The 115,343-nt window shown below is 71.2% G+C and carries 88 protein-coding genes, 6 tRNA genes, 3 rRNA genes and 1 riboswitch (2 of these 98 only partly in view); of the genes, 46 read left to right on the top strand and 51 right to left on the bottom strand.

The features are described 5' to 3' along the window. Positions 1-455: the 3' portion of a helix-turn-helix domain-containing protein gene (locus RLT58_RS16745; protein ID WP_311311188.1), read on the top strand. The gene continues 88 nt to the left of window position 1, outside the view; the window shows 455 of its 543 coding nt (coding positions 89-543); its start codon lies beyond the left edge, outside the window; it ends in the stop codon at positions 453-455. A gap of 49 nt (positions 456-504) precedes the next feature. Continuing rightward, positions 505-1,434, top strand: a complete 930-nt coding sequence (locus RLT58_RS16740; protein ID WP_311311187.1) for a M23 family metallopeptidase — start codon at positions 505-507, stop codon at positions 1,432-1,434. A 5-nt stretch (positions 1,435-1,439) separates the two neighbouring features. Here the strand turns inward: RLT58_RS16740 and RLT58_RS16735 are convergent, their stop codons facing one another. Continuing rightward, positions 1,440-3,290: an MFS transporter gene (locus RLT58_RS16735; RefSeq protein ID WP_311311186.1), complete on the bottom strand. Its 1,851-nt coding sequence runs from the start codon at positions 3,288-3,290 to the stop codon at positions 1,440-1,442. A 131-nt stretch (positions 3,291-3,421) separates the two neighbouring features. Between RLT58_RS16735 and RLT58_RS16730 the strand changes: the two genes are divergently transcribed. The 5 genes from RLT58_RS16730 (at position 3,422) to purM (ending at position 9,068) form a co-directional block, all read left to right on the top strand. Beyond that, entirely contained in the window at positions 3,422-4,060 is a 639-nt protein-coding gene (locus tag RLT58_RS16730; RefSeq protein ID WP_311311185.1) for a TetR/AcrR family transcriptional regulator, read from the top strand. A gap of 168 nt (positions 4,061-4,228) precedes the next feature. Next, the gene (locus RLT58_RS16725; protein WP_311311184.1) at positions 4,229-5,029 is read left to right on the top strand and encodes a maleylpyruvate isomerase family mycothiol-dependent enzyme; all 801 of its coding nucleotides are present in this window, start codon (positions 4,229-4,231) and stop codon (positions 5,027-5,029) included. 139 nt (positions 5,030-5,168) lie between these two features. Further along, positions 5,169-6,020, top strand: a complete 852-nt coding sequence (locus tag RLT58_RS16720; RefSeq protein ID WP_399131901.1) for an META domain-containing protein — start codon at positions 5,169-5,171, stop codon at positions 6,018-6,020. Between the two features lie 387 nt (positions 6,021-6,407). Continuing rightward, a complete protein-coding gene (purF, locus tag RLT58_RS16715; RefSeq protein WP_311311182.1) occupies positions 6,408-7,934 on the top strand; it encodes an amidophosphoribosyltransferase in 1,527 nt (508 codons plus the stop codon). A gap of 60 nt (positions 7,935-7,994) precedes the next feature. Then, entirely contained in the window at positions 7,995-9,068 is a 1,074-nt protein-coding gene (gene purM, locus RLT58_RS16710) for a phosphoribosylformylglycinamidine cyclo-ligase (RefSeq protein ID WP_311311181.1), read from the top strand. Between the two features lie 203 nt (positions 9,069-9,271). On the opposite strand, the gene RLT58_RS16705 is transcribed toward purM, so the two are convergent. After that, the gene (locus RLT58_RS16705; protein ID WP_030979949.1) at positions 9,272-9,529 is read right to left on the bottom strand and encodes a DUF3073 domain-containing protein; all 258 of its coding nucleotides are present in this window, start codon (positions 9,527-9,529) and stop codon (positions 9,272-9,274) included. Positions 9,530-9,842: 313 nt separating this feature from the next. Then, on the bottom strand, positions 9,843-10,934 hold the full coding sequence (locus RLT58_RS16700; protein ID WP_311311180.1) for a Leu/Phe/Val dehydrogenase: 1,092 nt from the start codon (positions 10,932-10,934) through the stop codon (positions 9,843-9,845). A 175-nt stretch (positions 10,935-11,109) separates the two neighbouring features. On the opposite strand from RLT58_RS16700, the gene RLT58_RS16695 reads away from it, so the two are divergent. Continuing rightward, positions 11,110-11,955, top strand: coding sequence for a DUF8083 family protein (locus RLT58_RS16695; RefSeq protein WP_311311179.1), 846 nt, complete (start codon positions 11,110-11,112; stop codon positions 11,953-11,955). A gap of 512 nt (positions 11,956-12,467) precedes the next feature. Next, positions 12,468-12,674, top strand: coding sequence for a developmental transcriptional regulator BldC (gene bldC / locus RLT58_RS16690; protein ID WP_003949541.1), 207 nt, complete (start codon positions 12,468-12,470; stop codon positions 12,672-12,674). Positions 12,675-13,250: 576 nt separating this feature from the next. Here bldC and RLT58_RS16685 read toward each other — a convergent pair. The 3 genes from RLT58_RS16685 to hrpA form a co-directional block, all read right to left on the bottom strand. After that, positions 13,251-13,640: a DUF6274 family protein gene (locus tag RLT58_RS16685; RefSeq protein WP_311311178.1), complete on the bottom strand. Its 390-nt coding sequence runs from the start codon at positions 13,638-13,640 to the stop codon at positions 13,251-13,253. Positions 13,641-13,781: 141 nt separating this feature from the next. Continuing rightward, positions 13,782-13,856, bottom strand: a tRNA-Asp gene (locus tag RLT58_RS16680). Between the two features lie 115 nt (positions 13,857-13,971). Continuing rightward, a complete protein-coding gene (gene hrpA / locus RLT58_RS16675; protein WP_311311177.1) occupies positions 13,972-17,919 on the bottom strand; it encodes an ATP-dependent RNA helicase HrpA in 3,948 nt (1,315 codons plus the stop codon). A gap of 148 nt (positions 17,920-18,067) precedes the next feature. On the opposite strand from hrpA, the gene RLT58_RS16670 reads away from it, so the two are divergent. Genes RLT58_RS16670 through RLT58_RS16660 form a run of 3 tightly spaced genes read left to right on the top strand, consistent with a single transcriptional unit; the run spans position 18,068 to position 20,177 of the window. Continuing rightward, positions 18,068-18,427: a hypothetical protein gene (locus RLT58_RS16670; protein ID WP_311311176.1), complete on the top strand. Its 360-nt coding sequence runs from the start codon at positions 18,068-18,070 to the stop codon at positions 18,425-18,427. A 59-nt stretch (positions 18,428-18,486) separates the two neighbouring features. Beyond that, complete coding sequence (locus RLT58_RS16665; protein WP_399131637.1) at positions 18,487-19,317, top strand: DsbA family protein; 831 nt, start codon at positions 18,487-18,489, stop codon at positions 19,315-19,317. Continuing rightward, positions 19,314-20,177: a cytochrome c biogenesis CcdA family protein gene (locus RLT58_RS16660; protein ID WP_311311175.1), complete on the top strand. Its 864-nt coding sequence runs from the start codon at positions 19,314-19,316 to the stop codon at positions 20,175-20,177. Before RLT58_RS16665 ends, RLT58_RS16660 begins: the two co-directional genes overlap by 4 nt. A gap of 38 nt (positions 20,178-20,215) precedes the next feature. Here the strand turns inward: RLT58_RS16660 and RLT58_RS16655 are convergent. The 4 genes from RLT58_RS16655 to RLT58_RS16640 all read right to left on the bottom strand — a co-directional run bounded on the left by RLT58_RS16655 (position 20,216) and on the right by RLT58_RS16640 (position 22,113). Then, positions 20,216-20,292 (bottom strand) — tRNA-Phe (locus tag RLT58_RS16655). Between the two features lie 22 nt (positions 20,293-20,314). Further along, a tRNA-Asp gene (locus RLT58_RS16650) sits at positions 20,315-20,389 on the bottom strand. Between the two features lie 38 nt (positions 20,390-20,427). Then, positions 20,428-20,500: transfer RNA gene (locus RLT58_RS16645), tRNA-Glu, on the bottom strand. An 80-nt stretch (positions 20,501-20,580) separates the two neighbouring features. Further along, positions 20,581-22,113, bottom strand: a complete 1,533-nt coding sequence (locus tag RLT58_RS16640) for a metallophosphoesterase family protein (RefSeq protein ID WP_311311174.1) — start codon at positions 22,111-22,113, stop codon at positions 20,581-20,583. 104 nt (positions 22,114-22,217) lie between these two features. On the opposite strand from RLT58_RS16640, the gene RLT58_RS16635 reads away from it, so the two are divergent. The 6 genes from RLT58_RS16635 to RLT58_RS16610 all read left to right on the top strand — a co-directional run bounded on the left by RLT58_RS16635 (position 22,218) and on the right by RLT58_RS16610 (position 31,578). Continuing rightward, positions 22,218-22,568 carry a metallopeptidase family protein gene (locus RLT58_RS16635; RefSeq protein ID WP_311311173.1) on the top strand — a complete coding sequence of 117 codons (351 nt, stop codon included), beginning with the start codon at positions 22,218-22,220 and terminating at the stop codon, positions 22,566-22,568. A gap of 162 nt (positions 22,569-22,730) precedes the next feature. Continuing rightward, the gene (locus RLT58_RS16630) at positions 22,731-23,300 is read left to right on the top strand and encodes a hypothetical protein (RefSeq protein WP_311311172.1); all 570 of its coding nucleotides are present in this window, start codon (positions 22,731-22,733) and stop codon (positions 23,298-23,300) included. A 240-nt stretch (positions 23,301-23,540) separates the two neighbouring features. Beyond that, on the top strand, positions 23,541-25,700 hold the full coding sequence (locus tag RLT58_RS16625) for a DEAD/DEAH box helicase (protein WP_311311171.1): 2,160 nt from the start codon (positions 23,541-23,543) through the stop codon (positions 25,698-25,700). Positions 25,701-25,986: 286 nt separating this feature from the next. Then, the gene (locus RLT58_RS16620; protein ID WP_311311170.1) at positions 25,987-29,190 is read left to right on the top strand and encodes an FG-GAP repeat domain-containing protein; all 3,204 of its coding nucleotides are present in this window, start codon (positions 25,987-25,989) and stop codon (positions 29,188-29,190) included. Between the two features lie 77 nt (positions 29,191-29,267). Continuing rightward, positions 29,268-31,406: an FG-GAP repeat domain-containing protein gene (locus tag RLT58_RS16615; protein WP_311311169.1), complete on the top strand. Its 2,139-nt coding sequence runs from the start codon at positions 29,268-29,270 to the stop codon at positions 31,404-31,406. A gap of 98 nt (positions 31,407-31,504) precedes the next feature. Next, positions 31,505-31,578 (top strand) — tRNA-Lys (locus RLT58_RS16610). 76 nt (positions 31,579-31,654) lie between these two features. Here the strand turns inward: RLT58_RS16610 and RLT58_RS16605 are convergent. Next, positions 31,655-32,065, bottom strand: coding sequence for an SHOCT domain-containing protein (locus RLT58_RS16605; protein ID WP_311311168.1), 411 nt, complete (start codon positions 32,063-32,065; stop codon positions 31,655-31,657). A 157-nt stretch (positions 32,066-32,222) separates the two neighbouring features. On the opposite strand from RLT58_RS16605, the gene RLT58_RS16600 reads away from it, so the two are divergent. From RLT58_RS16600 to RLT58_RS16585, 4 genes are all read left to right on the top strand, one after another. Then, positions 32,223-32,296 (top strand) — tRNA-Met (locus RLT58_RS16600). Positions 32,297-32,502: 206 nt separating this feature from the next. Continuing rightward, positions 32,503-33,624, top strand: coding sequence for a PP2C family protein-serine/threonine phosphatase (locus RLT58_RS16595; protein ID WP_311311167.1), 1,122 nt, complete (start codon positions 32,503-32,505; stop codon positions 33,622-33,624). Between the two features lie 266 nt (positions 33,625-33,890). Further along, positions 33,891-34,045, top strand: a riboswitch (cyclic di-AMP (ydaO/yuaA leader). Between the two features lie 11 nt (positions 34,046-34,056). Further along, on the top strand, positions 34,057-35,208 hold the full coding sequence (locus RLT58_RS16590; RefSeq protein ID WP_311311166.1) for a M23 family metallopeptidase: 1,152 nt from the start codon (positions 34,057-34,059) through the stop codon (positions 35,206-35,208). Positions 35,209-35,366: 158 nt separating this feature from the next. Continuing rightward, a complete protein-coding gene (locus tag RLT58_RS16585; protein ID WP_311311165.1) occupies positions 35,367-36,311 on the top strand; it encodes an aldo/keto reductase in 945 nt (314 codons plus the stop codon). On the opposite strand, the gene RLT58_RS16580 is transcribed toward RLT58_RS16585, so the two are convergent. The 4 genes from RLT58_RS16580 to RLT58_RS16565 form a co-directional block, all read right to left on the bottom strand. Next, a complete protein-coding gene (locus RLT58_RS16580; RefSeq protein ID WP_311311164.1) occupies positions 36,308-37,912 on the bottom strand; it encodes a PrsW family glutamic-type intramembrane protease in 1,605 nt (534 codons plus the stop codon). The genes RLT58_RS16585 and RLT58_RS16580 overlap by 4 nt on opposite strands. Positions 37,913-37,990: 78 nt before the next feature. Next, complete coding sequence (trmB, locus tag RLT58_RS16575; protein WP_399131899.1) at positions 37,991-38,836, bottom strand: tRNA (guanosine(46)-N7)-methyltransferase TrmB; 846 nt, start codon at positions 38,834-38,836, stop codon at positions 37,991-37,993. 4 nt (positions 38,837-38,840) lie between these two features. After that, a complete protein-coding gene (gene lhgO, locus RLT58_RS16570; RefSeq protein ID WP_311311162.1) occupies positions 38,841-40,097 on the bottom strand; it encodes an L-2-hydroxyglutarate dehydrogenase in 1,257 nt (418 codons plus the stop codon). 104 nt (positions 40,098-40,201) lie between these two features. Further along, positions 40,202-41,833, bottom strand: coding sequence for an NsdA family TPR-like regulatory protein (locus RLT58_RS16565; RefSeq protein WP_311311161.1), 1,632 nt, complete (start codon positions 41,831-41,833; stop codon positions 40,202-40,204). A 1,283-nt stretch (positions 41,834-43,116) separates the two neighbouring features. Here RLT58_RS16565 and RLT58_RS16560 point away from each other — a divergent pair. Beyond that, positions 43,117-45,237 (top strand): asparagine synthase-related protein, encoded by a 2,121-nt coding sequence (locus RLT58_RS16560; protein WP_311311160.1) that lies wholly within the window; start codon positions 43,117-43,119, stop codon positions 45,235-45,237. Positions 45,238-45,310: 73 nt separating this feature from the next. Further along, positions 45,311-48,646 carry an ATP-binding protein gene (locus RLT58_RS16555; RefSeq protein ID WP_311311159.1) on the top strand — a complete coding sequence of 1,112 codons (3,336 nt, stop codon included), beginning with the start codon at positions 45,311-45,313 and terminating at the stop codon, positions 48,644-48,646. Positions 48,647-48,712: 66 nt separating this feature from the next. Here the strand turns inward: RLT58_RS16555 and RLT58_RS16550 are convergent, their stop codons facing one another. Both RLT58_RS16550 and RLT58_RS16545 read right to left on the bottom strand, forming a co-directional pair. Continuing rightward, positions 48,713-50,722 (bottom strand): sigma-70 family RNA polymerase sigma factor, encoded by a 2,010-nt coding sequence (locus tag RLT58_RS16550; RefSeq protein WP_311311158.1) that lies wholly within the window; start codon positions 50,720-50,722, stop codon positions 48,713-48,715. A 319-nt stretch (positions 50,723-51,041) separates the two neighbouring features. Then, the gene (locus RLT58_RS16545) at positions 51,042-51,944 is read right to left on the bottom strand and encodes a TetR/AcrR family transcriptional regulator (protein WP_311311157.1); all 903 of its coding nucleotides are present in this window, start codon (positions 51,942-51,944) and stop codon (positions 51,042-51,044) included. 419 nt (positions 51,945-52,363) lie between these two features. Here RLT58_RS16545 and RLT58_RS16540 point away from each other — a divergent pair, with 419 nt between their 5' ends. Further along, positions 52,364-53,680, top strand: a complete 1,317-nt coding sequence (locus RLT58_RS16540; protein WP_399131897.1) for an NAD(P)/FAD-dependent oxidoreductase — start codon at positions 52,364-52,366, stop codon at positions 53,678-53,680. A 190-nt stretch (positions 53,681-53,870) separates the two neighbouring features. Next, positions 53,871-55,529: an ATP-binding SpoIIE family protein phosphatase gene (locus RLT58_RS16535; RefSeq protein WP_311311155.1), complete on the top strand. Its 1,659-nt coding sequence runs from the start codon at positions 53,871-53,873 to the stop codon at positions 55,527-55,529. A gap of 16 nt (positions 55,530-55,545) precedes the next feature. Here RLT58_RS16535 and RLT58_RS16530 read toward each other — a convergent pair whose 3' ends face one another. After that, entirely contained in the window at positions 55,546-56,856 is a 1,311-nt protein-coding gene (locus RLT58_RS16530; protein ID WP_311311154.1) for an MFS transporter, read from the bottom strand. Positions 56,857-57,002: 146 nt separating this feature from the next. Between RLT58_RS16530 and RLT58_RS16525 the strand changes: the two genes are divergently transcribed. The 4 genes from RLT58_RS16525 (at position 57,003) to rrf (ending at position 63,374) form a co-directional block, all read left to right on the top strand. Further along, the gene (locus RLT58_RS16525; RefSeq protein WP_311311153.1) at positions 57,003-57,557 is read left to right on the top strand and encodes a MarR family winged helix-turn-helix transcriptional regulator; all 555 of its coding nucleotides are present in this window, start codon (positions 57,003-57,005) and stop codon (positions 57,555-57,557) included. Between the two features lie 677 nt (positions 57,558-58,234). After that, positions 58,235-59,758 (top strand): 16S ribosomal RNA (locus RLT58_RS16520). Between the two features lie 299 nt (positions 59,759-60,057). Then, a 23S ribosomal RNA gene (locus RLT58_RS16515) occupies positions 60,058-63,179 on the top strand. A gap of 78 nt (positions 63,180-63,257) precedes the next feature. After that, positions 63,258-63,374 (top strand): 5S ribosomal RNA (gene rrf / locus RLT58_RS16510). Together the 16S, 23S and 5S rRNA genes form the textbook arrangement of a ribosomal RNA operon. Positions 63,375-63,429: 55 nt before the next feature. Here rrf and RLT58_RS16505 read toward each other — a convergent pair. Genes RLT58_RS16505 through RLT58_RS16490 form a run of 4 tightly spaced genes read right to left on the bottom strand, consistent with a single transcriptional unit; the run spans position 63,430 to position 67,106 of the window. Continuing rightward, the gene (locus RLT58_RS16505; RefSeq protein WP_311311152.1) at positions 63,430-64,095 is read right to left on the bottom strand and encodes a response regulator; all 666 of its coding nucleotides are present in this window, start codon (positions 64,093-64,095) and stop codon (positions 63,430-63,432) included. Further along, positions 64,092-65,348 carry a sensor histidine kinase gene (locus RLT58_RS16500; protein ID WP_311311151.1) on the bottom strand — a complete coding sequence of 419 codons (1,257 nt, stop codon included), beginning with the start codon at positions 65,346-65,348 and terminating at the stop codon, positions 64,092-64,094. Before RLT58_RS16500 ends, RLT58_RS16505 begins: the two co-directional genes overlap by 4 nt. Before the next feature lie 31 nt (positions 65,349-65,379). Next, entirely contained in the window at positions 65,380-66,177 is a 798-nt protein-coding gene (locus tag RLT58_RS16495) for an ABC transporter permease (protein ID WP_311311150.1), read from the bottom strand. Next, positions 66,174-67,106, bottom strand: coding sequence for an ABC transporter ATP-binding protein (locus tag RLT58_RS16490; RefSeq protein WP_311311149.1), 933 nt, complete (start codon positions 67,104-67,106; stop codon positions 66,174-66,176). Before RLT58_RS16490 ends, RLT58_RS16495 begins: the two co-directional genes overlap by 4 nt. Positions 67,107-67,247: 141 nt before the next feature. On the opposite strand from RLT58_RS16490, the gene RLT58_RS16485 reads away from it, so the two are divergent. Further along, a complete protein-coding gene (locus tag RLT58_RS16485) occupies positions 67,248-67,811 on the top strand; it encodes a GNAT family N-acetyltransferase (RefSeq protein WP_311311148.1) in 564 nt (187 codons plus the stop codon). A gap of 20 nt (positions 67,812-67,831) precedes the next feature. Here the strand turns inward: RLT58_RS16485 and RLT58_RS16480 are convergent, their stop codons facing one another. From RLT58_RS16480 to RLT58_RS16445, 8 genes are all read right to left on the bottom strand, one after another. Continuing rightward, on the bottom strand, positions 67,832-69,427 hold the full coding sequence (locus RLT58_RS16480) for a type VI secretion protein (RefSeq protein ID WP_311311147.1): 1,596 nt from the start codon (positions 69,425-69,427) through the stop codon (positions 67,832-67,834). Between the two features lies 1 nt (position 69,428). Further along, the gene (locus RLT58_RS16475) at positions 69,429-70,847 is read right to left on the bottom strand and encodes an ATP-binding protein (RefSeq protein WP_311311146.1); all 1,419 of its coding nucleotides are present in this window, start codon (positions 70,845-70,847) and stop codon (positions 69,429-69,431) included. Positions 70,848-70,888: 41 nt separating this feature from the next. Further along, on the bottom strand, positions 70,889-72,439 hold the full coding sequence (locus RLT58_RS16470; protein WP_311311145.1) for an SCO6880 family protein: 1,551 nt from the start codon (positions 72,437-72,439) through the stop codon (positions 70,889-70,891). Continuing rightward, positions 72,436-73,806 carry a hypothetical protein gene (locus RLT58_RS16465; RefSeq protein WP_311311144.1) on the bottom strand — a complete coding sequence of 457 codons (1,371 nt, stop codon included), beginning with the start codon at positions 73,804-73,806 and terminating at the stop codon, positions 72,436-72,438. Before RLT58_RS16465 ends, RLT58_RS16470 begins: the two co-directional genes overlap by 4 nt. Next, on the bottom strand, positions 73,796-74,659 hold the full coding sequence (locus tag RLT58_RS16460) for a DUF8175 domain-containg protein (protein ID WP_311311143.1): 864 nt from the start codon (positions 74,657-74,659) through the stop codon (positions 73,796-73,798). The genes RLT58_RS16465 and RLT58_RS16460 overlap by 11 nt, the downstream gene beginning before the upstream one ends. Positions 74,660-74,818: 159 nt before the next feature. Further along, positions 74,819-75,127: a DUF8827 family protein gene (locus tag RLT58_RS16455; RefSeq protein ID WP_018101695.1), complete on the bottom strand. Its 309-nt coding sequence runs from the start codon at positions 75,125-75,127 to the stop codon at positions 74,819-74,821. 278 nt (positions 75,128-75,405) lie between these two features. Continuing rightward, the gene (locus tag RLT58_RS16450; RefSeq protein ID WP_311311142.1) at positions 75,406-76,095 is read right to left on the bottom strand and encodes a ribonuclease FAU-1 family protein; all 690 of its coding nucleotides are present in this window, start codon (positions 76,093-76,095) and stop codon (positions 75,406-75,408) included. A gap of 88 nt (positions 76,096-76,183) precedes the next feature. After that, positions 76,184-76,960 (bottom strand): DUF4232 domain-containing protein, encoded by a 777-nt coding sequence (locus RLT58_RS16445; protein ID WP_311311141.1) that lies wholly within the window; start codon positions 76,958-76,960, stop codon positions 76,184-76,186. A gap of 219 nt (positions 76,961-77,179) precedes the next feature. On the opposite strand from RLT58_RS16445, the gene RLT58_RS16440 reads away from it, so the two are divergent. Then, complete coding sequence (locus tag RLT58_RS16440) at positions 77,180-78,367, top strand: hypothetical protein (RefSeq protein ID WP_311311140.1); 1,188 nt, start codon at positions 77,180-77,182, stop codon at positions 78,365-78,367. Positions 78,368-78,412: 45 nt separating this feature from the next. Here RLT58_RS16440 and RLT58_RS16435 read toward each other — a convergent pair whose 3' ends face one another. Together RLT58_RS16435 and RLT58_RS16430 are read right to left on the bottom strand one after the other, a co-directional pair. Beyond that, on the bottom strand, positions 78,413-78,949 hold the full coding sequence (locus tag RLT58_RS16435) for a P-loop NTPase family protein (RefSeq protein WP_311311139.1): 537 nt from the start codon (positions 78,947-78,949) through the stop codon (positions 78,413-78,415). A gap of 36 nt (positions 78,950-78,985) precedes the next feature. Continuing rightward, on the bottom strand, positions 78,986-80,170 hold the full coding sequence (locus RLT58_RS16430) for a low temperature requirement protein A (RefSeq protein ID WP_311311138.1): 1,185 nt from the start codon (positions 80,168-80,170) through the stop codon (positions 78,986-78,988). Between the two features lie 163 nt (positions 80,171-80,333). Here RLT58_RS16430 and RLT58_RS16425 point away from each other — a divergent pair, with 163 nt between their 5' ends. The 8 genes from RLT58_RS16425 to RLT58_RS16390 all read left to right on the top strand — a co-directional run bounded on the left by RLT58_RS16425 (position 80,334) and on the right by RLT58_RS16390 (position 90,173). Continuing rightward, complete coding sequence (locus tag RLT58_RS16425) at positions 80,334-82,097, top strand: hypothetical protein (RefSeq protein ID WP_311311137.1); 1,764 nt, start codon at positions 80,334-80,336, stop codon at positions 82,095-82,097. A 160-nt stretch (positions 82,098-82,257) separates the two neighbouring features. Beyond that, positions 82,258-82,623 (top strand): hypothetical protein, encoded by a 366-nt coding sequence (locus tag RLT58_RS16420; RefSeq protein ID WP_311311136.1) that lies wholly within the window; start codon positions 82,258-82,260, stop codon positions 82,621-82,623. Continuing rightward, positions 82,620-84,428 carry an alpha/beta hydrolase gene (locus RLT58_RS16415; protein WP_311311135.1) on the top strand — a complete coding sequence of 603 codons (1,809 nt, stop codon included), beginning with the start codon at positions 82,620-82,622 and terminating at the stop codon, positions 84,426-84,428. The genes RLT58_RS16420 and RLT58_RS16415 overlap by 4 nt, the downstream gene beginning before the upstream one ends. A 47-nt stretch (positions 84,429-84,475) precedes the next feature. Further along, positions 84,476-84,979, top strand: a complete 504-nt coding sequence (locus RLT58_RS16410) for a hypothetical protein (protein ID WP_311314539.1) — start codon at positions 84,476-84,478, stop codon at positions 84,977-84,979. A 789-nt stretch (positions 84,980-85,768) separates the two neighbouring features. After that, positions 85,769-87,508 (top strand): alpha/beta hydrolase, encoded by a 1,740-nt coding sequence (locus tag RLT58_RS16405; RefSeq protein WP_399131895.1) that lies wholly within the window; start codon positions 85,769-85,771, stop codon positions 87,506-87,508. Then, positions 87,505-88,083 carry a hypothetical protein gene (locus tag RLT58_RS16400; protein WP_311311133.1) on the top strand — a complete coding sequence of 193 codons (579 nt, stop codon included), beginning with the start codon at positions 87,505-87,507 and terminating at the stop codon, positions 88,081-88,083. The genes RLT58_RS16405 and RLT58_RS16400 overlap by 4 nt, the downstream gene beginning before the upstream one ends. 96 nt (positions 88,084-88,179) lie before the next feature. Beyond that, positions 88,180-89,175, top strand: coding sequence for a C40 family peptidase (locus RLT58_RS16395; protein ID WP_311311132.1), 996 nt, complete (start codon positions 88,180-88,182; stop codon positions 89,173-89,175). A gap of 269 nt (positions 89,176-89,444) precedes the next feature. Continuing rightward, positions 89,445-90,173 (top strand): phosphatase PAP2 family protein, encoded by a 729-nt coding sequence (locus tag RLT58_RS16390; RefSeq protein ID WP_311311131.1) that lies wholly within the window; start codon positions 89,445-89,447, stop codon positions 90,171-90,173. Between the two features lie 70 nt (positions 90,174-90,243). Here RLT58_RS16390 and RLT58_RS16385 read toward each other — a convergent pair whose 3' ends face one another. Then, complete coding sequence (locus RLT58_RS16385; protein ID WP_311311130.1) at positions 90,244-91,836, bottom strand: FAD-binding oxidoreductase; 1,593 nt, start codon at positions 91,834-91,836, stop codon at positions 90,244-90,246. 42 nt (positions 91,837-91,878) lie between these two features. After that, positions 91,879-92,067, bottom strand: coding sequence for a hypothetical protein (locus RLT58_RS16380; protein ID WP_311311129.1), 189 nt, complete (start codon positions 92,065-92,067; stop codon positions 91,879-91,881). Positions 92,068-92,198: 131 nt separating this feature from the next. Here RLT58_RS16380 and RLT58_RS16375 point away from each other — a divergent pair, with 131 nt between their 5' ends. Together RLT58_RS16375 and RLT58_RS16370 are read left to right on the top strand one after the other, a co-directional pair. Next, on the top strand, positions 92,199-93,071 hold the full coding sequence (locus tag RLT58_RS16375; protein ID WP_311311128.1) for an SCO4651 family lipoprotein: 873 nt from the start codon (positions 92,199-92,201) through the stop codon (positions 93,069-93,071). A gap of 98 nt (positions 93,072-93,169) precedes the next feature. Further along, positions 93,170-93,391, top strand: coding sequence for a hypothetical protein (locus tag RLT58_RS16370; RefSeq protein ID WP_311311127.1), 222 nt, complete (start codon positions 93,170-93,172; stop codon positions 93,389-93,391). A gap of 51 nt (positions 93,392-93,442) precedes the next feature. Here RLT58_RS16370 and RLT58_RS16365 read toward each other — a convergent pair whose 3' ends face one another. Beyond that, a complete protein-coding gene (locus RLT58_RS16365) occupies positions 93,443-93,781 on the bottom strand; it encodes a metal-sensitive transcriptional regulator (protein WP_311311126.1) in 339 nt (112 codons plus the stop codon). A 200-nt stretch (positions 93,782-93,981) separates the two neighbouring features. On the opposite strand from RLT58_RS16365, the gene RLT58_RS16360 reads away from it, so the two are divergent. Beyond that, a complete protein-coding gene (locus tag RLT58_RS16360; protein ID WP_311311125.1) occupies positions 93,982-94,602 on the top strand; it encodes a DUF47 domain-containing protein in 621 nt (206 codons plus the stop codon). A gap of 5 nt (positions 94,603-94,607) precedes the next feature. After that, positions 94,608-95,606, top strand: coding sequence for an inorganic phosphate transporter (locus RLT58_RS16355; protein ID WP_311311124.1), 999 nt, complete (start codon positions 94,608-94,610; stop codon positions 95,604-95,606). A 131-nt stretch (positions 95,607-95,737) separates the two neighbouring features. Here RLT58_RS16355 and pstB read toward each other — a convergent pair whose 3' ends face one another. From pstB to mshD, 11 genes are all read right to left on the bottom strand, one after another. Beyond that, complete coding sequence (gene pstB, locus RLT58_RS16350) at positions 95,738-96,514, bottom strand: phosphate ABC transporter ATP-binding protein PstB (RefSeq protein WP_311311123.1); 777 nt, start codon at positions 96,512-96,514, stop codon at positions 95,738-95,740. A gap of 23 nt (positions 96,515-96,537) precedes the next feature. After that, on the bottom strand, positions 96,538-97,623 hold the full coding sequence (pstA, locus tag RLT58_RS16345; RefSeq protein ID WP_311311122.1) for a phosphate ABC transporter permease PstA: 1,086 nt from the start codon (positions 97,621-97,623) through the stop codon (positions 96,538-96,540). Then, the gene (gene pstC / locus RLT58_RS16340; RefSeq protein ID WP_311311121.1) at positions 97,620-98,612 is read right to left on the bottom strand and encodes a phosphate ABC transporter permease subunit PstC; all 993 of its coding nucleotides are present in this window, start codon (positions 98,610-98,612) and stop codon (positions 97,620-97,622) included. The genes pstA and pstC overlap by 4 nt, the downstream gene beginning before the upstream one ends. Positions 98,613-98,771: 159 nt before the next feature. Beyond that, on the bottom strand, positions 98,772-99,911 hold the full coding sequence (gene pstS, locus RLT58_RS16335) for a phosphate ABC transporter substrate-binding protein PstS (RefSeq protein ID WP_311311120.1): 1,140 nt from the start codon (positions 99,909-99,911) through the stop codon (positions 98,772-98,774). Positions 99,912-100,147: 236 nt separating this feature from the next. Next, positions 100,148-100,561 carry an NUDIX hydrolase gene (locus tag RLT58_RS16330; protein WP_311311119.1) on the bottom strand — a complete coding sequence of 138 codons (414 nt, stop codon included), beginning with the start codon at positions 100,559-100,561 and terminating at the stop codon, positions 100,148-100,150. After that, a complete protein-coding gene (locus RLT58_RS16325; protein WP_311311118.1) occupies positions 100,558-101,553 on the bottom strand; it encodes a CHAD domain-containing protein in 996 nt (331 codons plus the stop codon). Before RLT58_RS16325 ends, RLT58_RS16330 begins: the two co-directional genes overlap by 4 nt. Beyond that, the gene (locus tag RLT58_RS16320) at positions 101,540-103,795 is read right to left on the bottom strand and encodes an RNA degradosome polyphosphate kinase (RefSeq protein WP_311311117.1); all 2,256 of its coding nucleotides are present in this window, start codon (positions 103,793-103,795) and stop codon (positions 101,540-101,542) included. Before RLT58_RS16320 ends, RLT58_RS16325 begins: the two co-directional genes overlap by 14 nt. Before the next feature lie 250 nt (positions 103,796-104,045). Continuing rightward, positions 104,046-105,026, bottom strand: a complete 981-nt coding sequence (locus RLT58_RS16315; RefSeq protein ID WP_311311116.1) for an ABC-2 membrane transporter-related protein — start codon at positions 105,024-105,026, stop codon at positions 104,046-104,048. Beyond that, the gene (locus RLT58_RS16310; RefSeq protein WP_311311115.1) at positions 105,023-105,916 is read right to left on the bottom strand and encodes an ABC transporter ATP-binding protein; all 894 of its coding nucleotides are present in this window, start codon (positions 105,914-105,916) and stop codon (positions 105,023-105,025) included. The genes RLT58_RS16315 and RLT58_RS16310 overlap by 4 nt, the downstream gene beginning before the upstream one ends. Beyond that, the gene (locus RLT58_RS16305) at positions 105,913-106,323 is read right to left on the bottom strand and encodes a GntR family transcriptional regulator (RefSeq protein ID WP_311311114.1); all 411 of its coding nucleotides are present in this window, start codon (positions 106,321-106,323) and stop codon (positions 105,913-105,915) included. The genes RLT58_RS16310 and RLT58_RS16305 overlap by 4 nt, the downstream gene beginning before the upstream one ends. Positions 106,324-106,412: 89 nt before the next feature. Continuing rightward, on the bottom strand, positions 106,413-107,351 hold the full coding sequence (gene mshD, locus RLT58_RS16300) for a mycothiol synthase (RefSeq protein WP_311311113.1): 939 nt from the start codon (positions 107,349-107,351) through the stop codon (positions 106,413-106,415). Positions 107,352-107,610: 259 nt separating this feature from the next. Here mshD and RLT58_RS16295 point away from each other — a divergent pair, with 259 nt between their 5' ends. Beyond that, positions 107,611-109,482, top strand: coding sequence for a bifunctional metallophosphatase/5'-nucleotidase (locus RLT58_RS16295; RefSeq protein WP_311311112.1), 1,872 nt, complete (start codon positions 107,611-107,613; stop codon positions 109,480-109,482). Between the two features lie 165 nt (positions 109,483-109,647). Further along, positions 109,648-110,550 carry a phosphatidylinositol-specific phospholipase C gene (locus RLT58_RS16290; protein WP_311311111.1) on the top strand — a complete coding sequence of 301 codons (903 nt, stop codon included), beginning with the start codon at positions 109,648-109,650 and terminating at the stop codon, positions 110,548-110,550. A gap of 31 nt (positions 110,551-110,581) precedes the next feature. On the opposite strand, the gene RLT58_RS16285 is transcribed toward RLT58_RS16290, so the two are convergent. The 5 genes from RLT58_RS16285 to RLT58_RS16265 all read right to left on the bottom strand — a co-directional run. Next, a complete protein-coding gene (locus RLT58_RS16285; RefSeq protein WP_311311110.1) occupies positions 110,582-112,021 on the bottom strand; it encodes a sensor histidine kinase in 1,440 nt (479 codons plus the stop codon). Continuing rightward, positions 112,018-112,746 carry a response regulator transcription factor gene (locus tag RLT58_RS16280; RefSeq protein WP_311311109.1) on the bottom strand — a complete coding sequence of 243 codons (729 nt, stop codon included), beginning with the start codon at positions 112,744-112,746 and terminating at the stop codon, positions 112,018-112,020. Before RLT58_RS16280 ends, RLT58_RS16285 begins: the two co-directional genes overlap by 4 nt. An 89-nt stretch (positions 112,747-112,835) precedes the next feature. Further along, a complete protein-coding gene (locus RLT58_RS16275) occupies positions 112,836-113,981 on the bottom strand; it encodes a S1C family serine protease (RefSeq protein WP_311311108.1) in 1,146 nt (381 codons plus the stop codon). Between the two features lie 181 nt (positions 113,982-114,162). Beyond that, on the bottom strand, positions 114,163-115,212 hold the full coding sequence (locus RLT58_RS16270) for a LacI family DNA-binding transcriptional regulator (RefSeq protein WP_311311107.1): 1,050 nt from the start codon (positions 115,210-115,212) through the stop codon (positions 114,163-114,165). Positions 115,213-115,236: 24 nt separating this feature from the next. Beyond that, positions 115,237-115,343: the 3' portion of a response regulator transcription factor gene (locus RLT58_RS16265; protein WP_311311106.1), read on the bottom strand. Its footprint extends 697 nt past the window's final position; the window shows 107 of its 804 coding nt (coding positions 698-804); the start codon falls outside the window, past its right edge; its stop codon occupies positions 115,237-115,239.

The raw sequence follows: 115,343 nt of genomic DNA, 5'->3' as shown, positions 1-115,343 counted from the left end.
CCGATTTCTGGGCTCTGGAGGGCCTGAAGGATCAGCTTTCGGGGACGGGGGCCGCCGATGGCGGAGTGCTGTACACGGGCGCGGTACGGCTGCCGACAGGCGAGCGGTACGAGTGGCAGTACGGGGCGCTGACCGCACAGCTGCTGGACGCGGGGGACCCGGGCGAGGAGGACGGTTCCGGGGAGCCCGCCGCCGACTGGTCGGATGCCGCCGAGTCGTTCGCCGCGCTCGGCCATCCGCTACGGCTGCGGCTGCTCCGGGAGATCCTCGGCGGACGGCGGACGGCCGCGGAGCTCGCCGCGCTCGACGAGACCGGGACCACGGGCCAGATCTACCACCACCTGCGCCAGCTCACCGGCGCGGGCTGGCTCCACACGACGGGACGGGGGAGATACGAGGTCCCGGGCGCCCGTGTGGTGCCGCTGCTGGTGGTCCTCACGGCGGCCAGGCCCTGAGGGCACGCGTACGACGAGATCGACATCAGACCGACTTCAGGGGGAAGTCATGTCCGTTCGAAAAGCCGTCATGGTGCTGTACCGACTCTGCTGGATCGTCTTCTTCGCGATGGTGGTCGTCAGCGTTCTCACCAGCCCGCCCTTCCCACGCTGGCTGACCTGGCTGCCGGCCGCCGTCGCCATCACGCTTTCCCTGACCGTCGGAGGCAAGGGCCGGGCGGCGGCCACCGATCCTCGGGCCGCGGTGGAGGTCGAGCCGCCTGTGGCGGGGCGCTGGACGGCGCTGAACAGTCCGGCGGACAAGGTGCCCAGCCATGGGGTGCACGCGTACGGGCAGACCTACGCGATCGACATCGTGGCCGACCCGGACCCCGGCCTGGAGCGCGAGGCAGGGCTCCGGGCCGGCGAGGGGACCGACAAGCGGGCCGGGAAGAGGGCGGCCGGTTCGAGCCGTCCTGCGTTCCGTGCCCTGTGGCCGATAGCCCGGCGAAACCATCACTTCCCGGCCTTCGGGGCCCCGGTGCTCGCGGTGGGCGACGGCACGGTGGTCCACGCCTCGCACGGCCGGCGCGACCATCTCAGCCGCAACTCCCTTCCCGCGCTGGCCTATCTGATGGTGATCGAGGCGTCGATACGGGACGTGTTCGGACCGGGCAGCATCGTGGGGAACCACATCGTGCTGGATCTGGGCGACGGTACGTATGCCATGTACGCCCATCTCCGGAACGGCTCGCTCCGGGTTCGGGAGGGGGAGAAGGTCCGTGCCGGGCAGCAGATCGCCGAGTGCGGCAACTCCGGGAATTCCACCGAACCGCATGTGCATTTCCAGCTGATGGACGATCCGGACCTGGATGTGGCTGTCGGGATTCCGTTCACCTGGCGGGGGATAGGAGTGCCGTCGAACGGCGAGGCGTTCACGGCCGGGGCGGCAGCGCCTGGGCATTCCGCCCCGGAGCAGGGCACGACTCAGACCCTCTGATCAACTCAGACCCTCTGATCACGGGTGGCCCCGGGCAGCCGGGTGGCCAGCAGCAGGGCGAGAACCATCACGGCGGTGGCGCAGCCGAAGACCACATCGGTCGAGGAGACGAAGGCGTCCAGGGCGTGCCGGCGGGCGGCCCCCGTGAGGCCGCCGATGTCGCTGGTCGTCCCGCCGGGGCCGTGGGCCGCGTACATCCGGCTGAGTACGGCGCCGAAGACGGACGCTCCCAGCGCGGTGCCCAGGGTCTGGAAGAAGCGGACTCCGGTGGTGGCCACGCCCAGTTGACGGGGTGGGGCGGTCTCCTGGATCAGCTGGATGAGCTGCCCGATGAGCTGGCCGAAGCCGACCCCCATCAGCAGCATCGCACCGCGCACCGTCCACAGGCTGGTGTCCGTGCTGAGCGTGGCCAGCAGGGCGAGCGCGGCCGAGGCGAAGACGGTGCCGCTGAGGACGAAAGTCTTCTGTGACCAGCCGGCTTCGACGAGACGTCCCGAGAGGAGGCCGACGACTGTCATGCCGAGCGCCATAGGTACCAGGAAGAGCCCGGCCGAGGTCGCGGCGACTCCCCTGACGACCTGGAGGTAGATCATGACGTAGACGATCGAACCCATCATCGCGGCGCCGACGAGCCCCTGAATGGCGAACCCGTAGCGCATCGACCGCAGGGAGAAGAGCGAGAGGGGAAGGATCGGCTCTGCGGCCGTGGCCTGGCGCCACAGGAAGAGCCCGAGCGTGGCGGCGACGGTGACGAGCAGACCGACGATCACCGGGGAGGACCACGCGTAGTCCTGACCGCCCCACTCAGCGACCAGGAGCAGTGCGGAGGAGAAGGCTGCGGCGAGACCGGCGCCGAGGAAGTCGATGCGGTGGCGCGTGGTGTGGGCGGGGACCTTCAGCACGAGGACGGCGACGGCCAGAACCGCGATGCCGACGGGCAGGTTGACATAGAAGATCGAGCGCCACCCGGCCTGGTCGGAGAGAGCTCCCCCGAGCCACGGGCCGAGCGCCATTCCGGCGCCGGCGACGACCCCGCCGAGGTTCCCGCGCTTGTCGGCCTGGCGCCTTCCAACGGGGTCCCCAGCCTCAGCCCCGGTGCCGGTCCCAGCCCCGGTGCCGGTCCCAGCTCCGGTCCCTGTCCCGGCGCCGGTCCCAGCTCCGGTCCGGGTCCCAGCCCCAGCCCCGGTGCCGGCGCCGGTCCCAGCCCTGGTGCCGGCCTCGGTCCCAGCCTCAGCCCCGGTCCGGGCCCCAGCACCATCGCCGGTCCCAGCCCCAGCCCCGGCGCCGGTCCCACCCCCAGCCCCGGCGCCGGTCCCGGTCCCAGCGCCGGGCCCGGCGTAGGTGCCGCTGCTCTTGTCGGCGGGGCCGCTTTTCGGGCCTCCGAGTTGGTGGAGGACGACCATGGTGACGCTCATCAGTCCGCCGCCGCCGATGCCCTGGAAGGCGCGGGCGGCGATGAGTTCGCTCATCGACTGGGCCATTCCGCACAGTGCCGATCCGGTCAGAAAGGTGGCGAGTGCCCCGATGAAGACGTTCTTCGAGCCGAGGGAGTCGCAGAGCTTTCCGTAGAGGGGGAGCGCGGCGGTGGCGGCGAGTTGGTAGGCGGCGATCAGCCACGGGATCCGGTCGACGCCGTGGACCGGATCGAGGTCGCGGACGATCGGGACGGTCGCCGAGGACACGATGTTCGAGTCCAGTACGGCCAGCAGGATCGTGACGATGCAGAGCGCGACGCCGATGATGCCGCTCCGGTTGCCGCTCTGTCGGCTGATGCGGCGGCCGACGGTGGCTTTCGGGCCGCTGCCCGGTGGGCCGGTCGTGGCTGCCGGTTGCGGCGTGGTCGTCGTTTCGGGCATGGCAGAGCTCCCCCTCCAGAGCGGCGCGGTGCCGCGATGGTCGCCTGTGCCGGCCTCCTCACTGTCCCGGCAAAGATGTACCCAGTCAAGTTTTCGTCCGGGATTAAGTTTCATCCTGGTACAGTCATGCCATGACCGAGGGGATGGGCCTGCGCGAGCGCAAGAAGATCCAGACGCGACGCCGTCTGCTGGCGGAGGCCACGAAGCTCTTCACGGAGCGCGGGTTCGATCAGGTCTCGGTCGCGGAGATCGCCGAAGCGGCCGATGTGTCGAAGATGACCGTCTTCAACTACTTCGACAGCAAGGAGGACCTGGTCTTCACGCCCATGGAGGAGCACATCGGTGATGTGTCCCAGGTGGTGCGGGACCGGGCCCCCGGCGAATCCCCGGTGGCCGCGATGCGGCGGCAGTTCCTGGAGGCCGTCGAGAACCGGGACCCAGCGGTGGGCATGAGCGACTCCGAGGTGGCGCTCGGGCTGATCCGGCTGATCCAGGAGACCCCGGCGCTGCTCACCCGTGCTCACGCCTTCTTCGTCCGCACCTTCGACCAGCTCACCGACGTCCTGGTCGAGGAGGGGGAGGAGCCCGCTATCGCGCGCATTGTGGCCGCCCAGACGCTCGGTACGCGCAACGCCCTGATCACCGAGAACCATCGGCGCCTGCTGGCGGGGGAATCGGCCGATGCGATCGCGGCGGATGCCGTGGCGCTGGCCGGCCGGGGATTCGACCTGCTCGAAAAGGGCCTGGGCGACTACGCCAAACGAAGCTGAACCTCCACCGTTCCCGGCGTTCCCGGCCCCCCCTCTCTCTCCCCGGCCCCCTTCTCCCCGGCCCCCTCTCCGGGCCCCTCCCAGGCTCCCGCTCCTTCTCCTGCTCTCCCTCGTCGTGCCGCTGTCCGGCGGGGCGCCCTGTCAGTGGCACGTCGTAGGCTCCCCAGCATGCCGCCGTCCCAGAAGCGCGCCCGGCGCTATGACCCGGTCAGGATCCGCACGGCGGTCCTGGCGCAGTTCGCCCATGTCCGGGAAGCCGTGCGCGCCCTGACGCCCCAGCAGCTCGACGGGCCCAGCGGGCTCGGGGAGTGGACGGCGCGCGAGCTCGCCGTTCACGTGACGATGGCGCTCTCGCACGTCACCCGGACCCTGGAGCTGCCCGAGCCGGCCCTGGCCAAGCCGGAGGTCACGCTCCTGGAGTGGCCCTTCACCACGGCGGCCCGGGCCGCCCGGATCGCGGACGACACCGCGGCGTCGGCTGCCGACCACCCCGACCTGGACGGGCTCTACGGGGAGGTCGCCGCCCGTTTCGAGGGGCTGGTGCCCGGCGCCCCCGAGGACCGGCTGCTGGCGACCCGGGTCGGCGCGATGCGGCTCGGCGATTTCCTGGTCACCCGGACCGTGGAGCTCGTGGTCCACACGTACGACCTGAACGAGGCCGTCGGGCTCGGCATCCCGTACGACCGGCAGGCGCTCGCGGCCTGCACGCGGCTGCTGGCCGACGCGCTGGCGGAGAAGGCGCCGGGCGGCTCGGTGGAGGTGAGGGTCCCGCCGTTCGCGGTCGTCCAGTGCGTCCAGGGGCCCCGGCACACCCGTGGCACGCCGCCCAACGTCGTCGAGACCGATCCGCTCACCTGGATCCGGCTGGCGACCGGGCGCACCGGGTGGGTGCAGGAGATCGACGCGGCCAAGGTCAGCGCCAGTGGGGAGCGGGCGGATCTCGCCGCGCTGCTCCCTTTGATGGCCTGATGGGTTGACGGCCTGATGGGATGAGACCGCGACAGGATGAGGGGGCCGGCGGGGCGAGGGCCGAGGGGATGAGGGGGCCGACGGGATGACGTCGAAGGCGAGCTGGAACCGGATCGCCGGTGCCGACCGTCTCATTGCCATGCACCGACACCGTATTGCTGTCAGCGTCCTGGCCCTCCTCTCCCTTGCCGCCTGTGGCACGGAGTCGGGTTCCGGTTCGGGTTCCCGGTCCGGTACCCCCGGCGACAGCGGCACCGTGCAGACCACCCCGTCCCTCACCGACGTCCGCTGGAGCGTCGACTCGGTGACGGTCGGCGGCAAACGGACCGAGGCTCCGGAAGGCGCCCATGTCCAGATCGACGCCAAGGGCCGGGCGAGCGGAAGCTACGGCTGCAACCGGTTCACGGCCGACGCCCGGATCGAGGGCGACACCCTCACCGTAGGGGCCGGGACGACCACCCAGATGGGCTGCGAGACGGACGTCCAGCGGTTCGAGACCCTCATGTCCCGCGCCTTCAGCGGCAGGCTCACCGCCTCCATTGCGAAGAGGACCCTCACGCTGACCACGGCGAAGGGCGACACCATCACCCTCACCGCACGGCGGCCGGTCCCGCTCGCCGGCACGGACTGGAGGGTCACCATCCTGGTCTCCGGCAACTCCGCGTCCTCGCTGCCCACCGGTACGGAGAACAAGGCCCGCCTCGCCTTCGGCAGGGACGGCACGGTCCACGGCACCCTCGGCTGCAACAGCTTCCGCGGCAAGGCGGCCGTCTCCGGATCCACCATCACCTTCGGCCCGGTCACCGCCACCCGGAAGGTCTGCAAGGACCCCGAGATGAAGCTGGAGCGGGCCGTGCTCGCGGTGATCGACGGCAAGCGGACGACGTACGGGATCGATCAGCGCACCCTGACCCTCACCGCGGCGGGGGCCACCAGCGGCACCGCCGACGGCGACACCAAGGGACTCGGCGCCTCGGCAGCCGACGGATGACGCCGGGCACACGACCCACCCCCGCCCCTCCCACATGCCGCATACCGGACGTGGCGGTGTGAGGCTCGCCACGAAACGAGCGTTCGGCCAGCTCGTGCGGAGGAGCCCCGAGCCGCCTCACGGAGTGCCACGAACCGGTCCGGCGGTCCGAGGGGTCACGTGGCCGGAACCTGTCGTCAATCCGCCGGTGATCCGGGCGATGACCGCTTCCCGACCGCCTCCCGGCCGCCCGCCGACGGCTGCCCGAGACGCCCGGCTCCACGGCCATGATCACTCCGCGTGATCGCGCGGAAGGCTTCCGGAGGCGGCGGCGAGGGCGCTCCCCCGGTGCTCCGCCGGGGTATCCCCAATTCGGACCAGTGGTCGATCTCGCCTACACTCGGTGGCGTGCCTCGTGGTGATGGACGACTCAACCACGACCTGCTCCCCGGAGAGAAAGGCCCCCAGGACGCTTGCGGCGTCTTCGGTGTCTGGGCTCCCGGCGAAGAGGTCGCCAAGCTCACCTATTTCGGACTGTATGCCCTGCAGCACCGTGGACAGGAGTCCGCGGGCATCGCAGTGAGCAACGGGTCCCAGATCCTGGTCTTCAAGGACATGGGACTGGTCTCGCAGGTCTTCGACGAAACGTCCCTGGGATCGCTCCAGGGCCATATCGCGGTCGGTCATGCCCGCTACTCCACCACCGGTGCCTCGGTGTGGGAGAACGCCCAGCCGACGTTCCGTGCGACCGCGCACGGCTCGATCGCCCTGGGTCACAACGGGAACCTGGTCAACACCGCCCAGCTCGCCGAGATGGTCGCCGACCTCCCGCGCAAGGACGGCCGTGCGACCCAGGTCGCCGCGACCAACGACACCGATCTGGTGACCGCGCTGCTCGCCGGCCAGACGGACGAGGACGGCAAGCCGCTCACCATCGAGGAGGCCGCCACACAGGTGCTTCCCGAGGTGAAGGGCGCCTTCTCCCTCGTCTTCATGGACGAGCACACCCTCTACGCCGCCCGTGACCCGCAGGGCATCCGCCCGCTGGTGCTCGGCCGTCTGGAGCGTGGCTGGGTGGTGGCCTCCGAGTCCGCCGCCCTCGACATCTGCGGCGCCAGCTTCGTCCGCGAGATCGAGCCGGGCGAGCTCGTCGCCATCGACGAGAACGGTCTGCGCACCTCGCGCTTCGCAGAAGCGAAGCCCAAGGGCTGTGTCTTCGAGTACGTCTACCTGGCCCGCCCCGACACCGATATCGCCGGGCGCAACGTCTACCTCTCCCGGGTCGAGATGGGCCGCAAGCTGGCCGTCGAGGCCCCCGTCGAGGCCGATCTGGTCATAGCGACGCCGGAGTCCGGCACCCCGGCCGCCATCGGCTACGCGGAGGCCAGCGGCATCCCGTTCGGCGCCGGACTGGTGAAGAACGCGTATGTCGGCCGGACCTTCATCCAGCCGTCCCAGACCATTCGCCAGCTGGGCATCCGCCTCAAGCTGAACCCCCTCAAGGAAGTCATCAAGGGCAAGCGCCTGGTGGTCGTCGACGACTCGATCGTCCGCGGCAACACCCAGCGCGCACTGGTCCGGATGCTCCGCGAGGCCGGCGCCGCCGAGATCCACATCCGGATCTCCTCCCCGCCGGTGAAGTGGCCCTGCTTCTTCGGCATCGACTTCGCGACCCGCGCCGAGCTGATCGCCAACGGCATGTCCGTCGACGAGATCGCCACGTCGATGGGGGCCGACTCGCTCTCGTACATCTCGATCGACTCGATGATCGAGGCGACGACGATCGACAAGCCGAACCTGTGCCGCGCCTGCTTCGACGGGGAGTACCCGATGGAGCTTCCGGACCCGGAGCTGCTCGGCAAGCAGCTGCTGGAGACCGAGCTGGCGGCCGGCCCTGCGGCGACCGCCGCGGCCGACGCGCTGCGCCGTCCGTGACCCGGACGGTCCGGCAGCCTTCCCACCAGCCCCGTATTTCCACACGAAAGATCCCAGGCAATGTCTGAGACAACAGGTGCTTCCTACGCGGCAGCGGGCGTCGACATCGAGGCCGGCGACCGCGCCGTAGAGCTGATGAAGGAGTGGGTGAAGAAGACGCAGCGCCCCGAGGTCGCGGGCCTCGGTGGTCTCGGCGGCTTCGCCGGCCTCTTCGACGCCTCGGCGCTCAAGCGCTACGAGCGCCCGCTGCTCGCCTCCGCCACGGACGGCGTCGGTACGAAGGTCGACCTCGCCCGCCAGATGGGCGTGTACGACACCATCGGCCACGACCTCGTCGGCATGGTCGTGGACGACCTCGTCGTCTGCGGCGCCGAGCCGCTCTTCATGACCGACTACATCTGCGTCGGCAAGGTGCACCCCGAGCGCGTCGCGGCCATCGTGAAGGGCATCGCCGAAGGCTGTGTGCTGGCCGGCTGCGCCCTGGTCGGCGGCGAGACCGCCGAGCACCCCGGACTGCTCGGCGCGGACGACTTCGACGTCGCCGGCGCCGGTACGGGTGTGGTCGAGGCCGACCGCCTGCTGGGCCCCGACCGTATCCGCAAGGGTGACGCGGTCATCGCCATGGCGTCGTCGGGTCTTCACTCGAACGGGTACTCGCTCGTCCGCCACGTCGTCTTCGACCGGGCCGGCTGGACGCTGGACCGCCAGGTGGAGGAGTTCGGCCGGACGCTCGGCGAGGAGCTGCTCGAGCCCACCCGGATCTACTCGCTGGACTGCCTGTCGCTCACCCGTACGACCGAGGTGCACGGCTTCAGCCATGTCACCGGCGGCGGACTGGCCAACAACCTGGCCCGGGTCATCCCGGACACCCTGCACGCCACGGTGGACCGCTCCACCTGGACCCCCGGCGCGGTCTTCGACCTCGTGGGCAAGGCCGGTCAGGTCGAGCAGCTGGAGCTGGAGAAGACGCTCAACATGGGCGTCGGCATGATCGCGATCGTCCCGGAGGAATCCGTGGACGCCGCGCTCACCACCCTGGCCGACCGGGGCGTCGACTCCTGGGTCGCCGGCGAGATCACCGACCGGGGCGCGCACACGACGGGCGCGGAGCTCGTGGGCGGGTACGCGCGCTGAGCAGCGGTACGCAGGCGCACGGGCCGGCGGTTACGCGGGTGCGCGCGCCGCGTGCGACCGGCCCGGCGGGTGCTCGGTGTAGTCGCACGCCGATGCGGCACCACTCGGGCACGCACCGCGTGCACCGGGCGGCATTCCGGATCGGGACAGCACAGAACCCGGTCCGGGGCAGGCCCGGACCGGGTTGATGTGTCAGCGCGAGGTCAAGCGCCGCGGCGCTGTGACGACGGACCGGACTGGTCGTCCTCGTCCTCGTCATCGTCGTCGTTGTACAGATCCGCGTACTGTGCGTACGGGTCATCTTCCTCGTCGTCGTCCTCGAACGGCTCTGCGTTCGGTGGCTGACTCGAAGGCGATGCGCCCAGCTCATTGGCCAGACGCGACAGGTCAGTCCCGCCGCTGCTGTACTTCAGCTGGCGGGCGACCTTTGTCTGCTTGGCCTTTGCCCGGCCGCGCCCCATGGCTCGACCCCCTCGGTGACGGGGCTCGACGGCCCCAGAGTCTTGACACGCGTTCATGTTTCAGGACGGACTCTCGGCAGAGAGACCGTGCCTGTAGAGCTTTAACGGTACCTGCTTCCGCGGCCATACGGTACGCCGCCCGCATCACGTGCCCCGGAAGAGGACCCGCGAAGAGCTCCGTCCTCGCTGGTCAACTGCGATTTTAACCTCTTATTGGCGCGCGACCCGCCGACCGGCGTGAGTCTTGTCTCGCCGGTCGGCGGGTACGGGCGTGCCGTGCGCACGGAAGCCCCGGTCAGGGGCCTCCGCGCGGTCAGCGGCGGCGGGCCTCGGCCATCCGCTGCTCGGCGATCCGGTCGGCCGCGGCGGCCGGCGGAATGCCGTCTTCCTTCGCACGTGCGAATATGGCCAGCGTCGTGTCGAAGATCTTCGCCGCCTTCGCCTTGCACCGGTCGAAGTCGAAGCCGTGCAGCTCGTCCGCGACCTGGATGACCCCGCCCGCGTTCACCACGTAGTCGGGCGCGTACAGGATCGAGCGGTCCGCGAGGTCCTTCTCGACGCCCGGGTGCGCGAGCTGGTTGTTGGCCGCTCCGCACACCACCGCGGCGGTGAGCACCGGCACGGTGTCGTCGTTGAGGGCGCCGCCCAGCGCGCAGGGGGCGTAGATGTCGAGCCCCTCCGTGCGGATCAGTGCCTCGGTGTCCGCCGCCACGGCGACCTCGGGGTGCAGGTCGGTGATCCGGCGCACGGAGTCGGCCCGTACATCGGTGATCACGACCTCGGCGCCGTCCGAGAGCAGATGCTCGACGAGGTGGTGGCCGACCTTGCCGACGCCCGCGACCGCCACTTTTCGGCCACGCAGCGTCGGGTCGCCCCACAGGTGCTGGGCCGAGGCGCGCATGCCCTGGAAGACACCGAAGGCGGTGAGCACCGAGGAGTCGCCGGCGCCGCCGTTCTCGGGGGAGCGGCCGGTGGTCCAGCGGCACTCGCGGGCCACGACGTCCATGTCGGCGACGTACGTGCCGACATCGCAGGCCGTCACGTAGCGGCCGCCGAGGGAGGCCACGAACCGGCCGTAGGCCAGCAGCAGTTCCTCGCTCTTGAGCTGCTCCGGGTCGCCGATGATGACGGCCTTGCCGCCACCGTGGTCCAGGCCGGCCAGGGCGTTCTTGTACGACATGCCGCGCGCCAGGTTCAGCGCGTCCGCGACGGCCTCCTGCTCGGAGGCGTACGGGTAGAAGCGGGTGCCGCCGAGGGCCGGGCCCAGGGCGGTGGAGTGGAGGGCGATCACGGCCTTGAGGCCGCTGGCACGGTCCTGGCAGAGCACTACCTGCTCGTGGCCGCCCTGGTCCGAGTGGAACAGGGTGTGTAGTACATCGACAGGCACGCCGGTCACATCGGTCACTGTGGTGACTCCCAAGTACGAAGCGGCGAAGAGACCCTCCTGAAGGTGGGGAGGGCCCCGGACCGACCGGCTCGGACGGTCCGACGGGCAAGAGCGTAAGTCCTCCGCGGGCACGGATCCGTGCCAGTGCCGAGGATCACCCCCTACGGGAGTACGGGCGTGACACGATCACTGCATGTCGGTGGTGTCTTCGGTGCTCGTCCCTTACGCGTCCTACCTCCGGGTCTACGAGCCACTGGCGGCCTTCCCGGAGGCCGAGCGCGCCCACTGGGCGCGGTACGCAGCCCGGGATTCGATCCCCACGGCCCAGGACGAACTGCGGCGCTCGCTGGCGGACTTGGCGGCGACCCCGCCGGTCGGGGTGCCGGCCCACGAGAGCGCCGACGCGTTCGTCGCCGAGGCCGACGGCGTGGTCTGCGTCTGTCCGTGGCGGACCCGGCTGCGCGGCTGGCTGGCCCTGGACGGGCTGACCGACGTGTTTCCCGCGTCGGTGCTCGACGCGGTGCTGCCGCCGGTGGTGCGCGGCCAGGCGCTGGCCGACCACGAGCGGTGGGCGGAGCGCAATCCGGACGCCCGGCCGTGGATCAGGACGGCGGTCTGGCAGGTGCCGGTCCGCTGGTTCGTCCTCTTCTCGGACGAGGAGCGGGAGTACCTGGCGGCGGGGGAGGACGGGGCGCCGCCCGTCATGCGCTACCGGACGCCGATGGTCCAGGCGCGCCGCCGGCTGGCCCGGTCGCTGAAGACGCTGCGGGAGACCATGGAGGACGGTCCGCTGACCGAGGGGCTGGTGGACGTCGGGCGGTGGCTGGAGGAGTTCCACCCGCGCGCGCTCGTCGAGCTGGACTACGGCGGCCTGGTGCACGCGCTGCCGGCGGAGCGGCTCGAGGAGGACCGGAGCGCCGCCGATGTCGCCGAGGGCATCGCCGCGCTGCGCGCGGGGGACGCCGAGAGCGCGAGCGCGGCCTACACCCGGCTCGCGGAGCGATGGAAAGCCGTAAGAGATCGTCAGTTCGCGAACTGATCGACCATGAACCTGCGTCCTGTGTGACACGTGAGGGTGAAGGGGCGGAAGCGTACTCCGGTGGTCTCAGGACCTACGTCCCGAACCGGGCCTTTGCCTCAAGCGTGATGGATAGCACTTACGGGGCCCTTGCGTCCTTCCCTACTCCTCGTGCCAAAATAGGACAAGGAGTCCGGGGAGGACTCCATCCGTCCAAGTATGGGCGGAATGCTCAGCATTGCACGCTATGGGGGGTCTGATGACTCCTGATCGCTCTGTGACTGATCGTCACGGTGGTGTGACTGTCCGCTATGGCATGGTCCATCGGCTTCCGTCGCTGATGAACACCTGGGAGGGCAATTCCATCGGTTTGGCCGACGTGGCTGGACGGATGGTGTAGTTGTAGTGCCGAGGACAAGCCGTTCGTCCTATAACCGACTCGGCCCGCGTCCGCCATTTCGGGCAACGCGGGTCAAGGTGCAGAATTTAGAGGAAAGAACCGAGATGGTTCGGTTCTCCCGAGGAGGCCGCTCATGACCGCTCGCACCCCTGATGCCGAGCCGCTGCTGACCCCGGCTGAGGTTGCCACGATGTTCCGCGTGGACCCGAAGACGGTTACCCGTTGGGCCAAGGCCGGCAAGCTCACGTCCATCCGCACGCTCGGTGGACATCGCCGGTACCGCGAGGCAGAGGTCCGCGCACTGCTTGCGGGTATTCCGCAGCAGCGCAGCGAGGCCTGACATACCCCTGTCGCCGCGTCACAACTGGGCTTTTGGGTCCCCCAACCCGAATCGCCCACCCATAGCTCCATATGACGGGCGCCCGCCCCAACGGGCGCCATACCTGTGCCATACGGGTGTTGTCATCGGATCGCGCTGGACTCCGCCGGGTCCAGCGCGATCTTTTTTGTGCGCTCACGGCGTGCCGGTTGGCCTGTCGGCGCCCTCTGTGCGTCCCTGCGGGCGCCCGGCGGCCCGTACGGGCTTCCTGGGCCCCGTGGCGCCCGTCCTGTCGGAAACCGGGCGTCCGGTCCGCTCCGAGGGACTCCGGGCCGCTCCGTGCGGCTCCGTGCGGGGTTGCTCGGGTCTGTGCGGGACTGTGCCTCCGCGGCCCCGGGGAGGCCGTTCCGGGGTGTTTCGGGGAGGCGGCGGCAGGCCCCTTCCGAGGGGTGCAATTGCACATATTAAATTCGCCAGTTGTAGGAAGGGTGTAAAGTCACCCCTTCTCAAAACTGATTGAGTGACACCCGTCACACGGCATGGGTGTTGCCAACTACGAGCCTGCCACTGCAAGGAGGCGGACGGTGGCGCCATTGGTCACGCGGCGGGGGGACTTTCGTCCTCGGCCCCGGACGGCCGTCCGGGCGCCCTCGACGGCCCCGGTCCCGGTGGCGGTAAGGCGCCTTCCCGGCGCCCTGTGGGCGGCTCTGCCGGGCGGGACGGCTCATCGGACGGTTCTGCGTCGCGGAGGCCCGGTACGGGCTCCACAGGCACGCCCCGGGAAGCCGCCGCAGGCTCCATCGCGAGCCGCAGCAACCGGGCGCAGACCGCGCAGTGCCGGGTGAGGTGGCGATAGCCGGTGGCGGCGGCGAGATGGGCCCGCAGCAGTGCGCGGATCTCGTGCCGGGGTGCTCTCGCGCGCTCCCGCCCCGGTTCGCGGGAGTCGGGCCGTTCCGACCGGAACCCCTCGTCCGTGGATGCCGTCATCCGCGCCACCTCCCGGTGGATGCGCTCCGCCCCGCCCCTCGGAAACCGGGGGCAGCCCCTGGTTTCTGAGTACTCGTCCGCCGGCACCGGAGTCAAGACGCGCGAAAGCCCGGATCCAGGGGATCCGGGCTTTCGCTACTGCGGTCCTGACGGGATTTGAACCCGCGGCCTCCACCTTGACAGGGTGGCGAGCACTCCAAACTGCTCCACAGGACCAGGTTTTCGCGGCGGCCTCGCGGCTGCCTGCGAAGACAGACTGTACAGGAGGTCAGCGGGTGCGGTCGACCTCACTCCTGGTGGTGGCACCGTCACCCGCCCGCCGCCCCGCCGGCTACGGGGCGGCGGCGTCGATCGCCTTCACGATCCGCTTGTCGGAGACGGGGAACGCGGTGCCCAGGGCGTGCGCGAAATAGCTGACCCGCAGCTCCTCGATCATCCAGCGGATGTCCAGCACCTCCTGCGGGACGGGCCTGCCCCGCGGCAGCTGCTCCAGCAGCCAGGCGTACTCGTCCTGCATCTCGTGGACCTTCTCCATGCGCGTGGTGTCGCGCTGGACGTTGGTCGGCATCTGCTGGAGCCGGCGGTCCTCCGCGACCAGGTAGCGCATCAGGTCGGGCAGCCTGCGCAGCCCGGTCAGGGTGACGAACCCGGGCGGCACGAGGCGGGCGAGATGGTCGCGTACGTCCGTGACGTTGTTGATCAGGACCAGGCTGTTGGTGGCCTTCAGCCGGCGCTCGCACGCCTGCCAGGCCGCCAGGATCTGCTGGACCTGGCCGATCGTGCGGACGGTCAGGTCCACCAGGTCGGCGCGTACCTTGTCGTACAGCTTCCGGAACGACGCCTCGTCCCAGGCGGGGCCGCCGTGCGCCGCGATCAGCCGGTCGGCGGCCGCCGTCGCGCAGTCGTCGAACAGCGCCTGGACGGAGCCGTGCGGATTGCGGGACAGGGCCAGCTTCTGCTGGTTCGTCAGCTTGTCCGAGGCGAACTTCGCCGGGTTCACCGGGATGTTCAGCAGGATCAGCTTCCGGGTGCCGCGCCACATCGCCTGCTGCTGCTCGGCCTCGGTGTCGAAGAGCCGTACGGCCACGGTCTCGCCCTGGTCGACGAGCGCGGGGTACGCCTTGACCGGCTGGCCGGCCCTGCGGGTCTCGAAGACCTTGTTCAGCGTGCCGATCGTCCAGTCCGTGAGACCCGAGCGCTCGATGGACTCCCCGGTCGGCCCCGCAGTCGCCGCCGCGGCCTTGGAGAGGGCCTGGCGGGCCTTCGGGCGCAGCTGGATCTTCAGCGCCTCCAGGTCCTTGTCCTCGGCCACCTTCCGGCGCCGCTCGTCCACGATCCGGAAGGTGATCTTGAGGTGGTCGGGGACCCGGCCCAGGTCGAAGTCGTCCGCGGTGACCGGCACCCCGACCATCCGCTGGAGCTCGCGGGCCAGCGTCACCGGCAGCGGCTCCTGGAGCGGTACGGCCCGGTCCAGGAACTTGTCCGCGTAGTTCGGCGCGGGGACGTAGTGCCGGCGGACCGGCTTCGGCAGGGAGCGGATCAGCTCCGTGACGACCTCCTCGCGCAGGCCCGGGATCTGCCAGTCGAAGCCCTCGGACGTGACCTGGTTGAGGACCTGGAGCGGAATGTGGACGGTCACACCGTCGGCGTCCGCACCGGGCTCGAACTGGTAGGTCACCCGGAACTTGAGCTTCCCCTGCCGCCAGGAGTCCGGGTAGTCGTCCTTGGTGACGGCCCCGGCCTTCTCGTTGATCAGCATCGAGCGCTCGAAGTCGAGCGCGTCCGGCTCGTCCCGGCGTTTGTGCTTCCACCAGGAGTCGAAGTGCGCGCCGGAGACGATGTGTTCCGGGATGCGCTGGTCGTAGAAGTCGAAGAGCGTCTCGTCGTCCACGAGGATGTCGCGGCGCCGGGCGCGGTGCTCCAGCTCCTCGACCTCGCCGAGCAGCTTGCGGTTGTCGTGGAAGAACTGGTGGTGCGTGCGCCAGTCGCCCTCGACCAGGGCGTTGCGGATGAAGAGGTCCCGCGAGGTCTCCTGGTCGATTCGGCCGAAATTGATCTTGCGCTGGGCGACGATCGGCACGCCGTACAGCGTGACCCGCTCGTACGCCATCACCGCCGCCTGGTCCTTCTCCCAGTGCGGCTCGCTGTAGGTGCGCTTCAGCAGATGCTCGGCCAGCGGTTCGATCCACTCCGGCTCGACCCGGGCGTTGACCCGTGCCCACAGCCGGGACGTCTCGACCAGCTCGGCGGACATCACGAACCGGGGCTGCTTCTTGAAGAGGGCCGAGCCCGGGAAGATCGCGAACTTGGCGCTGCGCGCACCCAGATACTCGTTCTTCTCGGTGTCCTTCAGCCCGATGTGCGACAGCAGACCGGCCAGCAGCGAGGTGTGCACCGCCTGTTCCGGGATGCCCTCGTCGCCCTTGGGCTCCTCGACGGCGATGCCCATCTGCTTCGCGACCGTACGCAGCTGCGCGTAGATGTCCTGCCACTCGCGGATCCGCAGGAAGTTCAGATACTCCTGCTTGCACATCCGGCGGAAGCTGGAGGAGCCGCGCTCCTTCTGCTGTTCGCGGATGTAGCGCCACAGATTCAGGAACGCCAGGAAGTCGGACGTCTCGTCCTTGAACCGGGCATGCTGCTGGTCGGCCTGCGTCTGCTTCTCGGAGGGCCGCTCGCGCGGGTCCTGGATGGAGAGCGCCGCTGCGATGACCATGACCTCGCGGGCGCAGCCGTTCTTCTCGGCCTCGATGACCATCCGGGCCAGGCGCGGGTCGACGGGCAGCTGGGAGAGCTTCCGGCCCAGCGGGGTGAGGCGCTGCCCCTTCTTCCCCTCCCGGGGGGACTTCTCCTCCTGCTCCAGCGCGCCCAGCTCCTGGAGGAGCTGCACGCCGTCGCGGATGTTGCGGTGGTCCGGCGGGTCGATGAAGGGGAACTTCTCGATGTCGCCGAGGCCGGCCGCGGTCATCTGGAGGATGACGGATGCCAGGTTCGTCCGCAGGATCTCCGGGTCCGTGAACTCCGGGCGGGTCAGGAAGTCGTCCTCGGAGTACAGCCGGATGCAGATGCCGTCCGACGTACGGCCGCAGCGGCCCTTGCGCTGGTTGGCGCTGGCCTGCGAGATCCGCTCGATCGGCAGCCGCTGGACCTTGGTGCGGTGGCTGTAGCGGGAGATACGGGCGGTGCCCGGGTCGATCACGTACTTGATGCCGGGGACGGTCAGCGAGGTCTCGGCGACGTTGGTCGCCAGAACGATCCTGCGTCCCGTGTGGCGCTGGAACACGCGGTGCTGCTCGGCGTGCGACAGGCGCGCGTAGAGGGGGAGCACCTCGGTATGTCTGAGGTTGCGTTTGCCCAGCGCGTCCGCCGTGTCGCGGATCTCGCGCTCGCCGGAGAGGAAGACCAGGACATCGCCGGGCCCCTCGGACTGGAGCTCGTCGACGGCGTCGCAGATCGCGGTGATCTGGTCGCGGTCGGCGTCCTCGCTGTCCTCTTCCAGCAGGGGGCGGTACCGCACCTCCACGGGGTACGTGCGCCCGCTGACCTCGACGATCGGCGCCTCGCCGAAGTGGCGCGCGAAGCGCTCCGGGTCGATGGTCGCGGAGGTGATGACGACCTTCAGATCCGGGCGCTTGGGCAGCAGCCGGGCCAGATAGCCGAGCAGGAAGTCGATGTTCAGCGACCGCTCGTGGGCCTCGTCGATGATGATCGTGTCGTACGCGAGCAGCTCGCGGTCCGTCTGGATCTCGGCGAGCAGGATGCCGTCCGTCATCAGCTTGACGAAGGTCGCGTCCGGGTTGACCTGGTCGGTGAAGCGGACCTTCCAGCCGACCGCCTCGCCCAGCGGCGTCTTCAGCTCCTCGGCGACCCGCTCGGCCACCGTACGGGCCGCGATCCGGCGCGGCTGGGTGTGCCCGATCATGCCCCGGACGCCCCGGCCAAGCTCCATGCAGATCTTGGGGATCTGGGTGGTCTTGCCGGAGCCGGTCTCACCGGCGACGATCACGACCTGGTGGTCGCGTATCGCCTCCAGGATCTCGTCCTTCTTCTGGCTGACCGGCAGCTGTTCGGGGTACGACAGAGCGGGCATCCGCCCGGCCCGCTGCGCGAGCCGCCCGGCGGCCTTGCCGGCCTGGGCGGCGATCTCGTCCAGTACGGCCTGCTGGGCCTCGGGCTTGCGGATGCGTCGCGCGCCTTCGAGGCGGCGGCCGAGCCGGTGCGCGTCGCGGAGCGAGAGCTGCCCGAGCTGGGACTGGAGATCGGCGAAGGAAGTAGACATACGGGTCCCAGGATCTCACCCGGGCCCGAGGAACGGCGAACCTATTTCGCGCGGCCTCGGTCACGGGACCCGCACGGTGGGGGACGCCACGGTCACAGCACGTACCATTCCGGACAGCTGATCATCCTCTGCCGGAAGGCCCGAGCCCGTGTCCCGTTCGCAGTGGTGCTGCCTGGTGGCGGCGCTCGCGGTGGTGCTCGGGCTGTTCTGCGGACCTTCCGCGGCGGTGGCCGACGCACCGGACCGCGAACCGGCGCCCGTCGCCGCCGTCGCGGTGGACGGCGGCGACGGCGTCCCCGGCTGCGGCAGCGGCGACCGCCGCGACGGCACCGAACCGGCCGTCCCGGGCCGGGCCCGCGCGGCCCACGACCAGGCGCCCGGCCTCGCCGAATGGGGCCTGCCCGCCGCCAACGGACCCGAGCCGGTCCGGGCGCCCGCGCCGATGCCCCTGCGCGGTCCGGACGCGGCCGCGCCGGGCCCGGTGGAACTCTCCGTACTGCGGGTGTAGACGGCCCGCCGGCCCTCTGCTTCCCCTTTTCCTCCCGCATCACCGGTCCGGAGTTCCGCATGCCCATGTCCACGCCCAAGCCGTCCCCGAAGTCCCCGAAGTCCCCGAAGTCCTCCAAGCCGTCCCGCAAGCCGCTGGTCTACGGCGCCGGAGTCCTCGTCGCCGCCGCGCTGTTCGGCTACGTCTCCTACCGCGCCACCGCCCCCGACGCACCCGGCGGCTCCTCCCCTGTGGTCGCCGGTGTCACGGCCGACCCGGAAGCCGGCGTCTACCCCGAGCTGGCGAAACTCGCCCGCCGCGACGCGGGCGACAAGCTGGCCCTGGGCCGCCCGGACGCACCCGTCGTTCTCATCGAGTACGCCGACTTCAAGTGCGGCTACTGCGCGAAGTTCGCCCGGGACACCGAACCCGCCCTGGTGAAGAAGTACGTGGACGACGGCACCCTGCGCATCGAGTGGCGCAACTTCCCGATCTTCGGCGCCGAGTCCGAGGCCGCCGCCCGCGCCTCCTGGGCCGCCGGACAGCAGGGCCGCTTCTGGGAGTTCCACCGCGCCGCGTACGCCGAGGGCGCCAAGGAGAAGGGGTTCGGCAAGGACCGCCTCAAGGAGCTCGCCCGGCAGGCCGGGGTGCCCGACCTGGACCGCTTCGCCACCGACACGGACGGCGCGGCCGCCGCGGCCGCGGTGGGCGACGACCAGGAGCAGGGGTACGGGATCGGCGCGACCTCCACCCCGTCCTTCCTGGTCAACGGCCGCCCGATCGCGGGCGCGCAGTCCGCCGGGACCTTCACCCGGGCCATCGAACAGGCCGCGGCCCGGGCGAAGGACGACAAGGGTCCCGCAGGCGCGGGGAGCAGCGCGGGACGGGACGACAAGGGCTCGGCGAAGTGACGGCGGACACCGGCTACTTCGCCGCCCTTCTCGGCGGGCTGCTGGCTCTGCTCAGCCCGTGCAGCGCCCTGCTGCTCCCCGCCTTCTTCGCATACTCCATCGACTCCGCCTCCCGGCTGCTCGCCCGAACCGGGATCTTCTACGCGGGTCTGGCGACCACACTCGTCCCGCTGGGCGCGGCGGGTTCGTACGCCGGACGGTTCTTCTACGGCCACCGCGACGCGCTCGTCCTCGCGGCGGGCTGGCTGATCATCGGTCTGGGCGCCGCCCAGATCGCCGGGCTGGGATTCGCCTCGCGCCGGATCACCGCCCTCAGCGGCCGGATCCGCCCCACGACGGCGCTGTCCGTCTACGCCCTCGGCGCGGTCTACGGCCTGGCCGGTTTTTGCGCGGGCCCGATCCTGGGCAGCGTCCTGACCGTCGCGGCCGTCAGCGGCAGCCCGGCGTACGGGGGACTGCTGCTGGCCGTCTACGCGCTGGGCATGGCGGTACCGCTGTTCGTGCTGGCACTGCTCTGGGAGCGGTTCGAGCTGGGGCGCCGGGCCTGGCTGCGCGGCCGGGTCCTGCGGCTGGGCCGGTTCGAACTGCACACCACGACCCTGCTGTCGGGGCTCTTCTTCATCGGCCTCGGCGTGCTGTTCCTGGTGTACGACGGGACGACCGCGCTGCCCGGACTGCTGGACGTGGACCAGTCGTTCGCCGTCGAGCAGTGGGCGGGCGGCCTCGGCGCGCGCGTCCCGGACGCGGTGCTGCTCGTCGCGGTGGTGGCCGTGGTGCTGCTGGTGCTCGCGGTACGGGCTGCCCGTCGCCGGGACACGGACGCGGACGTGCCGAACACCGCCGACCGGGAGGGCGCCTGACACGGCGAAGGCCCCGTCCATCGGACGGGGCCTTCGGGTGGTGGCTGGGGCCGGGATCGAACCGGCGACCTATCGCTTTTCAGGCGATCGCTCGTACCAACTGAGCTACCCAGCCACGCAGCTCATACGGGCTGCAGCGGTCCTGACGGGATTTGAACCCGCGGCCTCCACCTTGACAGGGTGGCGAGCACTCCAAACTGCTCCACAGGACCAAGCAATGTGCGAGACAAGTCTCGCACACGTTTAAGCGTGCCCCCAACGGGATTCGAACCCGTGCTACCGCCTTGAAAGGGCGGCGTCCTGGGCCACTAGACGATGAGGGCTAAGGGCCCACCTGCGCGCTTTCCAGCGCGTCGGGGACGTGAGAAGCATATGGGATGGCGGCAGCTATCGCCAAAACGGTTTACGGCGAGGGGGTGGGGGAGGTCGGGGGTGCGCTCGGGACGGCCGTCTTCTCCGCCGGCAGATGGCGGCTGACCTCGGCCGTCGTCAGGCCGAGCCCGCCCAGCGTGATCTCGTCCCAGGCCTGCAGACGGCGGGTGGAGCGGTCCAGATAGAGGACCGAGGCGAGGACCTGTTCGGGCTTCTTGTTCTGTACGGCTCGCAGCCCGCCGCCGCCCGTGGATCCCTCGATCATCAGCCGGGTGCCGCCCTTCATGAGCTCGTTCTGCCGGTGGTGCACATGGCCGGCCAGGGCGAGCGGGACCGACCCGTCCGTCCGGCGGGCCGCCTCCGGTTCGTGGGCCACGGCGATGTCGACGGGGGTGCCGGCCCGCCGCTGCTCCTCCAGGGCGGCGGCGAGCCGGTCGCCCGCCGTCCCCTCCACGTCCTCGGCCTGTTCGGGCCCGGTGCGGTCGGGGGTGAACTGCGGGTCCCCGATGCCCGCGACCCGCAGGCCGCCGACGCTGACCGCCCGGCCCTCGTCCAGCACATGCACGTTCCTGAACCGTTTCTTCTGCTCCAGGTACTTCTGCGTCACCGCCGAGTCGTGGTTGCCGCGCACCCAGATGTAGGGGGCGCCGAGATCGCTGATCGGGTCAAGGAAGCTGTTCTCGACGGCGGCGCCGTGGTCCATCGTGTCGCCGGAGTCGATGATCACGTCGATGTCGTACTGCTCCACGAGCGAGCCGATGATGTGCCACGCCGCCGGGTTGAGGTGGATGTCGGAGACGTGCAGGACGCGGAGGGTGGCGGGGTCCGGGCTGTACACGGGGAGCGTCGAGGTGGCGTCGTACAGCTTGGTGACGTTGGTGACCAGCCGGGCCAGTTCCTGCTGGTAGACGTCGAAGTCGGTGACGATCGAGCGGGCGTCGCCGACCACGGAGGGCGCGCTGGAGAGCAGTCCGGAGAACCGGGGCTCCAGGACCGACTTCGGATTCCAGGTGGCGTACGCGCCGAGGCCGGACGCGGCCAGCAGGGCGAGCGCGAGGCCCCCGGCGGCCAGGGCGCGCCGGGGCCTGCGGTAGACGGCGAGGCCGAGCGCGGTGGCGCCGGAGACCACCGCGACGCAGGAGCGCACGGCGAGCTCGCGGGTCCCGGCCGCGACGTCCCCGCCCACCTCGTCCTGGAGGCCCGCGAGGCGCTCGGGGTGCTGGACCAGGGCCTGGGAGCGGACCGGGTCCAGCCGGTCGACATCGACGTCGAGCCGGACCGGGGCGTGGTGGGAGTCCAGCTCCAGGGCCCCGAGCGGAGAGACGTTGATCTTGGTGCCGCCCGTGAGGGAGGGCCGCAGGGTCATGGTCGTGTCCATGGGGCCGACAGGCGTCCGGACACTGCCGACGACCAGCAGCCCCAGCCAGGCGCCGAACAGCACGACGGTGACCAGGCCCAGGGCGCGGACGAAGGGGCGCGGCGAGACGGTGAGCGGACCGCCGGGCGGGCGGGGGCGGCGGCCGGGGCGGGGCCGGGGACGGAGGAACTGCCGGACGCGGACCATTGGGCGCCTATGCCCCGGTCCGGGAGCAGGTATGCCCGTGCGGTGCCCGGGTTCGCCGCCCGTGCTCCGGGGCGCATCCGGCGGCCGTACGTGACAATGGCGGGGTGCTGGAGATGACGCGGGAAGCGTTCGAGGAACTGGTCGGCGAGGCCCTGGACCGGATCCCGCCGGAGCTGACGCGGCTGATGGACAACGTCGCGGTGTTCGTCGAGGACGAGCCGGAGTCCGATGATCCGGAACTCCTCGGGCTCTACGAGGGCACCCCGCTGACCGAGCGCGGCGAGTGGTACGCGGGCGTGCTGCCCGACCGGATCACCATCTACCGGGGGCCGACGCTGCGGATGTGCGCGACGCGCGAGGACGTCGTCGCGGAGACGGAGATCACGGTCGTCCACGAGATCGCCCACCACTTCGGCATCGACGACGAGAGGCTGCACGCGCTCGGTTACGGGTGAGGGGGAGGGGCGTGCGTTCCGGGCGGTGCGCCGTGAGGTGTGAATGAGGTGTGCGGACCTGTCCGGGGGCGTGTCCCCGGCGGGGCGGCGGGAGTTGGGCACAGCGCTCCCGGCTCGTTTCCGTCCGGCTCCGTCCTTCCTCGCGCCCCCGGAGGTGCCCCTGTGCGCCAGTTGCCCGCCCCCGTCCGCTGGGCGGCCGTCACCGTTGTGACGATCGCCACGTCCACCGGCTGTATGAGCATCGGCGGTGACGGCGGGAAACCCGAGCCCTCGCATACCGCCGCGCCGAAGGGGGCGGCGGCCGAGCCCGACGGCGCCACGGTGGCCGGCACCGGCCACGCCCGTACCGGCGGCTCCGGGGCGCACGGCGACCGGCCGGGCGCCGGTTCGGACGACCCGAGCGCCTCCGCCTCCCCCTCGGGCAGCCCCGGTACGGAGTCCGGCGGCCCCGATCAGGCCCGGGGCGGCCGTCGCCCGGCGCCCGCGCTGTCGGCGGCCCGGCCCGGCGCCCCCGAGCAGCCGGAATCACCCGCTCCGTCGGACCAGGGGCCCGGCGCGCCGCAGACCCCGCAGCCGCCGGACCCGCCGGAGCCGGAACCGGTGCCCTCGGAGGCCGAGCCGGTGCCCTCCGCTTCGCCGGCCGCGCAGTTCCGCAACCAGGCGATGGGTGCGCCGGGCGCCTCGGAGTGGACGCGGACTCCCGAGGCATCACCGCAGGTGGGACCCGCCTGACGGGGGCGGTCGGCGGGGGCGGTTTGCGCGATGTGGGTGAGAGTGCGTATGGTGGTAGATCGTTTGATCCCATTGCCCGGCGCCGACACAGAAGAGCGCCGTGTGGCGCGTACTCTCCCTTGCCGTGGCTGGACCGCATTGAGGCGGTCGAAATTGCGAATCACGGAGTTACGGGCGCGTGCCGAGACTCCGGAAGGTTTCGCATTTCGCATGTCAATTTCCAGTTCTGACCACACCGTCATGCCCCAGAGCGTCGAGAACGACGAGCTGAACGAGGTCGCCGCTGCCGCGGAGGCCGTCGTCGCCGAGTCCGCCGAAGCCATCCAGGCGGACGCCCCCCAGGCCGAGCAGGCCGACGCCGAGCCGACCGTCACCTTCGCCGACCTGGGCCTGCCCGAGGGCATCGTCCGCAAGCTCGCGCAGAACGGTGTGACCGCTCCCTTCCCGATCCAGGCGGCGACCATCCCGGACGCCCTGGCCGGCAAGGACATCCTGGGCCGTGGCCGTACCGGCTCCGGCAAGACCCTCTCCTTCGGCCTGCCGACGCTGGCCGCGCTGGCCGGTGGCCACACGGAGAAGAAGAAGCCCCGCGCGATCATCCTGACCCCGACGCGTGAGCTCGCGATGCAGGTCGCGGACGCACTGCAGCCGTACGGCGACGTGCTCGGCCTGAAGATGAAGGTCGTCTGCGGCGGTACGTCGATGGGCAACCAGATCTACGCGCTGGAGCGCGGTGTCGACGTCCTCGTCGCCACCCCGGGCCGGCTGCGCGACATCATCAACCGGGGCGCCTGCTCCCTGGAGAACGTCCAGGTCGCCGTCCTCGACGAGGCCGACCAGATGTCCGACCTGGGCTTCCTGCCCGAGGTCACCGAGCTGCTCGACCAGATCCCCGGCGGCGGCCAGCGCATGCTCTTCTCCGCCACCATGGAGAACGAGATCGGCACCCTGGTCAAGCGCTACCTGAGCAACCCGGTCACCCACGAGGTCGACTCCGCCCAGGGCAACGTCTCGACCATGTCGCACCATGTCCTCGTCGTGAAGCCGAAGGACAAGGCTCCGGTCACCTCCGCCATCGCCGCCCGCAAGGGCCGCACCATCATCTTCGTCCGCACCCAGCTGGGCGCCGACCGCATCGCCGAGCAGCTCGTCGACGCGGGCGTCAAGGCGGACGCGCTGCACGGCGGCATGACCCAGGGCGCCCGTACGCGGGTCCTGGAGGACTTCAAGAAGGGCTACGTCAACGCGCTCGTCGCGACCGACGTCGCCGCGCGCGGTATCCACGTCGACGGCATCGACCTGGTCCTGAACGTGGACCCGGCCGGTGACCACAAGGACTACCTGCACCGCTCGGGCCGTACCGCCCGCGCCGGCAAGTCCGGTGTCGTGGTCTCGCTGGCGCTGCCGCACCAGCGCCGCCAGATCTTCCGCCTGATGGAGGACGCGGGCGTGGACGCCTCGCGCCACATCGTCCAGGGCGCGGGCGTCTTCGAGCCCGAGGTCGCCGAGATCACCGGCGCCCGCTCGCTCACCGAGGTCCAGGCCGACTCCGCGAACAACGCCGCCAAGCAGGCCGAGCGCGAGGCCGCCGAGCTCAGCAAGCAGCTCGAGCGCGTCCAGCGCCGTGCCGTGGAGCTGCGCGAGGAGGCCGGCCGGCTGGTCGCCCGCGCCGCGCGCGAGCGGGGCGACGACCCCGAGGTCGCGGTGGCCGAGGCCGTCGCCGAGGCGGAGGCCGCCCTCGCGGCCGCCGCGTCCGTGCCGGAGCAGCCGGCGCCCCGCGAGGAGCGTCGTGACGAGCGCGGCAACTACGAGCGCCGGGACAACCGCGGCGACCGCGACCAGCGCGGTGGCGACCGCGGCGGCTACCGGGGCGGCAACGACCGCGGTGTCGGCGAGCGCAGCGGCCGTCCCACCGGCGGCAGCGGCTACCGGGGCAGCAACGACCGCCCGTCGTTCCGCGGCAGCAACGACCGTCGTGACGACCGCGGCGGCCGTCCCTTCGAGCGCCGTGACAACGACCGTCCGTCGTTCAACCGCGACCGTCGTGACGACCGTCCGTCGGGCGGTTTCCGCTCCGGCGGCAACGACCGTCGTGACGACCGCGGCGGCCGCTCCTTCGAGCGCCGCGACGACCGCCCGTCCTTCAACCGCGACAACGACCGCCCGTCGTTCAACCGCGACCGTCGTGACGACCGCCCGTCCGGTGGCTTCCGCTCCGGCGGCAGCGACCGTCCGTTCAACCGCGACCGCCGTGACGACCGTCCGTCGGGCGGCTTCCGCTCCGGCGGCAGCGACCGCCCGACCGGCCGCCGTGACGACCACCGCGGTGCCAACACCGGCACGAACACCGGTTCCTTCGGCCGCCGTGACGACAAGCCGCGCTGGAAGCGCAACGGCTGAGTGCGAGTGCACGGCTGAGTGCACTGAAGACCTGCTGAAGGTCTGCTGAGAGCGGGCCCGTCCTGGATGGACGGGCCCGCTTTCGCATGCTCCGGGCGAAGCCTCGCCGGCCTGCGCGGTTCCTCACTTTGAACGGGTTCGAAATACCCGTCCAGGTGTCCGTCACTGCTGCTAAAGTCGCCGCATCTGCCGGGGGGTGGGTGCGAGCGGCAGCCGCCGCACCGCGACGGCGTACGTGTTTCTCCGCGTTCCCCCCGTGCCTTGTTCCTGGGGAGGGACCTTCACCGTGACCCACTCATCCAGCGGGTGGAGACGCCGGCGCGCGTCCGGCCGTATCGCACTTCTGGTCACCTTGGCGATGACGGCCGGGGCGGGCGCGATCACCACGGGGACGGCGGTCGCCGACACGCCCCCCGGGACCGTCGTCGTGAGCCCCGGGGCACGCTTCGTACCGCGTGCCACGAGTGTGCTGAACGCCGGTGAGACCGGCTTCCTGACGGCGCGTGAGGGCGACGACCGCCTGCGCTGGACCGACTACGCCACCGGGGCGGCCACGGTACTGCCCGACCGACTCCCGAAGCCGCTCGAGTACGACCCCGAGTCCGGCCGCCCCCGCGGCGACTGGCCCACGGGCTTCGGCTACGGCTCGGACACCGTGGCGCTCCACACCCGGAGCCCGGGCCCGCAGGTCGCCCTGCGGCAGCGCGGCACCGGGCCGGCCGTCACCGTCCCGATCCCGGCCGGCCAGACGTACGTCGGCACGTACGGGACGACCGTCGTGACCCGTACCGGCACCGACAGGGCCGTGACGGGCCTTCACCTGCTGCGGACGGTGGACGGCAAGGTCGAGGACCAGAAGCTGGACGGCCTTCCCGAGGGGTGGAACCTGACGGTCTCCGAGGGCGACGCCCGCTCGATCGTCGTCCGGGGCATCCTCTGGGAGGACACCACCATGACGAACGGCTGGTGGCTCGTCGACCTCGCCACCGGCAGGCTCGACACCCTCGACGAGCACGCCGATTCGGTCACCCTCGACCGGGGGACCGTGCTCCAGGTGGGCTCGTACGAGGCCGAGGTGCTCGACCGCGACGGCCTGACGGCCGAGCCCCGCAAGGTGGACCTCGGGAACTACGCGTACGACACGACGTTCCGCACGCTCGGGAACTCGCTCGTGGGGGTCGGCTCCCTCAACGGCGGGGACAACGAGTACCGCGGCCGGAGCCTGCTGCGGATCTTCGACGACGGCCGGACCCCCCAGGAACTGCTGGCCGTCGCGCACACCGATCTCGCGCGGATGCCGGACGGCTCCCTCCTGGTCACGGGAGCCGAGACCAGGACCGACCGGGGCCCGCTCGACTGGGGCTACTACCGGTTCACGGAAGGCGCCGACGGCAAGGTGAAGCGCACGCGCGTCGCCGACATCGAGGACATGCCGGCGCGGCCCGCGGGCATCTCCCTCGGCAGCGGCATCCTCACCACGGCGGACGACTCGGGCCTGTTCATGCCGGGTACGTACATCGGCAGCTACCGCAGCACCTGGCTGAAGACCTCCGGCAGCCCGGCCGAGGTCCGTACGACGGTCGACGGTCTCACCGGCGGGCGGGACGCGGACTGCGGCTGGGTGGACGCGGAGTACTGCGTCACGATGTTCGCGAGCGGTGACGGGTTCCACGGCCGCAGGAACGGTACCGAACAGGGCCAGACCATGCTGTTCCGCAACGGCGAGGCGGACTGGGGGCCCCGGCTCACCACCGGCCTGATGTCCCCCGAGCTCGTGGACCTCTCCGGCCGTTTCGCGGTGGTGAACGAGGCGTCGGGCAACCTCAAGAAGGCCGTCGAGTTCCAGGGGGGCACCGACCCCGGGAAGGTCCTGGAGAGCCGGGAGCTGGCCGCCGCGGCCCTGTGGGGCAGCACGCTGTGGAGCAGCCTTCCCGGCTCGTCCACCGTGTCCTCGAAGAACCTGGCGACGGGCGCGGCCGGCATCTCCTTCACCACGCCCGACAAGTGCGTCCCCACCGAGCTGCAGGCCGCAGGCCGCTGGGTCTACTGGGCGTGCCGGGGCGAGAGCTGGGACGAGAGCGCGGGCGTCTACGACCGGCAGACCGGGCGCGTCGTGAGCGCGCCGGATTCCGCCGACACCCTCCTCGCCGACAGCTACTTCGTCACCCGGGCCGAGGGCGCCGGACTCACCCTCTTCGATCTGCACAACGGCCTGCCGGCGGGCGGGGCGTATGCCGACCTGCCCCAGCGGTCCCTGGTGAGCGCGGCCGACCTGGGCACGAGCACCGTGCGCCGCTCCGGCTGGACCGTTGACCGCTTCGGCGGCCATGTCGCGTACACCGGGGGCGACCGGCGGGTGCGCGTCGTCCCCACGGGCGTCCCGGCCGCACCGCTGTCGGTGATCGACGCGAAGGCGCCCGCCGGCACGCTCGACCTGCGGGCACCCGCGCCGAAGACGGAGGGCACCTGGTGGCTCTCCAAGCCCGCCGCCTCCTGGCGGCTGACGCTCAGGAACAACGCGACCGGAACCGCGGTCCGCACGCTCACCGGCGGTGAGGCGCGCGGCCTGGTGACGGCATCGTGGGACGGCAGGACCGCCGGCGGCGCGTACGCCGCCAACGGCGCCTACACCTGGACCCTCACCGCCGAGCCCGCCGACGGTGTGGGCGCCGCTCTGACCACGTCCGGGACCGTCAAGGTCTCCGGAGGCGCCGCCGCGGCGCGGGACTTCGTCGGCAACGACGGCTTCGGCGACCTCCTCGCCTTCACCCCGGCCGGAGTGGCCGACTGGCGGGCCGGTACGGGGACGGGGACCGGCCGGGTCGAGACGAAGGTCTCCGGGTCCGGCTGGACGGGCGGCAGCACCGTGACCGCCGCCGTGCCGTTCGAGGACGTCAGCGGCGACCGCTGCAACGACGTGCTGGTCCGTACGAAGGCCGGCGAGCTGCGCACGTACAGGCCCGCCTGCGGCGCCGCGCTCACGCCCGCCACCCCGTACACGAAGATCGGCACGGGCTGGAACATGTTCAACACCCTGACCTCGCCGGGCGACATGACGGGCGACGGCCGCGCGGACCTGCTCGGCCGGACGCCCGAGGGCGACCTGTACTTCTACCGGGGCAAGGGCAACGGCCTCTTCGAGCCCCGGGTGAAGATCGGCTACGGCTGGCAGAAGTACCTCCTGGCGGGCATGGGCGACCTGGACGGCGACGGCAGGGGCGACCTGCTGGCCCGCGACGGCGCGGGCGTGGTCTGGCGCTACCCGTCCACCGGCAAGGGCACGCTCGGCACGCGCGTCCAGGTCGGCCACGGCTGGACCATGTACGACGCGCTGGTCGGCGCCGGCGACCTCAACGGCGACGGCCGCGCGGACCTGCTCGCCCGCGACACGTCCGGGGTGCTGTGGAGCTACCGGGGCGACGGCAAGGGCGCCCTGGCCGCGCGGACGAAGGTCGGCGGCGGCTGGCAGATGTACGGACAGCTGTCGTGACGGCGGGCACCCGGTCGGCACGGACACCGGCCGCGCACACCCGCAGGACTCGATCCGTCACCCGGGAGGGGATTTCTTTGACCACGTCCGTCCGAGGCCGTGCCGCGCTGGCGGTTGCGGTGGCGGGGGCCACCCTGTTCGCCGCTGCGGGCGCCGTCCCGGCGACGGCCGCGGGGCCGGCCCCGGCCGCCGTGGCGACCACGGGCGTCCACGGCCTCGACTTCCAGGGGGGCCGGCTGGTCACCGTGGAGCGGAGCGCCTCCGGCGACCAGATGGTCTATGAGCGCGGGGTGTCGGCCGACGGCACGACCGCGGGGGCGCGCGAGAGCCTCGCCTTCGCCGGGACGTACGCCAACGGTGCACACCTCAGGACCGTGCCCTGCGACAACGGCGGCTGCGTCGGGCTGGTCGCCTCGGGCCGCGGGGACGTCGGCGTGGTGTTCGTCGACGGCGACGACGCCGGGACCGAGAGCGTGCAGTTCCGGGCGCCGGGGAACTCGTACCGCGGGACCGGGGTCCACTACCCCGCCGGCACCGCGAAGATCGTGGACCTGACCGGCCGCGCGTACGCGGTCGAGGGCGGCTCGCCCGCCCGGCAGCAGGCGGGCGTGTACCCGGGCTACACGTCGACCGCCGATCCCATCGTCCGCACCCCGACCGCGGCCTCCGTCTGGGGCACCTCGCTCTGGGCGGCGGCCTCCGCCACCGGCGCGCTCACCGCGACCGGCCTGGAGACCTCCAAGGTCGTGGAGAAGGCCGCCACCGGCGCCCCCTGTGTGATCAAAGAGGTGCGCGCGGTCGGCCGCTGGGTCTACTGGAACTGCGGCACCACGGGTGCGGCGGGGGTCTACGACCGGACGGCGAAGAAGTCGTTCACCGTGCCGTCCGGCCCCGCCCTCGTCGGCGACGGCTATCTCGTCCGGCACGACCGGACGGCGGGCAAGCTGCTGCTGACCGACTTCCACACGGGCACGGCGGCGGCCCCCCGCGCGGTGGCGGATCTGCCCGCCGGGAAGACCGCCGACCAGCGGCGGCTGACCTGGGCAGTGGACAAGTTCGGCGGGGACATCGCGTACGTGGATGCCGCGCAGACGCTCCACATCGTGCCCAGCGGGGTGCCCGCGCAGCCCCTGGCGAAGCTCGCCTCCGACGTCGGCGGTGACTCCGTCGACATCAAGGGCGTCAACGGTCTGTCGGCCTGGCTCAGCACCTGGCAGTTCAGCAAGCCCGTCACCTGGACCTACACCGTCAAGGACCCGACCGGCCGTACGGTGCGCACCCTCAAGGGCGACTCCGGTACCGAGGCGGACGTCGCCTGGGACGGCAGGACGGACGCGGGCGGTTACTCGCTGAACGGCCGGCACACCTGGAGCCTGAAGGCGACGGCCGAGGACGGGGCAGGTACGTACACCACCAGCGGGGCCGTCTACCTGGGAGGCGGTAGGGCGGGCTTCCACGACCAGGGTGGCCTGAGCACCGGAGACCTCGTCACCCTCAACTCCTCGGGCGGCCTGACCGTCCAGTTCGGGCAGGACCCGGGCACCTTCAGCGGCAAGAAGTCCGGCTCCGGCTGGCCGGCCGGCACGCTGGCCGTCCCGTTCACGGACACCGGCAGCGATCGCTGCTCCGAGCTGCTCGTACGGATGCCGGGCGGCGAACTGCGCCAGTACGCCGGCCGCTGCGGCACCTCGGGCTACACGCCGGGCGGCAAGCACACCGTGATCGGCGGCGGCTGGCAGCAGTACGACGTGCTGACCTCGCCCGGCGACCTCAACGGCGACGGCCGGTCCGACCTCGTGGCCCGTCAGACGTCCACCGGCGACATGTACTTCTACGCGGGCGCGCCCGGCGGGAAGTTCGCCGTGAAGACCCGGATCAACACCGACTGGCGGACGTACGCCCAGATCGCCGGCGTCGGCGACATCACCGGCGACGGCATCCCCGACCTGCTCGGCCACGACCGCAACGGCGGCCTGTGGCGCTACGACGGCCTGGGCAACGGCCGCTTCGCGCCCCGGGTGAAGGTGTTCTCCGACTGGGGCTCCACCTACAACGCCATGGTGGGCGTCGGCGACCTGAGCGGCGACGGCAGGAACGACATCGTCCTGCGCGACCCGGCGGGCAATCTGTTCCGCAACAACGGCAACGGCAAGGGCTCGTTCGGCGCCCGCACCCGGATCGCCACCGGCTGGCAGACGTACAAGGGCATCTTCTGATCCCCTGAGCGGCTCCCCTCCCCGGTGACGGGGCCGCGCAGCCGATACCCGATCGGCTGCGCGGGCGGGGCGGGCTATGCTCGGGGGTGATTCGCCGAGGGCCGTTAGCTCAATTGGTCAGAGCAGCGGACTTTTAATCCGTTGGTTGTGGGTTCGAGTCCCACACGGCCTACCTCGCGGCCCCGGGCCGGCACTGCGCCGGTCCGGGGCCGCTCTGTGTCCGTGTCCGGGTGCGCCCCCGGCTCGCGTCAGACCAGGAGCTTCGTCTTCGCCCGCTGGTACTCCTCGTCCGAGATCGCGCCCTTGTCCTTGAGGTCGGCGAGTTTCGCCAGGTCCTCGACGTGGCTGCTCTTCGAGGAGCCGCCGCCCTCGCCGGTGCCGGCGGCGTCCCGTACGTACGCCTTGAATGCCGCGTCCCGCTCCTTCGCTTCCTTCACGTCGCGCTTGCTCATGGACTTGCCGCGGGCGATCACGTAGATCAGGACGCCGAGATACGGCAGCACCAGGGCCAGGATCAGCCAGCCGGCCTTGGCCCATCCGCCCAGGTCGTCGCTGCGGAAGATGTCCATGATGACCCGGAACAGCAGGAACAGCCACATGATCCACAGGAAGAACCAGAGCATCGTCCAGAACAGGTTGAGCAGGGGGTAGTCGTCCATGGTCCACTCCAGGCGCCGCGTCGAATGGCTGATTCCGAAAGCCGAATCCGAAAACAGTCATATCACCGCATTTACCCCCTCGCCCGTCGGTGGCGGCCCGCCCGCCGCGACCGTGGTCATGAGTGCGCCGAACATGCCGTAGAGTTGTGTTTACCGACGCGGGGTGGAGCAGCTCGGTAGCTCGCTGGGCTCATAACCCAGAGGTCGCAGGTTCAAATCCTGTCCCCGCTACTGAAGAATCAGGCCCGGCATGCATACAGCGTGCCGGGCCTGATTCGTTGAGGGGTACCCCCCATTGGCCGACGAGGAGTCGCCCCGCGACTCCGGTCCGGGAAGGCTGGGAGTGGTGCGCGGTACCGTCCGCGGCCGTGGGTGCACCGGGCAGGAGACCACAGGTGGGGATGCGGGAGCAGCAGCGGAGGGGACATCCCGGAGGCGTGGGGACCCGCCGGTTCGTCCGGGCGCTGCCCGCGCTGATGATCGTCGTGGGTGTGCTGTTCGACTTCCTCACCCCGCCCGTCTTCACGGCCGTGCCGATGTTCGCGGCCGCCCCGCTGATCGCCGCTCCGTTCTTCACGCTGGGCAGCACGGTCCGGGTCGGGATCGCCGCGCTGCTCGCCGTCGCCGTGAAGGTGCTGTACGGCGGCACCCTGCCGGGCGTGGTCCTCACCAGTGAACTGCTCACCGTCCTCACGGTCTCGGTGCTCGCCGTCGTGATCAACGGGGTCGTGCGGCGCAGCAACGAGCAGCTGGCCTCGGCCCGGGTCATCGCGGAGACCGCCATGCGGGCGGTGCTGCCCACCCCGGCCGAGCGGATCGGCGGTCTCCAGGTGGCGGCGCGCTACGAGGCGGCGCAGGCGGACGAGTTCGTCGGCGGCGACCTGTTCTCGGTGACCGACACCCCGCAGGGCGTGCGGCTGGTGGTCGGTGACGTACGGGGCAAGGGGCTGGACGCGGTCGAGGCGGTGGCGATCGTCATCGGCGCGTTCCGGGAGGCGGCCGAGCAGGAGAAGTCGCTGGAGGGCGTGGCGCAGCGGCTGGAGCGCGCGCTGGCCCGCGAGTCGAGCCGGCAGGGCGGTCTCGACGCCGTCGAGGGGTTCATCACCGCCGTGCTCGCGGAGATCCCGCCGGGTGCCCCGCTGGTACGGATCGTCAACCGCGGCCACCCCGAGCCGCTGCTGCTGCACAAGGACGGGGCGCTGGAGGTGCTGGCGCCCTCGGTGCCCGCGCTGCCGCTCGGCATGGACCTGGGTGTCTGGCCGGACCGCGCGGACGAGTGGCAGCTGCCGGACGGGGGGACGCTGCTGTTCTACACGGACGGCCTCTCCGAGGCCCGCAACGCGGAGGGTGTCTTCTACGACCCGGCGGAACGGCTGCGCGGGCGGCTCTTCCCGGGGCCCGAGGAGCTGCTGTCCGCGCTGACCGACGACGTACGGCTGCACACCGGGGGCGAGTCGACGGACGACATGGCGCTGCTCGCGGTCGTCCGGCCGGCGAAGGGGCAGCCCGACCGGCGCAGGACCGTGAAGATCGTGGGTCTGGGCGAGGGTGCCGGATGACCTGCGGGGCACGGGAAGGCGCGGGCCGTGGGACGGTGCCACCGTCCGTAGTCGAAGGACACCCCTCCGCATAACATTTGACGCAACGTCAGAAATAGGGTCGTGTCCGACGGGTGTTCAACTCGCCCGATTCCACCCGGTTGTGTCCCGTAAAGTCCAGGCCAAAGACGTGAACGATCAGTGGGAACAGCTTGGAATCGGACCCGTCTGTCTATTAACGTTCGATAACGCAGCGCGGTTGTCCCAGCCGCCGTCAGTGGCGGCACCGTGCGCGAGCGCCGAATTCCGCAAGGGAACCGGGGAACCACCTACATGGGGTGAATCGGGCATCTCTGTCTTGCTCATGAGACGGAGGCACCCGTAGGAGACCTTCCTGCTCCGAACCCGTCAGCTAACCCGGTAGGCGAGAAGGAAGGAAAGGAGTGCGCCCCCGTGGCGTCCAACAAGCCTGCCCCCGAATCACCCTCCCGGTTCGTGCCCGAGTACAGCCATGACTTCACGGCCGGGCCCGGCACCGCGTTCGGTCCTGATCACGGGAGCGACTACGGCACCGATCGGGGCAGCGACTTCGGCAACGGCTTCCGCGCCGACGAGGCCGAGGCCGACCGGGCCTGGGAGGAATGGAATCCCACCGAGGAGTCCGTCCGTCCCGTGCGCGGCAAGCACCGCGTCGCCAAGCAGCGCAATGGTCTGGCCCGCAGCTCCACCGTCCTCGGCGTCGGTGTCATCGCGGCCGTCGGTGCGGGTGGCATGGCCACCGCGCAGAGCAAGCCGCCGGTCTCCATCTCTCTTCCCGATTCCATCGCGGACAATCTCCCCGACGCCAAGTCCCTCCCGGGCGTGAGCGCGTTGTTCTCGGGCGAGTCCGACGCCGGGAAGCCCGAGACCGCGACCGCCTCCGCCCCCCTGACCACCGCCGGCATCACCACCGCCGAGGCCGAGCAGGGCACCACGGACGCCGGTGAGGCGCTCCGCGCCCGCATCCTCCAGCAGGCCGAGCAGCAGCAGGGCGCCGCCGACGCCGAGGCCAAGGCGGCCGAGGAGAAGGCCGCCGCGGAGAAGGCGGCCGCCGAGGCGAAGAAGCAGCAGGACGCCGCCGAGGCCAAGGTCGCCGCCGAGAAGAAGAAGGCGGCCGAGGAGGCCAAGAAGAAGGCCGAGGCGCTGCGGCTGGCCAAGCTCGCCGCCAGCTACTCGCTGCCCACCACCTCGTACACGATCACCTCGACGTTCGGCGAGGCCGGTTCGATGTGGTCCTCCGGCTATCACACGGGCCTCGACTTCGCGGCGCCGACCGGTACGCCGATCAAGGCCATCCACAGCGGCACGATCAAGTCGGCCGGCTACTCGGGCTCGTACGGCTACCGCACGGTCCTGGAGCTGGAGGACGGCACGGAGCTGTGGTTCTGCCACCAGTCCTCGATCGATGTCGCGGTCGGCCAGAAGGTCACCACCGGCGACACCATCGGACGCGTCGGCGCGACCGGCAACGTGACCGGACCCCACCTCCACCTGGAGGTCCACACCCCCGACGGCACGGGCATCGACCCGATGGCCTGGCTGCGCGCCCGGGGCCTCACGGTCTGACCGCCCCCCGGCCGGATTCCCGGCCGCCCCGACCCCGGCAGTCCTGACGCTCACCCCCCGACGTCAGGGCTGCCGGTCTGCGCCGGCCGGCCCGCTCCCGCCGGATTGGGTGTACACGGCATGGAAAAGCGGAGCGGTCGGAACCGGTTGTTCCACCCATGACTTCACTTCGCAAGCTCGGCTCGTCCGACCTCCAGGTCTTCCCGCTCGCCCTCGGCGGCAACGTCTTCGGCTGGAGCGCGGACGAGGACCGCTCGTTCGCCGTTCTCGACGCGTACGCTGCGGCCGGCGGGAACTTCATCGACACCGCCGACGCCTACTCCTCCTGGGTGGAGGGCAACGAGGGCGGCGAGTCGGAGACGATCATCGGCAAGTGGCTGGCCGCGCGCGGCAACCGGTCCGACATCCTGGTGGCCACCAAGGTCGGCGCCCACCCCGCGTACAAGGGGCTCTCGGAGACCACCATCAAGGCCGCCGCCGAGGAGTCGCTGCGCCGGCTCGGCACCGACCACATCGACCTCTACTACACGCACTTCGACGACGAGACCGTGCCCGTCGAGGAGATCATCACCGCCCTCGACCAGCTTGTGAAGGACGGCAAGGTCCGCGAGATCGCCGCCTCCAACATCAGCCCGGAGCGGCTGCGCGCCTCGCTCGAGTTCTCCGAGCGCGAGGGGCTGGCCCGCTATGCGGCGCTCCAGCCGCACTACAACCTGGTCTCCCGCGACACCTACGAGGGCGAGCTCCAGGACACCGCGGCCGAGGCCGGGCTCGCGGCCGTCCCGTACTTCGCGCTGGCCTCCGGCTTCCTCACCGGCAAGTACCGTCCGGGGACCTCGGTGGACAGCGTCCGGGCCGGAAAGGCGGGCGCCCACCTGGATTCGGAGCGCGGACAGAAGGTCCTGGCCGCACTCGACGCGGTGGCGCGGGAGCGGGACGCGGAGATCGCGACCGTGGCGCTGGCGTGGCTCGCGTCCCGGCCGACGGTCGCCGCACCGATCGCCTCCGCCCGTACGGTCGAGCAGCTTCCGGCCCTGCTGGCGGTCGCCGACCTGCGGCTGACGGACCAGGAACTGACCACGCTCACCGAGGCCTCCGCCTAGGACTGCGGCGGGGGGTTGTGGCCGTACCCGTACGGCGGGGCGGGGTTGTACGGCGCGGTGCCGTAGGGCTGCTGGCCGTACTGGGGGCTGCCGTACTGCTGCGCGGGGTACGGGCCGGCGCCGTACTGCGGCGGGGCGTACGGGTACGGGGCATGGCCGCCGTAGGGCTGCCCGTATCCGTACCCCTGGTACGGGCGGGGCTGCGGGGGCAGGTGGGCGGGGCGCAGCCGGCCCGTGGTCCGGGCCGCGAAGACCAGGGCGGGGCCGGCGATCTGTCTGCGCTGCCACAGGTGGTGCAGCAGCTCCAGCTCGCGTTCGGCGTAGTCCGGGCCCGCTGTGCCCCGGCGGGCCTGCCGGCGCAGCAGCGCCAGTGATGTCGCGAACGCCTCGTACTCGCCGACCGTACGGGCCGCCGCCCTGCCGTGCTCCCGGGCCCGGCCCGCCGCCGACGCGGGTGTCTGCGGCGCGTGATGCGCGGGGGCGTAGGGGTGTGCGGCGGCTGCCGCCGCCTCGTGCAACTGGCGTGCCGCCTCCCGGGCCTTGCCCCGGGTCCGCATCGAGGACAGGGCGAGCGGTTCGACGGGGGACAGCCAGCCGGCCGCGGCGTACGCGGGCAGCTCGACCGCGAGGGTGCGCAGCTCGCGCTGGCGGGACCAGATCGCCAGCCAGGTCACCAGCCCGAAGACCGGGACCATGAAGGCCCCGTAGACGGCGTAGAAGCCGTACGGGCCGAACGTCGACGAGCCGTTCCACAGGGCGTGCATGCCCATCGCGAGGACCAGGCCCAGCAGCGGGAGGGCGATGCGCCGGGCCCGCTGGTGGTACGCGCTGCTCGCGGCGAGCCCGAAGCCGATGCCGGTCAGCACGGTGAACAGCGGGTGGGCGAACGGCGTCAGCACCACCCGTACGAAGAATGTCGCCGCCGTCACCGAGGCGAAGCCCGCGCCCATCTGCTGGTCCTCGCCGAAGGCGTTGCCCAGATAGAGGATGTTCTCGGTGAACGCGAAGCCCGTCGCGGCGAACCCGGCGACGACCACGCCGTCGACGATCCCGTGGAAGTCCCGTCTGCGGAACAGGAAGAGCAGCAGGACGGCCGCCGCCTTGGCGCTCTCCTCGACGACCGGGGCTATGACCGTGGCCCCCAGGGTGTCCGCGCTGCCCGGGTCGGCCGTGGCGGTGGCGATCCACTGGGTCGCGAAGGAGTTGGCGAGGATCGCGACCAGCGCCGCCGCACAGGCGCCCCAGGCGAAGGCGAACAGCATGTTGCGCCACGGTCCCGGTTCGACCCGGTCGAGCCAGCGGAACGCCGTCATCAGCACCGGTACGGGCAGGACGGCCAGGCCCAGACCGACGAGAAAGCCCTGGGTGCCCGTCTGGTCGCGGACCAGCGCCAGGATCACCAGGCCGCAGAGGGCCAGTGCGGTGAAGACGGCGGCGATGCGGAGCGTCCTGTTCCGCCACAGCAGGCCGACGCGGCGCGGCCGGTAGCGCCACTGGCTCCGCTCCGGCACGGCAGCCAGAATCTCGCCGACCCGCTGCTCCTCGAGCACCGGGACGGCCGGCTGCGACTGCCGCTGCTGCGGAACAGACCCGTCGGACACCCCACGACCCTAACGAGCGGCACCGACAACGGCCATGGCGTGGGGCGGCGTCCGGCGCCGGCCGCCGCGCGCCGGGGGTCAGCTGCGGGCGAAGAGGAGGTCGTGCACGACATGGCCCTTGTCCAGGCCCTGCCCCTCGAACCGGGTCAGCGGCCGGAACGCGGGCCGTGGCGCGTACCCGCCGTCCGCCGCCGTGTTCTCGAAGCGGGGATGGGCGGTCAGCACCTCGAGCATCTGCTCGGCGTACGGCTCCCAGTCGGTCGCGCAGTGCAGGACCGCGCCGGGCTTCAGCCGCTGCGCCACCAGGTCCAGGAACTCCGGCTGGATCAGCCGGCGCTTGTGGTGGCGGGTCTTGGGCCACGGGTCGGGGAAGTAGACCCGCAGCCCGTCCAGGGAGTCCGGCTCCAGCATCTCCCGGAGCAGGATGATCGCGTCCCCGTTGGCGACCCGGATGTTGGACACTCCGTTCCGGTCCGCGAGACCGAGCAGATTGCCCTGGCCGGGGGTGTGCACATCGACGGCGAGGATCCCGGTGCCCGGGTCGTCGGCCGCCATCTGCGCGGTCGCCTCTCCCATGCCGAAACCGATCTCCAGGACCACCGGGAGCCCGTCGAACAGCTCGCCCAGATCCAGGACGCGCAGCCCGTCGATGTCCAGGCCCCACTTGGGCCAGAGCCGCTCCAGGGCGTCCTGCTGGCCGGGGGTGACCCGGCTGCGGCGCGGCTGGAAGCTGCGGATCCGGCGCTCGTGGTGCGAGCCGGCCGGATCGGCCGCGGGGCCGCCGGGGAAGCGGGGCTCCTGGCGCAGCCGGCGGGCGCGGTCCATGGCCGCGGCGCGCAGGTCGTCGGGGATCCCGGCGGTGGCGGGAGCGACGCCGTCCGTCTCGGCGGGGGTGCCGTCGGGCGTCGTGGGGGAGGGGTTCATGGGCTCAGACACAATGCCCTGATTCTACGGCGGGCGGCTTCCAGCCCGTCGCCCGTGCCCGCAGCAGGGCCCGGCGCGCCACCTCCCGTCCGATGGGCAGCGAGGCGGTCGCGGCGGGCGACGGGGCGTTCAGCACATGCACCGTGTGCGGGGCCTCGCGGATCAGGAAGTCGTCGACCAGGGTGCCGTCCCGCAGCACTGCCTGGGCCCGCACCCCGGCCGGGGCGGGGCGCAGATCGTCCTCCGTCACCTCGGGCAGGAGCCGTCGCACCGCCGTCGTGAACGCGTGCTTCGAGAGCGAGCGGTGCACCTCGCCCGCCCCGTACCGCCAGTGTCTGCGGGCGATCCGCCACGAGCCCGGCCAGCTCACCGTGTCCAGCACCTCGCGGGGGCGCACGACCGGCCAGCCGTACCCCTCGCGGGCCAGCGCCGGCACCGCGTTGGGTCCGACGTGGACACCGCCGTCGTGGCCCCGGGTGAGGTGGACGCCGAGGAACGGGAACGCCGGGTCGGGCACCGGGTAGACCAGACCGCGCACCAGCTCGGGGCGGGTCAGCTCGTAGTACTCCCCCCGGAAGGGCACGATGCGCATCCCCGGGTCGTCGCCCGCCAGCCGAGCGATCCGGTCGCAGTGCAGCCCCGCGCAGTTGACCAGCACCCGGGAGCGCACCACCAGGCCGTCCGCCGTCCGCACCGCCACGCCCCACGGGCGCCGGTCGATCGCCGTGACCTCCGCGCCGTACCGGATCACGCCGCCGGCGCCCCGCACCTCCTCGGCGAAGCGCGCGGCGACCGCGCCGAAGTCGCAGACCCCCGTCGTGCCCACCCGGATCGCGGCGAGGCCCCGCACCCGGGGCTCGTACTCCGAGATCTGCGCCGGGCCCAGCTCCCGCACCGGCAGTCCGTGCTCCCGGCCGCGCTGCACGAGGGCGTGCAGCCGGGGCAGCTCGTCACGGCGGGTCGCGACGATCAGCTTGCCCGTGATCGCGTGCGCGATGCCGTGCTCCGCGCAGAAGCCGGCCAGCTCGGCGCCGCCGCCCAGCGCGTACCGCGCCTTGAGGGAGCCCGGCGGGTAGTAGATCCCGCTGTGGATCACCCCGCTGTTGCGCCCGGTCTGATGGCGGGCCGGACCCGGCTCCTTCTCCAGCACGGTCACCCTGGTGCCGGGCGCGGTGCGTGTGAGCGCATACGCGGCCGACAGGCCGACGATCCCGCCGCCGATCACCAGCACATCGCAGTCGTACGCCGCGTGCGTCATCATCACGCCACCTCCCACCCCGATAGTGCACTGACCCACTGACAACGCACTCAAACCAGCGCAGGTCAGCGTGGCGCTGCCGGGGCCCCGCAAGGCCCCCGGCCGCCTCAGGCCGGTGCCACCAGGAGGGGGCGGGCGCGCTCCCTCAGCTCCACGACGCGCGGCTCGTCGCCGTAGGGCTCCAGGCGGTGCAGCAGGTCGCGCACGTACTCCGTGGTGCGGGCGGAGGAGATGCGGCCTGCGACCTCCACGGCCCGGGTGCCCGCCGCGCAGGCCGCGTCCAGATTGCCCGACTCCAGCTCGGCGACGGCCGAGACCACGAGCCGCAGCCCGTGCGAGCGGACGAACTCCTCGGTGGGCCGGGACAGCGCCTGTTCGGTGAAGCGCCGCACCTGGCGGGGCGCCTTCAGGTCGAGGTGGCACTCCGCGGCGTCGGCCGCGAATCTGTCGTACGAGTAGAAGCCCAGCCACGACGGGTCCGCGTCGCCGTCCCGGGAGCGCTCCAGCCATCCTTCGGCGGCCTTGAGCGCGGCCCCCGCGGCCGGTGCGTCGTTCGCCTTGGCGTGGGCCCGTGCCTCGACCAGGCGGAAGAAGCTCATGGTGCGGGCGGTCGCCAGCCCCCGGTTGCGCTCGACGGCGGCCTGCGCGAGGTCGACGCCCTCGTCGGCGAAGCCCCGGTAGGTCGCCTGCAGCGACATGGAGGCCAGCACATAGCCGCCGAGCGGGACGTCGGCCGCGGCCCTGGCCAGACGCAGGGCCTGGATGTAGTAGCGCTGGGCCGCTTCCTGCTGGCCCGTGTCGAAGGCCATCCAGCCGGCGAGCCTGGTCAGCTCGGCCGCCGCGCCGAACAGCGCCCGGCCGACCTCGTCGCTGTACGAACCGAGCAGCAGCGGCGCCGCGTCGACGCGTAAGCACTCCGGGACCATCGACGAACGCCAGTCCCCGCCCCCGTACTTGGAGTCCCAGCGGCGGGCGTCCTGCGCGGCCTCGCGCAGCTTGGAGACGTCGCTGTGGCCGACCCGCAGCGACGAGGCGTCGGCCCCGGACTCCGGACCGGGCTGGGCGGGGACGGACACGCTGTTCCCGGGGGCCGGCGGCGTGCCGTGCCCGGGGGCGGGCGGCGCCGAGGAGCCGCCCGGGGCGAGCGCGGTGGCGGGTGCGCCCGGCTGTCCGGGTGCACCGGATGCCAGGGAGGCGTTGTGCGCCCCCGACGCGCCCCGCGCGCCCCGTGTGCCCAGGATCGCGGCCTCGGCCGCCGCCGAGGCGCGTGCCACCGACGGGTCGGCGGGGGATATCAGCCAGCGGGACGCGGGGGTGGCGTAGGCGCTCACGGAGAACGAGCCCGCCAGTGACTGCCAGATCCCGCCACTGCCGGCCCGCCGCCCGGCCAGATCCAGCCGGTACAGCTCGGTCGCCGAACGGACCGCTTCGGCCACATCGCGCGGAAACGCCAGCCCGACCTCCGGCGCCGGGTCGGCGTCGGCGAGCCCGATCTCGTGCAGCGGGACCGGCCGGCCGAGTTTGGCCCCGATCGCGGCAGCGATCAGATGGGGCGCGGCGCCCTGCGGCACCATTCCCTTGGAGACCCACCGGGCCACCGAGGTCTTGTCGTACCGAAGTGTCAGTCCGCGCTGCGCCCCGAGGTCGTTGACCCGCCGGGCGAGCCCGGCGTTGCTGATTCCCGCGAGGGCGAGAACGGTTCCGAGCTTCTCGTTCGGTCCGCGTTGCTCCCTGGACATGCGCCACCCCTCGACACACAGACGGCAGCCGCGTCACCGTGGAGGCGCGCGGCATTCGTACCGTGTTCTCCCCAGGGACGAACCCCGGCACTCCGGCCGCACACGCATTTGGCCGAGCCCCGAGGAATATGCCGCCCTGCTGAGAACATCAGTCAACCCAGCGTAGTTCGCCGCATCCCTACCGTTAAGGGCCGGACGTCCGTATGGCGGGATTGTTGTCCGTACCGGCCACTCGCGGAGAACGACGGGGCGGATGCGAACGCCTGGGGCGGGCGGGGCGGTTGTGGCGAGCGGGAGGCGAAGGAAGCGCGAAGGAAAAGCGGAGGGCACGCGGAGGAAAAGAGGGGGAGCGGGGGAGAGCGGCCTGGGTGCCGTCCCCGGCGGGTCCGTCCCGGCCGGGGGTGGGCCCGCGCGCGCCTCGCCGGGCCGTCGTCAGCCGCGCGGGGGCGGTGCGCCGATCCGCCCGCCGACCAGGGGCGGAACGGTGCATATGACAGGGCGTCCGGGGGGCGCGTCCGCCTGGATCCGGGTCCTCCCGCGCGGCCGGTTCGCGGCGTCCGGGCGTGCCCCGGGTGTGTGGCCGTGCGCCCGGCCGTGCGCTCTGGCCGGGCCCGGAGGGGAGCGCTTCCATGGGTGCTGCGTGGGTCGGCCCGTTGTGCGGGACACAGCGGGCTGGGGGATACCGCCGCCTCATTCCCCGCAGGCGGCGGACCGGTCCGGGAGGTGAACCGTGCCTCCCGGACTGTGCGTCGGGCCGGGCGCCGGAGAGGTGCGTGACGGCCCTCGAAATCGTTCCGGAGCCCGGGTGGAACCCGGCGCACCACCGGGCGGGCCGGGGAGCAAACAGGTTCGAAAACGGTGAAATGGTGGCGTCGCGTTCGGCCTCGGCGGTTCCGGATCGCTCCGAGATTGGCCGAATGTCGTCGGTCGACCGAGGTTGGGCCTGCGGATTCGCGGACATGTCGGCGGCCGTCCGTGCGAGGAACGGGCGGTGGCCGAATCCGGGCCGTTCGGCCGGCGGGTGTACGGGGAACACGACGCGCGGAATCCCAGACTCCGTTGACGCTCCCACCGGCGCGCGCGGGTCGCGTGCCGGATGCCCGGACCGGCGGCCGCCATCCGGCCTTTGCCAGGGGCGCATGCGCTCACGACGTGCGCCGTCCCTGGCCACTCCTGCGCGCCGTTGTCGTGGCAGCATGTCCGCAACGGCGCCGTGCGTCACCGGAGTTCTCCCGGGACCTCTTCCTGCTGCGCCGTTCTGTCCACAGCCTGTGGAGGCGGCGATGCGTTGGTTGGTGGGTTGGAGCAGTATCGCCGCGAGCTTCGGCACGGCCGGAGCGGTCGGTGCCCGTGACGAGGGGCGCACGATGCACCCCGTGGGCTCCCAACTCCTGTGGGGGGACCCGGATCCGCTCTGGGCGGTCGGCGACTGGCGGCCCGACGAGATCCGCACCGTCCGGGTGGACACCGCCGAGGGCGCGCCCACCGTCCGGCTCGCCGTCCTCGGCTGCTGCGGCGCCAGCGACGAACAGCTGCGCGTCGGCCTGCTCGCCGCCCGGGGCGGCGCCCTGCGCCACCTCACCGCCTGGACCGGCAGCTACACGGCCGTCGTCCAGATAGGGCGCAGGATCACCGTCGTCGGGGACCTCGCCGGGGCCCGGCCGGTCTTCTACACCCCGTGGGCGGGCGGCACCGCCTACGCCACCGCCGCGCTCCCGCTCGCCGACCTCATCGAGGCGCAGCTCGACATCGGCCACCTCGCCGCGCTGCTCGCCTGCCCCGAGACCCCGGAGGCGCTGCGCGACGGCACCCCGTACGAGGGCGTGAAGCGCATCCCGCCCGGGCACGCGCTGATCCTCCGCGAGGGCTCGCGGGAGATCACCGGGTACGAGGCGGTGGCCTCCCTCGCCGTGGCCGCGCCCGAGCTCGACCCGGTGAGCGCCGTCGACGGGGTGCGCGACGCCCTGGTCGAAGCCGTGCGCGCCCGCCTCCTGGCCCCGCGCCACGCCCCGGAGACCCTTCCGCCCGACCCCGGCCCGGTCCCCGGCATGGGCCCCGCCGAACGCCGCGCCGCCCGGGGCGCGCCCGTGCCGGGCATCGGCGCGGACCTCTCCGGCGGCAGCGCGTCGGCCACCCTCGCCCTGCTGGCCGCCGGGCTCCCCGGCCTGCCCGGCCTGCCCGGCACGATCCTGGGGCATGGCACGGGCGCGGGGGAGCGGCTGCTAGCCGTCACCTTCAACGACCTGACGACCCGCGCCCACGAGGACGAACTCGAACGCGCCCGGGTCATCGCGGCCAACCCGCGCCTGCACCACGTCGTCGTGGCCGCGGGCGAGGAGGCGCTGCCGTACGCCGAGCTGGACAACGGTCCCCTGACGGACGAGCCCGCCCCCTCCCTCGTCCTCGTCGAACGCCACCGCCGCCGCCTCTCCGCAGGCAGCGCCGACCACTTCGTGGGCGACGGCGCCCGGCAGGTGCTCGACGCGCATCCGGCCCGCCTCGCCGATCTGCTGATCGACCGCAGACGCCGCCACCTGGTGCGCCCGGTCGCCGCGCTCGCCAAGGCCGAAGGCCCCTCCGCGCACTCCCTTTTCGTCCCGCTGACCGTCTACCGGGCGGCCCGCCGGCTGGCCCGTACGTCCTACCGCACCGGCTTGGAGGCAGCCGCCGACCTGCTGCCGGACGCCAACCGCCTCACGCCCGGCCTGGACACCCCCGCCGACGCCTCGCTCGCCGCCCTGGCCTGGTCCCGGCCGGGGCCCGCCGCCCGGTGGCTGACCGGAGAGGCGCTCGCTGAAGTATCGGTTCGCCTCCAGGAGGCGGCGATCCGTCCCACCTCCGTCCAGCGCCCCGGTGAGGCCCGGGCCAGGGCCGCCCTCGCCCGCAACGCGGCCGACCACCGGATCCTGGAGCAGGCCGCCGAGGTCCGCAGCCAGCGGCTGCACGCCCCCTTCCTCGACAACCAGGTCGTACGGGCCGCCCGCGCGCTGCCCGAGTCCCTCCGGGTCCAGCCGGGCGCCCGTGCGGCGATCCTGCGCCGGGTCCTGGCCGGTGCGGGCATCCACGACCTGCCCGCCGGCTGGGGCGCCCCGTCCCAGGCCACCTCGACCGCCGTGGTCCGGACCGGCCTGCGCGCCGCACTGCCCGAGCTGATCGCGCTCTTCGACGCCCCGCTGCTCGCCGACGCGGGCCTGGTCGAGGCCCGCGTCGTACGGAAGGCCCTGCGCGCGGCCTCCGAGGGCGAGCCGCTGCCCCTGGACGGGCTTGCCGACCTCGCCTCCACCGAACTGTGGCTGCGCCGCCTCGTCGCGCGCCGAGGCACCTGCTGGACGGGCACCGCGGCGCCGCGCCAGCGCGCGGTCGCGGGCGGCGTGGTCCCGGCCCGGCGCTCGCTTCAGGGGTAGGAGGAGGGGCCTGCGGCCCCCGCGTGCGGCCTGTTCGCTGCTCACCGGCCCGTGAGCGGGACACAATGGCCGGGTGCGGTATCTGATCCTGGGCGCCACGGAGGCGCGAGACGAGCACGGCGAGGCGCTGCCCCTCGGCGGTACGCGGCTGCGCGCGCTGCTCGCCGCGCTCGCCCTGCGGCCCGGCCGTGCCGTACCGGTCGCCGAGCTCGTGGACGACGTCTGGGCCGGTGACCCTCCGGCGGACGCGCCCGCCGCGCTCCAGGCCCTGGTGGGGCGGCTGCGCCGGGCACTGGGGAAGGACGCGCTGGCCAGTACCCCGGGCGGCTACCGCCTCGCCGCCGGTCCGGAGGACGTCGATCTGTACGTGTTCGAGCGCCTGGTCCGCCAGGGCGGCGCCGAGCTGGACGCGGACGCACCCGACGAGGCCGCCCGCACCCTGCGCACCGCACTGGCCCTCTGGCGCGGCCCCGCGCTGGCCGATCTGCCCGACGGGGACCACGGCCACGCCCTGCGCCCGGAGGGCCACCGGCTGGCCGCCCTCGAACGCCGTATCGAGGCCGACCTGCGCGGTGCGGCGCGGGCCGGGGAGCGGGGGAGCGCGATATCCGCCGCCACGCTGGTCGCCGAGCTGACGGAGCTGACCGCCGCCCACCCCTACGACGAGCGCTTCCGGGCCCAGCTCATCCGGGCCCTGCGCGCCGACGGCCGGCAGGCCGACGCCCTCGCCGCGTACGAGGACGCGCGCCGCACTCTCGCCGACGGCCTCGGCACCGACCCCGGGCCCGAACTGACCGCCCTGCACCACGAATTGCTCACCCCGGCACCCGCCGCACCCCCCACACCCGCCCCGACTGGCACGTTTCACGTGAAACCGCCCCGGGGCAACCTCCGCCCCCGGCTCACCTCCTTCGTGGGGCGCGAGCCGGAACTGCGGACCATCCGCGACGACCTGACCCGGTCCCGGCTGGTCACCCTGACCGGCCCCGGCGGCTCGGGGAAGACCCGTCTGGCCGAGGAGTCCGCAGCGGGCGGCGACCCGGCCGCCGCCCTGCCGCACGAGGTCTGGATCGCCGAGCTGGCCCCGGTGGAGGACCCCGAGGCCGTCCCGGGAGCCGTGCTCAACGCACTCGGACTGCGCGAGACAGCACTCCTGCGCGACAGCGCCCACGACGGCTCCTCCTCCCGCGCGGACCCGGTCGAACTGCTCGTCGACCACCTGGCCCACGGCTCGCGCTCCCGGTCCGTCCTCCTGATCCTCGACAACTGCGAACACGTCATCGGCGCAGCCGCCGCGCTGGCCGAAACCCTGCTGACCCGCTGCCCCCAGCTGCGCGTCCTCGCCACCAGCCGTGAACCGCTCGGCGTCCCCGGAGAGTCCGTCCGTCCGGTCGACCCGCTGCCCGCCGACCCCGCCCACCGCCTGTTCACCGAGCGCGCCCGGGCCGTACGCCCCGGCTTCGACCCCGAGCACGAGCCCGGGCACGATCCGGACGCCGTCGCCGAGATCTGCCGACGGCTGGACGGGCTGCCGCTTGCCATCGAACTCGCGGCCGCCCGGCTGCGGATGCTCGGCCCGCGCCAGATCGCGGACCGGCTCGACGACCGGTTCCGCCTGCTGACGGGCGGCAGCCGGACCGTGCTGCCCCGTCAGCAGACCCTGCGCGCGGTCGTCGACTGGTCCTGGGACCTCCTCGACGAGGACGAACGCACCGCCCTGCGCCAGGTCTCCGTCTTCGCGGGCGGCTGGGACCTGGCCGCCGCCGAAGCCGTCATCGGCACCCCGGCCGGGCCCGGCCGGCAGTCCGCCGCCGACACCGCCGACCTGATCGGCGCCCTGGTCGACAAGTCCCTGGTCGTCGCCACCCCCACCGGGGACGGCGAGATGCGCTACCGCCTGCTGGAGACCATCCACGAGTACGCCGCCGAGCGCTGCGCCGAGACCCCGGGGATACAGGCGGCCGCCGGGGCCGCCCACACCGCGTACTTCCTCTCGCTCGTCGAGGAGGCCGAGCCGCGGCTGCGCTCGGGTGACCAGCTCCCGTGGATCCGGCGCCTGGAGACGGACCTCGACAACATCCGCGCCGCCCTCCAGCGCACCATTGCCGCCGGGCCGGACGGCGAACCGGACGCGTGCCGTCTGGTGCTGGGCATGGGCTGGTTCTGGTGGCTGCGCAACTACCGCCCCGAAGGCCTCGCCTGGACCACGAGAGCCCTGACGCTCGGCCCGGAGCCCGAGGACGCCGAGGACCCCCGGTACTGGCCCCGGATGAACCTCCATCTGCTGTGGTTCTTCTTCGCTGCGGAGAGCGGGGCGGCCGGGATGGACCAGAACAGTCCCGGGGTCCAGGAGCTCGTGGGCCGGGTGGCCGACGCGTTCGCCGCCTCCCCGCCGCACGGCGCCCGGTTCCCCGGACTGCTCTGGCCCATGACCGCGTTCCTCACCGGCACCGCGGAGGACATCCGGCGGAAGATCGACGAGGCCGTCGACAACGCCCGGATCCACGCGGGCGCGTGGGAGTACGGGGTCACGCTGATGTTCCGCACCCACATGATCGTCGACATGCCGGGCGGTATGCCCGGCATCGACGACGACCTCGCCGAGTTGCGCGAGCTGAGCCGGCGCGTCGGCGACCGCTGGATGCGCGCCCAGGTCGCGAGCGCCGCAGCCGAGGCGGGCATGATGCGCGGTCGCTACGAGGAGGCGCGTGTGGCCTTCGAGGAGGCGCTGCTGCTCGCCCGCGAGGTCGGCGCCCACGCCGAGGCCCCGTTCCTGCTGGCCCGCCTCGCCGAACTCCGCTACCGCACGGGTGACCGGGAGGAGGCCACGCGCGTGCTGGACCACTCGGAGGCCGAGGCGGAGCGCCACCAGACGCACGACGCCACCGCGTACGTGCGCTATCTGCGGGCCGTCATGGCGCTCGACCGGGGCGACGCGGTGACCGCCCGCAGGATGCTCGACCGTGCCCAGGAGGAGACCGGGCGCGGCGGCCCGCCGTCCCATTTCACCGTGGCGCTGAAGGGGCTGTCGGCCCGGATCTCCGTGTACGAGCCCGAGCCCGACGGGGGTCCGGCCGCAGGGGTGCGCGGGCTGACGGCGGCCCTGGTCGCGGCGCGGGACGGGCACTGCGCCGAGATCGTCACCGGGTACCTGGCGGACGGTGCGGTGATCGTGCTGCCGCAGGTGGGGCAGCATGCCGCCGCCGTACGCATCCTGGCCGCCGCCGACAGCTGGCGGATCTCCGGCCCCCGGTCCGTGGTGGAGCAGTCCGAGGTGGACGCGGCCGAGCGCACGGCTCGCAAGGAACTGGGTGACGCGCGCTACGAGGAGGAGTCCGCGAAGGGCCGCGAGCTGACCCTCGACGACGTCATCGACCTGCTCCAGGGCATCGTCGCGCGGCTTGAGTGACCCCTGCCCCGGCCGCTGCCGCCCACGCGGTCACGGAGGCCGAGCAGAGGCGGAACAGCCGGGCCGTCAGCTGCAGCTGATGCGGGAATTGGCCCAGTCGGCGAGGGCCACCCCGCCGAAAGCGCCCACCGGCTCCACGACGAGCCTGATCCGCTCCTGACCCGCGATCGAGACGCCGACCGGCACGGCGGGGTCGTCGCCGTTCATCACCGGGGACTGCCACAGCCGCGCCCCGTCCCCGTTGTACACCGAGAACCGCACGGAACCGAGTCCCATGGTCAGGTCGTCGACCCCGACCATCGCCTCGTACCGGGCGCACTGGCGGTTCAGCTGGATGACCACCGAGGAATTGCTGTGGACGGTCACCCCGTGGGCGTACTGCGTGCCGCCGATCGACATCCCCGAACGCTGCCAGACCCAGCTGCTCTCGCCGAGCACCACCTCGGGCTCGGTGTGGTCGCCGAAGAGGGTGTAGCTCAACTCGCTGACCTGGTAGACCTCCGGCGCCGGTGCGGGCGGCGGCGGGGGAGTGGGGGCCGGTGCGGTCGGCGTGGGCTTCGGCTTCGGCGGTACGGGAGCCGGGGGCGCGGGCTTGGGCGGCGGGGTGGGCTTCGGCGTCGGGGTCGGAGTGGGCGTCGGGGTGGGCGTGGGCGCCGGGGTCGGCTTCGCCGGCTCGGGAGCGGGCGGGGCGGGCTTCGGGGCCGCCGGCTTGGTCTTCGGCGGGGTGGGCGAAGGCACCGCCGGGGCCACGGCCGGCGGCTTGGCGGCAGGCTTCGCCTCGGGCCGCGGCTGGTCGTCGCCGACCAGCGCCCACACGAGCCCGGCCGCCGCCGCGACGACGACCGCTGCCGCGATCCCGGCCTTCGCCGGAGCGCCGAGGCCCTCGGAGGCAGCGGCGCCCCCGGCCGAGCCGGCGGAGGAGCCCCCGCCGGTCGCCGCGGCGGCGGCGCCGGCACCCGCGGCACCGGCCGCTCCGCCCGCGACGATCCCGGCGGCCTTGAGGGAGAACCCGGCGGCGAACCAGCCGATGACCGCGACCGGCAGCAGCGCGGGGATCCCGGCGTTGACCTGGGCCAGTTCGCCCGCCGCGAGCCGGCACTTCTCGCACTCGTCCAGATGCCCGCGCAGCCCGCGCTCGGCCCGCATCCGCAGCCCGCCGCGCGCATAGGCGCCGAGCCGGTCGGCATAGCGGGCGCAGTCGCCGCCCGAGGTGAGCGCCTGGCTCACATGGGCCTGGAGATAGGCCTGCTTGAGGCCTTCGCGGGCCCGGCTGGCCAGCACCGAGGTGGCATTCGCGGTCAGACCGAACAGCGGGGCGATGTCGCTGGGCGACTCCTCCTCGACGGTCGTGTGCCACAGCACGGCCTGCCAGCGCTCGGGGAGGCTGCGGAAGGCCTGCATGGCCATCGACTGCTCCGCCTCGTGCATCGCCAGCACATCGGCGCCGAGGTCGAGGGTGTCCGAGTCCGACACCTCCGAGGTGCGCGTGGCCTGCGCGGCGAACGCCGCGAAGTCGTCGACCAGGTGCTCGCGCTTCGCGGTCTTCGTCCAGGCGGCGGCCACATGCCGGACCGCCGTCATCAGATAGGCCCGCACCGCCTCCTCGGGCCCCTTGCCGCCCCGTACCGCCTGAAGGGTCCTGGCGAACACCTCGGCCGTCAGGTCGTCGGCGGTGTGGGCGTCGCGGCAGCAGGTGCGGGCGTAGCGGCGCACGGCCTCCGAGTGGCGGCGGAACAGCTCGTCGTAGGCGAGGTCGTCGCCCTCGCGCATCTGCTGGATCAGCTGTGCGTCGGAGGGCGCGAGCGTGGAGCCCTCGGCCGAGCCGCCGCCCACGCGCTGCATGGGCACGGCCGCCGCGGCATCGAGCTCGTCCGCGCTCCGAGCCGGAGCGTTCTCGACGGGCGCGGGCGGCCAGGGCCCCGGCAGGACCGTTCCGCCGGCGTCGTCGGCGGCAGCCGGACGCCCCGGACCGGCCTGGGTCGGCACCTGGTGCCCGGGCAGGCCGCCCGTCTCCGTACCGTCGCCCGCGGTGGAGACACCGTCGTACGACTCTTCCTGCTGCCCGTCACCGCTCATCGCGGACGCCCCCGTATGCGCTTGCGGACCCGAACACCGGGCAAGCGTGCCACAGAGCGCGGGAACGGCGGACTCCGAGCCCCGGCAACCACTCATCCGGGGCGTTTTCCCGAATGTGAGCACTACCGGCCACTCGTTTGGGGAAGGAGTAACGGGATGTGTTGACAGGGTAGTTGGGAAGCCACGTCATGCGCGGGCCGCCCGAGGGCAGCGTCCGGTAGCCGGTGCGCCCCGCTCCACGCAGGCCGCACCGCCGCACCGCACACTCCTCACACCGACCGCCCGCAGCACCGGCGCACTCCCTTGCTTCTGCTTGCTCCTACTCGGGCCGCGAGCGCAGCCCCTCCAGGAGGATGTCCAGCAGCCGCGAGGACGCGGCGGCCTGCTGCGCCGCGTCCGGCAGCGAAGGCGCCGCCGTCGCGATGACCAGCAGCACATCGGCCACCGTCACATCGCGGCGCAGCTCGCCCGACGTCCGCGCCCGGTCGACCAACCGCCCGACGACCTCCAGCAGTTCGGCCGCGCCGGCGCCGAGGTCCTCGTCCCCGGCCTCCGCCCCGTGGTGCGGATCGGCCACCCGCAGCGTGGCCTTGCCCGCCTCCTGCCGCTGCTGGGGCACCCGGGGTTCCTCCTGCGCGTCACCCGCCTCGGGCTCCGCCGCCCGTACGGCACCGGAGTCGCCGACCACCGTCGAGTCGTCGACGTCCACACCGACCCGCAGTATCTGCGGCGGCAGCAGCCGGCCGGCGCCCGAGGCCACCGACGTCCGCAGGAAGCGCGAGAGCGCCGACCACGGCTCGTCCTCCTGGCCCAGCGCGGATCTGGCCTGGTCGGTCAGCCGGGAGGTCTCCTCCTCGGCTATCCGGCGCACCAGCACGTCCTTGCTGGGGAAGCGGCGGTACACCGTGCCGACACCGACCCTGGCGCGGCGTGCCACGTCCTCCATCGGGGCGCCGTAGCCCAGTTCACCGAACACCTCGCGCGCGGCGCGCAGGACGTGTTCGAGATTGCGCTGTGCGTCCACCCGCAGGGGCGCCGAACGCCCGTGCGCGGCCGATACGCCGGTCTGCGCACCGAGCGCGGTGCCCAGGGTGCTCACCGCGGCCGCCGGTGCGGCGGTCGCGGTGGACCCCACACCGTTCATCGTGCCAACTGCCCCGATTCGTCCGTTCCCTTCGGACGCGACGGCACTGGTCGGCCAATGCGATTCCTGAATATCCATAACTGTTCCCCCGGTTATGACGTCTCCCCCCGGAGACTCCCGCCGTGTCAGTCGAGGGTGGACCACGGTCACCGTCCGACACCCCGACGACATACGAACATAGTTGAGCCCGGCTCAATTCAGAAGGGGGCAGTTCCGCCCGGAGCGCCCCCCGATCGGAGCAAGGACCGGTTGGTCACCGATTGGCCGCAGTGCCGTGCCCCGTACCGCAAGCCCTGACCTGCGGGGCTTTCGTACCGAACGAGCGGTCGGGACCGAGGGCCCGTACCGAACCTCCGGTCACACAATTTGCCGGGGCTGTGGACAAACTCCGGTGCACGTTGCGTCATGGGGTGGTGATGGCTTCAGTTTCCGGGGGAACACCCCCCGGCCCTCCGCCGGGTGTGCGCATTCTCGTCGTCGGCGGCGGCTACGTCGGGATGTACACAGCGCTGCGTCTCCAGCGGAAGCTGAAGCACCGACTGAGAAGCGGCGAGGCCGAGATCGTCGTCGTCACACCCGAGCCCTATATGACGTATCAGCCGTTTCTTCCCGAGGCCGCCGCCGGCTCGATCTCGCCCCGCCATGTCGTCGTACCGCTGCGCCGCGTCCTGCCGCACTGCACCATCGTCATCGGCGAGGCCCAGCGCATCGACCACGCCAAGCGCACCGCGACCGTCACCACCCTCGCCACCGGCGAGGACGGCACCGGCGCCCTGGAGATCGCGTACGACGAACTGGTCCTGGCACCCGGCTCCGTCTCGCGCACCCTCCCCGTCCCCGGCCTCGCCGACCACGGCGTCGGCTTCAAGACGATCGAGGAGGCCATCGGCCTGCGCAACCACGTCATCGAGCAGATGGACATCGCCTCCGCCACCCGCGACCCGGCCATCCGCGACGCGGCCCTCACCTTCGTCTTCGTCGGCGGCGGCTACGCCGGGGTCGAGGCCCTCGCCGAGCTGGAGGACATGGCCCGCTACACCTCGCGGTACTACCACAACATCAAGGCCGAGGACCTGAAATGGATCCTCGTCGAGGCCACCGGCCGCATCCTGCCCGAGGTCGGGGAGTCGATGGGCCGGTACGCCGTACGGGAGCTGCGCGGCCGCAACATCGACGTACGGCTCGACACCCGGCTGGACTCCATCGAGGACCGGGTCGCCGTGCTCAGCGACGGCTCCCGCTTCCGCACCCGCACGCTCGTGTGGACCGCGGGCGTCAAGCCCTCGCCCCTGCTCGCCGCCACCGACCTGCCGCTCGACGAACGCGGCCGGCTGGTCTGCACCGCCCGGCTCACCGTCGAGGGGACGGAACACGCCTGGGCCGCCGGGGACGCGGCAGCCGTCCCCGACCTGGCCGCCGGTGAGCCCGGCCGGCAGACCGCCCCCAACGCCCAGCACGCCGTCCGCCAGGCCAAGGTCCTCGCCGACAACCTCGTCGCCGCGATCGACGGCGGACCGCTGACCGAATACCGGCACAGCTACGCGGGCTCCGTCGCCTCCCTCGGCCTCCACAAGGGCGTCGCCCACGTCTACGGACGCCGCCTCAAGGGCTATCCGGCCTGGCTGATGCACCGCATGTACCACCTGAGCCGCGTCCCCACCTTCAACCGCAAGGCACGGGTCCTGGCCGAATGGACCCTCGCCGGCCTCTTCAAGCGCGAGATCGTCTCCCTGGGCTCCCTGGAGCACCCCCGCGCCGAGTTCGAACTCGCCGCGGGCAGGCGTCCGCGGCCCGACGGCGACGACTGTCAGTAGGGTCCGACACACTGGACGTGTGACCATGGGTGGGCCCACATCTGCACAGAGTGACCCGGCCGGCAGCATCCGACAGTGACCAGCGAAGACCGTCCCAGGGGCGACGAACGCCCCCCGACAGGTGGGACGCCCCGGCAGAGGAAGCAGCCCGCCCGAGCGGACCAGACCGACACACGAGGCCAGAAATTCCGTGAACTTCACGCGTTGGAGCGCCCGCCTCCCCGGTACGCAGCGTCGCGCCGCCCGGGACGACCACAGCCCCGTCCCGGCGGCCCGCGCCGAGTACGCACAGGCCGGGCCGGGGGCGAAACCGCCGCAGGACGAACCGGGCGGCACCGGGACCGCCGCCCCCGCCCTCGAGGACCTCTCCGCCCGCGACATCCTCGGCCAGCTCCCCGCCCTCGTCGCCCTGGTGCACGGACCCGACCACCGTGTCGCGTTCGTCAACGAGGCCTACGCGGCGGCCTTCGGCCCCCGGCCCAGCGGGGTCCCTGCGGCCGAGGCGATGCCCGAACTCACCGAGCTCAGCCTGCTCCCCCTGATGGACCAGGTCCTGCGCAGCGGCACCCCGCGCACGGTGAAGTCCCGCAAGGCCGGCAGCGGCAACTCGTACACCGTGACCTGCACCCCCGTACGGCGCGACAAGGAGAAGGGACACGAGGGCGGCGTCCTCGTGTACGCGGCCGACGTCACCGACCACGCGGAGGCGGCCGAGCGCCTGCGCACCAGCGAGCGCCGCCACCGCGAGACGGCCGTGACCCTCCAGCGCTCACTGCTCCCGCAGGAGCTGGAACAGCCCGACGACCTGCGGATCGCCGCCACCTACCAGCCGGGGGGCACGGACGCCGCGGTCGGCGGCGACTGGTACGACGTCATCACGCTCGGGGCCGGCCGCACCGCCCTGGTCATCGGGGACGTGATGGGGCGCGGGGTGCGCGCCGCCGCCGTCATGGGCCAGCTGCGCACGGCCGTGCGCGCCTACGCCCGCCTCGACCTCCCGCCCCACGAGGTGCTCCAGCTGCTCGACGGGCTGGCCGCCGAGATCGACGCCAGCCAGATCGCGACCTGCGCGTACGCGGTCCACGACCCCAACGAGGGCCGGCTGGTGTACTCCTCCGCCGGCCATCTCCCGATCCTGGTGCGCGACGAGGACGGTACGGTGCACCGCGCCGAGGGCCCGACCGGACCCCCGCTCGGCACCGGTGGCTGGATCCACACCTCGGGCACGATCGCGCTGCCGCCCGGCTCGACCGCCGTCCTCTACACGGACGGTCTCGTCGAACGCCGCAGCGAGGACATCGACGAAGGCGTGGCCGCGCTGGAACGGGCGCTGTCCGGCGCGAAGGGCGCGCCCCAGGTGGTCTGCGACCGGCTGATGCGCTCGCTCAACATCACCGCGGAGCACGACGACGACGTGGCGGTCCTGGTGGTGCAGCACCCCGCCCGCACCGGAGCGGCCGCGGAGCTGTTCCACAACGCCTCGCTCGATCTGCTCGGCGGCATCGAAGCGGCTCCGCGCGCCCGCGCCTTCGCGACCGGCGTCCTGACGTCGTGGCGCTTCCCGGTAGAGCTCTGCGACCTGGGTGTCCTCGCCGCGGGCGAGCTGGTCGCCAACTCCCTCCAGCACGGCACGCCGCCGATGCGCCTGGGGCTCAGACGCACCGACCGCCGGCTGATCATCGAGGTGACCGACGGGGACGACCACCTGCCGCGCCGCCGCCGCGCCGATCCGGCGGACGAGGCGGGCCGGGGCATCACCATCGTCGCGACGATCGCCACGTCGTGGGGCAGCCGCCGGACCCCCGGCGGCGGCAAGGCGGTCTGGTGCGAGTTCGCCCTGCCGCAGTAGCGGGCGACCGCCGCCGTCAGCGGACGGCGGCGACCGGCGCCGCCACCTCGGCCTGCGCGTTCTCCGGCAGCGACACGGCCACCACCCGCGACGGCGCCGCAGCCAGGGAGGGCTGGTCCTGCACGGGGGTGAGCCGCCGGCCGAGCCGCAGCGCCAGCGCGGTGATGCCCAGCGAGAACAGCACGAAGGTGACGATGTACGGCCCGTGCAGCGAGGCCCCCATCGGACCGCCCACGGCGGGCCCGACCGCCAGCGCCAGCTGCTTGCACAGCGCGAATGCCGAGTTGTACTGCCCGACCATCGACTCCGGCGCCAGATCCGCGACCAGCGGTGCGACGGTCGGCGACAGCATCGCCTCACCGAGCCCGAACAGGGCGTACGTGGAGATCATCGCGGCCGTCGCCATGGTCTGGCTGCCGTGCCCGAGGCCCGCGTAGCCCGCCACGATCCAGGCGAACGCCCAGATCAGGCCGACCCAGGCGATGACCCGGGTGCGCCGGCGGCGCTCGACCAGACGCAGCACCACGAACTGGGCCACGACGATGACGGCCGTGTTGGCGGCCAGCGCGATACCGAGCGTCGAGGGCTCGATCCCGGCGGCCTCGGTGCCGTACGCGGCGAGCCCGGACTCGAACTGCCCGTAGCAGGCGAAGAACAGCACGAAGCCCAGGACGCACAGCTGGACCATGGCCCGGTGCGAGAGCAGCGTCCGCAGCCCGCCCTGCCCGGCTCCGCGCTCACCCGGCGCGGTCTGCGTGGCGGCGGCGGGGGCGTGCGGCATCCGCACGGTCGCCGCGATGGCGCCGAGCACGAGGAACATCACGGCTTCGATCAGGAACAGCAGGGTGAATGACGCCGGCCGGCTCGTGTCGACGAGCTGCCCGCCGACCAGTCCGCCGATGCCGAGTCCCAGGTTCTGCAGGAAGAACTGCATGGCGAAGGCGCGGGTACGGGTGGCGGTCCCGGTGCACCGCACCAGCATGGTCGCGAGCGCGGGCTGCATCACGGCGGTCCCCGCCCCGAGCACCGCCGCCGACAGGACGGAGGTGGTCACTCCTGAGGAGAAGCCCAGCGCGGCGGCGCCCAGGGACGCGACGGCCGAGGCGACGACCAGGACGGGCAGGGGCCCGCGCCGGTCGATGGCCCGGCCGGTGAACGGCAGGACGGCGAGCGCCGCCATGGCGAAGACCGCCAGCACGACCCCGGCCGTACCGGCACCGAGATCCCGCACCTGTGCCACATAGACGTACAGATACGGAACGGTGAAGCCCAGCCCGAACGCGCTCAGCGCGCTCCCCAGCTGGATCCGCCGCAGTGCTGCACCCATTTCCCTGGTCACACTCACCTACCTCAAGCTCTCGAAACCCACGAGTGAACGACTCGAACCCGAAGACTTTATCACTAAAATTTGAAGCTCAACACTACAGCTCGAAGGACTTCGACGGCTATGGCGGGCGTGCCATACTGCGCGCCATGTCTGACACCACCGAGCCGGGCCTCGACGAGCCGAGCCTCGACGAGCAGATCGCCGCGTACCAGCGCGAGTACCGGGACCTGGACCCGCAGGTCGAACAGGTCGTCTCCGCCCTCGGCCGCCTGAACCGCCGGATGAACGTGGCGTACGGACGGCAGCTCGCCGCCCTCGGCATCAGCAACGCCGAGTGGGAGGTCCTCAAGACCCTCGTGCTGGCCGGAGCCCCGTACCGGCTGGGCCCGGGGGAGCTGGCCAAGCGGCTCGGTCTCACCCCGGCCGCGATGACGCACCGCATCGACCGCATGGCGGGCGAGGGGCTCGTGACCCGGGACCGCGACGAGAACAACCGGGTGCGCGTCATCGTCGAGCTGACGGACGAGGGCCGGACGAAGTGGCTGGAGGCCATGCGGATGGCCACCGACTTCGAGGAGGACCTGCTCCAGGACCTCGAGGGCGACGAACGCGGGATGCTCGGCGAGATGCTGATCCGCCTGCTGCGCCGGGTGGAGCATGCCCAGCCGGATGCCGGCGGCCGCCTCACCGACCTCGACTGACTCGACTGAGGAGGGCCGAGAGGGGGTTGACACACCCCGCCTCGATCCGTAAGGTTCTTCGAGTTGTCACGGAGCCTGAACGGTTCTGCGGCAGCCGATCCCGCCGCAGAAGCGGCAACCAACACTCAGCACGATCTCCCACTCGGGACAATTTCGGCATGCCGAAATTAATTTCGAAGGCCCGATTATGAGCCGCCGGGAAAATCCGCTAGAGTTTTGGACGTCGGAACGGCCCAACAGCCGGGAGGACAAGCCCCGCTGACTGGGAATCAGGCCCGAAAGGATCTGATAGAGTCGGACTCGCCGGAAAGGGAAACGCGAAAGCGAAGAACTGGAAAGCGGAAAATGCGAGACCCGCTTCGGCCGGGAATCGGACGCGAAAGAGTCTGATAGAGTCGGAAACGCAAGACCGAAGGGAAGCGCCCGGAGGAAAGCCCGCAGGGGTGAGTACGAAGGAAGCGTCCGTTCCTTGAGAACTCAACAGCGTGCCAAAAGTCAACGCCAGATATGTTGATACCCCGGCCTGCTTCGGCAGGTTGGAGGTTCCTTTGAAAGTCCTGGCAAACTCCTTTGTGGGTTTGGTAGGCAATGAACACAGCGAGGACACAGTGGACGATCGGTCTTATTCCGGCCTGATTGTTCCGCTCTCGTGGTGTCGACCCGATTACGGGAAAACATTCACGGAGAGTTTGATCCTGGCTCAGGACGAACGCTGGCGGCGTGCTTAACACATGCAAGTCGAACGATGAAGCCTTTCGGGGTGGATTAGTGGCGAACGGGTGAGTAACACGTGGGCAATCTGCCCTTCACTCTGGGACAAGCCCTGGAAACGGGGTCTAATACCGGATAATACTTTCTCTCATGGGGGAAGGTTGAAAGCTCCGGCGGTGAAGGATGAGCCCGCGGCCTATCAGCTAGTTGGTGGGGTAATGGCCTACCAAGGCGACGACGGGTAGCCGGCCTGAGAGGGCGACCGGCCACACTGGGACTGAGACACGGCCCAGACTCCTACGGGAGGCAGCAGTGGGGAATATTGCACAATGGGCGAAAGCCTGATGCAGCGACGCCGCGTGAGGGATGACGGCCTTCGGGTTGTAAACCTCTTTCAGCAGGGAAGAAGCGAAAGTGACGGTACCTGCAGAAGAAGCGCCGGCTAACTACGTGCCAGCAGCCGCGGTAATACGTAGGGCGCAAGCGTTGTCCGGAATTATTGGGCGTAAAGAGCTCGTAGGCGGCTTGTTGCGTCGGTTGTGAAAGCCCGGGGCTTAACCCCGGGTCTGCAGTCGATACGGGCAGGCTAGAGTGTGGTAGGGGAGATCGGAATTCCTGGTGTAGCGGTGAAATGCGCAGATATCAGGAGGAACACCGGTGGCGAAGGCGGATCTCTGGGCCATTACTGACGCTGAGGAGCGAAAGCGTGGGGAGCGAACAGGATTAGATACCCTGGTAGTCCACGCCGTAAACGTTGGGAACTAGGTGTTGGCGACATTCCACGTCGTCGGTGCCGCAGCTAACGCATTAAGTTCCCCGCCTGGGGAGTACGGCCGCAAGGCTAAAACTCAAAGGAATTGACGGGGGCCCGCACAAGCAGCGGAGCATGTGGCTTAATTCGACGCAACGCGAAGAACCTTACCAAGGCTTGACATCGCCCGGAAAGCCGTAGAGATACGGCCCCCCTTGTGGTCGGGTGACAGGTGGTGCATGGCTGTCGTCAGCTCGTGTCGTGAGATGTTGGGTTAAGTCCCGCAACGAGCGCAACCCTTGTTCTGTGTTGCCAGCATGCCCTTCGGGGTGATGGGGACTCACAGGAGACTGCCGGGGTCAACTCGGAGGAAGGTGGGGACGACGTCAAGTCATCATGCCCCTTATGTCTTGGGCTGCACACGTGCTACAATGGCCGGTACAATGAGCTGCGATGCCGCGAGGCGGAGCGAATCTCAAAAAGCCGGTCTCAGTTCGGATTGGGGTCTGCAACTCGACCCCATGAAGTCGGAGTTGCTAGTAATCGCAGATCAGCATTGCTGCGGTGAATACGTTCCCGGGCCTTGTACACACCGCCCGTCACGTCACGAAAGTCGGTAACACCCGAAGCCGGTGGCCCAACCCCTTGTGGGAGGGAGCTGTCGAAGGTGGGACTGGCGATTGGGACGAAGTCGTAACAAGGTAGCCGTACCGGAAGGTGCGGCTGGATCACCTCCTTTCTAAGGAGCACTTCTTACCGGGCTTGCCTGGTCAGAGGCCAGTACACCGGCGAATGTTCGGTGCTGGTTGCTCATGGGTGGAACGTTGACTACTCGGCACGGTTGGCAAGTTTTCGTTAGTACTGCTTCGGCGTGGAACACGTAGACGGGTTGACTGTGCCGGGCACGCTGTTGGGTATCTGAGGGTACGGCCGTCATGGTCGTCCTTCGGTTGCCGCCCCAGTGCACTCGTCCGGAAGGGCGGGGTGATGGGTGGCTGGTCGTTGTTTGAGAACTGCACAGTGGACGCGAGCATCTGTGGCCAAGTTTTTAAGGGCGCACGGTGGATGCCTTGGCACCAGGAACCGATGAAGGACGTGGGAGGCCACGATAGGCCCCGGGGAGCTGTCAACCGAGCTTTGATCCGGGGGTGTCCGAATGGGGAAACCCGGCAGTCGTCATGGGCTGTCACCCGCTGCTGAACACATAGGCAGTGTGGAGGGAACGAGGGGAAGTGAAACATCTCAGTACCCTCAGGAAGAGAAAACAACCGTGATTCCGGGAGTAGTGGCGAGCGAAACTGGATCAGGCCAAACCGTATGCGTGTGATACCCGGCAGGGGTTGCGCATGCGGGGTTGTGGGATCTCTTTTTCATGGTCTGCCGGCTGTGAGACGAGTCAGAAACCGTTGATGTAGGCGAAGGACATGCGAAAGGTCCGGCGTAGAGGGTAAGACCCCCGTAGCTGAAACATTGACGGCTCGTTTAAGAGACACCCAAGTAGCACGGGGCCCGAGAAATCCCGTGTGAATCTGGCGGGACCACCCGTTAAGCCTAAATATTCCCTGGTGACCGATAGCGGATAGTACCGTGAGGGAATGGTGAAAAGTACCGCGGAGCGGAGTGAAATAGTACCTGAAACCGTGTGCCTACAAGCCGTGGGAGCGTCGCGCATCGAGCTTGCTCGGTGCGTCGTGACTGCGTGCCTTTTGAAGAATGAGCCTGCGAGTTTGCGGTGTGTTGCGAGGTTAACCCGTGTGGGGAAGCCGTAGCGAAAGCGAGTCCGAATAGGGCGGTTTAGTAGCGCGCTCAAGACCCGAAGCGGAGTGATCTAGCCATGGGCAGGTTGAAGCGGAGGTAAGACTTCGTGGAGGACCGAACCCACCAGGGTTGAAAACCTGGGGGATGACCTGTGGTTAGGGGTGAAAGGCCAATCAAACTCCGTGATAGCTGGTTCTCCCCGAAATGCATTTAGGTGCAGCGTCGTGTGTTTCTTGCCGGAGGTAGAGCACTGGATAGGCGATGGGCCCTACCGGGTTACTGACCTTAGCCAAACTCCGAATGCCGGTAAGTGAGAGCACGGCAGTGAGACTGTGGGGGATAAGCTCCATGGTCGAGAGGGAAACAGCCCAGAGCATCGACTAAGGCCCCTAAGCGTACGCTAAGTGGGAAAGGATGTGGAGTCGCAGAGACAACCAGGAGGTTGGCTTAGAAGCAGCCACCCTTGAAAGAGTGCGTAATAGCTCACTGGTCAAGTGATTCCGCGCCGACAATGTAGCGGGGCTCAAGCGTACCGCCGAAGTCGTGTCATTCCAGCATTAAGGGCCAACGCCTGCTGGGATGGGTAGGGGAGCGTCGTGTGCCGGGTGAAGCAGCCGCGGAAGCGAGTTGTGGACGGTTCACGAGTGAGAATGCAGGCATGAGTAGCGATACACACGTGAGAAACGTGTGCGCCGATTGACTAAGGGTTCCTGGGTCAAGCTGATCTGCCCAGGGTAAGTCGGGACCTAAGGCGAGGCCGACAGGCGTAGTCGATGGACAACCGGTTGATATTCCGGTACCCGCTTTGAAACGCCCAGTACTGAATCAGGCGATGCTAAGTCCGTGAAGCCGGCCTGATCTCTTCGGAGTTGAGGGTAGTGGTGGAGCCGACGAACCAGACTTGTATTAGGTAAGCGATGGGGTGACGCAGGAAGGTAGTCCAGCCCGGGCGGTGGTAGTCCCGGGGTAAGGGTGTAGGCCGTGTGGTAGGTAAATCCGTCACACATTAGGGCTGAGACCTGATGCCGAGCCGATTGTGGTGAAGTGGATGATCCTATGCTGTCGAGAAAAGCCTCTAGCGAGTTTCATGGCGGCCCGTACCCTAAACCGACTCAGGTGGTCAGGTAGAGAATACCGAGGCGTTCGGGTGAACTATGGTTAAGGAACTCGGCAAAATGCCCCCGTAACTTCGGGAGAAGGGGGCCATCACTGGTGATGACATTTACTGTCTGAGCTGGGGGTGGCCGCAGAGACCAGCGAGAAGCGACTGTTTACTAAAAACACAGGTCCGTGCGAAGCCGTAAGGCGATGTATACGGACTGACGCCTGCCCGGTGCTGGAACGTTAAGGGGACCGGTTAGCTGACTTTCGGGTTGGCGAAGCTGAGAACTTAAGCGCCAGTAAACGGCGGTGGTAACTATAACCATCCTAAGGTAGCGAAATTCCTTGTCGGGTAAGTTCCGACCTGCACGAATGGCGTAACGACTTCTCGACTGTCTCAACCATAGGCCCGGTGAAATTGCACTACGAGTAAAGATGCTCGTTTCGCGCAGCAGGACGGAAAGACCCCGGGACCTTTACTATAGTTTGATATTGGTGTTCGGTTCGGCTTGTGTAGGATAGGTGGGAGACTTTGAAGCGGCCACGCCAGTGGTTGTGGAGTCGTCGTTGAAATACCACTCTGGTCGTGCTGGATGTCTAACCTGGGTCCGTGATCCGGATCAGGGACAGTGTCTGATGGGTAGTTTAACTGGGGCGGTTGCCTCCTAAAGAGTAACGGAGGCGCCCAAAGGTTCCCTCAGCCTGGTTGGCAATCAGGTGTTGAGTGTAAGTGCACAAGGGAGCTTGACTGTGAGACCGACGGGTCGAGCAGGGACGAAAGTCGGGACTAGTGATCCGGCAGTGGCTTGTGGAAGCGCTGTCGCTCAACGGATAAAAGGTACCCGGGGATAACAGGCTGATCTTCCCCAAGAGTCCATATCGACGGGATGGTTTGGCACCTCGATGTCGGCTCGTCGCATCCTGGGGCTGGAGTCGGTCCCAAGGGTTGGGCTGTTCGCCCATTAAAGCGGTACGCGAGCTGGGTTTAGAACGTCGTGAGACAGTTCGGTCCCTATCCGCTGTGCGCGTAGGAATATTGAGAAGGGCTGTCCCTAGTACGAGAGGACCGGGACGGACGAACCTCTGGTGTGCCAGTTGTCCTGCCAAGGGCATGGCTGGTTGGCTACGTTCGGAAAGGATAACCGCTGAAAGCATCTAAGCGGGAAGCCTGCTTCGAGATGAGTATTCCCACCTCCTTGAGGGGTTAAGGCTCCCAGTAGACGACTGGGTTGATAGGCCAGATGTGGAAGCCCGGTAACGGGTGGAGCTGACTGGTACTAATAGGCCGAGGGCTTGTCCTCAGTTGCTCGCGTCCACTGTGTTAGTTCTGAAATAACGAACGGCTGTGATGGTACCGGTTGTTTTGAATTTCATAGTGTTTCGGTGGTCATTGCGTTAGGGAAACGCCCGGTTACATTCCGAACCCGGAAGCTAAGCCTTTCAGCGCCGATGGTACTGCAGGGGGGACCCTGTGGGAGAGTAGGACGCCGCCGAACAATTATTGTGGAAAGCCCCGTGCCCTTGTGGCACGGGGCTTTTCTGCGTTTACCGTCAGGCCGGCGTGACCAGGTGGGTGTCGTACGCCAGGATCACTGCCTGGACGCGGTCCCTGGCCCCCGTCTTGGCGAGAATGCGCGAGACATGGGTCTTCACCGTCGACTCGGCGAGATGGAGCCGTTCGGCGATTTCCGAGTTCGTCCAGCCCTGGCCGATGACGGTGAGGATTTCCCGCTCCCGTTCGGTGAGGCTCGCGATGCGCGGGTCGTGGCCGGCCGGTCCGCCGGGTGCCGTCGGCAAGTGCTGTACGTACGCGTCCAGGAGACGCCTGGTCAGGCTCGGGGCGACCACCGCGTCGCCGCTGGCCACGGCACGGATACCGGAGAGGAGTTCCTCCGGCAGGGCGTCCTTGATGAGGAAGCCGCTGGCGCCGGCGCGCAGGCCGTCGTAGGCGTACCGGTCCAGGTCGAACGTCGTGACGATGAGGACGCGGGTGGCGGAACCGGCCTTCATGATGCGGCGGGTCGCCTCGATGCCGTCCAGGAGCGGCATACGGATGTCCATCAGCGCCACGTCCGGCCGGTGCCGGCCGACGAGTTCGAGGGCTTCATGGCCGTTGGCGGCCTCGCCGACGACGGTCATGTCGTCCTGGCTCTCCAGCAGCATGCGGAAGCCGAAGCGTTGCATCGGCTGGTCGTCCGCGATGAGCACGGTCGTCACGAGGGAGTGTCCTCCAGGGGGAGTCGGAGCCGTACCTGCCAGCCCGTGGTGGCCGGCCGGCCCGCTTCGAGGGTGCCGTCGTACAGGGATGCCCGTTCGCGCATGCCCGTGATGCCCTGGCCGGTCCCGTCGGACTCGACGGTCTCGGGTCGTGGGGCGCCGTTGTCGGTGATCAGGGCCTCCAGCTCGGCCGGCCGGTAGGTCAGGATGACCTCGGCCGCCAGGGCGGGGTGGTTGCCGCCGTGCTTCAGCGTATTGGTCAGGGCCTCCTGCACCACCCGGTAGACCGTCAACTGCCGTCCCGCGGTGGGCGGGACGGCAGGCGGTGTACCTCGGTGGCGCAGCCGTACGGGAAGACCTGCCGCGCGTACGCCGGTCAGCAGGGTGTCCAGGTCGTCGAGGGTGGGCTGCGGGGTGCGGTCGGCCGGGTCGGGGTCGTCGCGGAGTACGCCGAGCAGACGGCGGAGTTCGCCGAGGGCCTGGCGGCTGGTGGTGCCGATCGCGTCCAGGGCCTGGGCGGCGCGTTCCGGGTTCCGGGCCGCGGCGTACGCGCCGCCGTCCGCGAGGCCCGTGATCACCGAGAGGTTGTGGCCGATGATGTCGTGCATCTCCCGGGCGATCCTGGTCCGTTCGGCGGCGGCCGCCAGCTGGGCCTGCTGGTCGCGCTCGCGTTCCAGCCGGTCGGCGCGGTCGACGAGGGCCTCCGTGTACTCCCTGCGCGTACGGAACACGATCCCCACCAGGGAGGCGAACACGAGCGCGTACAGATGCGGGACCACGAGCCGGTTCCAGTCTGCGGGGGAGTGGAGCGCGCCGATCACCGGCGGGGCGAGGACGATCGCGCCCGACCATGCCAGCGCGCGCGGCGGCCGTCGGAGCGCGATCTGGAAGACGACGATCTCCTGGAGGAAGGCGGCCTGGAGGACCGCCCCCGTCCAGACGTTGATCAGGGAGAACGGGGCCATGAACGCCAGCACCGCCAGGGGGTGGCTGCGGCGCCACAGCAGCGGGGCGGAGAACGCCACGCTCATCACGAGCACCAGCCCCTGCGGCGCCCCCCGGTCGAGGGCCACCGTGCGCCAGCCGCCCGAGGAGACGTCGATGACGGCGAACAGCACCCAGAAGGTGGTGAGCGCGCCGTTCCAGACGGCGGGCCGCCGCCGGTCGAAGGCGCGGACGCGCTGGAGGAGGTGCTGAAGGCGTCCGGTGAGCGGGGCGGCGCCCGTTGCCCGGCCGGTCTCGTCGTCCCTCACCCCTGCCCCCTCGCGTCCCGTCCCGTAGATGTCATGCGTCCCGGCGCCGCAGCAGTGCGGCGGCTGCGATCAGTGTGGCCGAGGCCCACAGGACGAGGGCGAGCAGGGCCCCGCCGTTGGAGGCGGCGTCGGGGAGCGGGGTGGCGGAGCCCAGGACGCCGGCCGTCTGGGTGGGGAAGTAGCGGACGGCGGTGTCCACGGCGTCGTACGGGAGCATGGTGAGTACCTCCGGGAGGACCATCACGCCTCCGATGAACGCCCCGATCGCGCCGGGGACCGAGCGCAGGAGCGCGCCGAGTCCGAGGGCGATCAGGCTGAGGAGCGTGGTGCCGAGGGCGTTGCCGGCCACGGCGCGCAGGACGCCGGGGTCCGTGAGGGACGCGGCCTGGTCCGTGTCGTGCAGGAAGAACTGGGCGGCGAGGAAGGTGACCAGATCGGTCGTCAGCATCGCCGTGAACACGGTGGCGGTGAAGACCGCCGCCTTGGCCCACAGGACGGGGAGCCTGCGCGGGACCGCGGTGAGCGAGGCGCGGATCATGCCGGAGGAGTACTCGCCGGCGGTCACGAGGATGCCCAGGACCACGGTGCAGAGCGTGCCGAGCACGGAGCCGTAGAGGACGAGGATGACGGTGTCGACGTCGGAGTCGCCGCCGTCGGAGGTGTAGGTCGTGCCCATGACGAGGCCGACGGCGAGGACCAGGGCGGCCGCGGTGCCGAGGGTGATCCAGCTGGAGCGCAGGGACCGGAGCTTGTGCCACTCGGAGCGCAGGACCCGAGCCGGGGTGACGCGGTAGGGGGGCGGGGCGGGTGTCGTGGTGGCGGTGGTCATGCCGGGGCTCCGGTCGGTTCGGGGGCGGTGACGCGGTATTCGACCGACTCCTGGGTGAGGTCCATGAAGGCCTGTTCCAGGGAGGCGGTGCGCGGGGTGAGTTCGTACAGCGGGATGTGGTGGGCGGCTGCGGTACGGCCGATGGCGGCGGCGTCCGTGCCGCGGAACTCCAGCTCGTCCGGGTCGGCCGCGGCGCTGATGTCGATGCCCGGGCCCCGGAGGAGGTCGCGCAGGGCGGCGGCCTGCGGGGTGACGACCTTGACGGAGGCGCCGCCGGCGGTGGCGACGAAGTCGGCGACCGTGGTGTCCGCGAGGAGGCGTCCGCGTCCGATGATGACCAGGTGGTCGGCGGTGAGGGCCATCTCGCTCATCAGGTGCGAGGAGACGAGGACCGTGCGGCCCTGGGTGGCGAGGGACCTGAGCAGGTTGCGGATCCAGAGGACGCCCTCCGGGTCGAGGCCGTTGACCGGCTCGTCCAGGATCAGGGTGGCCGGGTCGCCGAGGAGCGCGGCCGCGATGCCGAGGCGCTGGCCCATCCCGAGCGAGAAGCCCTTGACCCGCTTGCCGGCGACGGCGGTCAGCCCGGCGAGGTCGAGGACGTGCTCGACCCGGCTGCGCGGGATGCCGTGGGTGTGGGCGAGCGCCATCAGATGGTGGAACGCGGTCCGTCCGGGGTGGATCGAGCGGGCCTCCAGGAGGGCGCCGACCTCGGTGAGCGGGGCGCTGTGGGCGGCGTAGGCGCGTCCGCCGATCGTGGAGCGGCCCCGGGTGGGGGCGTCCAGGCCGAGGAGCATGCGCATGGTGGTGGACTTTCCGGCGCCGTTCGGGCCGAGGAAGCCGGTGACGGTGCCCGGGTGGACCGTGAAGTCGAGGTCCTGGACGACGGTGGTGTCTCCGTACCGTTTGGTGAGTGCGTGTGCCTTGATCATGCGGTCGACGCTACGGAGCGGGCGGGCGCCGGACGTCGGACCGGAGTCGGGATCCGGCGGCCGGTGTAGTACCGGGGTACGACGCCGGGGGCCGGGGGAATCGGTTTGCGCGGTCCCTGGAGCCCGGGTCAGGATCGGTGGATGGACTATGTGATACGCCCGGTGCGTGCCGACGAGTGGCGGCAGGCGAAGGAACTCCGGCTGACCGCGTTGCGGGATCCCGTCGCGCCGGTGGCGTTCCTGGACACGTACGAGCAGAGTGTGCGACGGAGCGACGACTACTGGCGGGAGCGGACGGCCGGTGGCTCCGAGGACGGCGACGGCGCGGTGCGGCAGTTCGTCGCGGAGGCCCCCGACGGGGGCTGGGCGGGCTCGGTGACCGTGCTGGTCGAGCGGCCGGACGGGGACGCGGTGTTCGGTGAGGCGGCGGCGGTGCACCAGACCCATGTGGTCGGGGTGTTCGTGCGCCGGGAGGTGCGGGGCGCGGGCGTGGCCGACGAGCTGTTCCGGGCCGCGCTGGACTGGTCGTGGTCGCTGGACGACCCGCCGGTCGAGCGGGTGCGGCTGTATGTGCACGAGAACAATCCCCGGGCCGCCGCGTTCTACCGGCGGATCGGCTTCGCGCCGACCGGTGCGACGGTGCCGATGCAGGGGGACCCGACGGCCCGTGAGCTGGAGTACGCGATCACGCGCACGCGCTCCTAGGGCTTGGTATCAGCTTGGCGTCAGGGCGCGGCGGGGGTGTGCAGCTGCTGGGTCCAGCGGGAGCGGGCCTGCTCGGGGGAGCGGAGCAGGGCGACGGTGGGCAGGCCCTGCTCCTGGCCGCTCGCCAGCAGCTCCGGCAGCCGGGGCAGCGGGGCCACGGCCGCGACGTCGTCGAGGACGAGCGTCATTGGTGGGTCGAGCCGGCCGTCGGATGACCGTGCGGCCATGCGGCGGCCGTGCTCGACCACGTCTGAGGCGAGCGCGGTGAGCAGGGGCATCGCTCCTGGACCGGATCGCGGGGTCTCGATGGGTTCACCCACCACATAAAGGGTGCCCCCCTCGTCGGCAAAAGATTCCAGGGCGAGCGCATCGGTTCTGTTCGGTGTGCAGGCGTCCCGGATGTGAACCGAGGAGAGGGCGCCGAAGGCCCGTACCGTCAGTTCCTGTGCCATCTCCCGGCGTTCGGGATGGGCGGTGAGCGCCGACTCCAGCAGCCCGGCGAGCCCGGCGGCGGCCTTGGGGTGTGTACGCAGCACGCGGACCGGTTCGTGGGCGCTGCCGCCCGAGGCCCAGCGGTGTACCTGGCGGAAGGGGCGGCCGTCGATGGCGGCGGCGTGCAGCCAGCACTGCAGGAGGGTCTCGGCGGTGTCGGCCGTTGCCGCGTCGATCCGGGCCTGCGGGCGGACCGGGGCGAGGAGGGCGGCGGAGCGGGCGGCCGCCCGGTCGGGCTGCTCGCAGCCGGCGGTGGGGGCCCAGTGGAGCCGGGCCGGGGTGTCGCAGAGGTGGCCGGGGTCGTAGACGAGGACGGGGCCGAGCTTGGCGCGGGCGTCCTTGGTCTCGGCCCAGACGCTGGGGTCGGAGGTGACCACGAGCACGGGCCCGCCGGCTTCGCGGATCGCCTGGACGGCGGTGGGCCGGCGGGTGGTGGCGGGGCCGTAGACGACGAGCGGGGTGCGGGGGGAGGGGACGGCGGCGGGCACGGGGACGAGGGGTTCGGCGCCGCCCGCCGGGTCCGCGGGCCCGGCCGGATCGGGGAGGTGGGGGACCGGCTCGGTGGCGTACTCCGTGGGCGGCGGCGCGGGGTCGGCGGCCGGGGCGGGGAACAGCGTGCCGGTCACGTACTCCTGGTCCTTGCTCCCCTTCGCCTTCCCCTTGGCCCGGGCCGTCCGCCTGTTCTGTTTGCGTTCGGCGCGCTGCGCCCGCCGCAGCAGTTCCTGCTGCTCCTGGTGCGCGGTGCGTTCGGCGTGCTGGCGGGCCCGTACCGCGCGCCAGCGGGTGACGACGCCCATCACGAACACCGACACCACCACCAGCACCATCAGTTCGCCGATGAACAGGCCCCAGAACAGCCCGTAGCCGGAGAGCTCGCCGACCGGGGTGGTGGGCCAGGCGGCCGGGAGGTCGTGCGGGGCCTCCAGCAGGCGGCGCAGGGCCAGCGGGGTCTCGGCGAGGGTGACGCCTTCGGGCCAGCCGCCGTGCGCGAGGATTCCGGCGAGGCCGGTGGCCGTCCAGGCGAGCAGCGTCAGCCCGAGGAGGAAGGCCAGCAGCCCGATCAGGAGGCCGTCGGGGATGCCGCCGCCCTTGCCTCCGGTCCGTGCCTCGTGGTGCCCCGCCATGTCATGCCACCGTTGACTCGGACGACTCGTTCAGCCGTTGCTGGTTCTCGATCCTGGCCGCGCGCTGCTCCGCCTCCAGTTCGGCGGCGCGTACGTCCTCCGGCAGCAGGTCGGTGGCGGAGGACTCGGTCATGGCGCGGTCGGTGAAGACGAGGGGGCGTTCGGCCTCGGTGATCAGGTGTTTGACGACCTGTACGTTTCCGTTGACGTCCCAGACCGCGATGCCCGGGGTGAGGGTGGGGATGATCTCGACGGCCCAGCGGGGCAGGCCGAGGACCCGGCCGGTGGCTCTCGCCTCGTCGGCCTTCTGGGCGTAGATCGTGCGGGTCGATGCCATCTTCAGGATGGCCGCCGCTTCCCGGGCGGCCGCTCCGTCGACCACGTCGCTGAGGTGGTGGACGACGGCGACGAACGAGAGTCCGAGGCGGCGGCCGAACTTCAGCAGGCGCTGGAAGAGCTGGGCGACGAAGGGGGAGTTGATGATGTGCCAGGCCTCTTCGACCAGGAAGATGCGTTTCTTGCGGTCGGGCCTGATCCAGGTGTGTTCGAGCCAGACGCCGACGATCGCCATCAGGATCGGCATGGCGATCGAGTTGCGGTCGATGTGCGAGAGGTCGAAGACGATCAGCGGGGCGTCGAGGTCGATGCCGGCGGAGGTCGGGCCGTCGAACATGCCGCGCAGGTCGCCGTCGACGAGCCGGTCCAGGACGAGGGCGACGTCCAGGCCCCAGGCGCGTACGTCGTCTATGTCGACGTTCATCGCCTCGGCGGACTCCGGCTCCGGGTGGCGGAGCTGGTCGACGATGTCCATCAGGACGGGCTGGCGGTCGGTCGTCGTCTCGTTCACATAGGCGTGCGCGACCTTGAGGGCGAAGCCGGAGCGCTCGTCGAGGCCGTGGCCCATGGCGACTTCGATGATGGTCCGCAGCAGGGCGAGCTGGCCGGTGGTGGTGATCGCGGGGTCGAGCGGGTTGAGCCGGATGCCGCCGTTGAGCGCGGAGGTCGGGTCGAGGCGGATGGGGGTCAGGCCCAGCTCCTGGGCGATGAGGTTCCATTCGCCGACGCCGTCCTCGCCCTGGGCGTCCAGGACGACGACCTGGCGGTCGCGGAAGCGGAGCTGGCGCAGGACGTAGGTCTTCTCCAGCGCGGACTTGCCGTTGCCGGACTCGCCGAGGACCAGCCAGTGGGGGGCGGGGAGCTGCTGCCCGTACAGCTGGAAGGGGTCGTAGATGTAGCCCTTGCCGGAGTAGACCTCGCGGCCGATGATCACGCCGGAGTCGCCGAGGCCGGGGGCTGCGGTGGGCAGATAGACCGCCTGTGCCTGTCCGGTCGAGGTGCGGACGGGCAGCCGGGTCGTCTCCACCTTCCCGAAGAGGAAGGCGGTAAAGGCGTCCGACAACGCGGACAGCGGATCTCGCATGGCGTGACTGACCTCCCTCTCGGTGTCGCGGGGCTGGTGGGCTAGCGGCGGATGCCGGTGGCGAAGGGCAGGGTGTTCACGAACGCGCGGTGGTGCTCGCGGTCGCACCACTCCAGCTTCAGGTACGACTTTCCGGCCGAGGCCCGGATCGTCCGCTTGTCGCGGGCGAGGGACTCGGGCGAACGCGACGACACGGTGATGTACCCCACGAGGTTGACCCCGGCGGCGCCGCTGGCGAGATCTTCACCCCGCTGGTCGAGCCGGCCGTGGGCGGCGATGTCGCGGGGGTCGACGGTGCGGTTCATCTTGGCCTGGCGGCTGGCCTCGGCCTCGTCGTTGGTCTTCTCGGTGAGCATGCGCTCGATGGCGATCTCGGTGGGTTCGAGGTCCATGCAGACCGCGACCGTACGGATCACGTCCGGGGTGTGGACGAGGAGCGGGGCCAGGAAGTTGACGCCGACGGGGGTCATCGGCCACTCCTTCACCCAGGCCGTGGAGTGGCACCAGGGGGCGCGGGTGGCGGACTCGCGGGTCTTGGCCTGGAGGAACGTCGGCTCGACCGCGTCCAGTTCGGCGGGCCAGGCGTTGCGCTTGGTCATGGCCTGGATGTGGTCGATGGGGTGGTCGGGGTCGTACATCGAGTGCACGAGGGAGGCGAGCCGGCTCTGGCCGAGGGGCTGGCGGACGCGGATGTCGGCCTCGGCGAGGCGGGCGCAGATGTCGGTGAGCTCGCGGGCCATGACGACGGCGAGGCCGGCGTCGCGGTCGAGCTTGCGGCCGGCGTGCGGGCGGGCGGCGCGGGCCATGGCGTGGGCCTCGGCGGCGAGCTCGCGGGTGAAGTGCATGCAGGCGACGAGGTAGGCGCGGTGCTGCTCGCTGGAGGTGGAGACCATGGACTGGAGCTGGTCGTAGGACTCCTGGAGCCAGCCGGGGGCGGCCTTGTCGCCGCGCTGGGCGACGTCCTTGGCGTGGGCGTCGGGGTCGGCGGGGAGGGTGCGGGCGAGCATCTGGAGGCGGGTGACGAAGCCGTCCCCGTTGGCGACGTGCTTGAGGAGGGTGCCGAAGCGGTCGACGAGGGCCTCCTGGTCCTCGCTGTCGCGCAGGCCGACGCCGGGCCCCTCGATCTCGATCGCGGCGGTGACGGTGCGGCGGTCGGCGTGCAGCAGGACGGCGATCTCGTCGGGGCCGAAGGGGGCGGCCAGCCAGTTGATCCGGCCGATGCCGGGGGGCGGGCCGATCTCGACCTCGCGGCCGTCGGCGCTGACGCCGGCTTCCATGGCGAGGGAGCGGTAGGTGGTGCCGCGGCGCAGGGAGCGCTTGTAGCTGCGGTTGATCTCGAACCACTTGTAGAAGGTCCGGTGCTTGTACGGGACGTAGACGACGGCGAGGGCGAGCAGCGGGAAACCGGTGAGCAGCACGATGCGCAGGGAGAGGACCGGGACGAGCAGGCCGCTCATCATGCCGAGGAACGCGCCGGCGATGATCAGGGCGATCTCGCCGGTCTCGCGGTTCTTGCCGACGATCGCGTTCGGCCGGGCGCGGCCGATGAGATACGTACGGCGGGGCGTGATCGGATGGGACTGAGTGCTCAACGCCCGCCACCTCCTGTGCGGTTGTTACCTGTACTGCCTGAGTTGCCCGGACCGCCGCGTGAGCCGCGGCTGCTGTGCGGGGTGCCGGAGGTGGGGCCCGAACCGCTGCGGGGCGGAGGTGCGGCGGAGGGGACAGATCCGCCGCCGACCCCGCTCCCGGAGTTGCGGGAGCTGTGGGCGGCGACGCCGCCGCTGACCGGGTTGGCGGGGCGGCCGCCGCCGCTGTTGTTGCCGCCGCCGTCCTGGCCGCCGCCGCGGCTGCTGTGGGTCTTGATGCCCTGGGAGACGAGGGCGGCGGGGGAGCTGATCATGGCGGCGGCCTGGGAGCCGTCGGTGGCCTGCTTGCGGTTGGTGCGGGCGCCCTGGATCTCGTCGCCGAAGCCGGGGACGAAGCGGTAGATCATGCCGGAGGCGAAGATGGCCAGCAGGATGATGGCGAGTCCGGAGACGACGGCGGAGAAGGCGTCGGGGCCGTCGTCGGAGGAGAGGGCGCCGGCGAGGCCGAGCACGATGACGATGACCGGCTTCACCATGATCACCGCGATCATGATGCCGGCCCAGCGGCGTACGTGGCCCCACATGTTCTTGTCGACGAGCCCGGCGTACACGGCGGTTCCCAGCAGGGCGCCGACGTAGAGGAGGGCGGCGCGGATGACGAGCTCGAGCCAGAGGATGCCGGCGGCGAGGATGGAGACCAGGGAGACGACGATCAGCATGATCGGGCCGCCGCCGATGTCGGAGTCCTTCTTGAGGGCGTCGGCGAACGAGCCGAAGAAGACGTCGGTCTGGCCGCCGGAGGACGAGGCGATGACCTCGGTGACGCCGTCGGTCGCGGAGACGATGGTGTAGAGGATCAGGGGGGTGAAGGCGGAGGCGAGCACGGTGAGCCACAGGAAGCCGATGGCCTCGGAGATGGCGGTGGTGAGCGGCACGCCGCGGATGGCGCGCTTGGCGACGGCGAGCAGCCACAGGACGAGCGTCAGCACGGTGGAGGCGGCGAAGACGATCGCGTACTGCTGGAGGAAGCGGGTGTTGGTGAAGTCGACGTTGGCGGTGCTCTTCACGGCTTCGCTGAGCTTGCCCACGATCCATGCGGCGGCGTCGGCACAGCCGCGCCCCAGGGAGGTGAGGGGGTCGAGGGCGGGGTCGGTGCTGTTGGGGGGGGTGGTTTTGGGGGAGGCGTCGCCATCCTCGCAGTACTGCTTGGCGGGGCCGATGAGCAGATCGCAGGCTTTATTGCTCGGGCTAGGCGAAGGAGACGGACTGGGGGCGGCGATGGCACGTCCCGAGAAGACGACCGCGGCTGTCTGCGCTGCCGCCAGTGTGCTGACGACAGCGTGAATGTGGCGACGAAGGCTAACGGGCATAAGTGAAGCCTCCGTACTCCTCGACAGCCTTGCTGATCTCGTCTGAGGTCGAAGCCGCGACATCCCCAGGGACGGGAGCAGGCCCGTCCTTCTGGGAGTCGCTGACGGCCTTCCAGTCTTCGTTTGTCCAGGTGAGCTCGACCGTCCAGGTCTTCCAGGAGGTACGGACAGGGTCCGTGGACCCAGGTCCGGACATGCCGATCAGGCCCATGTACCAGACCGAGACCTTGGCGGTGTGGCCGTCGAACGACTCCAACTTGGTGCCCACAGGGACCGTTCGCGATACGAATGTGCTGCCTTGTGGTGCATTCCCGTCGGCATCGAGCCCGAGCTTGTCGAGAAACGCAGGAGAGTAGGCAGCGTCCTGTGGGGCTCTGAGTTTTCCAGCGGCCTGAGCCGTGTACACGCTGTCCACGATCGAGTGCCGACTGTCCTTCTTGAACATCTCGACGGAACCGAGCGCCACCGCGAAGTTGGATGCCGCGCTCTGCGCCCCCTGTTCGTCGTGGGCGAAGCCTGAGGGGATGGTGCCGGTCTTTCCTGTGACCGGCTTCGTTCCCGTGGCCGACGTCGGGGACGTGTTCGCCTTCTTGTCGTTGTTGCCCCGCGCGTCGTCGTCCCCACTGCCGCCGCCCATGTTGGCGAACGCGATGGCGGCCAGCAGGAGGACGACCACGCCGATGACCGTGATCAGGGAGCGGGAGTTGCGGGGTGGGCGGCGGGGGCCGTAGCCGTCGCCGCCCTCGCCGTCGGGGAGGCGGGTACGGGTCTGGCGCGTACCGCCGAGGGTGCTGTAGCCGTCGCCCGTACGCCCCGAGTCGTTGCCGTAACCGTCCTCGTCGCCGAGACTCATGCCGCGTACGCCCCCTCAACCGTTGCCTGAACCGTGTCGTGGTACGACGGTAGCCGTGCTGGTTTCCGCGCGGACGCGGTGTGGTGACTCGACATCAGGGAGACGCAACCTCTGCCGGTGGGCACGACGGACGGATGGGGGGCGCGGGCTGACGTCCGGTTAGACGGCCATCCCGTAGACGATGGTGAACAGGGTTCCGAGCGATCCGATGATGAACACACCGGTCAGGCCGGCGACGATCAGCCCCTTGCCCTGTTCCGCGCTGAAGGTGTCGCGCAGGGCCGTCGCGCCGATGCGCTGCTTCGCCGCTCCCCAGACCGCGATGCCGAGGCAGAGCAGGATGGCGATCGCCATCACGACCTCGATCATTACGCGGGCCTCGTTGCCCAGGGTCCCGAACGGCCCCCAGTTCGGGGCGATTCCGCCGATGATGGTGGTGATGTCGCCCTTTTCAGCTGCCAGGATCATGTAAGTCACCGCCCCTGTTGGGTAGTTCAGCGCCCGTACCGCATGGCACGGGTCACCCTCTATCATCGCTGATGAAACTGCTCTCGTACGACGACTTGGCGGCCTTCTTTACCCGGATCTCGCACATTTGACCGGTCTGACCGCGCTGACCTGCGGTCGAATCGGTGTGTGAGCGAATTACGTATGGTTACTCTGTGTATCACGGAGGGTGACGCCGGGCAATGACTGCCATCGCGCCACCCTGGCCGAGACGCGTTGCGGTCCCCGAACCGCACCCATCAGGGCGGATGGCGCGAGGCCGGGGCGTCCGCCGGCCGCAGCAGGGGGTGGCGCGGGCGGGGCGAGCGGGCGGGGGTGGTCCACGCCGACGGCGGCCGGAAATCGCACCAGGATCCGTCGAACGGAAAGGTTCCGGTCTCGGCGAGCCGTGCCACGGCCGCCCCCTCGGTCCGGATCGCGACCGCTTCCTCGGCCGTCCAGTACGCGGGATGGCCCGTCTTCTCGGTGAAGGACTGCTCGTCCTTCCACTGCCAGGTGCGGTCCGGCGCCACGTTGATGTCCAGCTCGTGGTCGGCGATGTCGATGTCGGTGCCGCAGTGGACGCGCCGCTCCAGGTTGACGTACCAGCCGCGGAACTTCTGTCTGCGCCCGAAGAGCCACAGGACGGCGTGTGCGGCGCCGGTGGGCTGGTAGAAGAGGGCGTTGCCCATGGGCCAGCGGTCGGCGACGACGGGGTAGCCCCCGGCGGGCCGTTCGTGCGGCGCGATGTCCCGCAGGTGGGTGGCGCCCCGGGGCAGGGCGGTGCGCCACATCGGCGTACCGCTCTCCATCCACACCAGCTGGCCGGCGGCCGTACGTTCGACGAGGCGCACGGGCACGGAGGCGCTCAGATGGCCGCCTATGAAGAAGTTCCAGTGCAGGATCTGCCCCGGCCGGTCGCGCACGTCCTCATGCCCGTGGTCGTTCATGCGGATGATCATTCCCACGCCGGGGCGTCCGGACACACGTCCGCCCCGGACGGGGTCGGGGTCCGGGGCGGAGGAGGGGAGGGGCGGGTCAGGACTTGGTGTCCGCCTGCTTCATGGAGTTCACCGCGTCCGCGATCGAGCTCTCGTACAGGCCCAGCTTCGGGTTGTTGACCTTGACGTCCGGGCCGAGGGGGAAGTTGAGCTGCTCCGCGTTGGGCATGTGGTCGCCGTCGGCCAGCACGTTCAGCTCGTTGACCCAGGTCACGCCGTTGGCGCCGGCCGGGTTGAGGTCGATCACCGCGATGGCGGCGGTCTTCGGCTTGACCGGGTAGGCCGGGGCGCCGCCCAGACCGCCGGGGACCAGCGGCAGGATGTCGCCGCTGTGGTCCTTGGCGTTCGCCGCGCCCAGGCTGACGCGCGGGAAGTAGCTCAGGCCGCACGCGTTGGCGCCGGTGTTGTTGACCTCGATCACGTGCTGGGTGGCCGAACCCTCGCGGGCGTAGACCCGTACCGAGAGGTCCGTGCTCTTGCACGGGTGCTTGTAGGCGTAGCTGTCGCTGGTGTCGCCGCCGGTCTTGCCGGCGCCGCCCTTGGACTTGTCGCTGCTCGACGTGACCGCCTTCGTCGAACCGCCCGTGGAGGAGCCGCCCGTCGTCGAGGAGCCACCGGTCGTGGACTCCGTGGTCGTGGCGGAGCCGGCGGGCCGGCCGGCGTCGCCCCCGGTGGCCGTCGTGGAGCTGTTCGCCGGGCCGGCCGACTTCGTTCCGGTGTCGTCCCCGCCGCAGGCGGTGAGGGCCAGGGCGAGCACGGCGGTGACGGCGGTGCCGAGGGCGGCGGTGCGCTTGCGGTTGCGGCTGGTAGGCATGAGATGTCCCCGAGTGTGTGGCGGTCGAGTGTGGCGGTGCAGCGGTGGTCCGGAACTTGCGGCGAACCGCTCCCCCTCCTGACCTGCTGACACAGGAAGCTTCCCGCCCTCCGCTCATGTTCTGCTAACGCCTCCCTGACGTGGCGGGGCGAGGCGGCCGGTGCACCGCGTGGCCCGGTCGTGCGTGACTTCCGCGGTCTGATCACCGTTAGATGTGATGTGCCCACGCCTGACATCCCCGTCGAGGCCGCCGCCTCGCCCCCGCCGCCCCCCTTCCTGCTGACGCCACGCCAGGGGGAGGCCGCGCGGGAGCTCCTCTCGTACGTGGTGGCGCTTCCCCTGGTCTCCGCCGACGCGAAGCTTCTCGCGGTCGTCGTCGCCATCCGGGCCGCCCGGACCGGGACCGGCAACCTCACGGGTACGGACCTGCGGTCGTTGCGGCTGGAGGACCCGGAGCGGGCCCTGGCCGAACTCGTCGCCGCCGGGTGGCGGGTGCCCGGGGACCTGATCGGCGGGGAGCCGGACCTGCCGGTCGGGATCGTGGTGCCCGACCTGGCCCCGGGCGCGGGGAACGCGCTGCCGCTGGGCAAGGGCACGCGGTCGCGGGTGTCGGGATGGGTCATGCGTACGCGGATGGCCAAGCCAGTGAAGAAGACCTCCCCGGCCACCCGGCTGGCCGCGCTGTTCCTGGCGGCGCACTGCACCGGCGAACTGGTCGGGCAGGCGCCCGCCGAGCTGCCCGTCGCCTGTTACGGCTCCGTCCCCGAGCTCCTCGAGAAGGGGTTCCTCGCCGAGGTGTCCGGCCGGACGTACCGGCTGGGCCCGGCGATGCGGCACCTCTCGGGCCTGTTCCGTACGCCCGAGGAGGTCGCGGAGCTGGCGGCCGCGGAGGCCGGGCGCCGGGCGGCGCGGGAGGCGGCGGCCGCCGCCGAACCCGAGGAGATCACCCCGCAGGCGTGGGCGGAGTGGAAGTCCGGCGTCACCCCGGCGCTGCTGCGGCACGTGGCGGCGGTGGAGGGGTGCGCGGTGTGCCGGCTCCCGTTCGGGCGGGTCGCGCGGGCGTTCATGTCCGCGCCCTCCCCGGTGCCCGCCCCCCGGTCGGTGCTCGGTGAGTACGAGACCTGGCGGGAGACCCGTCCCGACGCCGGACGCGAGGCCGCCGCGTTCACCGTCGCCTTCCGCGCCGAGCACGGCCACGGTCCGTCCTACGGGCAGCTGTGCAGGGGCCTGGGCTGGAAGAAGCTGTCCCGGGCGCTGCGCGGGTTCGCCGTGGGCCGGGCCCTCGAAGAGGGGTGGCTGGCCGACACCTCGCCGGTGCCGTGGACCCTGCGCCCCGGGAGGGCCGCCCAGGAGCAGGGGATCGTGCTGCCGGGGCAGAACCGGGCCGCCGCCCCGGCCGGGCGCTGACCGCGGCGCCAGGCGGCACGCGGCGCGGTCCGGTCCGCCCTCGGGTCAGTGCTCGCGGGCGGGGAGGCGGTCGAGGCCCGTCTCGGTCATGATCCGGTCGACCGTGGCGGCCAGGCTGCTGTCGGCGCCGATCACCGACTCCACGCCGTCCGGGAGCAGGTCGAGGGGCCGGTACCAGGAGCGGAGCTCGGGCTCGCCCAGTGTGTCGGCCAGGGGCTTGGTGGCGTGGCGGCGCAGCGTCTCGTCGAACGCGATGTCCAGGTAGTAGTGGTGGGTGGGGCCGCGGTGGTCCGTGGCCAGCCGACGGATCATCGGTCCGTAGCGGTCGGCGTACAGGATGCCTTCGAGGACGACGTGGTAGCCCGCGTCGAGCGCGTAGCGGGCCACGGTGTCGATGAGTCCGATGTTCGCGCCGCCGGGGTGGTCGTGCTCGCGCAGGACGACCCGGCGCAGGTTGTCCTGCTCCACCAGCGCCAGACCGCGGCCGAACCGCTCCCGGAGGCCGGCCGCGATGCTCGACTTGCCCGAGGCCGAGTTGCCGCGCAGCACGACGAGCCGTGTCCCGGCGGTGCCCACTGTCATCCGGACCACGCTACCGGCCGCCCCGCCGCGCCGTGCTCAGGACGCCGGGATCTTCCCCGGGGCGCGGGCGGCCAGGACCAGGGTCGCGGTGATGAGGAGTGCGGCGACGATCCCGGTGACGAGGACCGGGGAGGGGGCGAACGTGGCGGCCAGGATCGCCACGACCGCGACGGGATGGAGCACGTCGGCGGCCCGTCCCCGTCCGTTGCCGCGGTGGTGCAGCAGCCAGACGACGGTGATGAACACGGCGACGGGGATGGTGTACGCGGCCGCCGACGCCCGGTCCGTGAGTTCGCCGTGGCCGGTGGTGTGGGCAACGTTCAGCGCGAGCCCGGCGCCGACGGCGGCCGCGGACGCGAAGACGAAGTAGTGGCCGTACCCCCACAGCAGGGCCGTCCGGAGCGTGGTGAGGCGCTCGGCCGCGCTCTGCGAGAAGTAGAGCCACCACAGGGCGAACACGGTCAGGATTCCGCCGACGACGAGGGTGGCGAGGTCGCCGAGCGCCGCGTGGGTGTCGAGGGAGGCGCGTACGGCACCGGTGGCGGCGGTGATGGACTCGCCCAGCACGATCAGGGTGAACAGGCCGTAGCGTTCGGCGATGTGGTGCGGGTGCCAGGTGGTGGTGGCGGTGCGTTCCGCGAGGACGGGGACGGCGATCTCGGCGACGACGAGGATCGCGAAGGTGAGCAGCCCGGTGTCCTCGGGCAGGGCCAGCCGTACGACCCAGCCGATCTGCACCACGAAGATGCCGACGGCGTAGCTCAGACAGGTGCGGCGGCGCTCGGGGTCGCAGGAGGCGGCGCGCAGCCACTGGGTGACCATGGCGAGCCGCATGATCACATAGCCCCAGGTGATGACGGTGAAGTCCTCGTGCTCCAGGGCCTCGGCCGCGCCCGCCGCGAGGACGAGGGCGCCGGTGATCTGAACGAGGGTCAGCAGCCGGTAGGGCACGTCGTCGGTGTCGTACGCGGAGGCGAACCAGGTGAAGTTCATCCAGGCCCACCAGATCGCGAAGAACACCATCGCGTAGCCGAGGACCCCGTGGCCGACGCGTCCTTCGGCGAGTTCGTGCTCGAAGGCGGTGGCGGCCTGGGAGACGGCGGTGACGAAGCAGAGGTCGAAGAACAGCTCCAGCATGGTCGCCGTGCGGTGTTCCTCGTCGGCGAGGCGAGCGGTCATGCGCCGGTGCCAGGCGCTGGGGGCGGGTTGCGAATGGCTCATGGGGGCGCATTCTTCCCGCTGGGCGTGCCGGGACGGTACAGCCGCGCCCTGGTCGGCCGTACGCCCGCCCGTCGGCCGTCGGCCGTGAAATCCGCTCGTCCCGGGCCGGGTTCCCTGCCAGACTCCGCCGTATGACCTATGGAATCGAGAACCACCCCGCCCGTTGAGCGCCCCGGAAGAGCGCGACGCGCTCCTGCCCCGGCCCTCGTTGTACGCCTGTGCCGTGCGTGTCCGGGACGCGGAACCCGAGGGGCCGTGGTCCCGGGGGTACGCGGCACGGCCCGATCGCCCTCGGCCGGGTTCCCGGGCCGGCCGGGACTGGGCGCGGACCCGGGACGAGCTGACGGACCTGCTCACCCCGCTGCTGGTCGCCGCGGATGCGGCCGGGGCCGCCGAGGACGTGCATCGGGGACTGGCCGCGATGGACCCGCCCGTCCGCCCCGCACAGATTCCCCGGATCGTGCACGGGCTGCCCCTGGAGAACGAGGCACGCGCCCGTGCGCTGGCGCGGTGCCTGGTACGTACGGGGAGCTGCCATCTGCCCGTCCGCGTCGGCCTCGCCCTGCTGGCCCGGCTCGGGGAGCCGGAGGACGTGCCGTACCTCAGGAGGCTCGGTCTGCTGCGCGACCTCGTGGGCCCCGTCGTCCACGCACTCGACGCCGTCGACCGGCCGGCCGCGGCGCTGATCTGTCTGCGGGACCGGGAGAAGGCGCCCGAACTGCGCGCGCTGGTCGCCGCGATCGAGGCCGGTGACGCGGCGGCGGTACGGGAGCGGCTGGCCGCGCTGCCGAGGGAGCTGGGCCCGGAGACCGCACGGCGGGCGGCGGAGGCGGCGCGTCTGGCGGAGCACCTGCGGGCGGTGGGGCCGGCGGTGGGGGAGGCGGCAGCGCCCTCCGCCGAACTGGTTTCCCAGGCGGGCCGGTTGCTGTTCCGTATGACCAGTCTGCGCGACTACACCCCCGAAATCCTCTCCTACCGGGAGGCCGCGCAGGCGTACGAGGGGTTCGTGCGGGGCGCCCGCCGGCTGACGCCCACACTGGACCACTGCGCGCTGCTGCTGTCCGCCGCCCAGGAGCTGCGCAGTGGGGCCGCCGTGCTCCACGGCTGGGGACCGGGGCGGCGCGAGGCACTGCTGGCGGAGCTGGCGACCGTGCTGGGCCGGGCGCGGTGGCGGGCGGTCGTGGACCGGGACGGCGGGGACACCGCCGGGCGCCGGCGGATCGCGTGGGCCCGCCGGGTCCGTGGGCAGCTGGCGCGTGTGCCCGCCGGCCGGCCCCGGGCGCCGCGGATCGAGATCGTCCAGCGCGACCCCCAGGACCCGGGGACCGTCGAGACCCGCATCCTGATCGACGGCCGCCCCCTCGTACCGGAGGTCTTCGGGCGGGGGCCCGCGCAGGCCCCCGAGGAACTGCTGGACGGCGGCGGGCTGCGGGCCACGGACGAGCCCCGGGAGGTGCGGCTCGCGGAGGCGTACTGCACCGAGGGGTGCTGCGGCGCGCTCTACGTCACGATCCGGCGGGACGGCGACGAGGTGGTCTGGTCCGGCTGGCGCTGCCCGGTACCGCCGCCGTCGCCGCTGCACCGGCGCGAGATCCCGGAGCACCGCTTCGACGCGGTCGCGTACGACGCGGAGATCGCGCGGGCCGAGGGCGACCAGGAGTGGACCTGGCCGGCCCGCAGGACCGCCCGGCTGATCGCCGCCGGGCTGCGCGAACGGCCGGACCTGCTCGGCCGCTGGGACCTCGAACTCGACTGGTCCGGCACGGCCTTCCACGATCCGGACACCGCGGTGGTGAGCCTGCTGTACCCGGGGCCGGACGGGCACCGGCGGCAGTACCTGTGGCACGTCCCGGAGGACGGCACCCCGCCTCAGGACCGGGCGGCGGCCGCGCTGGACCGGCTGGCGGAGGCGGACCCGAGGACGTAAGGGGCCGGGCGCCGGTCCACCGTTCGGGTGATCCGGGCGGGGGTGGTGAGGCGTCGGGAGGCCCGGGGAGCGGCGGAAGGCCCGCTCCCCGGGCCTTTCGCGTGCGGCGTGTCGCGGTTGCCGGGTTTGGCACAGTGCCGCTCCACGATCAAGGAACGGGGTGAGCGGTGTGCGGCAGCGGCTGATCGATCTGACGGGTGGCGGGGACCAGTTGAGGCACAGCGACGGGGTGTGGCTGCGGGCCGCCGGCGGCGCGGAGGGGATGGGGGCGCATCTGGGTCCGGTACGGACGGAGCTGGCGACCGCGCACGAGGGGCTGCTCGCGGGCACGGCCGGCCTGAGCGCGCTGGCCGAGCTGGGGTCCGTACGGGAGTCGTGGGAGCGGCGCTTCGAGTGCGCGCGGATGGAGTGCGGGTCGCTGGCGGGGAAGCTGCGGGCGGTGGCCCGGGCCCAGGGGGAGACGAACGAGACCGTGAAGTCGTCGTTCGCGGGTGTGGCGGTGCGGGCGCGGGGAGCCGAGGGGTGACGCCGCGGACTTCGCCGGCTGTCTCCTCCTCCCTGACGTGGGCCCAGTTGCGGGACCTGAAGTGCGCCGAGCTGGAGGGGGCGGCGGACGGCTGGGGGAAGGCGAGCAACCGGGCCGACGCGGGGCGGGACCGGGTCGAGAAGCAGTTGCTGACCGGTCTCCACGAGACCCAGCGGGGCGCGGCGGCGGACGCGGCGGTGGGGCGGCTGCGGCAGCTGGGACGGAACCTGCAGTACGTGTACACGGAGTGCGGTCTTGTCCGTACGGCGCTGAACAGCCTCGCGCACGAGATGCGGGGGCAGCAGCGGGTGCTGCGGGAGGCGCTGGGCGAGGCGGAGGCGCTGAAGTACACGGTGCACGCGGACGGTTCGGTGACGTACCCCGCGGCGGGCGAGGGGCTGATCGACGGCAAGCCGCCGGCCGGCGGCACGGCGGGGGCGGGGTCGGTGCTGCTGCCGCCGACGGGGCTGGTGCCCCCGAACCCGCATGCGGCGCGGGCGCAGGACATCGCGGACCGGGTGACGGGCGCGGTGCGGGCGGCGGCGGAGATCGACTGGCGGTTCGCCGGGATCCTGCGGAAGCTCAGGGCGGAGGAGGGCCTGAAGGTCCCGGACCGCGCGTGGACGGACGCGGCGGGGGACGCGGCGGCGGTACGGGACGCGGCGCGGGGGTACCTGAAGGCGGGCATCCCCTTCGACGCGAGCCCTGCGGGGCGGCGGTCGTGGTGGGCGGGCCTGACGGCCGAACAGCGCGAGGAGTACCTCGCGGTGTACCCGGACCTGATCGGCAACCTGGACGGCATCCCGTCCCTGGTCCGCGACGCGGCGAACCGCGACAACCTTCAGCTGCTGATCGGCAAGCTGGAGGGGCAGGACGATGCGCAGTCCCGCACACAGCTGGCGGGCCTGCGCGAGATCGACCGCCAGCTCCGGGCGGACCGTCAGCCCCCGATGTACCTGCTCGGCATCGGCGACGAGGGAAACGGCCGAGCGATCGTTTCGTTCGGGAACCCGGATACGGCGCGGAATGTTTCGGCTTATGTTCCGGGGTTGAATACGTCGTTGGATGAGGATTTCGCGAAGAGTGATCTGAAGCGGGCTTGGGATACGGCTAAAGGTGCGAGCAAGTACGACCATTCAAGTGCTTCGATTGTGTGGCTGGGTTACGACGCGCCGCAGTCTCCGGACGGAATTAACAGCCTTGCCGTAATGGGGGATGAGCGGGCAGTGAAGGGTGGAGGTGCATTCAATCAGTTCATGGGCGGACTTTCGGCTACGAACGAGAACGAGGATCCGCATATGACGGCGATTGGGCACTCATACGGATCGCGCACGGTAGGGGCTGCGACGCAACTAGGGGGCGGTATTCCGGGGGTTGACGACATTGTTCTGGTGGGGAGCCCCGGGGTTGGTGTTGACCGGGCAGAGGATCTTGGAGTGGGGAAGGATCACGTGTTTGTCGGTGCGGCCGAGAATGATGTCGTTACCAAGCTCCCGTCCAAGAAGCAGAGCGCCGTCGGCGCTGTCGGCTTGGCTGCGGCCGGACCAGGTGGTGCCTACCTTTTGGGTGAGCTGACGGACCAGGACGATGACGATCTCTGGTTCGGTAAGGACCCGGCGAGCGAGGCTTTCGGCGCAAGAAGATTCCCAGTGGGTGCGGGGCCGCGCCTTGTGAGTGGCCACGGGTTTTCCATTGACGCGCACTCTCAGTACTTCGATCCGCAACGAGATGCTGTATCGGCGGACAGCATTGCGTTGATTGCCGCTGGGCGTGCCGACAAGGTCAAGATGGAGGAGCCTCGGTGAAATACAGATCGCTGGCGTGGGGTGCTGCACTGATGCTGTGCGTGCCCATGTCCGGTTGTGGAAACAAGGATGGTGCTGTGGATGGGAATCACGTAATGGATATGCAGCAGGCGGCGGATCGGGCGGATGGGATCCTCGACGACGTTCTGAACGAGCTGAAGCCTGGTGTGCAGTGGGCTCATGGACCAACGAGCACGGGGCGCTGTGACGTGTCGCGGATGCGCGTCGTCATGACCATTGTTTCCGAGCAGCGGCGCGGTAGCTTCCTGGGGGTAGTGGACCGCTTCTGGCGGAAGAGCGGTTACAGGATCAAGGCAATCAACAAGGACGCCGAGCTTCCCGCGATTTACGCCCAAACGGACGATGGATTCGGCGTCACTTTGAGTGTCGGGGGCAAGGGTCAAGCCTTCTTCGAAGTCGACAGTCCCTGCGTGGAGGAGTCCGAGGTGGCCGAGTCGACAACGCCCCCCAACGGCCCGTCCTATGAAGGCGTCTATCCGCTGCCTCGTCCCAACGTCCACTCCGACTTCTGGTCCGCCGGCGCATCCTGACTCCCCCCGCTCCGCCCCCAATGACCGTAACGCCACAGTCGGTGGCGGTAAGTGTGTTACCAGCAAAGGAAGTTGAGTCCGGGATTGGGCCCTGGGGCCCATGCGGTGGGGTGGTGGGGTGTGGTCGCATACGGGTACCGGGGGGAACCGTCGCTGCGCCCGCTCACAAAGCTGGGGAGACTCGTCGTGTCTGGCACAGGAGAACTCGCGTTACCCGATGGCGCCGCCCTCGGCACCCCCGAGATCCGCCCGGGCCGGCAGGAGCCGCCGTCTGTGCTGCGGGCGGCGGTGGTCCTCGTTCGGCTGCTCTTCGTCGTCACGCTCGTGGGCGCCCTCCGCACGCTCCTCGTCGCCTCCTCGGCCGACGCGGTGGACGGCCGGCTGTTCGGCATGGTGCTGTACGCCGCGCTGCCCGGTCTCGCCGGCTTCGTGCTGTCGCTGTACATACGCGGCGGTGGCATCCGGATCTGGTACGGGCTCCTCGCCGCGCACGGCTGGCTCGTGCTCGGCGCGCTGGCGACGCTCGGTGACGCGGACAGCGGCCGGGGCGTCACGCAACTCGTGCTGCCCGTCGCCGTCCTCGTCCCGCTCTGCCGCGCGGAGGCCCGCGCATGGTTCGGGCTCGCCCCCGAACAGCGCTCCCCGCGCAGCCCGTTCGGCATGCCCCGGATACCCCGGATGCTCCGGTGGCGTACGGACTCCGGGCAGTCCGCCCTGGAGTACGTGGGCCTGGTCCTCGTGGTCGCGGCCCTCGTCGGCGGGCTCGTCGTCACGGGGGTCGGCGGGCAGATGGCCGGCCGGTTCCGGGAGGCCGTGTGCCAGGTGACCGGAGGCGGCTGCCCGTCGCCCGAGACCGTCGCCGACGGCCGCAGCGGCAGCGGCAAGGCCAGGGGGAGCGGCGGCGCGGACGGCACGGGTGAGGGGTTCGACGGCGCGACCGTGGCCGGGGGCACCGATGCCGGTGGCGCCGGGGCCGGTGGTGGATCCGGGGCGGCAGGCGGATCCGGGGCCGGGGGCTCAAGCGGCGCAGGTGGTGCGGACGGTGCCGTCGGCGGTTTTTCTTCGGCGGTCGACGCGGGTAGACCCGCCACGGGCAAGCGCCCCTCCGGCGGGTCGGACGGCAACTTCTTCACCGGTCTGGTCGGTGACGGCGGCCTGCTCGGCGATGTCACCGGGGCCGTGGACACCGTCGTCCACCCCGTCGACACCGCCAAGGGCATCGCCGACCAGTACGCCCAGGCCGCGAACCGCCCGGACGGCAAGTGGAGCAACGGGCAGTACGTGAGCGCAGCCTGGGACGTGGCCAAGGGCTCCGGCGGGGCCGGGGGCGTGTTCACCCGGCTGCCCGGGGCAGGTCCGCGCGCCGAGTCGGCGGCCCGGGACGCGGAGCGGGACTACCTCAACGGCCGCATCCCGACCGGGAGCGACGCCGCCGGCCGCAAGGCCTGGTGGGACGGGCTCTCGCAGCAGGAGCGCGATCGGTATCTGGAGCTCTCCCCGGACCGGATCGGCGCGCTGGACGGCATTCCGGTGGCGGACCGGGACAAGGCCAACCGCCGGAACCTGCCGCAGCTGATCTCCGAGCTGGAGGGCCGCGACGACAAGAAGTCCAAGGAGCAGCTGGCCGGGCTCCGGGAGATCGAGCGGCAGTTGAAGGAGGACAGCCAGCCCCCGATGTACCTCATCGGCATCAGCGACGAGGGCAACGGCCGGGCGATCGTCTCGTACGGCAACCCCGACACCTCGCACAACGTGTCGGCGTACGTCCCCGGGCTGAACACCTCGCTCGACGAGGAGTTCGCGAAGAACGACCTCAAGCGCGCCCGGGACACGGCGATCGGCGCCCAGGGGTACGACCCGTCCAGCGCGGCGATCGTCTGGCTCGGCTACGACGCGCCGCAGGCCCCGGACGGGCTGGCGAGCCTGGCGGTCGCGGGCACCGGCCGGGCCGAGAAGGGCGGTGCGGCCTATGACGACTTCATGGGCGGCATCGTGGCCACCAACCAGAACAAGGATCCGCACATCACGGCCATCGGCCACTCCTACGGCTCGCGCACCGTCGGCGCCGCCACCCAGCGCAACGGCGGGATCCCGGGGGTGGACGACATCATCCTGGTCGGCAGTCCCGGGGTGGGGGTCGACCGTGCCGTGGACCTCGGAGTCGGGGCCTCCCACGTCTTCGTCGGAGCGGCGGCCAACGACCCGGTGACGCAACTCCCGTCCAAGACCCAGGTGGTCGTGGGCGCGCTGGGGTGGATCCTGGCCGGTCCGGGCGGTGCGTACGCGGCGGGGGACCTGGCCGATCCGGGCGACGACGACCTCTGGTTCGGCAAGGACCCGGCGAGCAAGGCCTTCGGTGCCAGGCGGTTCCCCGTGGATCCCGGCAAGCCGCTCGTCAGCGGTGACGGCCTGAGCTTCGACGCACACTCGAACTACTTCAACCCGGTGCGGGACGCCATGTCCGCCGACGCCATTGCTCTTATCGTGTCGGGACACGCCGACCGGCTCAAGATGGAGGAACAGCGATGAGCCGAAGGTTGCAGATCGTCGCGGTGGCGCTGGCCGTCGGGTTCTCGCTGTCCGCCTGCGGCAGCGAGCAGGGGCCGGGTGCGCATGCGGGCACCGCCGCCTCGGAGGGGAGCAGCAGCATGGACATGCAGGGAGCCGCCGACCGGGCCGACGCCATGCTCGACGCCGTACTGAAGCAGATCGACCCGGAGGTGCAGTGGGCCCACGGCCCCACGACCAAGGGCAGTTGTGATGTGACGCGCAGGCGCACGGTCATGACCATCGTGTCCGAGGACCGCCGCCAGGGTTTCCTTGACCAGGTCGAGAAGTTCTGGCGCACCAGCGATTACCGCATCAAGGCGAGGAACGAGGACAAGGTGTTCCCGGCGGTCTACGCGGTGACGAAGGACGGCTTCGGCATCAGCGTGAGCATCCGAGCCAAGGGCCAGGCCTTCTTCGAGGCGGACACGCCGTGTGTGAAGGAGTCGAAGGTCGCCGAGTCCGCGTCCGAGCCGAACGGCCCCGCCTACCGGGGTGTCTATCCGCTCCCCAGCCCGAACGTCCGTTCCGCGTACTGGTCCGCCGGCGCGTCCTGATGGCCCAACAGCGCCCCCAATGACTCGTACACACCGTCGAAAACGCCCATGAACCCGTCCCGGATGGGGGATGGTTGAGGGGTGCGGAAATACTGGTTGGCAGGTGGGATCGGCGTCGGGGCCGCCATGCTCTTCGTGGCGCTGCTCGTCGTCGGTACGTACTCCGCCGCCGCGGGCATCACGGGCGGCGGCGGTGGGGGTGCCGTCGGGCTGGCCAAGGGCGCGGTGCCGGCCAAGTATCAGCCGCTGGTGCAGAAGTGGGGCAATCTCTGCCCCGCCATCAACCCCGCCCTGCTGGCCGCCCAGCTCTACCAGGAGAGCGGCTGGAACCCCCGCGCGGAGAGTCCCGCCGCCGCCCAGGGCATCGCCCAGTTCATCCCGGGGACCTGGGCGGGGCACGGCATCGACGGGGACGGCGACGGCGACCGGGACGTCTGGGACCCCGCCGACGCGATCCCGTCCGCCGCCTCGTACGACTGCGAACTGGCCGGATACGTCAAGAAGGCGCCCGGCGACGCGACGGACAACATGCTGGCCGCCTACAACGCCGGGGCCTACCGCGTGATCCGGGCGGGCGGCGTCCCGGACATCGCCGAGACGAGGAACTACGTCAAGATCATCCGCTCGCTCGAGAAGAGCTTCGCCCGGCCCGTCGGGCGGGTGCAGCCCTCCCAGCAGGCGGCGGGTGCCATCTACTTCGCGCAGAAGAAGCTCGGTACGAAGTACCTGTGGGGCGGCAACGGCACCCCCGAGCAGGGCGGCCGCTTCGACTGTTCCGGGCTGACCCAGGCCGCGTACCGCACGGTCGGCATCGAGCTGCCGCGTGTCGCGAACGACCAGTACAACGCCGGACCGCATCCCTCGCGCGACGAGCTGCTCCCCGGTGACCTGGTCTTCTTCTCCGACGACCTGGCCAACTCGCGGGCCATTCACCACGTCGGCCTGTACGTCGGCGGCGGGTACATGATCAACGCTCCGTACACCGGTGCGGTCATCCGGTTCGACAAGATCGACACGCCCGACTACTTCGGGGCCACCCGCGTGACCAAGGACGGTGCCGCGGCCCTCCCGACCGCGCGCCCCGCGGCCTGACGTCCGGGCGTCGGTGGCCGGAACTCTCCGTGAAGTCCGGGCCCTGAGCTGCGACGATGAGTCACTCTTCGATAACGTCATAGTGATCATTCGGTGGAGAGTGGAACGTACGCACGGGACGCGTCGTTCTCTGTGGGGACCGGAGCACGCCGCCACCGACCTGGCGTCGCCCCGGACAATCGAGTGATCGAACCGGACACGGGGGTTCGTACATCGCGGTGCACATGGGCGTGCGCCGCAGCAGCAGACAAGGCAAGGGGCCGCGGCAGATGGCTGGACTCGCACTGGATGGGTCGAACCCCGATGTCAGCCTGCTCTACGACATCAACGGACTCGCCAAGTCCGCCCCCACCTGGTTCGACCGGGTCATGGAGTTCATCGGCGAGTACGGGATCATGCTCGGCATGGTCCTCGTGGTCCTGTGGTGCTGGTGGAGCGTCCGCCGGCGGGGCACGGCCGAGGACTCGGTGACGGCGGTGGCCGGCATCGTCTGGGCGCCGCTCGCCGCGGGTATCGCCCTGCTGGTCAACATCCCGATCCGCGGGTTCGTGGAGCGGCCGAGGCCGTTCAAGGACCACCAGGGACTGGACGTCCTGGTCGACGGGAAGAACGACTTCTCCTTCGTCAGCGACCACGCCACCATGGCGATGGCGCTCGGCGTCGCGCTCTTCGTGGCCAACCGCAAATTCGGCATCGCCGCGATCGGGCTCGCCCTGCTGGAGGGCTTCTGCCGGATCTACATGGGTGTGCACTACCCCACCGACGTCATCGGCGGCTTCGCCCTCGGCACGGCCGCCGCGCTGCTCCTCGCGCCGCTCGCCATGATGCTGCTGACCCCCCTGATGGGCGCCGTATCGCGGTCCGGCCGGGCGGGCCGGCTGGTGCGCTCGCGCCGGGCGGGCACGGCGGCGTCCGGCGGGAGCGGGGCGCTCGGCATCCCCGAGCCGCGGCCCGGTTCGGGCGGCGGCTCGGAGGGCGAGAAGGGCCTCGCGGCCTAGGGCGTGTCGTCGAACTGGCGTCGTCCGGACGCCCTTCGGGGACGACGCCAGTTCGACGACACGCCCTGGGTCAGAGCGCCTGCGGGTACGTGAAGAAGCCGTCCGGGTCGTACCGCTTCTTCACCTCTTCGAGCCGGTCCGATGCCGTGCCGAAGTACGCCTGCCGCCAGCCCGTCAGCGACGGGTCCGCGTAGTTCTGGTACGCGGCCCCGGAGGCGTAGGGCCGCATCGCCGCATGGATGTCTTTCAGCCACTTCTGCTGGGCGGTGCCCGGGGTGCCGGGGCGCCAGGCCCCGATGTACTGGGCGAGCATCCGTGAGCGCCGGTGGACGAAGGCCGTGGCCTGCGGGTCGACCCGGTTCACCGCCCCGCCCAGCGCGGTGAGCGCGACCGAGCCGCCGCCGCCCTGGTCCGGGGCGAGCCGGGTGAAGGCCGCGGTCCGGTCGAGCAGCGCCTGCACACCGGCCGGGGAGAGCGAGCGGTCGTAGAAGTCGGAGGCCGCCGCGTACGTCTCGCGCTGGAGCGTTCCCCGCGAGCTGCGGCCCGGAGTGGTGCCCGGGAGGTGGCACTGCTCGTCGGTGATGCCCGAGCAGCCCGCGTACACGAGCATCGCTTCCTGGTAGCTGCGCCGGCGCAGCGAGACGGAGGAGGCGGGGGCGCCGATCCGGTCGGCGAGGCGGTCGACGGCGTTCTGCAGATCGCCGTACGTGCCGACGCTGAACGCCGAGACCGACACCGTCGGGTTGCCGCCGCCCGGCCCCGCCGCGACATGCGCGGCCGACCAGATCTCGTCCGGCTGGTCCGGACCCCACTCCTGCCAGGCGGTGATGACGGCCTTGGCGCGCGACCACGGCCAGGACATGTAAGCGGTGACGGTCTGCGGGGCGGGCCGGGTGCGGAAGCGGAGTTCGGTGACGACGCCGAAGTTGCCGTTGCCCGCGCCGCGCAGCGCCCAGAAGAGGTCCGGGTGGTGCTTGGCGTCGGCGGTGAGCGTCTTGCCGTCGGCGGTGACGATCGTCGCTGCGGTCAGGCTGTCGCAGGTCAGGCCGTAGGCGCGGGAGGCGACGCCGTGGCCGCCGCCGAGGGTCAGCCCGGAGATCCCGACCGTGGGGCAGGAGCCGCCGGGGATCGTCAGGCCGTGGGCGGCGAACCCCTGGTAGACGCCGAGCAGCCGGGCGCCCGCGCCGATCGTGCCGTCCCGCTCGACCCGGGAGAGTGACGAGACGTCAAGGACCAGCCGCCCGTTGCCGCTCGACCAGCCCGCGTAGGAGTGGCCGCCGCTGCGGATGCTGACGGGCACCGCGCTGCGGCGGGCGAAGGCCAGGCACTCGCGGATGTCGGCCGCGTGGCGCACATAGGCGACCGCGGCCGGTTTCTGGCCGTCGAACCGGGTGTTGTAGAGCTGACGGGCGGTCGGATAGGCCGCGTCGTCCGGGCGTACGAGTGAACCGTCGAGGCTCTTCGCCAGCGCGGACCAGTCCGCCGGGACGGAAGAGGACTTCGACGGGGAGGGCGAGGCGGGCGGGGAAGAGGAGGGGGAGGCCGGGGTGGAGCCGGCGGTGGGGCTGCCGGAGTCCGGTCCGTCGCACGCGGTGGCGGTGAGTCCGGTGAGTACGGCGGCGGCGCCCGAGGTCAGGACGGTGCGCCGGTTCGGCAGGGTCATCGGTCCTCCGGAGTGGGGGGAGTGGAAGGGGAGGGCCGGGAATCAGGCCGTGGCGGCGCGGTGGTCGTCCGCGTCCGTGCGGGCCCGGTCGCGGGAGCGGCGGGCCGGTCCGGACCAGCCGCAGGAGCAGCGGGCGGTGCAGAACGAACCGCGCTCGACGGTGGTGGGTTCGTGGCCGGTCCCGCCCGGCGGACCGGCCGGCGGGACCTCGGGGATGTGTTGGTCGTACACGCGTCCACGGTACTGGGCGGGGCCGTCCGGCGGTGAGGGGTGTGCGAGCGGCGTTACGGGGGACAGGGGCCGTCGTTATGCGGAACGGGTGGGGGCTCGGGAAGCGGTAGGCCGTTGGGGGTTGGCAGGCGATGGTGGTGCAGCAGCACAGGTCCGGAGGCGGGGTGCGCGCTGTGCGCGCCCTCGCCGTGACGGTCGTGGTGGCGGCGGCCGCCGGGTGCGCCCCGGACGGCGGCGGTGACCGCACGGCCGCCGCCGCTGCCGACGACCGGGCCGGGGCCGCCGAGGTGGTGCGGCGCTCGGCGGCGGTGCTCACCGGGGCGGCGGCCGGGAGCGCGGAGGTGAGTACGTCGATGGAGACGGCGGCGGGCGGTACCCGGGTGACGATCCGGGGCAAGGGGACGTACGACTTCCGCGCCCGGTCCGGCCGGCTCAGGGTGGTGCTGCCGCCGGACGCCGCGGGCCAGGAGGAGCACCGGCCGATCACGGAACTGCTGGCGCCGGGCGCGCTGTACATGATGAACCGGGGTGCCGGGGTGCCCGCGGACAAGTGGGTGCGGATCGACACGACGGCCCTGGCGGACGGCAATCTGGTGACCGGCGGGGTGACCGATCCGATGGCGGCGGCGGAGCTGCTGCGCGGGGCGGGCGCGGTGACGTACGTCGGTGAGACGGATCTCGCCGGGGTCCGGGTGCGGCACTACCGGGGGACGACCGCGATCGGCACGGCCGCGCGCCGGGCGTCGGCCGCGTCGCGGGGGGCGCTGGCGGCGGCGGCGAAAGGGTTCAGCACGGACACGGTGCCGTTCGACGCGTATCTGGACGAGCAGGGGCGGCTGCGCAAGGTGCGCCACCGCTTCAGCTTCGCCAACGAGGGACCGGCGGTGGAGGTGGTGTCGACGACGCTGCTGTACGGGTTCGGGGTGCCGGTCTCCGTACCGCTGCCGGACGAGCGGGACATCTACACCGGTGAGATCGAACAGGGGCGGCGGGACTCCGCCTAGGCACATGGCGGGGGCGAAATGGTCCGTCCGTGCCATGCGCGGTGCGTGGTGCGCTCCCTACCCTAGGAAGTCGGCGACGGCAGTGAGAGGTGAGTGACGTGGTGACGCTCAGCGCACGGACCGTATCGGACCATGTGGCCCTCGCCGAGATCGAGCTCTGCGGGGAGCTGATGATCGCGGCGTCCGCGGCGATCGGGGAACGGCTCAGCGCGGACCGGATCGACGAGGTGCTCGATGTGAGAGTGAGCACGGAGGGCGGCGCGGCCGAGGCCGGCGCCGAACGCACCACCGTTCCCCGGCAGGGCGACCACCGGGGCTGACGGGGAAGCCGGGGTCTGCCTCCGTGCGGAGACGTACGGAAGGGTAGGGGCTCAGGTGCGCAGCAGGCGGGCGATGGCCTTGGTGGCCTCCTCGACCTTGGCGTCGATCTCCTCGCCGCCCTTGACGGCGGCATCGGCGACGCAGTGGCGCAGATGCTCCTCCAGCAGCTGGAGCGCGAAGGACTGGAGCGCCTTGGTGGACGCCGAGACCTGGGTGAGTATGTCGATGCAGTAGACGTCCTCGTCGACCATGCGCTGCAGGCCGCGGATCTGGCCCTCGATGCGGCGCAGGCGTTTGAGGTGCTCGGCCTTCTGGTGGTGGTAGCCGTGTATCCCTCGGTCGTGATCGGTGACGATCGTCTCGTCCCCGGTGGCCTCGGTGGTGGTCATTGCTGCCTCCCGTTATCCCTCTGCCCTGCCGTTTATATACCCCTGGTGGGTATATCCTAACGAATTCAGCTGAAACGTGACCGGGGCCCCGTGCTGATCACTGTGCCTGATGCGCGACACTGAAGAATGCCGGTTAGCCGTGGCCGGATGATGCGCCTAGCATCAGCCTGACCGAATCCAAAGCACCCCGAGGACCCCACGTGCGCTTTCGTCTGACCCCCAGGGAGACGAGCTTCTACGACATGTTCTCCGCATCCGCGGACAACATCGTCACGGGCTCGAAACTCCTGATGGAACTGCTCGGGGCGGATTCTGCCTCCCGAGTCGAGATCGCGGAGCGTATGCGGGCAGCGGAGCACGCGGGGGACGATGCCACCCACGCGATCTTCCACCAGCTGAACTCCTCATTCATCACGCCGTTCGACCGCGAGGACATTTACAACCTCGCGTCGTCGCTCGACGACATCATGGACTTCATGGAAGAGGCCGTCGACCTGGTCGTGCTGTATCAGGTGGAGGAGCTTCCCAAGGGTGTCGAGCAGCAGATCGAGGTGCTGGCGCGTGCGGCCGAGCTGACCGCCGAGGCCATGCCCGGACTGCGCACGATGGACAACCTCACCGAGTACTGGATCGAGGTCAACCGCCTGGAGAACCAGGCCGACCAGATCCACCGCAAGCTGCTCGCCCAGCTCTTCAACGGCAAGTACGACGCCATAGAGGTGCTGAAGCTCAAGCAGATCGTGGATGTGCTGGAAGAGGCTGCCGACGCGTTCGAGCACGTCGCGAACACGGTGGAGACCATCGCGGTCAAGGAGTCCTGAACCACGTGGACACCTTTGTACTGATCGTGACCATCGGCGTCGCGCTCGGCTTCACGTACACGAACGGCTTCCACGACTCGGCGAACGCCATCGCCACGTCGGTCTCCACCCGGGCGCTGACCCCGCGCGCGGCCCTGGCGATGGCGGCGGTGATGAACCTCGCCGGCGCGTTCCTCGGCAGCGGGGTCGCCAAGACCGTCAGTGAGGGTCTGATCGCGACGCCCGAGGGCAACAAGGGGATGGGCATCCTCTTCGCCGCGCTCGTCGGCGCGGTCATCTGGAACCTGGTGACCTGGTACTTCGGGCTGCCGTCGTCGTCCTCGCACGCCCTGTTCGGCGGGATGGTCGGTGCCGCGCTGGCCGGCGGGACGCTGGTGCACTGGGACGGGGTGCTCGACAAGGTCGTCATCCCGATGTTCATCTCGCCGGTGATCGGCCTGGTGGTCGGTTATCTGGTGATGGTCGCCATCATGTGGATGTTCCGGAAGTCCAACCCGCACAAGGCCAAGCGCGGTTTCCGGATCGCGCAGACGGTGTCGGCCGCGGGCATGGCGCTGGGCCACGGTCTGCAGGACGCGCAGAAGACGATGGGCATCGTGGTGATGGCGCTGGTCATCGCCGATGTGGAGTCCCCGAGCGACCCGATCCCGGTCTGGGTGAAGCTGGTCTGCGCGCTGATGCTCTCGCTGGGTACGTACGCGGGCGGCTGGCGCATCATGCGGACGCTCGGCCGCAAGATCATCGAGCTGGACCCGCCGCAGGGGTTCGCCGCCGAGACGACGGGGGCCTCGATCATGTTCGGCTCCGCGTTCCTCTTCCACGCGCCGATCTCGACGACGCATGTGATCACCTCGGCCATCATGGGTGTCGGCGCCACGAAGCGGGTGAACGCCGTGCGGTGGGGTGTCGCGAAGAACATCATTCTCGGCTGGTTCATCACCATGCCGGCGGCCGCGCTGGTCGCCGCCGCGAGCTACGGGATCGTCGCGCTGCTGTTCGGCTGACGGCGGTCGCACGCGTGTGATGCGGGTCCGCCCCGCTCTCCTCCCGGAGAGCGGGGCGGACCCTTCGCCTTGTGGTGGCACCGCCATGCAGCACCCCAAGGCCGTCTGAGGGGGACCGGTCCCGGGACCGGTCAGCCGAAGCGGCCGGAGATGTAGTCCTCGGTGGCCTGGACCGACGGGTTGGAGAAGATCCGTTCCGTCTCGTCTATCTCGATGAGCTTGCCGGGCATGCCGACCGCCGCGAGGTTGAAGAACGCCGTGCGGTCCGAGACCCGGGCCGCCTGCTGCATGTTGTGCGTCACGATGACGATCGTGAAGCGCTCCTTCAGCTCGCCGACCAGGTCCTCGATCGCGAGGGTGGAGATCGGGTCGAGGGCGGAGCAGGGCTCGTCCATCAGCAGGACGTCGGGCTCGACCGCGATGGCGCGGGCGATGCACAGCCGCTGCTGCTGACCGCCGGAGAGACCGGAGCCGGGCTTGTTCAGCCGGTCCTTGACCTCGTTCCACAGGTTCGCGCCGCGCAGCGACTTCTCCACGATGTCGTTGAGCGCGCTCTTGCGGTACGAGCCGTTCAGCCGCAGGCCCGCCGCGACGTTGTCGAAGATCGACATGGTGGGGAACGGGTTCGGGCGCTGGAAGACCATGCCCACCGTGCGGCGCACGGTGACCGGGTCGACGTTCGTCCCGTACAGGTTCTCGTCGTCCAGCAGCACCTTGCCCTCGACGCGGCCGCCGGGGGTGACCTCGTGCATCCGGTTCAGGGTGCGCAGGAAGGTGGACTTGCCGCAGCCGGACGGGCCGATGAAGGCGGTCACCGAGCGGGGTTCCACGGTCATGGAGATGTCGTCGATCGCCTTGTGGCTGCCGTAGTAGGCCGACAGACCACTGATGTCGATGCGCTTGGCCATCTGAATCACTGCTTTCCGCCGGCTCAGCGGCCGGTCTTCGGGGCCTTCCAGCGGGCGATGCCGCGGGCCACCAGATTGAGGATCATGACGAAGGCGATCAGGACCAGTGCGGCGGCCCAGGCGCGGTCGTAGGACGCGGCCTCACCGATCTTGTACTGCTCGTAGATGTAGAACGGCAGCGACGACTGGGCGCCTTCGAAGGGGTTCGGGTTGATCAGCTGACTGCCGAAGACCAGCAGGATGATCGGCGCGGTCTCTCCGGCGATGCGGGCGATGGCCAGCATGACGCCGGTGGCGATGCCGCCGATCGCGGTCGGCAGGACCACCTTCAGGATGGTGCGCCACTTCGGGATGCCGAGGGCGAGGGAGGCCTCGCGGAGCTCGTTGGGAACGAGCTTGAGCATCTCCTCGGTGGAGCGGACCACGACGGGGATCATCAGGATCGTCAGGGCCAGCGCGCCCATCAGACCGGAGGGCTCCAGCCCCGCGATCAGCATGATCGAGAGGATGAACAGACCGGCCACGATGGACGGGATGCCCGTCATCACGTCGACGAAGAAGGTGACGGCCCGGGCGAGCGCGCCCTTGCCGTACTCCACCAGGTAGACCGCGGTGAGCAGGCCGAGCGGGGCGGAGATCGCGGTCGCGATGCCGACCTGCTCCAGGGTGCCGATCAGGGCGTGGTAGACACCGCCGCTGGCCTCGGGCCCGAGGACGCCGGCCATCGAGTGGGTCAGGAAGTAGCCGTCCAGTCGCTCCGAGCCTCGGCTGATGGTCGTCCAGAGCAGCGAGGCGAGCGGGACGACGGCGAGCAGGAAGCAGACCCAGACGAGGCTGGTGGCGAGGCGGTCCCTGGCCTGGCGCTGGTTCTCCACGACGCTGGTGACGACGTACGAGATCACCAGGAAGAACAGCGCGGAGACCAGGCCCCACTGGACGCGGCTCTGCCAGCCGGCCGCCAGGCTGAGGCCGACGCCCAGGACGATCCCGGCGGCGGCGAAGCCGAGCGGGGCCAGGCGGGGCAGGGTGCGGCTGCTGAGGCTGTTGCCCGGCGAGGGCGGCGTCGGCGTCGGGCGGTCCTGGACGCCGGTGGATGCTGCGTGGCTCATGCGTTGGCCCCCGAGTACTCCTTGCGGCGGGCGATGATGAGCCGCGCGGCGCCGTTGACCAGCAGGGTGAGGACGAAGAGGACCAGGCCGGAGGCGATCAGGGCGTCCCGCCCGAACGCGTCGGCCTCGCCGAACTTCGCGGCGATGTTCTGGGCGAACGTCCCGCCGCCCGGGTTGAGCACGTGCAGCGAGATGAGGAAGTTCGGCGACAGGACCGTGGCGACGGCCATCGTCTCGCCGAGCGCGCGGCCGAGGCCGAGCATGGAGGCGGAGATCACGCCGGAGCGGCCGAACGGCAGCACCGAGAGGCGGATGACCTCCCAGCGGGTGGCGCCGAGGGCGAGCGCGGCCTCCTCGTTCATCCTCGGGACCTGGAGGAACACCTCGCGGCTGACACTGGTCACGATCGGCAGGATCATGATCGCGAGCAGGATGCCGACGGTGAAGAGCGAGCGGGCGACGCCGATCTCGGTCTTCTCGAAGATGTACGTCCAGCCGAAGAACTGGTCGAGCCAGAGGTTCAGACCCTCCAGGTACGGCACCAGGACGAGCGCGCCCCAGATGCCGTAGACGATGCTGGGCACCGCGGCGAGCAGATCGATGACGTACGCGATCGGACCGGCCAGCTTGCGCGGGGCGTAGTGCGAGATGAACAGGGCGATGCCGACAGCGATCGGAACCGCGATGACCATCGCGATGATCGAGCTGACGACGGTCCCGAAGAGCAGGATGGCGATGCCGAAGACGGGCGGGTCACCGGCCGGGTTCCAGTCGAAGGTGGTGAAGAAGTTGCCTTCGTCCTTGGAGATGGCGATCGCGGCGCGGTACGTGAGGAACACGGCGATCGACGCCATGATCACGAGCAGCAGGATGCCGGAGCCGCGGGAGAGCCCCAGGAAGATCCTGTCTCCGGCGCGGCCCGTCGACCGGGGGCGGGAGCGCCCGCCCGGCGGGGCCGGTGGAGTTTCTATCTGTGTGGTGGAAGCCATGGTCTTTCCGGTCTGTGTGGGGGAGCGGGGGCTCCCCTGGCGGCGGTGCACCGGATGGGGCTGGGTGGCGGGCCGGTCCGGAGGGGTGCACCGGACCGGCCGCCTTCTTCGTCGTGCGCTGTGCGTGGTTCGCCGTGCGCGTCGAGCGGGGTGTTCTCGTTACGAGAGGCCGGCGACCGTCTCGCGGACCTTGGCGTTGATCGCCTCGGGGATCGGGGCGTAGCCGGCCTCGGTCAGGAGCTTCTGGCCGTCCGCCGAGGCGGTGTAGGTCAGGAAGGACTTGACCGTGCCGAGGGTGTCGGCCTTGTTGCCGGTGTCGCAGACGACCTCGTAGGTCACCAGGACGAGCGGGTAGGCGCCCTCGGCCTTGGTGGTGTAGTCGAGGTCGAGCGCCAGGTCCTTGCCGGTGCCCTTGACCTTGGCGGCGGCGATGGCCTTGGAGGCGTTCTCCGAGGAGGCCTTGACCGGGGCGGCGCCGCCGGTGTTGATGTCGACCGTGGTGATCTGCTGCGAGGTGGCGTACGACAGCTCGAAGTAGCCGATCGAACCGTCGACCTGCTTCACCTGGGTGGCGACACCGGACGAGGCGGTCGCGCCCTGGCCACCGGGGGCCGGCCACTTCTTCTCGGCCTCGTACTTCCAGTCGGCCGGGGCCGCGGCGGAGAGGTACTTGCCGAGGTTCTGCGTGGTGCCGGAGTCCTCGGAGCGGTGGAAGGGCTGGATCGCCTTGTCCGGGAGCTTGGCGTCGGGGTTGAGCTTGGCGATCGCCGGGTCGTTCCACTTCTTGATCTTCGTGTCGAAGATCTTGGCGAGGGTCGGGGCGTCCAGCGTCAGGCTGTCGACGCCGTCGAGGTGGAAGCCGATCGCGATCGGGCCGCCGACCATCGGGAGGTTGATGCCCTGGCCGGACTTGCAGATCTTCTTCGAGTCGGCGACCTCTTCGGGCTTCAGCGCCGAGTCGGAGCCGGCGAAGCCGACGGTGCCCTGGTTGAAGGCGACGATGCCCTCGCCGGACGAGGAGGAGTTGTAGTTGATCTCCACGCCGGAGCAGGCGGCCATGTACTCCTTGACCCAGAGGTCCATGGCGTTCTTCTGCGCGCTGGAGCCGGAGGCCCGCAGCTGGCCCTTGGCGCCGTCGCACTTGACGTTCGACGCGGCCTTGGTCTGGCCACCGCCGCTGCCACCGCTGTCGCCGCCGCTGTTGTTGTCCGAACCGCACGCCGTGAGGACCAGGGCGCCGGAGACGGCGAGGGCACCGAGCGCGGTGGCACGAAGCCGGTTCTTGCGCTGAAGCTTCACTTTCGGGTGTTCCTTCCAGGAGCCGCCGAGGTGTCTTTGCGTTCTACGACGGCGTGCAGGTGATGGGTGGTGCGGAAGTCGTGGCCGGTGCGGTGTGTGCCGCGCACCGTGCACTGCCGAAATTAGGCAGAACAGGTGAAGCGGTTTGCGGGGGTGGGTGAACGGGAGGTGAACCGTGTCGGGCGGCCTGGTTCCGTACCGCGCGGTGCACCTGTCCCGGGGCTTTCCGGACGGACCTACGCCTGCGGCAGGGTCCCGAGCGCCGCGTCCAGCAGCTCGCGGTCGCGGGGCTGGGTCAGCCGGTCGCGGGCGGCAGCCGGCGCCAGCCACAGCACGTCGTCCACCTCGTCGTTCGGGACGAAGGAGCCCGCGGTCGCCTCGGCGGACCAGTAGGTGACCTCCTTCGGGCGGCCGTTCGCGACATACCGGACCAGGGGGAGCACGGGACCCGGCACACAGTGGTGGCCCGTCTCCTCCAGGACCTCGCGCAGCGCCGCGTCCCGGGGGGACTCGCCGCGCTTCAGCTTGCCCTTGGGGAACGACCAGTCGTCGTAACGCGGCCGGTGGACGAGGCAGAGTTCCACGCCCCCGGCGGACGCGGGCGGGCGGCGCCACAGGACGCAGCCCGCCGCCCGCACCGTGCCGCTCACGGCCGGGCCACGCCCGCCGTGGCGTACGGCCAGCTCTCGCGGAACACCGCGCGCGCCGCCTCCACCTCATGGCGCTGGTCGGCGTGGAGCACCCCCAGGGCGTACGCCGTCGTCGGCGCGATCCGGGGGGTGCGGGCCGCCGCTGCCGCCGCGGCTGCCGCCTCCGCCGCGTCCCGGTGCAGATCGAGGGCGTGCCCCGGCCCGGCCAGCACCGGATCGGGGGCGCCGTGCACCACCTCGTGGGCGTACCGGTGCAGCCGCAGCAGCAGCCGGGTCTGGTGCCAGGGCGCGTCGTGCGCCTCGTTGTACGGCTCCGCCGCCTCGTCGGAGGGGAGCGCCGCCACCGCGCCGAGCAGCCGCTGCTCCGCCCGGTCGGCGGGTTCGCGCAGCAGCTCGCCGGCCGGTCCGCCCGCCTCGTCGGAGAGCGGGACCTCGGAGGCCAGCAGCGCGACGGCGTCGGCCACCGCGTGGAAGCGGGAGGAGCCGAGGGCCTGGAGGGCGGCGGAGTGCGCCCGGGTCCGGGCGAGGGTCAGCTGTCTCTCCAGCAGGGCGCCGGCCCGTGCCGCGCCGACCCCGAGGACGGCGCGCTCCTTGTCGGCGGGGGCGGCGGGACCTGAGCCGGTGCGGGCGGCGGGCAGGGCGGCGCCCGACAGCCCGTGCAGCGCTTCGAGGAGCCGGGTCAGCCGCTCCGCGTAGGCGTGCTCGCGGGCGAGCGTGCCGGACAGCCAGGCCAGTTCCGTCCGCAGCTGCTCGGCCCAGTGCGGGTCGAGCACCGCCCGGAAGGTGTGCAGGGTGCCGCCGATCCGGCGGGACGAGCGGCGCAGCGCCCCGACGGCCTGTTCGGCGGCCTGGGACCCGGCGTCCGTGGGAGCGCTGTTCTCGCGGTGCAGACGCAGGCTGCGCAGGAAGTCCGCGGCCCGGTCCCTGAGGTACGGGGCGAGCACCGCCGCCGCGGTCGGGCCGGCCTGGGTCTGGTGGTCAGGGCGTCGCACGCCTGCGCCTCCGGGCGTCAATGAGCATTTCCTGTACGTGCCGCAGGGGCTTGCCCTCCGCGTCCGTGGCGTGCCGGGTCCAGTTCCCGTCGGGGCCCAGGTGCCAGGAGGAGGTGGTGTCGGACATACCGGTCTCCAGGAGCCGGCTGAGCGCGGCCCGGTGGGCGGGGTCGGTGACCCGGACCAGTGCCTCGATGCGGCGGTCGAGGTTGCGGTGCATCATGTCGGCGCTGCCGAACCAGACCTCGGGCTCGCCGCCGTTGCCGAACGAGAAGACCCGGGAGTGTTCGAGGAAGCGGCCCAGTATCGAGCGGACCCGGACGTTCTCCGAGAGACCGGTGACGCCGGGGCGTATCGCGCAGATGCCGCGCACCCAGATGTCGACGGGCACCCCGGCCTGCGCGGCCCGGTAGCAGGCGTCGATGATCGCTTCGTCGACCATCGAGTTGACCTTGATGCGTACGTAGGCGGGCCGCCCGGCCCGCTGGTGCGCGATCTCCTTGTTGATCCGGGCGATCAGCCCGTCGCGCAGCGACTTCGGGGCGACCAGCAGCCGGCGGTAGGTCTCGCGGCGGGAGTAGCCGGAGAGCCGGTTGAAGAGGTCGGAGAGGTCCGCGCCGACCTGCGGGTCGGCGGTGAGCAGGCCGAGGTCCTCGTACAGCCGGGCCGTCTTGGGGTGGTAGTTGCCCGTGCCGACGTGCGAGTAGCGGCGCAGGGTGTCGCCCTCCTGGCGGACGACGAGGGAGAGCTTGCAGTGCGTCTTCAGGCCGACGAGCCCGTAGACGACATGGCAGCCCGCCTCCTCCAGCTTGCGCGCCCACTTGATGTTGGCCTGCTCGTCGAAGCGGGCCTTGATCTCGACGAGGACGAGGACCTGCTTGCCGGACTCGGCGGCGTCGATGAGGGCGTCCACTATCGGCGAGTCGCCCGAGGTGCGGTACAGCGTCTGCTTGATCGCCAGGACGTCCGGGTCGCCCGCCGCCTGCTCCAGGAAGGCCTGCACGGAGGTGGAGAAGGAGTCGTACGGGTGGTGCAGCAGCACATCGCGTTCGCGCAGGGCGGCGAAGATGTCGGGCGCGGAGGCGGACTCCACCTCGGCGAGGTCGCGGTGGGTGCCCGCGATGAACTTGGGGAACTTCAGCTCCGGCCGGTCCAGCGACGCTATGCCGAACAGCCCGGTCAGATCGAGCGGGCCGGGCAGCGGGTAGACCTCGGCGTCGGACACCTTCAGCTCGCGGACCAGCAGGTCCAGGACGTACGGGTCGATGGACTCCTCGACCTCCAGGCGCACCGGCGGGCCGAAGCGGCGCCGCATGAGCTCCTTCTCCAGGGCCTGCAGGAGGTTCTCCGCGTCGTCCTCCTCGACCTCCAGGTCCTCGTTCCTGGTGACCCGGAACATGTGGTGGGCCAGGACCTCCATCCCCGGGAAGAGCTCCTCCAGGTGGGCGGCGATGACGTCCTCGATGGGGACGTAGCGCTGCGGGGAGGCCTCCAGGAAGCGGGTCAGCAGCGGCGGCACCTTGACCCGGGCGAAGTGGCGGTGGCCGCTGACCGGGTTGCGCACGACGACGGCGAGGTTGAGCGAGAGGCCGGAGATGTACGGGAAGGGGTGCGCCGGGTCGACGGCCAGGGGGGTCAGCACGGGGAAGACGCGCTGGCGGAAGAAGGTGAACAGGCGGGCCTGCTCCTTCTCGGTCAGCTCCGGCCAGCGGATCAGCTGGATGCCCTCGTCGGACAGGGCGGGGGCGACGTCCTGCTGGTAGCAGGCGGCGTGCCGGGCCATGAGCTCGCGCGAGCGGGTCCAGATCAGGTCGAGGACCTCGCGGGGCTGCAGACCGGACGCGGAACGGGTGGCCACCCCGGTCGCGATCCGGCGCTTGAGGCCCGCCACCCGGACCATGAAGAACTCGTCCAGGTTCGAGGCGAAGATGGCGAGGAAATTAGCCCGTTCGAGGAGGGGGGTCGAGGGGTCCTCGGCCAGTTCCAGCACCCGTTCGTTGAAGGCGAGCCAGCTGCGCTCCCGGTCCAGGAACCGGCCCTGGGGCAGCTCGTCGCCGTCGACGTCGGGCTCGTAGGCGTCGGCGTCGGCGTCGATGTCGGGGTCGAGATCGGCCGCCGTGGACAGGACGGCACCCCCGGCCGAGGGGGCGGCGACGGCATGCGGCCGGTGTGCGGCGAGGGAGCCGACGGACGGCTGGGCGGCGGGCTGGACCGGGACCTCGGAGCTGGGCTGCTGGCTCATGAGCCCATTGTTCCGCGCGGAGGGCTCCGGGGGCGCGTCGGAGGTGGTCGAGATCGCGGGGAGGGAGCGGTCGGAGCGCGTTCTGCCGGGATTTCTCCCGTTGCCGGGGGTCGGCACAGCTGGCTGCATTGTGAGAGCGTCGCAAGGGCGTCTGAATGCCCGGTAACGGTGACATGACATGCAGGAAGCGGTGTGGCCGTGTCCGGGTGCCGCTCCCGGCCCCGGACACGGCCTCGGGCCGCCTGCCGCCTCAGGCGTGGCGCCGGCGCAGCACCCGGAAGGCGAGGACCGCGGCCCCGGCCGCGAGGGCCAGCAGGACGGCGGTCTCGACGAGCTGGAGGGGCCAGAAGTGCGAGGCGGGGTGGTAGTCGGTGAAGTAGGTGACCCCGCCCCGGTCGGTGAGGCAGTCCGCGAAGTTCTCCGGGGTCCGGCCCGTCCCGAAGCAGTCCTTCCAGTAGAGCTCCTTGCCGGAGGGGGTGAGCATGCCCGTTTCGGTGTACCAGGAGTTCGGCTGCGGCTCCCTGCCGAGCGTGCGGGCGGTCGGCCAGAGTTCGTAGCGGCGCTTGGAGAACCCCAGCATGACCGTGCCCAGGACGAGGGCGGTGAGGCCCATCGACAGGAGGGTGCGGCGCACGAGCACGGCGAACAGGGCGCCGAGCGCCACGGCCAGCAGGGCGTAGCCGACGGCGACCGGGCCGAGGGCGGGGAAGACACCGCGCTGGGGCCAGTCGAGCCCGTAGGCGTTCGGGCCCTGCACGCCCGACCGGCCCCACCGGTAGACGAGCACCAGCACGGTCGTGCCTGCCGTCACCAGGGCCGCGGGCAGGGCGATCCGGGCCGCCAGCCACCGGGCGGGCGACATCGACTGGGCCCAGCCGAACCGGAACGTGCCGTTCTCCAGCTCGCGGGCGATCAGCGGACCCGCGACGAAGACGCCGATGAGCCCGGCGAGCCACAGGAGGGCGGTGCCGCCGTCCGCGAGGAAGGTCTCGGTGGAGGTACGGGCGTAGGTCGCCAGATATGTTCCGTCGCCGCAGCGGGTGGTGTCGCCGTCCGGGCAGCGTTCGTACGAGGAGGCGACCCAGATCCGGAGCGCCACCACGAAGGCGATGCCCAGGACCAGCAGCGCGCAGGCCGCCCACAGGGCACGGCGGTGCTGGCGGAGCAGGACCCGTACGGGGCCCCGCAGTTCGGCGGGCGTGAGACGGGTGCGCAGACCGGTGGCGCTCATGCGGCCACCTCCCGGCGGACGTCCGTACCCGGTGTGAGCAGCGCGGGCGCCTCCGGTGAGCGCAGATGCGCCAGCAGCAGTTCCTCCAGGGTCGGCGTGGCCGTCCGCCAGGCGGTGGGGTCCACCGGGCCCCGCGTGCGGACGAGTGCGGTCAGCTGCCGGCCCGTGGTGCGGGACTCGACCACGGTGTGCGGGGCGAGGTCCTGTACGGGGCCGGTGAGCAGGGCGTGCGCGGCGAGCAGGTCGTCCGTCTCGCCGCCGAGGCGGACGTGGCCGCCGTCGACGAGCAGGAGATGGTCGCAGGCGCCCTCCAGCTCGCTGAGGATGTGCGAGGACATCACGATGGTCGTGGCGTGCTCGGCGGCCTCGGCCATCAGCGCGCCCATCAGCCGGTGCCGGGCGAGCGGGTCGAGATCGGCCATCGGCTCGTCCAGCAGCAGGATCTCCGGCCGCTTGCCCAGCGCCAGGGCCAGCGCGAGCCGGGTGCGCTGCCCGCCGGACAGGGTGCGGACCTTCGCGTCGGCCGGGAGCGGTTCGGCGATGCGCTCCGCGGTCTCCCGGTCCCAGGTCGCGGGGTTCAGCTCGGCGCCCGCCCACAGCGTCTCGGCGACCGTCAACTGCGGGTACAGCGGCTTGTCCTGGGCCACATAGCCCATCCGGGCCCGGGCCTCGGCGGGCGTCGCGCCCAGCACCCGCAGCGCGCCCTCGGCCGGGCGAAGGAAGCCCGCGGCGAGGGCGAGCAGGGTGGACTTCCCCGCCCCGTTGGGGCCGACGAGCGCGCAGACGGCGCCGGCGGGCAGCCGGAACGAGCAGTCGCGCAGCGCCCACCCGCCGCCCCTGCTCCGGTATTTCATGCCGAGGCCGTCGGCCTCCAGCGCGGTCCCTGTCATCGTTCCCGGTCCCCCTCGAATGTGCTGTCCAGTACTGCGGTGAAGAGCGCGCTCACGTCGTCCTTGTCCAGGCCCGCCGAGCGGGCCCGGCGGGCCCAGTCGGCGAGTTCGGCGCGCAGCGGCGCGCCGTCGTCGGCGGCCGCGCCGCCGAGGGTCCCGGTGACGAAGGTGCCCAGGCCGCGCCGGCCCTCCACGAGGCCCTCGCGTTCCAGCTCCCGGTAGGCCTTGAGCACGGTGTTCGGGTTGATGGCGGTGGCCTCGACGACCTCCCTGGCGGTGGGCAGCCGGTCACCGGTCTTCAGCAGTCCCAGCCGCAGGGCCTGTTTGGTCTGCTGGACGATCTGGAGGTACGTGGCCACGCCGCTGCGCCGGTCGATACGGAACTCGACCGCTGCGGACTCTGCCATCTTCCACCCTTTCACTAGTTGAGTAGTGAAAGGGTGGCGCAAGTAAGGGGCGGCGTCAAGCGACGCCGCCCCCGGGGGAGTTGCCGGCCTCAGGACTCCGTGCGGTACATCAGGTCGACCTCATGGGTGACGAAGCCCATCCGCTCGTACACCGTCACGGCCGCGGTGTTGTCCGCGTCGACGTAGAGCATCGCGGTCGGCAGGCCCTCGGCGGCCAGGTGCCGCAGCCCGATCGCGGTGAGCGCCTTGCCGAGACCGCCGCCCTGCGCGTCGGGCCGGATGCCGACCACGTACACCTCGCCCAGCTGCTCCTCGGCGTGCACCTTCGTCCAGTGGAAGCCGACGAGCTCGGCGCCGCCGTCGGCGGTGGCGCGCTCGGCGAGGAAGAAGCCCTTCGGGTCGAACCACGGCTCGGCCTTGCGGTCGTCCAGGTCGCGCTGGGTCAGCGAGCCCTGCTCGGGGTGGTGGGCGAAGGCGGCGCTGTTCACGGCGAGCCAGGCGGCGTCGTCCCGGCCGGGGACGAAGGTGCGGACGGTGACGCCCTCGGGCAGAACCGGCTCCGCGATGTTCAGCGGGCTCAACGGGCGCCGCAGCTGCCGCAGTTCGCGGAAGAGCGAGAGCCCGAGGACCTGGGCGAGATGGCGCGCCGCCGAACGGCCGCCGTGCGCCCACACCCGCAGCCGCTTGCCGGTCGCGGCGAGCAGCGCCGAACCGAGCGCCCGCCCGTGCCCGTGCCCCCGGTGCGCGGGGTGCACGACCAGCTCGGCGGCCGGTGCCTCGACGGGGTCGGTGTCCTCCAGCTGCGCGTACCCGGCCAGCTCGCCCCCGGCGGTCAGCAGGAAGTGCCGCACGCCCTCCCGGTGCCCGCCCCGCAGCTGGAGCCGCCCCTGCTCGGACACGGCCTGCCTGCCGTCGGACCGCGCGGCCTCGGCGAGCAGCGCGAGGACGGCTTCGGCCTGGCCGGGGGAGAGGGTGTCGAGCGTCTGGATCTCGCGTCCGGGGGCGGGGAGGGGTACGTCAGTCGTCATGTCTACGAGCGTACGTGGCCCTCGGCGGGCGGCGGCGGGGTTCTCCGGGCCGGCCGGGATCCGCGTCCCGGACCGGCGTCGAGAGGCTTGTGCCCGCTTATGGGAGCCATATGGGTGAATGGTCGGTTTCCGCTCGGGCGGCAATCCATTCGTAACCCCAAACATCTGTCGCGCTACGCGCGTTGACTCTAGGCTGCGGCACGCAGACTCCAGACTCGTCAGCACTCTCGAACCTCCCGCTGAACTCACAAGGGGACCGATGTCAGCGACACCGCAGAAGAACCGCGCGTCCCGGCGGGTGCTCGCCGCCGCAGCCGGTCTGGCCACCGTCGGCGCGCTCGTCGCCGCCATGCCGGCCGGCGCCCACGGACATGGCCACGGCAAGGGCCACGGCCACCACCGGCCGGACCGGACCGTCGACGTCCAGCTGCTGTCCTTCAACGACCTGCACGGCAACCTCGAGCCGCCGGCCGGTTCGGCCGGCACGGTCAACGAGACGCAGGCCGACGGCACGACGAAGGCCGTACCGGCCGGTGGCGTGGAGTACCTCGCCTCCTCGCTGCGTACCGCGCGCAAGGGCCACCCGTACTCCATCACGGCGGCCGGCGGCGACATGGTCGGTGCGAGCCCGCTGCTGTCGGGCCTCTTCCACGACGAGCCGACCATCGAGGCGCTCAACAAGATCGACCTCGATGTGACGAGCGTCGGCAACCACGAGTTCGACGAGGGTGCCACCGAGCTGGCCCGCCTGCAGAAGGGCGGCTGCCACCCGGTCGAGGGGTGCTACGAGAAGGGCAAGAAGTTCAAGGGGGCCGACTTCCCCTACCTGGCCGCCAATGTGACGGACGAGAAGACCGGCAAGCCGATCCTCAAGCCGTACACGGTCTGGAAGAAGAACGGCGTCAAGATCGGCTTCATCGGGGTGACCCTGGAGGGCACGCCGGACATCGTGACGGCCAACGGCGTCAAGGGCCTGAAGTTCCACGACGAGATCGAGACGGTCAACAAGTACGCCAAGGAGCTGGACCGGCAGGGCGTCAAGTCCATCGTCGCCCTGATCCACGAGGGCGGGGCCCCGGCCTCGTCCTCGTACAACTACGACTGCGACAGCCCGGGCGCCGGTGACGGCATCTCCGGGCCGATCACCGACATCGCCAAGGGCATCTCGCCGAAGGTCGACGCGCTGGTGACGGGCCACACCCACCAGGCGTACGTCTGCACGATCCCGGACCCGGCGGGCAACCCGCGCCTGGTCACCTCGGCCGCGTCGTTCGGCAAGCTGTACACGGACACGACCCTCACGTACGACCGCCGCACCAACGACATCGTGCGCACGGCGGTGAAGGGCAGCGGCAAGAAGGGCTCGAAGCACCACACGCCCGCCCCGGCCAACCCGGTCTCCGCGAACCACATCGTCGACCGGGACCAGAAGCCGGCCAAGGACATGACGGACCTGATCGCCCGCTGGAACACCCTCGCGGCGCCGATCTCCAACCGGCCCCAGGGCTACATCTCCGCCGACATCAACGGCCGCGGCTCCACGGCCCCGGAGAAGCCGCTCGGCAACCTGATCGCCGACGCGCAGCTGGAGGGCCTGGCCCCGGCGGACAAGGGCGGGGCGGTCGTCGCCTTCATGAACCCGGGCGGCATCCGCGCCGACCTGGTGTACAAGGCGTCGGGCAGCGAGGGCGACGGTGTGGTGACGTACGGGGAGTCGTTCACCGTGCAGCCGTTCACCAACATGATGAACGTCGTCGACCTGACCGGCGCCCAGCTCGTCGCCGCGCTCCAGCAGCAGGTCAGCGGCTCCAACGAGGCCAGCCCGAAGATCCTCCAGGTCTCCAAGGGCCTCACCTACACCCTGGACCTGACGAAGTCGGGCGCGGCCCGCGTGGTCACCGACACCATCAAGCTCAACGGTGAGGCGATCGACCCGGCGAAGACCTACCGGGTCGCGATGAACGAGTTCCTGGCGGGCGGCGGCGACGGTTTCGCGGCGCTCGGCGAGGGCACCGACAAGCTGGTCGGCGCCTCCGACCTGGACCTGTTCAACGCCTACCTGGCGGCGCACTCCACGGCCTCGGCGCCGCTGGCCCCGCCGGCGACGGACCGGATCACGGTCGTGCAGTAGGCGGTATGTGATCCGACGCGGATGCGCGGGCCGGGGCGGCTGCCCCGGCCCGCGCATCCGTCGTTTTCGCGCCATGCGCGCGCATGGGCCCACGGGCCCTGTTCCTGCGTGACGTGTACGGGCCATAATCCGCTGGCTGACCCCACACAGCCCGGAGGCATCCCCATGAGCCAGACGCGTACGTACACCGCGAGCCGCAGACACTTCCTGGCCGGAGCACTGGCCGTCTCCGCCACCGCCCTCGTCGGCGCGGCGCCCGCCCGCGCGGCGGCGCCGAAGGCGCTCACCGTCCAGGACTGGATGGGCGGCATCGCGGACGGCACCGCGCTCCAGCGCCTCACGATCCCCGGCTCGCACGACTCCGGCGCCCGCTACGGCGGCCCCTGGACGGAGTGCCAGAACACCACGATCGCGGAGCAGCTGAACAGCGGGGTGCGCTTCCTCGACGTACGGTGCCGGATCACCGACGGCTCCTTCGCGATCCACCACGGGGCCTCGTACCAGAACCTGATGTTCGGTGATGTCCTCGGCGCCTGCTGGGACTTCCTGGCCGCGCGGCCGACCGAGACCGTGCTGATGCGGGTCAAGCAGGAGTACTCGGAGGAGAGCGACCAGGCGTTCCGGGCGGTCTTCGACGACTACCTCGACGGCAGGGGCTGGCGCCCGCTGTTCCACATCGACTCCGCGCTGCCCACGCTCGGCGGGGCCCGCGGCAAGGTGGTGCTGCTCGCCGACAACGGCGGGCTGCCCGGGGTGCGGTACGCCGACCCGGGTCTCTTCGACATCCAGGACGACTACATGGCGGAGCCGTTCGCCAAGTACCCCAAGATCGAAGCCCAGTTCCGCAGGGCGGCGGCCGAACCGGGGAAGCTGTTCATGAACTACGTGAGCACCGCCGCCCTCCTGCCGCCCCGCTCGAACGCGGACCGGCTGAACCCGCAGGTCCACTCGTTCCTCGACTCGGCGGAGACGTCCGGCTGGACGGGCCTCGGCATCGTCCCGCTGGACTTCCCGGCGACCCGCTCGGGCCTGGTGGAGTCCCTGATCCGGCACAACCCGGCGACGTGAGCGGCGGGGTGGCCCGGTCCTCCTGACCGTGTCACCCCTGCGGCGTCTCCGGCGGTGGCTGCGGCGCGCCCGGGAGGCTGATCCATGCCTCCGTGCCGCCGCCCGGGGCCGGGCGCAGGGTGATCTCGCCGCCGGACTGCTGGACCGTGCGCGCGACGATCGACAGGCCCAGGCCGGAGCCCGGGAGCTGGCGGGCGGACGGGGAGCGCCAGAAGCGTTCGAAGACGTGGGGGAGTTCGTCGGCGGGGATGCCGGGGCCGTGGTCGCGGACGGTCAGTTCGCCCCGGTGCAGCACCACGTCGATCGTGCCGCCGGGCGGGCTGAACTTCACCGCGTTGTCCAGGACGTTGACGACCGCCCGCTCCAGCGCGGCCGGTTCGGCCCGTACGTACCAGGGAGCCAGGTCCGCCGTGACGGTCAGCTCCGGGCCGCGCAGCCGGGCCCGTTGCAGGGCGGTGCGGGTGATGTCGTGCAGGGCGACGACCTGGAGCGGACCGGGCTGCGCGGCGTCCGGGCGGGCCAGCTCCTGGAGGTCGCCGATGAGCGCGGCCAGCTCGGTCATCTGGGCCTTCACCGAGGACATCAGCGCCTTGCGGTCGTCCGGCGGGATCGCCCGGCCGGTTTCGTCGCTGCGGGCGAGGAGTTCGACGTTGGTGCGCAGGGAGGTGAGCGGGGTGCGCAGCTCGTGGCCCGCGTCCGCGATCAGCTGGGCCTGGCGGTCCCGGGAGGTGGCGAGGGAAGCGGTCATCGAGTTGAAGGACCGGGAGAGCCGGGCGATCTCGTCCTCGCCCTCGACGGGGATGCGGACGGTCAGGTCCTCGGTACGGGCGACGTGCTCGACGGCCTCGGTGAGTTCGTCGACGGGACGCAGACCGGAACGGGCGACCCAGAGCCCGGCGGCGCCGGCGCCCACTACGCCGATGCCGGAGACGAGGACGAGGACCCAGGCGAGCGTGGAGAGGGGCTTGTTGATCTCGTTCGTGGGGCGGGCGATGGAGACGCCGAGATCGATTTCGGCGCGCGGCTGCGCCGGCCCGCGGGAGACCGTCACAGTCACCCAGTAGGTGAAGACCCGCATCTTCGTCCCGTGGGCATCGGCCTCGGAGTGAAGCGCACCGCTCTGCTCGTGGTTGACGACGGCGAGGTCGGCTTCGGTCACCGGGAGCGCGGACGTGCCGGGGGCCGTGCAGGCCGTCCCCTGGGAGTCGATGAGCTGGACGGCGAAGCCCGTGTAGGGCCGGGTCGGCTGCTTGCTGATGCCGGTGCAGTGCTGGTAGAGGTCGGCCAGGTATTGGTTGTCCACCTTGGCGGAACGCAGCGTCGCATCCCGTTGGTTCTCCAACTGCTCCCGCGTCACGAACCAGCAGGCAACCGCCACCACCGCCACCGCCACCGCCACCGCCACCGCGACCAGCAGGGCCAGGCGGGAGCGCAGCGGCAGGGCGCGGATGCGGTCCAGGGGCCCCGTCACCCCTCGCCCCCGCCCGCCCGCAGCGCGTACCCCACGCCCCGGACCGTGTGGACCAGGCGCGGTTCGCCGCCGGCCTCCGTCTTGCGGCGCAGGTACATCACGTACACGTCCAGCGAGTTGGAACTCGGCTCGAAGTCGAAGCCCCACACCGCCTTCAGGATCTGCTCGCGGGTCAGCACCTGGCGCGGGTGCGCGAGGAACATCTCCAGGAGGGTGAATTCGGTACGGGTCAGCTCGACGCGCCGGGTGCCGCGCGTGACCTCGCGGGTGGCGAGGTCCATCTTCAGGTCGGCGAAGGACAGCACGTCGTCGTCGGGGACGGGCCCCGCCGCGGCCGCGTACGAGCTGCGGCGCAGCAGGGCCCGGATACGGGCGAAGAGCTCGTCCAGCTCGAAGGGCTTGACCAGGTAGTCGTCGGCGCCCGCGTCGAGTCCGGTGACGCGGTCGCCGACGGTGTCCCGGGCCGTGAGCATCAGGATCGGCGTGGTGGTGCCGGTGGAGCGGATGCGGCGGGCGGCGGTCAGCCCGTCCATGCGCGGCATCTGGATGTCGAGGACGATGAGGTCGGGGGCGTACGACTCCGCCTTGGTGAGGGCGTCGAGACCGTCCACGGCGACCTCCGTGCCGTATCCCTCGAAGGCGAGGCTGCGCTGCAGGGCCTCGCGGACGGCTGGCTCGTCGTCGACGATCAGGATGCGCTGCGGATCGTCTTCGGCGGGGCTCATCGCTGCTTCGTCCTCTTCTCGTTCCGTACGGGGCGGGGGCACGGCCCGCCATTTTCTCAGCCTCGCACGGTCCCGGCGCGGGACAGCCCTTAGGAGCCGTCGCCGGCGCGCAGGGTGTCGAGGTCGGCCTTCAGCGTGTTCACCGGGATCGCGAAGCCGAGGCCGACGCTCCCGGCGCTGGAGGAGCCCGAGCCGGAGGCCGAACTGGCGGAGTACATCGCGGAGTTGATGCCGATGATCTCGCCGTTCATGTTGATCAGCGCACCGCCGGAGTTGCCCGGGTTCAGCGAGGCGTCCGTCTGGATGGCCTTGTACGTGGTGGTGGACTCGCCGGTGTCGCCGTTGAACTGCTGACCGCCGAACTCGAACGGCCACTGCCGCCCGCCGCCCTGCTGGTCCTGGTCCTGGCCGCTGTCGCCGTCCTTGGCGACCGTGACATCGCGGTCGAGCGCGGAGACGATGCCGCTGGTGACGGTGCCGGTCAGGCCCTCGGGCGAGCCGATCGCGACGACCTCGTCCCCGACGGCGACCTTGGAGGAGTCGCCGAGCGTGGCCGTCTTCAGCCCGCTCGCGCCCCGGAGCTTGATGAGCGCGAGGTCCTTGTCGGCGTCGGTGCCGACGACATCGGCGGTGTAGGTCCTGCCGGTGCTCAGCGTGACCTTGAGGGCCGTGGCACCCGCGACGACGTGGTTGTTGGTGACGATCTCGCCGTCGGACGTGATGACCACGCCGGAGCCGGTGGACTGGCCGGCGGTCGAGGTCGCGCCGATCTCGACGATCGTCGGCGAGAGGGCCGCCGCGACACCGGAGACGGTGCCCTTGTTGCTCTGCGAGACGGTGGTGCCGGGCACGATGCCGCTGCCGGTGTTCGCGGTGTCGTGGTCGGTGAGCTGTCCGATCACCGTCGCGGTGCCGCCGCCGACGATCGCCGCCGCGATGGCCACCGCCGCGAGGAGCGCGACCGGCCGGCGGACCCGGCGCCGCGAGGGGGACGGTTCGGGCGCGGGCTGCGGCAGCCCGCCGCCGCGGTAGCCGTCACCGCCGCCGTCCCCCGCACCGCCGGGGTGGCCGCCGGCCGGCCCGGGGGCGGGCCACACGGTGGTCCCGGGGCCCATGGAGACCGGCTCGACGGGCTGGACCGGCTGGTATGACGGCGGCGGCGGGTAGGCCGCGTCGCCGTTGCCGTACGAGGGGTACATCGGGTACTCGCCGCTCGGGCGCTGGCTCTCTGTCATGCCTATGAGAGTGTCCGGCGAAGATGAGAGGAGCGTGAGTACGCCCTGAGAAGCCCGGCAGAAGCGCGTATGCCCGATATAAAGATGACCCGCGCGGCCCTGGGACCCCAGGGCCTGTCTTCGAACTCCCCTCTGCCGCGCGGCCGCCCTCCGGGCGACGAGGGGAGTTTGAAGACAGGCCCTAGCCCTGCGGCCGGGGCGCCGGGGGCTCGCCGCAGCCGCAGGAACGCCGCACCACCAGCGCCGAGGGGAACTGCTTCAGCCGCTCCCGCCGCGAGCCCGAGACCCGCAGCGAGTCGTCGAGCACCAGGTCCACGGCCGCCCGCGCCATCGCCGGGCGGTCCGAGAAGACCGTCGTGAGCGGCGGATCGGTCAGACCGGCTTCCTTCACGTCGTCGAACCCCGCCACCGCCAGCTCGCCCGGTACATCGATCCGCAGCTCGCGCGCGGCCCGCAGCACACCGATGGCCTGGTCGTCCGTCGCACAGAAGATCGCCGGGGGACGGTCGGGGCCCGCGAGGAGCTCCAGGGCCACCCGGTAGGCGTCGTACCGGTTGTACGGGGCCTGGAAGAGCCGGCCCTCGGTCGAGCGGCCCGACTCGTGCATCGCCCGGCGCCAGCCCTCGACGTGGTCCGCGACCGGGTCGCCGACCGCCGGGGTGGACTCCATGCCGCCGAGGCACGCCACGTACGCGTTGCCGTGCTCCAGCAGATGGCGGGTGGCGAGCTGGGCGCCGCCGACGTCGTCCGTGACGACCGCGACGTCGTCGATCGCCTCGGGCCGTTCGTGCAGCAGGACGACCCGGGCGTCCCAGGCCTCTATCTCGGCCGCAGCCCGCTCGCTGGGGCCCTGGCTGACCAGGATCAGCCCGGAGACCCGCATGCCGAGGAAGGCCCGCAGATAGTGGACCTCGCGCTCGTCGCGGTAGTCGGAGTTGCCGACGAGCACCATTTTCCCGCGCTCGGCCGCGGCCTGTTCGACCGCGTGCGCCATCTCCGCGAAGAACGGCTGCCGGGCGTCGGGCACGATCATGCCTATGAGGTCGGTCCGCCGCGAGGCCATGGCCTGGGCGACCCGGTCGGGCCGGTAGCCCAGCTCCTTGATCGCGGCGAGCACCCGCTCGCGCGTGGCCGGGGCGACCGGCCGGGGTCCGTTGTTGATGACGTAACTGACCACTGCGGTCGACGTCCCCGCCAGTCTCGCCACATCGTCCCGCGTCACCTTGGCCACGCGCGGCAGTCTACGCGGATGGAACTACCTCTTGGCAGGCCGGACCGGGCCTTCTTCCGTGACCTCGGCTTCCTCCGGCTGCTCCGAACGGGTGACGGTTTCGGCGGCGGTCTTCGCCGCGGCGGCCTTGG

It is taken from the genome of Streptomyces sp. ITFR-16, from assembly GCF_031844705.1.
Lineage (GTDB): Bacteria > Actinomycetota > Actinomycetes > Streptomycetales > Streptomycetaceae > Streptomyces.
The sequence above is the reverse complement of the archived record's forward strand: the minus strand, read 5'-3'. Positions and strand labels throughout refer to the sequence as shown.

Excerpts from the sequence above, each read along its gene's own strand:
- RLT58_RS16460 (WP_311311143.1), bottom strand. The coding sequence starts at position 74,659 with ATGAGTCTCGGCGACGAGGACGGTTACGGCAACGACTCGGGGCGTACG.
- RLT58_RS16530 (WP_311311154.1), bottom strand. The coding sequence starts at position 56,856 with ATGGGTGCAGCACTGCGGCGGATCCAGCTGGGGAGCGCGCTGAGCGCG.
- pstA (WP_311311122.1), bottom strand. The coding sequence starts at position 97,623 with ATGAGCCACGCAGCATCCACCGGCGTCCAGGACCGCCCGACGCCGACG.
- RLT58_RS16705 (WP_030979949.1), bottom strand. The coding sequence starts at position 9,529 with ATGGGGCGCGGCCGGGCAAAGGCCAAGCAGACAAAGGTCGCCCGCCAG.
- RLT58_RS16405 (WP_399131895.1), top strand. The coding sequence starts at position 85,769 with ATGGCCGGCCGGTTCCGGGAGGCCGTGTGCCAGGTGACCGGAGGCGGC.
- RLT58_RS16545 (WP_311311157.1), bottom strand. The coding sequence starts at position 51,944 with ATGGATATTCAGGAATCGCATTGGCCGACCAGTGCCGTCGCGTCCGAA.
- RLT58_RS16465 (WP_311311144.1), bottom strand. The coding sequence starts at position 73,806 with ATGCCCGTTAGCCTTCGTCGCCACATTCACGCTGTCGTCAGCACACTG.
- RLT58_RS16720 (WP_399131901.1), top strand. The coding sequence starts at position 5,169 with ATGCACCGACACCGTATTGCTGTCAGCGTCCTGGCCCTCCTCTCCCTT.
- RLT58_RS16305 (WP_311311114.1), bottom strand. The coding sequence starts at position 106,323 with ATGGCAGAGTCCGCAGCGGTCGAGTTCCGTATCGACCGGCGCAGCGGC.
- RLT58_RS16445 (WP_311311141.1), bottom strand. The coding sequence starts at position 76,960 with ATGCCTACCAGCCGCAACCGCAAGCGCACCGCCGCCCTCGGCACCGCC.
- RLT58_RS16475 (WP_311311146.1), bottom strand. The coding sequence starts at position 70,847 with ATGCGAGATCCGCTGTCCGCGTTGTCGGACGCCTTTACCGCCTTCCTC.
- RLT58_RS16740 (WP_311311187.1), top strand. The coding sequence starts at position 505 with ATGTCCGTTCGAAAAGCCGTCATGGTGCTGTACCGACTCTGCTGGATC.
- RLT58_RS16430 (WP_311311138.1), bottom strand. The coding sequence starts at position 80,170 with ATGAGCCATTCGCAACCCGCCCCCAGCGCCTGGCACCGGCGCATGACC.
- RLT58_RS16605 (WP_311311168.1), bottom strand. The coding sequence starts at position 32,065 with ATGGACGACTACCCCCTGCTCAACCTGTTCTGGACGATGCTCTGGTTC.
- RLT58_RS16725 (WP_311311184.1), top strand. The coding sequence starts at position 4,229 with ATGCCGCCGTCCCAGAAGCGCGCCCGGCGCTATGACCCGGTCAGGATC.
- RLT58_RS16480 (WP_311311147.1), bottom strand. The coding sequence starts at position 69,427 with ATGGCGGGGCACCACGAGGCACGGACCGGAGGCAAGGGCGGCGGCATC.
- RLT58_RS16315 (WP_311311116.1), bottom strand. The coding sequence starts at position 105,026 with ATGAGCGCCACCGGTCTGCGCACCCGTCTCACGCCCGCCGAACTGCGG.
- trmB (WP_399131899.1), bottom strand. The coding sequence starts at position 38,836 with ATGAACCCCTCCCCCACGACGCCCGACGGCACCCCCGCCGAGACGGAC.
- RLT58_RS16560 (WP_311311160.1), top strand. The coding sequence starts at position 43,117 with ATGCGTTGGTTGGTGGGTTGGAGCAGTATCGCCGCGAGCTTCGGCACG.
- RLT58_RS16735 (WP_311311186.1), bottom strand. The coding sequence starts at position 3,290 with ATGCCCGAAACGACGACCACGCCGCAACCGGCAGCCACGACCGGCCCA.
- RLT58_RS16685 (WP_311311178.1), bottom strand. The coding sequence starts at position 13,640 with ATGACGGCATCCACGGACGAGGGGTTCCGGTCGGAACGGCCCGACTCC.
- RLT58_RS16485 (WP_311311148.1), top strand. The coding sequence starts at position 67,248 with ATGGACTATGTGATACGCCCGGTGCGTGCCGACGAGTGGCGGCAGGCG.
- RLT58_RS16385 (WP_311311130.1), bottom strand. The coding sequence starts at position 91,836 with ATGACCCTGCCGAACCGGCGCACCGTCCTGACCTCGGGCGCCGCCGCC.
- RLT58_RS16310 (WP_311311115.1), bottom strand. The coding sequence starts at position 105,916 with ATGACAGGGACCGCGCTGGAGGCCGACGGCCTCGGCATGAAATACCGG.
- RLT58_RS16625 (WP_311311171.1), top strand. The coding sequence starts at position 23,541 with ATGCCCCAGAGCGTCGAGAACGACGAGCTGAACGAGGTCGCCGCTGCC.
- purM (WP_311311181.1), top strand. The coding sequence starts at position 7,995 with ATGTCTGAGACAACAGGTGCTTCCTACGCGGCAGCGGGCGTCGACATC.
- RLT58_RS16730 (WP_311311185.1), top strand. The coding sequence starts at position 3,422 with ATGACCGAGGGGATGGGCCTGCGCGAGCGCAAGAAGATCCAGACGCGA.
- RLT58_RS16280 (WP_311311109.1), bottom strand. The coding sequence starts at position 112,746 with ATGAGCCCCGCCGAAGACGATCCGCAGCGCATCCTGATCGTCGACGAC.
- RLT58_RS16320 (WP_311311117.1), bottom strand. The coding sequence starts at position 103,795 with ATGAGCCAGCAGCCCAGCTCCGAGGTCCCGGTCCAGCCCGCCGCCCAG.
- hrpA (WP_311311177.1), bottom strand. The coding sequence starts at position 17,919 with ATGTCTACTTCCTTCGCCGATCTCCAGTCCCAGCTCGGGCAGCTCTCG.
- RLT58_RS16410 (WP_311314539.1), top strand. The coding sequence starts at position 84,476 with ATGTCCGGTTGTGGAAACAAGGATGGTGCTGTGGATGGGAATCACGTA.
- pstB (WP_311311123.1), bottom strand. The coding sequence starts at position 96,514 with ATGGCCAAGCGCATCGACATCAGTGGTCTGTCGGCCTACTACGGCAGC.
- RLT58_RS16540 (WP_399131897.1), top strand. The coding sequence starts at position 52,364 with ATGTACACAGCGCTGCGTCTCCAGCGGAAGCTGAAGCACCGACTGAGA.
- RLT58_RS16490 (WP_311311149.1), bottom strand. The coding sequence starts at position 67,106 with ATGATCAAGGCACACGCACTCACCAAACGGTACGGAGACACCACCGTC.
- RLT58_RS16550 (WP_311311158.1), bottom strand. The coding sequence starts at position 50,722 with ATGAGCGGTGACGGGCAGCAGGAAGAGTCGTACGACGGTGTCTCCACC.
- RLT58_RS16665 (WP_399131637.1), top strand. The coding sequence starts at position 18,487 with ATGCCCATGTCCACGCCCAAGCCGTCCCCGAAGTCCCCGAAGTCCCCG.
- RLT58_RS16450 (WP_311311142.1), bottom strand. The coding sequence starts at position 76,095 with ATGAACGACCACGGGCATGAGGACGTGCGCGACCGGCCGGGGCAGATC.
- RLT58_RS16640 (WP_311311174.1), bottom strand. The coding sequence starts at position 22,113 with ATGGTCCGCGTCCGGCAGTTCCTCCGTCCCCGGCCCCGCCCCGGCCGC.
- RLT58_RS16495 (WP_311311150.1), bottom strand. The coding sequence starts at position 66,177 with ATGACCACCGCCACCACGACACCCGCCCCGCCCCCCTACCGCGTCACC.
- RLT58_RS16295 (WP_311311112.1), top strand. The coding sequence starts at position 107,611 with ATGTCAGCGACACCGCAGAAGAACCGCGCGTCCCGGCGGGTGCTCGCC.
- RLT58_RS16585 (WP_311311165.1), top strand. The coding sequence starts at position 35,367 with ATGACTTCACTTCGCAAGCTCGGCTCGTCCGACCTCCAGGTCTTCCCG.
- RLT58_RS16275 (WP_311311108.1), bottom strand. The coding sequence starts at position 113,981 with ATGACAGAGAGCCAGCGCCCGAGCGGCGAGTACCCGATGTACCCCTCG.
- RLT58_RS16695 (WP_311311179.1), top strand. The coding sequence starts at position 11,110 with ATGTCGGTGGTGTCTTCGGTGCTCGTCCCTTACGCGTCCTACCTCCGG.
- RLT58_RS16290 (WP_311311111.1), top strand. The coding sequence starts at position 109,648 with ATGAGCCAGACGCGTACGTACACCGCGAGCCGCAGACACTTCCTGGCC.
- RLT58_RS16365 (WP_311311126.1), bottom strand. The coding sequence starts at position 93,781 with ATGACCACCACCGAGGCCACCGGGGACGAGACGATCGTCACCGATCAC.
- RLT58_RS16455 (WP_018101695.1), bottom strand. The coding sequence starts at position 75,127 with ATGATCCTGGCAGCTGAAAAGGGCGACATCACCACCATCATCGGCGGA.
- RLT58_RS16390 (WP_311311131.1), top strand. The coding sequence starts at position 89,445 with ATGGCTGGACTCGCACTGGATGGGTCGAACCCCGATGTCAGCCTGCTC.
- pstC (WP_311311121.1), bottom strand. The coding sequence starts at position 98,612 with ATGGCTTCCACCACACAGATAGAAACTCCACCGGCCCCGCCGGGCGGG.
- RLT58_RS16565 (WP_311311161.1), bottom strand. The coding sequence starts at position 41,833 with ATGTCCAGGGAGCAACGCGGACCGAACGAGAAGCTCGGAACCGTTCTC.
- RLT58_RS16375 (WP_311311128.1), top strand. The coding sequence starts at position 92,199 with ATGGTGGTGCAGCAGCACAGGTCCGGAGGCGGGGTGCGCGCTGTGCGC.
- RLT58_RS16400 (WP_311311133.1), top strand. The coding sequence starts at position 87,505 with ATGAGCCGAAGGTTGCAGATCGTCGCGGTGGCGCTGGCCGTCGGGTTC.
- mshD (WP_311311113.1), bottom strand. The coding sequence starts at position 107,351 with ATGACGACTGACGTACCCCTCCCCGCCCCCGGACGCGAGATCCAGACG.
- lhgO (WP_311311162.1), bottom strand. The coding sequence starts at position 40,097 with ATGATGACGCACGCGGCGTACGACTGCGATGTGCTGGTGATCGGCGGC.
- bldC (WP_003949541.1), top strand. The coding sequence starts at position 12,468 with ATGACCGCTCGCACCCCTGATGCCGAGCCGCTGCTGACCCCGGCTGAG.
- RLT58_RS16525 (WP_311311153.1), top strand. The coding sequence starts at position 57,003 with ATGTCTGACACCACCGAGCCGGGCCTCGACGAGCCGAGCCTCGACGAG.
- RLT58_RS16435 (WP_311311139.1), bottom strand. The coding sequence starts at position 78,949 with ATGACAGTGGGCACCGCCGGGACACGGCTCGTCGTGCTGCGCGGCAAC.